The following is a 113,742-nucleotide window of genomic DNA, read 5'->3' as shown; positions in this document are numbered from 1 at the left end:
GATAGATTTTCAGGAAGGAACCTGCGATCCGCTCGCACAGGGTTTCCTCATCCGCCCGCGAAAGCACGGGGTCGCGTCCACCCCACAAAATCAAGGCCGGCGCATCGATGGTTCCCGATTCGGTGGGCGGGGTGGCTTCGCATAGGCCCTCCAAGCTGGCCCTCCAGATGTCCGCGGGCATTGCCGCACCGTCGAGCACCCGGTCCTGAAGGTACCACTCTGGAACCGCATGCTGCAGGGGAAACCAGGACAGGGAATCCCTGACCCAGTCGACGCTCACGGGATCCGTGAGGGCCTCGACCGAATCCGCGAATTCGGGTCGCCTCCGCAGGGTCAAGGGGGTTCCAGCCAACACCAGGGCCTGCACCCGTTGACCGTGGTCTACGGCCAATTGCTGGGCCACGTAGCCGCCGCTGGATGAGCCAAGGACGAATGCAGCAGGTACATCCAAGGCATCCAAGATGGCTGCGGCATCGGCAGCTTGTGCCACCAGGGAATAGCCGTCCCCGGGCTTTTCCGCATCACCGTGCCCCCGCAGGTCGGGCGCAAGAACCCTGAAGCCGGCGAGCCTGGGCACCAGGCGGTCGAAGCTTCTCCGGGATTCTCCCCACGCATGCAGCAACATCAGCGGCCTGGCATCCACGTCGCCGTGGACGAAACACGGCACCTCGATCCCCGTGGCCAGACGCAGCTTCAGGACGTCGGATTCCATGTACTCAGGCTACGCCCGGCCATCCGGCATTCCCAAGGCTAGTTGTCGGCGTCCCGATACCGCGCGGCGAGTTCGGTGCGCGAGGATACGCCCAGCTTCGCATAGATCCGGGTCAGGTGGTACTGGACCGTCTTGGCTCCGATGAACAGCTCCTCGGCGGCCTTCTTGTTGCTGGCACCTGCACAAACCAGCGAGGCCACCGCCTTTTCCTGCGAGGTGAGCGAGGACCAGTCGGCGGCGTCCCGGCGCGGGACGCTGATGCCGGTGGCCTTGAGTTCGCGGTTGCAGCGTTCGATGTAAATCGTCGCCCCCAGCTGCGTGTAACCTGCCAGCGCACGGGTCAGCGGACCGGCGGATTCGCCGCGCTTGCCTGCGCGGCGCAACGACTGCCCGTAGGCGTACTCGACATTTGCCCGCAGCACCGGCAGCGTGAGCCCCTGCAACAGGGCCAGTGCCTCCTCGAACGCGTCGCGAGATCCTTCCAGGTCGCCGCGTGAAGCGAGCACCTGCCCGCGCACCACCAGGAAGCGTGCTGTGGTCGAGCGGTGCTTGCACCTGCGGGCGGCCGCCATGAGCGGCTCCATGAACTCCAGGGCCTCGTCATAGCGTTCCTTGCGCACCAACGCATCCGCGTACATGTCGTGCCACGGCCAGAACCCCGGCTCATCGATCCCGCGCGAGCGGTCCAGCAGCAAAAGGGGCTCCAACGCCAGGATGACCTCGTCGTAGTCGGCGCGGGCGCGGGCCGAGGCACCCCTGGCCATCCGGTAGGGCACCTGCATGACCTCGTAGCTTCCGGTCCTGGCCCAGGCCTTGGCCAGGTGGGCCTCGACTTCCTCCTGCTCCCCTCGCATGGCGTGGATCTGCACCGCGGTGTAGTGCAGCAGGGGGCGAACCAGCTCGATGCCGGATCGTTCCTGCAGTGCGACGCCTGCACGCACGGTCTCCAGGGCCTGGTCCCAGTCGCCGGCCGAATACTCGGCCCGGGCCAGCCAGGCCCTGGCCCACAGGGCGATGCGGTGGGATCCTTCGGTGTAGTCGGTGGAGCTGGAGATCATCAGTTCGTGCCGGGCCAGTTCGATTTGGTCCCCGGCCACGTGCAGCCATCCCATGGCCATTTCGGCGCGTTGCCGCTGGGCGCCGGCGGGCAAGGTGGCGAGCATACGCGACAGGATCTTCTCACCCTCGGGCCCCCGGCCCAACATGCCCAGGCCCAGTCCCTGGACGGCCGAGGACTCCACGGCCACCGGGCTTTCCGCTTCGGCCAGCTCCAGGGTCCGTTCGGCCCATGACACAATCCTGTGCCCATCCAGCCGGCCCAGCGAGTCAAGGACCCGGCGCTGGGAAACGGTGGCCATGATGTCGATTTGCTGCGCGTCCTCGGCGCCCGACCACGCGCGGGAGAGCCAGCGGTCAGCTGTCGGCGCCTGGCCCTGGAGGATGGCAATGTAACCGGAGAGCAGGTCGCTCTCGGGGCTGGCCGCCAGGGAAGCCAGTTCCTCGGAGTAGGCCAGGGCGCGGGGCAGTTCGCCGGCAGCCACCGTCGCATCGACGGCCTTGAGCAGGAGAGGCTCGCGGTCCTCGGCGTGGGTCGCAAGATGCGCGGCACGGTGCAGCGCTATGGCGGCCGAAGCCCACTCGCCCTTGCCCGCCTGGCTCTCGGCAAAGAGCTCCAGCTGGTGTGACAGGGCTGGATCGGAAAGCAACGTGGCATCGGCGCGGTGTGCCAGCGCGTCGCCCGCGTTCTCGCCCAGGGCGGCAGCCGCTGCATGCAGGGCCAGGCGGCGCGAGAGAGGGACCAGGTGGTAGACGGCCATGTGATTGATGTGGCCGTTGAACAGCAGCGAAAGGTTTCCGCCGCTGCCGGCAACCTCCACCAGCCCGGAGGCCACGCACTCCTCCAGCAGGGGCAGCGGGTCCCCGACCTCGGCCAGGGCGACGACCCGTTCCAGCCGGGGGCCAACGCCCAGGATGGCGGCGGCCTCGATGACGGAGCGGGCGGGCACCGACAAGGCGTCCAACCGCTCGGAGACCTCTGCGGTGACGGCCCGGGGAGCCGGGAACCGGTGGTTCAGGTGGTTCCAGGTTTCGTCGGGGTTTTCCCGGATCAGTTCCAAGGCGGTGTGGATGTTGCCTGCGGTGTAGCCGGCCAACTGGTCGGCCGCGGCCGCCGAGAGGTCCACGCCGAGCCGGGACACGGAAATTTCCTTCAATGCGGCAGCAGTGGGCGGATCCAGGTCGATCGTGGTGCTGTGCTGTGACTCGAGAAGTTCGCGGGCACCCGGCGGCAGGAAGGCAGCTTCCTCCTCGCGCAGGGTCAGAATGACCAGCAGCTTTTCGGTGCGCAGCCGCCGCCAGGCAAACAGCAACGCGGCGAGGGACTGGGCATCGATCCATTGCAGGTTTTCCAGCAAGAGGATTCCGCTTTGCCTTCCCGCATTGCGGATGAAGGCGAGCAGGCCTTCGGCAAGGGGGGAGTCATCAGTGTCCGTGGGGCCGAGCAATTCCTGCAAGGCCGATCCGGGAACGTTCTTTTCCCACCTCGCGCCCGAGGCACTCCACGAGGCAAGGTGCTTGTTGTTGTCCATGAAACGCCGGACCAAGGCGCTTTTCCCGCACCCGGCCGGCCCGCTGACCACCACCAGCTGGGCGCTGCCGGCCTCGGCCAACTGCAGCAGTCGGGCCATGAGCGCCAGTGTTCGTTGTTGATGCATGGATCCGCCCCAGCCAACCTTTCAATGTATAAAGACGGGGGCCGCGCGAACATCCTTGTCCACGCGGCCCCCGGTGGCCGGCTCTGCAGCCGACCTGTGGTTACTTGGCGATCTTGACCCGTGCCGCGGAGCCGGCCGGCAGCTGGGTCTCGGAGTTGCGCAAGGGAACAAAGGCGGTCACCATTGCACCAACGATAGCAACTCCCGCGAAGACGTAGAAGGCGACGTGGTTTTGCACGCCTGCTGCGATGAGCAGTCCGCCGATCAACGGCCCGAAGATGCCGCCCAGGCGGCCGAATCCGGCGCACCAGGCAACCCCGGCGCCGCGGGCGGCGCTGTTGTAGTAGTTGGACACGAACCCGTAGATCAGCACCTGCGTGCCGATGGTACCCACGCCTGCCACGGCAACCAGCCCGAGCAGGATTCCGAAGGGAAGCTGCAGGGTCAGCATCACCATGGCCACCGCGGCGAGGAAGAACGTCGTGGAAACCACGCGCTTGGCACCGACGCGATCGGCGCCCACGGAGGCAATCAACCCGCCGAAGACGGCGCCGGCATTGAGTACCAGCAGGAAGGCGAGCGAGTAGGACTTGCCGTAGCCGAACTGGGTCATGATCTGCGGCAGCCAGGTGTTCAGGCCGTAGGTCAGCATCAGGCCGGCGAAGCTCATCAGGCCCAGCAACAAGGTGGGCAGGGCGTACTTCTTGGAGGCCAGTGCCCGGAAGCCGATCTTCGTGTCGACCGGTTCGGATACAAGTGCGTGGGCACCGTGCGTCGGGGCCGTTTCTGCGATCGGGACGCCGGTGCGGATCGAGACGCGCTCGGCTTCCTCGGTGCGGCCGCGGGCCATGAGCCATTGCGGGGACTCGGGCAGCTTTGCCAGCGCCATGGGCAGCAGGAAGAGCAGCGGGGTTGCGCCGATGAAGAAGAGCCCGCGCCAGCCGACAAGGTCCAGCAGGACGATGGCCAGCAGTGATGCCAGGACCCCGCCCACGGGGACACCGGAGTAGACGATGGCGTTGTAGTAGTTGCGCTTGCCCTTGGGTGCGAATTCGGCCACGACCGCACCTGCGGTGGCAACCAGTGCGCCGACGCCGATTCCGGTGGCGAAGCGCAGGGCGCCGAAAGCGATGACGTTCGGGGCCAGGGCGGTCAGGCCCATGCCCACGGAGAACCAGATGATGCCGGCGATCATGATCTTGCGGCGGCCGAGGTAGTCACCGATCGCGCCGGTGACCAAGGCCCCGACCATGACCCCGAACAGTGCCCAGCTTCCCAGCACACCTGCGGTGGCCGGTCCGATTGCACCGAGCTGGGTCGGGTCATTGAGCAGGGTGGAGACGACGGTGCCGTAGACGACCAGGTCGTATCCATCAAAGATCAGGGCGATCGCGGCGATGGCGACGACCCAGTGGACGGTGTTTTTTTGCTTCTTGGTGGCGCTTGCTTCCGGTGATTTCACGATTTGCTCCATATTTTTATGGGCCCCGGGCGCACGGCTTTGTGCGGGGTTTCGGGGCACGGACAAGTGCCGCAGCGTGAGGCTGCGGGGTGGAAGCCTTGACCCGAAGGATAATCGGGCGGCGGGCCGTGGATAGCACGCAGGCGGCGGGGATACCGCCGCCTGCATGCAATTGAAAGATACCTATCTAGCCGAGGTCCCCTCCGGCCACCGCAAGGGTGCTGCCGGTGATGTATGAAGCCTCGTCGGAGGCCAGGAACACGATGGGTCCTGCCTGTTCGTCGAGGGTTCCGTAACGCTTCATCAGGGTGGAATCGATGGTCTGGTCAACGATCTGCTGGTACCAGGCCTTCTCCTGCTCGCCTTCGGGGGCCGGGCCCCGCTTTACCTGGCGTTCGGGGGCCTCGGTGCCGCCGGGGGCGGTGGCCACCACGCGGATTCCGTGGGCTGCCCCCTCCATGGCCAGGGCCGAGGTGATGGCCTTGACCCCGCCCTTGGCTCCGGCGTACGGGACGCGGTTGAGTCCGCGGGTGGCAACCGAGGAGACGTTCACGATGGTTCCGGAGCCGGCCTTGACCATTTCCGGGAACGCCGCGCGGCACATCCACAGGGTCGGGAAGAGCGAGCGCTGGATTTCCTTCTGGATTTCCTCCGGGGCATAGTGCTCGAACGGCTTGGCCCAAATGGTCCCGCCGACGTTGTTGATGAGCACATCGATCCGGCCGTATTCGGTGACCGCGGCGGTGACCGCGGCCAGCGCGCCCTCAAAGGTTTCGAGGTCGGCGGTGACGCTCAGCGCCTTGACGTCCTGCGCCCGCAGGCCCTCGGCGATGTCGTGCACCAGCGGCGAACGGTCCACCAGGACCAGCTCCGCACCCTCGGCGGCAATGCGCCGGGCCACTGCCCAGCCAATGCCCTGGGCGGCTCCGGTGATGAGCACGACCTTGGAGGCGAAACGGCCCGCGTGGAAGGATTCGGGCAGTGGTGCCGCGGCGGCATGGTTCACCGCCGGGTTGTCGGCGCTCATTTGGACGCGCGCGACGCGGCGGCCATGGTGGCCTTGGCGTGCTCGTTGTGGGCCATGATGGCCGTGCGGGCAGCTGCCAAGTCCTGGTTCTCGAAGGCGGCGACGATTTCCAAGTGGTCGGCGTCGACGGCGCCGTCGATCCAGTGCTCCTGGCGCAGTACCTTGGCCATGGTCGCGGGGACCTCCAGTCGGTTGTACGCCTGCAGCAGGTGTTCGTTGCCGACACAGCGGAACAGGAACTGGTGGAAGGCGTCATTGGTCACCGTGAATTCCGCGGCGTCCACGAAATTCTCACCCGACAGGGTCTTGCCGGCCAGTTCGGCCAGAACCTTGAACTCGGCCAGCTGCTCAGGGGTCAGCTTGCCCATGGTCAGTTCAACGATGGCCAGTTCCAGGGCCATGCGGGCGTCGAATTGCGCCTGAAAAGTTGCGTGCTCTTCGCCGATTTCGTAGGTGGGCAGGGCTGCCGGAGCTTCCACTGCTTCCTCTGCGGGAGCTGCCGGTGCCGGTGCCTCCGGCGCCGCGGCCGCATCGGGAACGACTGCAAGGGCGAACTTCTCGAAGTAGAAGTTCTGCGGCTTGATGCCTTCGGCCTCCAGGTGGCGGCGGACGCCCTCGACCATGGGCGGCGGGCCACAGAGGTAGATATCCACGTCGCCCTCGGCCAGGTGGTGCGGCTCGAAGTGGTTGGTGACGTAGCCCTTCTTTTCCGCGGCGCTGTTCGGGTCCCCGACGACGGTGTCGAAGGTGAAGCCGTCAATGCGCGACTTGTAGTCCTCCAGCACGTCGAGCTCGACCAGGTCGGTGTCGGTGTTGACGCCGTAGATGAGGTGGGTCGGGTGGGGGGTGTCCATGCCCGAGAGCTTTTCCAGGATGGCCAGCAGCGGGGCCAGTCCGGTGCCGCCGGCGAGCAGCAGCGACGTGCGCTTGGGATCGCGCAGGAAGAAGCTGCCCATCGGGCCGGTGAAGTTGATCTGGTCCCCGACGGCTGCGACGTCGCGCATGTAGGTGGACATCAAACCGCCATCGGTGATGCGGATCAGGAAGGAAAGGGTGGAGACCTCCGGGCCGGAGCTGAAGGAGTACGAGCGGGTCTGGCCGCCGGAGCCGGGAACCTCGATGTTCACGTACTGGCCGGGCAGGAAGGAGAGCTCGTCGCGGTTCTCGATCTCGAGGCTGAACGCGTAGGTCGTCTCGGAGAGGCGGCGGATCTCTGTCAGCGTCGAGGAGTAGGTGGTGGCAGTCGTCTTGGCGACATCCGAGGTCGTGGGGATCTGCAGCACGAGGTCGGACTCGGGCACCATCTGGCACGGGAGGCAGAAGCCCTTCTCGGCCTCGTCGTCGGTCAGTGCCTCCTCGATGTAGTCACCGCCGTCGAACTTGCCGGATTCGCAGAAGGCCTTGCAGGTGCCGCAGGCGCCGTCGCGGCAGTCAAGCGGAATATTGATCCGTGCCTTGTAGGAGGCATCGGCGACGGTTTCGCGGGGTCCGACTTTAATGAACCGGGTAATACCGTCCTCGAAGGCGAGGGCAACCTGATAGGTCATGAGGGGGGCTCTTTTCAAAATAGTGCAGGGTGGTGCGACAGCGGGTGCAAGGTGGTGGGCCGGGGGCGCAAGATGCGCCCCCGGCCCACCAAATTCGGTGGGCCGGGAACGGGCCCGGTCCGGGCGGGACTAGATGTGGTAGATGTCCACGACGTGGTGGATGTAGTCGTTCTTCAGGACGACCTTCTTGGCCATGATCACCGGCTGGGTGCCGGAGTAGTCGATCGTGTAGAAGGAGGTGCCGAAGTAGGTGTCGACGTTCTGGTAGCGGTAGTACAGGGTGAACCAGTTGAAGCGCACATCGACCTTGTCGCCGTCGACCGAAACGATCTCGACGTTGGAGATGTTGTGCCCGGTGCGGGGCTCCGGCAGCGAAGTGGCGCTGGAGCGGTCGGTCTTGATGCGGAAGACGCGGTCTTCCAAGCCACCGCGGTTTCCGTAGAAGATCAGCGAGATCTCGCGCTGCGGGTCCTCGGTGAGCTTGTCGTCATCGGCCCAAGCGGGCATCCAGAAGGTGGCCTCGGGGTGGTAGCAGTCGATCCAGCGATCGAAGTCGCGGTCATCCAGGAAACGGGCTTCGCGGTAGAGGAACTGCGCGATGTCCTCCAGCTTGACCTCACCGGCGCCGGTCTGGATCTTGGTGACGATGGCGTTAGTGGTTGCAGTCATGGTTGTTCCCCTGTTCGGTGGTGCCGGTGGTGGTGGATGAGGCCTCGGCGGCGACGGCCTTGCGCATCGTGTCCAGCCAGTAGCCGTGCTGGATCGGGTACAGCCCCTCGTCCTCGGTGCGGGCGCCGGAGGAAATCGGCTCCAGGCCGATCTTCTTGGCGTTCTCGTCGGCACCGGTGATCTGGTGCGCCTGTCCGCGGGAGAGGTCGTTCCACTTGGCGGCGGTGGCCAGGTAGGTCTTCTGGCAGGAGCGGAATTCCTCGAGGTCATCCGGGGTGGCCATGCCCGAGGCGTTGAAGAAGTCCTCGTACTGGCGGATGCGGTTCGCGCGGGCCTCGTCGGATTCGCCGACCGGGGCGATGCAGTAGATGGTGACCTCGGTCTTGTCCACTGCCACCGGGCGGAAGACGCGAATCTGCGAGGAGAACTGGTCCATCAGGTACACGTTCGGGTACAGGCAGAGGTTGCGGGAGACACCGATCATCCAGTCGGCCTTGGCTTCGCCGTGGGCGGCAACCAATTCGTCGCGCTTCTCGGCCAGCGGGCGGTTGGCCGGGTCCAACCATTCGGTCCACAGCAGCAGGTGGCCGTTTTCGAAGGAGTAGTAGCCGCCTTCCTGCTTGTCCCAGCCGCCGGCATCCATGGTCTTGGTGTCATTGGTGGACTCGCCCGCGCTGCGGCGGGCCTGGGTGGCAGCGTAGTTCCAGTGCGTGGCCGAGACGTGGTAGCCGTCGGCGCCGTTCTCCGCCTGGAGCTTCCAGTTGCCGTCGTAGGTGTAGGTGGAGGAGCCGCGCAGGACCTCGAGGCCCTCGGGGGACTGGTCCACGATCATGTCGATGATCTTGGTGGATTCACCGAGGTGCTCGGTCAGCGGCTTGACGTCCGCGTTCAGCGAGCCGAAGAGGAAGCCGCGGTAGGACTCGAAGCGGGCGACCTTGGTCAGGTCGTGCGAGCCGTCCTTGTTGAAGCCCTCCGGGTAGCCGGCGCCGCGGGAGTCCTTGACCTTGAGCAGCTTGCCGGAGTTGTTGAAAGTCCAGCCGTGGAACGGGCAGGTAAAGGTGGTGCGGTTATCGGTCTTGCGGCGGCAAAGCATGGCACCGCGGTGGCTGCACGCGTTGATGAGGGCGTTGAGCACGCCTTCCTTGTTGCGCGAGATCACGATCGGCTGGCGGCCGATGTTCGTGGTGAAGTAGTCGCCGATGTTCGGGATCTGGGATTCGTGGGCCAGGTAAATCCAGTTGCCCTCCCAGATGTGCTTCATTTCGAGCTCGAAGGTCTCTTCATCGGTGAAGATATTTCGGTTGGCGCGGAATTGGCCGGTCTCCGGGCTGTCGACGAGTGCATCATCAAGCAGGGCCGAGACGGTATCAAGTGTTTCTGTCATGGAGTGCTCCATCCTTCGTAGCGGGCGCTGGCGCCCTGGTCCACCCGGTGGGTGGCGAAACCATGAGATACACCATGTCAGTATGTGCGTGACCTCACACTGGGCATATGCCTAGGGTTGACCCAGGGTGATGTCCATTGAGTGGATTGCGATATCAATCACAAAGATCTGGGTATTTGTCTACGGCGCGCCCGCGCCGTAGCGTGGGGCCCCAAATGGTTCTCCCCGGGCCGGATCCCGTGCCGCCACAGGGATGGAGGCCGTTGTCCTCCTTTCAAAAGACGGTTCCAATCGTGGCCCAGCACCAGCAGGCCGGAACCGGGACCCGAGGTCAGTGCAGGCGCCTTCCGGGGGTCCTGGGAGAAGTCTCGATCAGCGCCAACTGCGCCAGATTCATCACCGTTGCCGTCTCCTATGCTGGTCATCATCCAGGCCGCCAAAAGGGCGGGCCCGGAATCGGCCCAAACGGCGTCCTGGGTATGGGCGGTGTCGGTCTCTTGGTTGGCTGCTTCGGCACCGCATTGCCACCACTGCCGAAGGCGGATCCTTGATCCCGCGCTCGTGCTGTGCAACTATGTGCGTATGAATGCAGATAACAAGTCTTGTACCCTGGACTCCGACAGCCAGTATGTGGAGCTTGCCGTTGAAGTGTTCAGCATGCTTGCCGACGCGACCCGCGTGAGAATCATTCTGGCCCTTAGGTCCGGGGAAATGGCGGTGGGGGCACTGGCCGAGCTTTTGGGCAAGACCCCTGCCTCGGTCTCGCAGCACCTGGCCAAGATGCGCCTGGCCCGAATGGTCGCCACCCGTCAAGAAGGAACGAAGGTCCTCTATCGGCTCGAAAACGAGCACGCCCGCCAGTTGGTCGTCGACGCGATCCACCAGGCCGAACATGCCCTGGGTGGTACACCCGCCCACCACGCGCGCGGACGGCAATCGGCATGAGCCCGAGCGATGAGTCAGCAGAACACAGCCACGGGCATGACGGTCATGACCACGATCACGACCACGATCACGACCACGGACATGACGGGCATTCCCACCACCATTCCGGTTTCAAGGGGTGGCTCTTTGAACTCTTCGTCCCGCACACGCACGACTCCGCCGATTCGATCGACGACGCCCTGGAATCCAACATCCAGGGAATCCGCGCCCTGAAGATCAGCATGTTCATCCTGCTGGGCACCACGGTGCTGCAACTGGCGGTGGTCATGGTCAGCGGCTCGGTGGCGTTGCTCGCCGATACCATCCACAACTTCTCCGATGCGCTCACTGCCGTGCCCCTGTGGATTGCCTTCATCCTCGGACGCCGGGCAGCCAACCGCCGCTATACCTTCGGATACGGGCGGGCCGAGGACCTGGCCGGGCTGTTCATCGTCGCGGTAGTCGCGCTTTCAGCCATTCTCGCCGCCTGGCAATCCATTGATCGCCTGATCCACCCGCAACCGCTTCAGCATCTGGGCTGGGTCCTGGCGGCCGGGGTCATTGGCTTCATTGGCAACGAGGCCGTGGCCATGTACCGGATCAGGATCGGCCGGAAGATCGGTTCCGCCGCGCTGGTTGCCGATGGGGTCCACGCGCGCACCGACGGATTTACCTCCCTGGCCGTGGTCCTGGGCGCGGGAGGCGCCATGCTGGGGTTCCCCTTGGCCGATCCGATCGTGGGACTGGTCATCTCCGCCGCCATCATGGTCCTGCTCTTCGGCACCGTGCGCAGCATCGGCCGCCGGCTCATGGATGGCATCGAACCCGATCTCCTGGCCCGGGCGGAGGAAGCCTTCAACTCCGTTCCCGGGATCCTGGCGACGCCCCGGATCCAGTTGCGCTGGGTCGGCCACCGGCTGCACTGCACGGCGACTGTCGAGGTCAGGGACGCGGCGCTCTCCGAGGTCGAATCGACCATCCGGGAAGCGAAGCTGCGGCTCGTCCGGGCGCTGCCCAAGCTTGATGACATCCTCATCCAAACCGGGACGCGCCCGTTGGATGTGGTCAGGGAATCCGCGGAATCCGGCCCCGCCCGGGACCTCAGGTCCTGAACCCGGCGCCTACCTGGGCAAGCGCCCTGGTGAAATGCCCGGGGATGCGGCCAGCAGGGCACGGGTGTATGGATGCCGCGGATCGGTGAAGACCGACTCGGTGGCGCCAGACTCGACAACCTCCCCGGCGCGCATCACCAGTACCGTATCGCTCATGTGCCTGATCACCGACAGGTCGTGGGAAATGAAGAGGTAGCCCAGCCCGAGGCGCTGCTGCAGCTCGTCCAGCAGATCCAGCACCTGCGCCTGGATCGAGACGTCCAGGGCGGAGACCGGTTCGTCGCAAATCAGCACGCGCGGGTTGGGTGCCAGGGCGCGGGCGATGGCCAGGCGCTGGCGTTGGCCGCCCGAAAGGGTGGCGGGGTTCCTGACCGACAGCTCGGGTGCGAGGCCCACCAGGGAGAGCAGCTCGGTGATCCGCCCGGCGTGTTTGCGCGGATTGCGGGTGGCCCCGAAACTCAGCGCATCGGCCAGCACCTGCCCCACCGAATGGCGCGGGTCGAAGGACGACAACGGGTCCTGGTAGATGGCGCCGAGCCACGAGCGGCGGGTCCGCCGTTGGGACTCGGGCACCGAGCTCCAGGGCTCGCCGAAGAGTTCCACCGAGCCCGTGTCCGGGCCAAGCAGCCCCAGGGCCATGCGGGCCGTGGTGGTCTTCCCGGACCCGGATTCGCCCACCACACCCAGGGTGCGGCCGGGCAACAGGTCGAAGTCGATGTTTTTCACCGCCGGAAAATCGGCGGCCCCCGGCACCTTGAAGGACCGGGAGAGCGAGCGTGCGCTGAGCACCGGCAGTTGCATGGAATCCCCGGGGGTCACCGGCGGCACAGCGGGTCCCGGTTCCGGAGTCGCGGGGATGGCGGTGACGGGGGAGAGTCGTGCGAATCGGGGCTTGCCGGCCGGCACCGCGGCCAGCAATGCCTTGGTGTACGGGTGCTGCGGATCGCCCAGGATCCGTTGTGTCGGACCGGTTTCCACGATGCGCCCGGCCTGCATCACCGCAATGGTGTCGGCGACGCTGGAGACCGTGGACAGGTCGTGGCTGATCAACAGCATGCCTGAGCCCGCGGCCCGCAGTTCGCCCAGCAGATCCAGCACCGCGGCGGCGATCGTGGCGTCCAGGGCGGTGGTGGGTTCGTCGGCAATGACCAGGGCCGGGTCCAGGGCGATGGCCGAGGCAATCAGGGCGCGCTGGCGCATGCCGCCGGAAAGTTCCCCGGAACGCTGCCCGGCCCGGCGCACCGGATCATCCAGCCCCACCGATTCCAGCAACTGCACGACCTTGGCGGCGCGCGCGGCACCGGAGCCGGAACCGTGCAGGCGCAGCGCGTCGTCGATTTCCTTGCCGATCTTGCGCAGGGGATCCAGCGAGGTCAGGGCGTCCTGCAGGATGAATCCGACCTTGCTGCCGCGGATCGAGCGCCAGGCACGTGGTGAAAGGCCCCGTGCGTCCACGCCGGCCACCTCCAGTGCGCCGGCCCGCACGGTGGAGCCCGGCCCCGCCAAACCGATCAGTGAGCGGGCCGTCACGGACTTTCCGGAGCCCGATTCGCCGACCAGCGCCAGGCATTCACCGGGGCCTACGGAGAGGGAAACGTCCAAGACAACTGGGGTTTCCCCGAAAGAGACGTCGAGGTTTTCGACCCGAAGGATCGGTGCCGGTGCACTCATCGGGCACCCGCGGCCTTCATGGCCCGGGAAAGGACGGTGGAGGCGGCGGCGACCAAGACGATGGCCAGGCCGGGGAAGAATGTCATCCACCAGGCCAGTGCCAGGTAGGTGCGCCCGGCCGAAAGCATGGCGCCCCACTCCGGAGCCGGGGGAGGGGCGCCCAGGCCCAGGAAGCTCAGCGACGCCGCCCAGACCACGGCCTGCCCCAGGCCCAGGGTGCCCAGCACCGCGATCGGTGCTAGCGCGTTGGGCAGGATGTGGATGGCCAGGATCCGGGAGCGGGTTCGTCCCAGCACCGTGGCGGCCTCGACCATGGGGGAGGTGCGCAGCGCGATGATCTGGGCGCGGATCATCCGCGCGTACCCGGGGGCCGTGGTCAGCCCCACGGCAACCACCGTGGTTCCCACCCCGGGTCCGGCCAAGGCAATGAACACCAGGGCCAGCAGCAGGCCAGGCAACGCAAAGAGCACCTCCAGGACCCGTCCGACGCCGAAGTCCAGCCACTTGCCGCCGAATCCGGCAATGGTCCCCAGCACCAGGGCCAGCCCCAGGCCGATCGCCGTGGCCGCGGCACCGATCAGCAGCGAGGGCCGCGCGCCGTGGATGATGCGCGAATAGATGTCGCGCCCGGATTCGTCGGTGCCCAGCAGGTGTCCGGGCCCGGGACCGGAGAATGCATCGGCGGGGTTGATGGCCAACGGGTCGTAGGGAGCCAAGAGGTTCGGGAAAATTGCCGCCAGCAAGAAGAACGCGAGCACCGTTGCCGAGAGCAGCAACGGCAGGCGGGCCGCCAATGCCCTTAGCCCCCCGGTGCCGGGTGCAGGACGTTTGGATGGATGCGGGGCCAACACCGGGTCTCCCGGGCTCAGCTCGTTTTTGTCCATGCTCACGATGCGGCCATCCGCGGGTCGGCCAGGCGCTCGGCCAGGTCGGAGAAGGCCATGATCACCACATAGGCGGCTGCAGAGAGCAGTGCCACGCCGGTGACCATCGGGATGTCGCGGGCGGTGACCGCCGATAGCAGCGAGCGGCCCAGGCCCGGCCGGGCGAAAATGGATTCAACGACCACAGCGCCGGAGAGCAGGGAACCGAAAGCCCAGCCGGAAAGGGCGATACCCGGCAGCGCCGCGTGGCGCAGGGAATGGCGCAGCAGCACGCCTGTCTCCGATTCCCCGCGCGCCCGGGCCGAGAGCGCGAAGGGGGAGCGGTGCGCCGCGTTCAGGGTGTCGCGCATGACCTGGCCCAGGAAACCGGCCAGCGGCAGGGCCAGGGTGGCCACCGGAAGTACCAAGCCGGCCGGCGCATTGGTGCTCACCGGAGGCAGCCAGCCCAGCGCCGTGGCAAAGAGCATGATCAGTACGCTGGCGAGCCAGAAGTGGGGGACGGCGGCCGAGACGATTTCCAGGCCCGAGGCCAAGGCCGAGCCCAGGGCACCGCTGCGCGTGGAGAGCACCGCGACCACCAGCGCCAGCGCCCACGCCACCAAGAGGGCGAGCACCGCCAGGACCAGGGTGGGCGGAACCAGTTCTCCCAGGACCTCGGCCACGGGGATCTTCAGCGAATAGGAGGTGCCCAGGTCGCCGGTGGCCAGGCGCCACAACTGGCCAAAATATTGCACGTACAGCGGTTGGTCCAGGCCGTAGTCGGCACGGGCCTGGGCCAGCGCCTCGGCCGAGGCCTGCGAGCCGGGCCCGCCCATGATCGCCTCTGCCGGGTCGCCGGGAATCATCCGGATGCCAAAGAAGATCGCCGTGGACACCGCCCACAGCACGAACAACCCTCCGCCGACCTTGCCCAGCACCCAGCGGGCGGTCGACCGGGCAATCCGGGTCGACCGCCTGCCGTATGGGGCACGAAGGCTCATGGGTGGAGGTATTCGGGGCAGTGGGCTACTTGGCCAGCCAGGTGTCGAAGAACGTCGGTGTGGCCACCGCGGTGGTGGTTCCCACGTTCTGCAGCTTCGAGGAGTGGAGGAAATGGTTTTGCTGGTTGTAGAGCGGCAGCAGGTAGTAGCCCTCGAGCACCAACTTCTGCGCCTGTGCGTACAGGTCCTTGCGCTGTGCCTCGTCCTCGGTGGAACCGGCGGTTTCCAGCAATGCGTCGAGCGACGGATCCTTGACCTGGGAGAGGTTGGCGAAGTAGCCCGAGGGTGCCGGGATGGTCGAATCCGAGTGGAAGAGAATGCTCAGTACGCTCGGGCCGACCTTGGTGTAGGGCGCGGAGACCAGGTTGTAGTTGTTCTTGAACAGTTCGCCGTACCAGCTGGAGAGATCCAGCAGGTTGATCTTGACCTCGATGCCCGATTCCTTGGCGGTGGCCTGCAGCTGCTCGAAGAGCGACTGTTCGGCGGGGATCGACTGGCTGGTGCTCACCGGGAAAGTGAGCGAGAGGCGCTCCCCCTCCTTGATGCGGTAGCCCTCGGAGTCGCGTTCGGTCCAGCCGGCGGCATCCAGCAGTTCCGCTGCCTTGGCCGGGTCGTAGCCGAAGAGCGATTCAGCGGAGTACGCCAGGGGCTCGACACTGGCGAGTGGGGAGTAGGAGCGCGGCGCGGTGCCGAAGAAGAGCGAGTCGATGCCGGCATTGACGTTGACCGCGTGGATGAAGGCCTCGCGGACCAAGGCGTCGTTGAACGGGGCCTTGGAGGAGTTCAGCTCGATGCGGTTTGAGGCGCCGGGGCGGGGTGCGTCCAGGTGCTCGATGCCCTGGGACTTGGCGGCGGCGGCAATGGTGTCGGGCTGGGCGTTGTCGATGATCTGGACCTCGCCGGCCTGCAGGGCGGCGTAGCGGGTGGCGGCCTCGGGGATGAAGCGCCAGGTGATGCCGTCCAGGTAGGCCGCGCCCTCGTGGCCGGGCGTGGCCACAGGCTGCACGTAGTCCTCGTTGCGCACCATGTTCACCGCGTCCTGCTTCTTCCAGGATGCGACCTTGAACGGGCCGGTGCCCACGGGTGCAGCACAGTTCTCTTCCTGGCTGCGCTTGAGCGCCACCGGGGACTGGATGGAGACCCACGGCATCGAGAAGGACTCGAGCAGGGAGTTGTCGGGGGCCTTGAGCTTCAGCTCGAGGGTGGCCTCGTCGATCGCCTTCATGGAATCGATCTTGCCCAGGGCCAGGAACCCGGTGGAGGACGCTGTCTTGGGATCGAGCAGGTGCTCGAAGTTCGCCTTGACGGCCTCGGCGGTCAACTGGGTGCCGTCGGTGAAATTGATGCCCTCGCGGACCTTCACGGTGCGGGTTAGCCCGTCGGCGGAGACGGTGGAATCCTCGGCGAGCCAGGGAACCAGCTTTCCATCGGCGGCCTTGGTGTACAGGGTCTCCAGGTACTGGGAGGAGACCAGCGCCTGGGGGTAGTTGCCGCCCACGTGCGGATCCAGGCAGTCGGGCTCGGCATCGCCTGAGGCGTAGACCAGGGTGCCGCCGGCGACCGGAGTGCCGGCATCGGTGCCGGATTCCGGCGTCGTGGTGGCCGGTGCGCAGCCGGCGAGCACCAACGCCGCGGCCAGGGCCGTTGCGGCCGGGAATAGGCGAGTTGCCAGGGGGCGAACGTGTCTCATGTAGCTGCTTCCTGCGAACCGATGAAGTGATGTGTGGTGGCCGGCCGCGAGGCTCCCGGGGCGGATGGCGGCGGGAGCGCGGGCAGCTAGGTACCGCCATCCACCTTAGTCCGCGACGCGGACATGGCGCAGGGCTGTGTGGGCGAGTTCATAGCCGATTCCCGGCACCGACGTCTGGAGGTTAATTGCCGACGGGTGCGGGGGAACCGGTATTCCCGGTCCCACCGCACCCGTTGTAACGCGGGGATGAATCCCGCGCGACGGCGTCGCGGTAAGGCCTTTAGGCGCTTGCCACCGTGAAACGGCGGTGCTGGTGCTTGGGATCCTCGAGCTCGTCCAGGGCGGCAACGGCGAAGTCCCCGGTGCTGACCTTGTCTCCGGCGGGGGAGTCGTTGCCCAGGACGATGGCTCCGGTCGGCTCGCCCGGGGCGATCACCGGTGCCGGTGCCAGCATGGTCCAGTCCAGGCCGGAAGCCGAGGTGTAGAAGTCAAGGACCTCGCCCATGGTGCGGGCCTCGGGCATATATTCCTCGGGGAAGCCCGGGATGTTGAACAGGCGCACGCCGTCGACCTCGGTCGCGCCGGCCCCGCCAACGATGAAGACGCGGGCCGGGACGAGGGTCTCGGAGATTTCCTCGTGTGCGTCGACGAAAGGCTGGTGGGACTCACCGGTGCGCGACGGCGGAATCGAGAAGACGACTACGTCATTCTCGGTGGCCAGGGCGCGGTAGGCCGCCATGTCGCCCAGTTCGGCGGTGGCCACGTTGGCGGTTCCCTGGACTTCGCGTCCGCTGCGCGACACGGCGGTGACGTCATGTCCACGCTTGGCTGCCTCGGCGACGATCTGGCTGCCGACCATTCCGGTGGCTCCGTAAACGGCAATCTTCATGGGCTGTTCCCTTCTCTCTGGTGGTGCGGGCCATCACGGCCCGCACAGTTGCATGACGTCTATGGTATCCAATTGATATTGAGTACCTCAACGTAATATGGTTACCTGATGGATACTGAACGGCGTGCCTTCGATGTGATGAGCCCCGACTGCCCCTCGCGCTCGATCATGCAGCGCATGGGGGACAAGTGGACGCCATTGGTGTTCCTGGCCCTGGAATCCGGGCCGCGGCGTTTCTCGCAGCTGCGGCAGGACATCGGCGGGGTCACACCCAAGGTTCTCACCCAAACCCTTCGCTCCCTAGAACGTGACGGGTTGTTGACCCGGACCATTTACCCCGAGGTGCCGCCACGGGTGGAATACGAACTCACCGCACTTGGTGCCACCTTGCTGGGCCCCCTTGCCGTCGTGCGGGCATGGTCCCAGGACCATGCCGAGAAAATCATCCGGGCACGAAACGACTACGACGACCTCCACGAGGCACCGGTTCCTTCCTGAAAACTTTTTGTGTTTCGGGCAATCCGTCGGCACGGCGGTTCCGAATTCCTTTTGTCAGCAACGCAGAGGCGTTGAAAATCGACAGGAAACCAAGGAGCCCATCATGGCCTCGACACACATCACCACCCGCCCTTCCCTTCTCCAGTACGTGGCGTTGGCCGTCGGCGCTGTATTCCTGCTGGTAGGCATCCTGGGTTTCATCCCCGGCATCACCAGCAACACCGAACACCTTGGAATGGCCGGACACCACTCGGGCTCAATGTTGCTGGGCATCTTCCAGGTCTCGGTTCTGCACAACGTCGTCCACCTGCTCTTCGGCGTCCTCGGCCTCACGCTGTGGCGCAGTGCGGCCAAGGCAAAGACCTTCCTCGTTGTCGGCGGAATCATCTATCTGGTGCTGGGTTTCTATGGCGTCTTCATCGACCAGTCCAGTGCCGCGAACTTTGTCCCGGTCAACACCGCTGACAACATCCTGCACTTCGCATTGGGCGTCGGCATGGCCGGACTGGGCCTGGCCCTGGGCAAGAACCCGACCCCGGCCCGACGCACCGCCTGAGCCTGCCCCTACTTCCCCACCGAATCCGATCCCGGGACCCGCCGTACGCTCACCATGTGAAGCGTGCGGCGGTTCTCGTTTGCCATGACCTTATGGGGGGCTGCCGCCGCAACCAACTCGTTGTTTCGTGGTCGGAGCGGTATGGTCAATCGCAGCAGAACATGCCGCGTGAACCCCCAGGGGGCGGCGCCCCGACCAAAGGAACCGCCGCATGCTGGCACTGGCTGCCGCCTCCCCGATCGTGGTGGCCATGGGCTTGTTCCTGGCCCGGACGAAGGCCACCACCATGGCCATCTACTCATTGCTCACCGGCGTGCTTGCGGCAGTCTTCTTCTTCCCCACGCCGCCCGCTGAACTCATGCGGGCAGGGGCCATGTTCGGGCCCACGATCCTCGAGGTGCTGTTGATTCTCTTCGGCGGCGTGCTGCTCTCGCGCATCACTTCAGAAACCGGTGCCATGGACAGGATCTCCGGCTGGCTGCGGCAAAGCGCCTCGAACCAGCAGGCCGGGACGGTGCTGGTGGTTTTTGGGCTGGTTCCCTTCGCCGAGTCGGTCACGGGCTTTGGCATTGGCGTCACCGTGGGCGTCCCGTTGTTGATCCAACTGGGACATTCGGTGAAGCACTCCGCGATCCTGAGCCTGCTCGGTTTGGTTGCCGTTCCCTGGGGAGCGCTGGGTCCCGGCACCCTGGTGGCAGCCGAGTTGGCCGGGCTCACGCTGTTCGACGTGGGTGTCCGTTCGGCGCTGTTGACCCTGCCGGTGGTACTGGGCGCGGGAATCACCGCATGGCTGGTGCTGCGCGGCGAATCGACCAGGCCCGGGCGGTTGCTGGCGCACCTGATGGGCGCCGCGGTGCTGCTCAACGCCGGCATCCTGTTCGCCAACCTGCTCATGGGCACCCCGCCGGCGGGCATCGTCGGCTCCCTGCTGGTGTTGGCGGCGCACCTGATGGCCTTCAGGATCGGCGGGTCGCTGGTTCCGGCCGGGCGCGCGGTCCGGGTGGCATTGTTGCCCTATGCGGTGCTCACTCTTGGCTTGCTTGCTGCCCGCGCGTTGAGTTCGCCGATGGAAGCCTCCCTGCTCAAGCGCGCCATCACCAGCGGCGGCGTCTGGCTGGTGGTGGCATGCCTGGTCGCCCAATATGGGTCCGCCTCCCTGGGCGGCGGAACCTCCGGCCTGCGCGCACGCGCTGCCCTGGCCTACCGCAGTTGGATTCCCGTGGGGATAGCCACCGGCGGATTCACCATCCTGGGTGCACTGCTCGCGGCCACCGGAATGGGCAGGGAGCTGGGTGCGGCGCTGGCCGGAATCGGTGCCGGATATCTGGTGCTGGGGCCGGTCGTCAACGGCTTGGCCGGATTCATTTCCGGATCCAATACGGCGGCAAATTCCATGCTGGCCGCAACCCAGGCCCAGGCGGCGGCAAGCATGGGATCCTCGGTCCTGCAGATCGTCGCGGTATCCAATGTCACCGCTTCGATGGCCACCATGCTCGCGCCCTCGCGCATCCTGTTGGCCTACGAGATGGCAGTCGTACCCGCGGCAGCGGCCACGGGCCCCGCCCCTGAACCGGCACCGCCGAGCGAGGGCGAGGTCACCGCATGGATTGCCCCGCGTCTGGGCATCCTCCTGGCCGTTGTCTGCACCCTGTTGGGCGTGGTCACCTGGGTGATCCACTAGCGATTTCCTCCAGACCGGCCGACAGCCAAGCGGTGGGTGAACGACGCTGCTACTCGTCCTCGGAGGAATCCAGGCGACGGCGCGCGCTGAGCAGTTGAACTTCAGGGCGGGCCGCGACCAGGCGCTCGATGCCGTCGAGCACCTCAATCACGTGCACGGCGTCCGCCGCGACGAGTCCCGCGGCCACCCCTGCGCGCCGGTGAAGGTCATGTCCGCCGGTCTCCGCGACGGAGACCTCGAAGCGGCGCCTGATCTCGCTGAGTATCGGGCGCACGACGGCACGCTTCTGCTTGAGCGAATGCACATCTCCCAGTAAGAGATCGAACTCGATCCATCCAAACCACATGGCTACATCATGCGCCTTCCGGCAGGAGTCGTGAATCCCTCCGCGCGGGAGTTCCACCGCGCTGGTGCGGCAGTTCCTAGCGGACGCCGTTTTCGGCGATGGCCTCGGCCAGCACCGGGGCCAGGCGCTTGATTCCCTCGCGGATCTTGTCCTCGGGCACCGCGCTGAAGGCCAGACGCAACCGGTGGCTGGGGGCGTCGTGGGGGCTGAAGGCAGCACCGGGAATGAAGACCACCCCTGCCTCGATCCCCTTGGACAGAAGTGGGTAGGTGTCGATTCCTTCCGGCAACGTGACCCAGATGAAGAACCCGCCCTCGGGCCGGGTGTACCCAACACCGTCGGGCATGTACTCGTCCAGGGCCTGAAGCATCGCCTCACAGCGCCCTGCGTAGAGTTCCCGGTAGGTCTGGATCTGCCCGCGCCAGTCATGCTCCGAGAGGTACTTGCTGATCAGCATCTGGTTGAACGTTGCCGGGCAGAGCGTGACGGCCTCGGCGGCCAGGTAGAAGCGACGGAAGAGGTGCGGGGGAACCACCGCCCAGCCGATCCGCAGGCCGGGTGCCAGGATCTTGGAAAACGAGCCCATGTAGATCACGTGGTCCGGGTGGTAGGCGCGCAGCGGCTTGATCGGTTCCCCGGAATAGCGCAACATGCCGTACGGGTTGTCCTCCAGGATGAGGATGTTCTCGGCGATGCAGATCTCGGCGATCTCGGCCCGGCGCTCGGCAGCCAGGGTGATGCCGGAGGGATTGTTGAAGTTGGGGATCGTGTAGAGGAACTTGATCCGTGCCCCCTCGCTGCGCAGCTCGTCGATGCGCTGGCGCAGGGCCGAGGGAATCAGTCCGTGTTCGTCGGTGGCAACGGGTTCGGCGCGCACCTGGTAGGCCTCGAAGGTGTTCAGGGCGCCGACATATGTGGGATCCTCGCACAGCACCGTGTCCCCGGGATTGCAGAAGACCTTGCAGGCGACATCCTGTGCGGCCTGTGACCCGGTGGTGACCACAATGTTATTTGGGTCGACCCCGGTGATCCCTTCCTCGGCCATGACCTCGCAGATCTGCAGGCGCAGTTCCTCGGTGCCCTGGCCGCTGCCGTACTGCAACGCTGTCATGCCCTGGGTCGCGATCAGCTCGGAGGCCATCGCACCGAGCTTTTCCAGGGGCAGCGACTGCAGGTAGGGGTTGCCGCCCGCCAGCGAGACCAAGGTGGGGTCCAGGGAGAGTTCGAAGACGTCGCGGACCGCGGATTGCTTGATGTGCGATGCGCGCTCCGAGAAGAGTGATTCGTGCGCGGCCGCACGGGTCATCGCGATTTCGGTTTCACTGCCCATGCCAGGTTCTGTAGTTGAGGTCACACCGGCACTTTATCAACACTTGTTGCCTATAAGTCAACACCGGGCTATTTCAGGCTAAGGCTTTCACCGATATCAACGCCATCGATGAGGATCCGGGCTTCTTCAGTCCCGGCGGCAACCATGGCGGTGTGGGTGAGCTGGGCAATGATGCGCGGATCGTCGCAAATGCCGCCGGAGCTGAGCTCTCCGGTGAGCTCCACCGTGACGATGCCCTCCGACACCGTGGACGAGACGTAGTACAGGTCCGAACCCGCGAGCGCATTCATCAGGCCCGACTGGCCGAGCTCGATTTCCTTGTTCTCAAGCAAGCCGCTCATGGCCGCCTCCACCTGGCTGGCATAGATCACCGGACCCGTTTCGGTGGCAACGATGCTGTCGCCGCAACCAATCATGGGACCTGCCTTGCCCTGGTCACTGACCGCCACGTAGAAAATCGTCAATGAGGAGGTCGTCGTCTCCGGCAGCGCTGTGGCGGACGGGGACTCCGGGGCGGGAGTTTCAGCCGGCGGGGGACTTCCAACCGAGGATCCGGTGGCGCTCGCCGAATCGGAGGGCTTTGGCGGCAGCGTTGCCGGGGTCGGGATGCTGCTCGGTGCGGCAGCGGCGGACGGAACCTCGCTGGGGATCGCGGAACCGTTGGCAGACGGTGACGGTGACGGTGTCGGTGTTTGTGTCAGCGTCGGAAACGGTGCCGGCATCGGTGTCGGCACGCTTGACGGAACATTTGACGGCGGGGCGGAGACCGAGGGGGCTTTGGACTCAGACGTCCCTGTCCCGGTTGTTGGTGGCGCCGGTGCCGGACCGCCGGTGCAACCCGAGAGCGCCAGAACCATTCCGGCACCCGCAAGACCGCCCAGCAAGAGGCGCATCAAACGATTCCGGAACACGGCTTCCCACTCCTTCAAGCACCTTCATCCGCCATTGCGGCCACTTCCAACATACGAAGGTCTTGCCCGCCGAATCCAGCACGGTGGAGTTGCGGTTGGGCCTATTCCGGGGTGTCGGTCGGCGCTTCGGCGCGGTTGTCGAGCCAGGCCTGCACCGCGGCGGGACGGATCCTGCGGTGCGTGCCGCGGTACTCGACGGGAATGATTCCCGAATCGGTAAGTTTGCGCAGGTAACTAGCCGAAACGCCCGCCATTTTCGCCGCTTGCGAGGTGTTCAATAACGATTCGACGGTACTCACACTCACTTCGTCGCCGAGCGCCATGCGTTGGAGCACCTCAATGAGTGCCGCATGGGCGACATCCGGCAATTGCAACGTGGTGCCATTGACAAAAATGGTGGTGTCCGCTGATTCTTCCAGGGCCGCCGCGAGCCTTGCCGCGGCCTTCTTTTCCAGGGCGGGGAAGGCCCTGACCTTGCTCAATGACGGTGTTGGAGACGACATTCTTCCATCATGCATGATGCCGCACAAAAGTGCCGGTCGGACGCGCGTCGCTGATGCGGGTCCGCATGCCGGATCCGCTGTTCCCCGGCGGCCTGCCGGTGGCGTTTGTTTCACGATGGTTGCGCCAAGCGGTGGCACGATAGCGTCGAAGTGCAGTAGTGTGTGGACCACGGTCTAAAGAAAGTACTGACCAGTGCGCATCGTCTGAGCCCCCACCCCGGGCCGGCAGACGCACAGCGAGGCTAAGCAGTAGGTGATCACCACGTCGACGTGGGATCGGCCGAAACTTACGACATCTACGATCATCGAATCGATTCCTCGCTCCGACACATTTCAGAACTTTCAAGGAGTCTTCCATGTCCATTGACACCTCTCTTAACGCCGCCGCCTCCATCACCGAGGCCGATATCTTCGACGCCCACATCGGCGGCAAGCTCACGGTCCAGTCCAAGATGCCGCTGGCCACCAAGCGGGACCTCTCCATCGCCTACACCCCCGGTGTGGCCCAGGTTTCCCGCGCCATTGCCGCGGACCCTGCCATGCACGCGACCCACACCTGGGCTTCGCGCCTGGTCGTGGTGGTCTCCGACGGAACCGCCGTGCTGGGATTGGGCGACATCGGAGCCGCTGCCTCGCTGCCGGTCATGGAGGGCAAGAGCGCGCTCTTCAAGGAATTCGGTGGCCTCGACTCCATCCCGTTGGTGTTGAACACCACAAACGTCGACGAAATCATCGAAACCCTGGTTCGCCTGCGCCCCAGCTTCGGCGCCGTGAACCTCGAGGACATCTCCGCCCCGCGCTGCTTCGAACTCGAAGAGCGCCTCATCGAGGCCCTTGACTGCCCGGTCATGCACGATGACCAGCACGGCACCGCCGTGGTCGTCCTGGCGTCCCTGCTCAACGCGGCAAAGGTTGCAGGCAAGGAACTGGGCCAGATGCGCGCCGTCATCTCCGGTGCAGGCGCCGCGGGCATCGCCATCGCCGAGATCCTCATCAACGTCGGCCTGGGCGATGTGGTGCTCGTCGATTCCAGGGGCATCATCCACCGCGACCGCGACGACCTGAACGCCATCAAGGCCAAGTACGCGGCCATCACCAACAAGGACGGCCTGATCGGCGGCATCCGCGAGGCGCTCGACGGAGCGGACCTGGTCGTTGGCGTTTCCTCCTCCAAGTTCGTGGAAGAGGACCTGGCCGGCATGAACGACGATGCGATCATCTTCGCACTGTCCAACCCGGATCCGGAAGTCATGCCCGACGTTGCCGCCAAGTACGCAGCCGTGGTCGCCACCGGACGGTCGGATTTCCCGAACCAGATCAACAACGTGCTGGCCTTCCCCGGCATCTTCCGCGGTGCACTGGATGCCGGCGCCCGCCGCATCACCTCCGACATGAAGATCGCCGCGGCCCACGCCATCGCCGAACTGGCGCAGGACAAGCTCTCCGCCGACTACATCGTGCCCTCGCCGCTTGACCCCCGCGTCATGCCGGCAGTTGCCGCCGCCGTAGCCGAGGCCTCGAAGGGCCAGTAGCACTTCGGATCCATCCAACGGCTCCGCTTCGTCCATCCCCCCGGGTGGACAGAACCGGAGCCGTTGGCGTCCGGCCTCTCCACGCCCGACGAGTACCGTTTCGACAGGTGCTCCGCCCGTTTCCTTCGTCCCGGTGCGGGATCGTTGGATGCAATGGAAACGTCACCGAAAAGCGGCCTCCCCGGTCTCGTTTCGGCGCCGGGCGCGCTGTTACAGTGCCTCATGAGTCAGAACCCAGCACCGTCCGGCCGTGGCCGCAAGATCGTTGTCGCGCTTCTCGTGGTGGCACTGGCGGCCGCCCTGGCCTGGGTGGCGATCCTGCTGATGCAGCCCGCGGACGGCCCTGGCGAAGACGGTCCGGGAACGACGGCCTCGCTGGGGACCAGTGCGCCGGCAAGCCCCTCCGCCACCCCCTCGCCAACGTCGAGTGCCTCGGATGTACCCAGTGCCGCGCCGTCATTGCCCGCAGCTGAGGCTGCGATGGTCGTCTGGCCGGATCCGGGAAGCACGCTGCGCTACGCGGCGCCGGAAGAAGCCGCCGCCGGATTCGCCGAGGAATTGGCGGGCTTCACCGACCCGGTCTACGGGGACTTCATGCAGGGCGATTCGCGCTCGGGTGAATTGGAGGTCCGTGCCATATCGGACGGCGCCGTGACCACCGTCCTGTTGCGCCAGCTCACCGACGGCAATTGGTACGCCATCGGGGCGATGAGCAGCGAGATCGTTCTTGATTCACCCAGGGCCGGCGACCCGATCACCTCTCCCGTGGCCCTGTCCGGGACCTCGCGCGCATTCGAGGGGACAGTGGAGGTCGTGGTCCGATCCCACGGTGGCGCCGAGGCACTCGGGACCGGGATCGTGACGGGCGGAGCCGGGCCCGACTTGGGGCCGTTCAGCGGGAGCATCCAGTGGGACAATCCAGGCTCCGGCGGCGGCGTGCTGCTGCTGTTCGAGACCAGCGCCAAGGACGGCAGCATCTGGACGGCCGCCGCGGTCCCGGTCGGGTTCGCGGCGCAGCAATAACCCCGTGGGTTCACGGCAGATCGGCAGGGAGCCCGGCACGCTGCAGGACAAGACCTCCGGACGGGACCGCCTGCCCGCACCCCGGTGTGTCACCTTCCTTTTGAAAGCCACCGGCTCCGGCGACGAGACGGCGGATTCGAACCCGTGCCCCGGGTGCCGGACCCGCCGTCCGTCTCGGACGTTATCCACAATTCCCACCCGGCGCCCCACCGCACGACGGGAACGGCGAACACTGGGAGATGTCAGCAAAACGTGGGGACGAACCAAGGAGCGGGAATCATGTGCCTCGAATGCGATGGGTGGACGGCCGACGAGGTGCGGCAAAGCATCGACAACCTGATCGATCAATACGGGTGGGCCGTTCAATATGTGGAAGACCCCAATCTGCGCCGGTGTTTCGGCTACACCGTCGGACTCGCGAAACTGGGTGAGTCGGAATTCCTGGTCCGCGGCCTCGACATGGCCGAAACCAACCGGTTACTCAACGGCTTTGCAACCTCGGTGACCCGGCGCCATGAACACTTCGACAACGGCCACACGGCCGATGGGCCCGACGGACGGAAGCTGTATTTCTCCACCATGCACGGGGCCACCAAGTTCGCCCTGGGTGCCTACTCTCGTTACGGGCACGGAACACGGGTGCTGGAAATCCATTTCATGGATCGCGAGGTGCCGCCGTCGACTCCCGCACTGATGTTCAAGTCGGTGTCGGCCCCGGTCGGCCACGGACCTGTCACGGGCCGAAAGCGTTAAGGACATGCTGTTTGGACCGGCTTCGGATCCCGCAAGCCTGGAGTTTCTGCGGCCGATTCGCGAGCTGATTTGCCAAGAGGGCTACGCCGTCGTCAACGACACCGACTCCGAACACAGACAGGAAGTCTGCTACTCGGTTGGACTGACTGACAAAGGCTTGCCCGAGCTCATCGCAGGGATGGAAGACTTCACCGAATTTCCACAGGGGTCCCCGGGCATGCTGCACCATCTGGCCCGCATGTTGCTGGCGCGGGGCGGCAGCTATGGGGAAGGTGACATCTTTGAATTCCACGGGCAGTGGGTACGACTGGTGCCCGAGACCCTCTACAAGGCGCAGTGCGACGTGAACCTCGGGCTGTACGGCCCAAAGTTCTCCTTGCTGCAGGTCGCTCCCTGTTCCCCGAACCCTACGGAACGGAAAAAAGTCCAACCGGTTTGCCTCAACTGACTCCAGGGCCGCGGGGGGCCTGGAATGACTCCCCGTCAATGCGAAAGGCGGCGGATGCGACCACCCGTAAATCGGGTCATCGCATCCGCCGCTTCGTTGGGGTGGGGGTGCTAGGCGCGCAGGCGGGCCCTGCGTGCTGCGTGTTCGGCCGCGACCTTGGCATCGTGCTCGGCGCGGATTGCCGCGTGCTCCGGGTTGCGGCGAACCATCAGGTATCCGAGGCCCAGTGCTACGAACCAGATAGGGGTGAAGACCAGAGCCATCAGCGTGTCGGGCTGGGTGGTCAGGGCCCAGATGATGAAGCCGAAGAAAGCAAGCACCACATAGGGCATGAACAATCCGCCGGGCATCTTGAACTTGCTGGCCTCATTCAGCTCCGGGCGGCGACGGCGGTAGACGATGTAGCTGATCAAGATGATCGACCATACGAACATGAAGCACAGCGCCGAGATCGTGGTGACCAAGGTGAAGGCCTCGGCCACCGAACCCTCCGCATAGAGCAGGGCCACGCCGGCGAGCAGGAACATGCAGGAGAAGATCAATGCGTTCTTCGGAACCTTGCGGCTCGAGAGCTTTCCGAAGACCTTGGGTGCATCGCCCTCGCGAGCCAGCCCGTAAACCATGCGTGACGTGGAATATATGCCCGAGTTCGCGCTGGAAGTCGCCGAGGTGAGCACGACGAAGTTGATTACGCCTGCGGCACCGACCAAGCCAGCCAAGGCGAACATTCCCACGAAGGGTGACTCATCGGCGGAGTAGCTGGTCCACGGACGGACAGCCATGAGAATGAACAAAGCACCGACGTAGAAGAGCAGCACGCGGATCGGGATGGAGTTCACTGCGCGGGGCAGGTTCCGTTCCGGGTCCTTGGTCTCGGCGGCAGCGGTGCCGACCAATTCGATGCCGACGAAGGCGAACACGGCGATCTGGAAGCCTGCAACAAAGCCCATGAAGCCGGTCGGGAACATCCCGCCGTGTTCCCACAGGTTGGTGAACGATGCTCGGGCACCATCGGTTTCGAAGCTCATGATGATCATGACGAGGCCGACGACGATCAGGGCCATGATGGCGATGATCTTGATCAGCGCGAACCAGAACTCGGTCTCGCCAAAGGCTCGGACCGTGGGAAGGTTCAATGCGAGCAAGACCAGGATGCAGAGGATGGCCGGAATCCACAGGGCGAGGTCGGGCCACCAGAATGCGACATAGTGGGCAATGGCCACCACGTCGGCGATGCCGGTGACAATCCAGCAGAACCAGTAGGTCCAGCCGGTGAAGAAAGAAGCCCATGGACCCAGGAGGTCGCCGGCAAAGTCCCCGAAGTTCTTGTACTTCAGGTTGCTCAGCAGCAATTCGCCCATGGCGCGCATGACGAAGAAAAGCATGAAGCCGATGACCATGTAAACGAAGATGACGGAGGGGCCGGCCACCGAGATGGTCTTGCCCGAACCCATGAACAGCCCCGTGCCGATGGCACCGCCAATGGCCATGAGTTGGATGTGGCGGTTTGAGAGGGCCCGTTCCAGTGGCGGATTGCCGTCGGTGGACTCTTCGCCCGGTGCTTTGTCGAGCGTTTTTTCAGTCATGGTGCGGACTATCCTTGTGGAGATTGGTGTTGCCTGTGACGGCCAGTACAGAGCCTCAAAAACCCTACTGCAATTCCCGCAACCGGCGAAAATGGGGGTCGAGTTAATCACACCGTTGACGCATTTGCCGATCATTGGCGACTTTGCGTGCCTGCTGCACGTCGCGCGTTGGTACCTTGGCACGCGAAGTCGGTAGGCTGGAGGCATGGCATTCCGTAACCGTCGCGCAGCTAACCTTCCGGCAAAACTTTCCCGCTCTTGGCTGCTAGTCAACGCCTCGAAGCCCGAGGACTTCGGCCCGGCGCTCGCGTCCGAGGCCGATTCGGTCATCTTCGACATGGAAGCCGCAGTTCCGGACGACAAGAAGGATGCCGCACGCGAAGCCGTGGTCGAGGCACTGTCCACCGGAATGACGGCCTGGGTGCGCGTCAACGGAATCGACACCGACTTCTGGGCCAAGGACCTGGCCGACCTGTCCAAGGCCCCTGGCCTGCGCGGGGTCATGCTGGCCATGACCGAAAAGCCCGAGCAGGTCACCTACACGGCCATGCGCCTGCAGGCAGGCACCCCGGTGCTAGCCCTGGTTGAATCCGCGCTCGGCATCGAGAGCGCCACCGCGATCGCCTCGGCCCCCGGTACTTTCCGCCTGGCCTTCGGCGTGAACGATTTCCGCAAGGACACCGGCGTTTCCGGAGACCCGTTGGCTCTGGCCTACGCCCGCGGCAAGCTCGTGGTGGCATCGCGCGTGGGCAAGCTCCCCGGTGCCATCGACGGGCCTCCTGCACCGGGTGCGGATGCCGCCGAAGTCTTGGCCGACTCCGCGATCACCGCATCGATGGGCATGACCGGCAAGCTGGCGCTCTCGCGCACCCAGGTCGATGAGATCAACCGGGGTCTTTCGCCCAGCACCGACGAGCTGTCCTGGGCACACGACATGCTTGACGCCCACGCGGCCGGCGCCACGGTGGGCGATGGTTCTTACCTGCCGCGTCTGGCACGTGCACAGAAGATCGCCGACCTGGCCGACTCCTACGGATTGTGGAACGCCTAAGACCTCCGGTCGCCCGCGGGTGACCATGGCCCGGCAGGTGCGTTTCACGACGCACCTGCCGGGCTTTTCCATTTGTGCCATGCCTTGTGCCGACAGCCCTTGCCCCCTTGCAAGCAGGGCCGTCCGCACAGAGACTGTTGGCATGAGCGATGAAGGATCCGGCCGATCGGAGGTTTTGGCCTGATGACCAATCTCTATGAGAAACACGTGTTGCCTCGTCTCGCCGCGTTCTCCTGCGGCACCAAGTCCCTGGACCCGATGCGAACGCGGGCGTGCTCCGGGCTTGCCGGTAGGGTGCTGGAACTGGGTTTCGGCTCGGGAAGCAACGTGGGGCACTACCCGAAGGAAACGACGGAGGTGGTGGCCATTGAGCCCTCCGACACCGCCTGGCGGCTATCGGCCGGCGCACGGGCGGCATCGGCCATCCGGATCCTGCGCGGATCGGTTGACGGCCAGCAGCTGGGGGAGCCCGACGGGTACTTCGATGCCGCACTGAGCACCTTCACGCTGTGCACCATTCCGGATGCCGCCGCTGCCCTGGCTGAGGTCCACCGCGTGCTCAAGCCCGGCGGGGCGCTGCATTTCCTGGAACATGGGCTGGCCCCCGATGAAAAGGTCCAACGCTTCCAGCGCCGGGTCGAACCCCTTCAGAAGGCGCTGGCCGGAGGTTGCCATCTCACCCGTTCCGTCGCTGAGATGCTTCACGATGCAGGGTTTCAGACCACCGAGTTGGACACTTTCTACCTGCCCGGAGCGCCGCGCTTCGAGGGTGCGATCAGCCTGGGCGTGGCGACCCGTTCCTGAACTCCCGCCCCGGCCGCCTACTCGTGCGAGTACCGGGTGACCAGCTCGCGCTTGAGCACCTTCCCGCTGGGGCCCAGCGGGAAATCCGCCACGATTTCGACAAGCCGCGGATACTTGTAGGCCGCCAGCCGTTCCCTGGCGTAGTCGCCAATGGCGTCGGCACCCAAAAGGCTCCCTGCCGCAAGGGTCACCGCGGCCACGATTTCCTGGCCGTGCTTTTCATCCGGCACCCCGAAGACCGCGGCATTGGTGATCTCCGGGTGGGTGACCAGCACTTCCTCGACCTCGCGCGGGTACACGTTGTAGCCGTTGCGCAGGATAATGTCCTTCTTCCGGTCCACGATGCTGATGTAGCCGTCCTTGTCCTTGGTGCCCAGATCCCCGGTGCGGAACCAGCCATCCACCATGGCTTCGGCCGTTGCCTCGGGGCGGTTCAGGTACCCGGAGAAGAGATTGTGTCCGCGGATCACCAGCTCGCCCAATTCACCGGTTTCCAGCAACTCGATGGCATCGGAGACCTCTGGGCGGGCAACCTCGATCTCGACTCCCCAGACGGGCTGGCCCACGGTTCCTGGCCGCGGCTCGATGCCCACGTGGTTGAAGGAGGCCACCGGTGAGGTCTCGGTCAGTCCGTAACCCTCGTGGATTGTCGCGCCGAAGTGCTCGCTGAATCCCTCGAGGATGGCCAGCGGCAGGGCAGCGCCGCCGGAAACCGCGTAGCGCAGCGCCGGGGCAGGCTCCGGGCGCACCTTGGCCGCGGCCAGCAACCCCACGTACATGGTGGGCACGCCGATGAAGATGTTCACGCCCTCGTCCAACACCATGTCCAAGGCCGCCTCTCCGGTGAACTTGGGCAGCAGCAGGATCTCGGCGCCGGCGCGCAACCCCGCGTTCAAGGCCACGGTCTGCCCAAAGGTGTGGAAGAGCGGCAGGCCGCCAAAGAGCTTGTCTCCCCGGCGCATGTCGAAGGTGTTCAGCAACAGCACGTTGACCTGCTCGACAAGGGCGAAGTGGGTGCCAAGCGCGCCCTTGGGCTTGCCGGTGGTGCCGGATGTGTACAGGATCGTGGCGATGTCCAACGGCCCGCGCGGAACGTAGGTGCCAATGGGTGTTGCGGCCCTGGCGAGGTCCTCAAGACCGGGAAGATCCCCGGCCTCGGGAGACATCACGGTGAAGACCCGCGCCCCGGCCGCCAGCGCACCCGGTGCCCCCTCGCCCAGCAGCGGCGCGGCGCAAATGAGCGTCTGCGCCCCGGCGTCGCCCAACACGTATTCGATCTCATGGCGCTTGAAGAGCGCATGCACGGGAACCGCCACGGCTCCCAGGGCCAGCACCGCATAGTAGACGCGGGCGAAGTCGGTGACGTTGGGGATCATGATGGCGACCTTGTCCCCGTCCGTCACCCCGGCCTCGCGCAAGGCCCCGGCGTAGGCTCGCGCCTGGTCCCACAGATCCTTGTAGCTGGTGCTGGCCCCGCCCAGGGTGATGGCCGGCAGGTCGCCGTGGCGCTTGGCGCCCTCTGCCAGGATGGCTGCAACGGACAGGGTGGCGTTTGGAACTGGTGCGTTCACGGCGGATTCTCCCAAGACGAAGGTGCGGGCGGGCTCTCGCCCATCGTGCTCGCCGTGCCACCCGCCTGTCAACGAACAGCGCCTCGCGTGGCCCGCCGTTCACCGAGGAACCGGGTCAGTTGCCCGCGGCCACGACTTGGGCGACCGGGACGTCCCCGTCGCTGAAGTTGATGGTCCGGCCGATGCTAGCCGGCTCATCGAGCGCCGCCACGATGGCCAGTGCCGTGTTGGCCCGGGAGGTCGAGGTGTCCGACGCGGGGTCGGGCATCGGGTTCAGCAGACCGGTGGGTTCGGCAAGGGTCAGTGCCCCGGGGCCCAGGATGGTGTAGTCCAGGGCGCTGGCACGCAGGTGTTCGTCGGCGGCGATCTTGGCGGCCATGTAAGGGTAGAACGGGTCATCCAGTGCCACCAGGTGCTCGGTGTCGGCGGTGAGGAATGAGACCATGACATAGCGCTTGGCCCCGGTGATCTCCGCGGCGTTCATGGAACGGATGGCGGCGTCGCGGTCGACGGCATAGGTGCGGTCCGGGTTTCCGCCGCCGGCCCCGGCTGACCAGACAATCGCTTCGGCACCCTGGAAGGCCTCGGCCATTTCTGCGGTCGTCGCGTTCTCCACATCCAGCACCAGTGGCGTGGCACCCGTGGCGGAGACATCCGCGGCGTGGTCGGGGTTGCGGATGACAGAGATGACGGTGTCGCCTCGCTTGGCCAACTGGGCAGCTGCCAACAGCGCGACCTTGCCATGGCCGCCAATGATCGTGACCTTCATGATGCTCCTTGAGTCGTGTTCAACGTGTGCCTGGATGTGCGGCGTCCGCGTCGAGCGGTCCAATGAGGTGCCCGGTGTGCTGCATTCCGTCCCTAGTCTTTCAGTTTTCGAGCGGGTGCGGGGCGAACCACCGGGCCGGGACCCTTAGGCGGCCACGAGGATTCCGTCCTCGTCCGAGTACAGCATGGCGCCGGGGACGAAGGTGACCCCGCCAAAGGACACGACCAGGTCCACCGCGCCGACCGAATCCTTGGCGCTCTTGCGCGGGTTCGAGCCCAAGGCCTTGATGCCCAGCGGGGTGTCGGCCAGGGCCACACGGTCACGGATCGCGCCGTTGATCACGACGCCGGCCCAGCCGTTCTCCACGGCAGCGGCGGCGATCATGTCGCCCATCAGTGCGGATTCCAGCGACCCGGCCCCGTCGACCACCAGCACCGCGCCTTCGCCCGGGGAGTTGAGCAGGGACTTGACCAGGCCGTTGTCCCGGTAGCAGCGCACCGTGCGCACCGGACCGCTGAAGCGGGGGTGGGCACCAAAATTCTCAAATTGCAGGGAAACCGATTGCAGGTTTTCATCGTTGTCGAAGAGATCGCAGGTGGTAAACGTCATGTTCCCCAGCCTACGATTCACGGTGCCGGAATCCGGCCGGTGTTACGCCGGATGCGGGGTGTCCGTTCGCGACGCCCGGTGGGGCCAAAGTTGTTGGCTGGGCCTCTGGGTGGTTTCGGCGTAGCATGCGGCCATGGGCAACGTGGTGATCAAGCGAGTCTACGAGGCAGCCGCAAGCGACGACGGCTACCGGGTCCTGGTGGATCGGATCTGGCCCCGGGGCATCAAGAAGGATGATGCGGAACTGGACCTCTGGCTCAAGGAAGCAGGGCCGTCCGATGAACTTCGAAAGCAATTTGGCCACGTCGCCAAGAAATTTCCGGCCTTTGCCAAGGCCTATCGCAAGGAACTGGACGGTTCGGAGGCCTTGGAGAAATTGTTGTCCCTAGCCAGCGACAAGGAGCGACTGTGTCTCTTGTATGGGGCCAAGGACGAGGAACACAACCAGGCCGTGGTGCTGCGTTCGGTCATCGGGGAGCAGCTGGGCACGGGCGGGGCGTAATCGGTAGAGCGGATCCGGGGCCCAACGACGGAGCCATCCGCCACTGCGCCCCGGATCGGCAGGCGCCTAGATAAAGGTGTTGCTGCTGGTGCCCAGGGATTCGATGGAGGTTTCCAGCACGTCGCCTGCCTTCAGCCACGGGTGGCGTCCGGCCTCGTTGCGCCTGCCCAGGGCCACGCCGGCGGGGGTCCCGGTGAGGATCACGTCGCCGGGGCGCAGCTCATTGAACACCGACAGGTAGGCCACCAGCGCCGCGGGGGAGAAGACCAGGTCGGCGGTGGAATCTTCCTGCACGATCTCCCCGTTCACGCGCGTGGTGATTTTCGCACCCGTGGCGAAGTCCTCTGGGCTGACCAGCCATGGGCCCAATGGCGAAGCCGCGTCCCAGCACTTGCCCTGGGTCCATTCGGTGGTGCGGCCTTGGTAGCCGCGCATGGACACGTCGTTGGAGACCGCGTAACCGGCAATGTGCTTGGGGGCATCGGCCTCGGAGATGCGGCGCCCGGGTTCGCCGATAATGACGGCGAGCTCGCCCTCCCAGTCGATGCGGTGGTCCTCGGCCGGGATCTCGATCTCGTCGTTGGCCCCGGTCAACGAGGAGGCGAACTTGGTGAAGACCGTGGGGAACTCGGGTTCCTCCTTGCCGACTTCGGCAATGTGGTTGCGGTAGTTCAGCCCGATGCAATACACCTTGGCCGGGTTGGTGATCAGCGGGGCGTAGTCGGCGTCGGCCAGCTCGGCGACGGCGCCGGTGGCGGCTACACCCAATGCCGCGGTGCGGGCCTCGGGGTCGGCGGCCAGGAAGGCCCCCACATCGGCGAAGCCCTCGAGCTCGCTGAAGTTCTTCTCGGTGATCAAGGCGGCAAAGGTGCTTTCGGGCGCATCGGCCCGGCGCAATGTGGCAAGTTTCATGCCCTTATCCCATCACATGGGCACCGATGCGCCGGAACCGGTGACGCATTTTTTCTTTTCCCGCGGGTGCCGCTAGCGCAGGGCGGCAGTGAATTCGGCTGCAAGCATGGCAATGGCCTCGTGTTCGCCAGCGGCCACCAGTGCTCCGGGAACCACCGAGGAATCGACACACACAGCCAGCGCCCCTGCCTCCAGGAACTCCTTGGCATTGGCCAGGGTGACCCCGCCGGTGGGCAGCAGGCGCACGCCCGGGTAGGGCCCCTGCAACTCGGTGAGGTAGCGCGAACCCATGATTGCGGCGGGGAAGATCTTGACCATGGCACTGCCAAGGTCAAGGGCCATGGCCACTTCGGTCGGGCTCATGGCCCCCAGGCAAAATGGCACCCCGGCCTGTGCGGCGACCTCGGCCACCTCCGGGCGGATGCCGGGGGCGACGATGAACTGGGCCCCTGCATCGATGGCGGCGCGAGCCTGGTCGGCGTGCAGCACGGTTCCGGCTCCGACCACTGCTCCGTGGGTCTGCACGGTGTCGGCGGCGCGGGCCAGGTGGGTGAGCATCCCGGGGGTCGTGAAGGTCAGTTCCACCGCGTAGATGCCCCCGGAGACCAGTGCGCCGCACAATTCTGCGGCGTCGGTGATCGCTTCGGTGCGGACCACCGCCAGGGCCTTGTCGCGTTGGAGCATCTGGATCATTTCCGGCGTGTTCATGTGGATTGCGTTCTTCCTTTCGCGCTGCGTCGCAGCGCCCGGCCGGCGAGGGCCGAAGTGGGTAGGTGCTCGGAAACGGCGGCCACGCCGTTGACGAACACGTGCTGTATTCCTGCCGCCGGTTGCCATGGATCGGCAAAGGTGGCCCTGTCAATAATGACATCCGGAGAGAAGACCAGCACATCGGCGGCGTTCCCCTCGGCCAGCAAACCGCGACCGACAAGTCCCAGGCGGGCCGCTGGACGGCCGGTGAGCTGGTGGATCATCCCCGGCATGTCCATCGGTCCCGCTTCCCCGGCATACTGCGCCATGAAGCGCGGAAAGGCCCCCCAGGTACCTGGGTGGGCAGCGGCCACAGGCACTCCGGGACCGGACCCGCTGTGGCTGCGGTGCCCCATGATGGCCCGCAGGTTTTCCTCGTTCCCGGTGCGGTGCAGGATGCCGGTGGCCAGCTCGTCGGCGCCCAGGATGCGCAGGAAAGTGGTGACCACGTCGGTTGACTGGATCGCGGCAATCCGGGTGATGTCCTGGCCCACCAACATGGACAGCCGTGCGGAACCCACCGAGGCGATGCGCACCGCTTTCCAGTCGATGTTCGGATCGGCCTGGACCTCGGCCCGGATCCGCGCCACGGCATCGGCATCGTCGAAGCGGGCCAGGATGTCGGCGGTGTGCCCTTCCCGTGCCCAGGAAGGCAACAACGAGGACAGGAGCCCGGGGACCTCGAGGTAGGGGTGGGAATCGCAGCCCAGGTCGACGCCGGCATCCAGGGCCGCGTCAAGCATGTCCAGAAGTTCCGCAACCGTACCCGGGGATGCCCCGGCATCCATGCGCAGATGGGCCAGTTGTAGGGACACCTCGGTCCTGGCGGCCACGGCGATGCTGCCGGCCACGGCTTCCAGCACAGTGCCGTGGTGCGGGTCGTGTTCCGGGGACCAATAGCCGCCGCAGGCGGCAATGGCCGTGCCCAAGGCCTCAAGCTCCGCTGCGGTTGCGCGAGGCTCCGGGTCATGTTCCGGGCCGGAGGACATGCCCACCGCGCCCTGCTCCAAGGCATCGGCAATGGCCTTGGCCTGGGCGGCAATCATTTCGGCCACGGACGCGCCCTCTACGCCTCGCATGGCAACGGCCCGCACGGTCCCCAGCGGCACCAGGCAGGCCACATTGGCGCCTGTTCCCTCGTCGATCCGGTCAAGGTATTGGCCCACAGACGGCCAGTCAAGTGGTGCACGCGATTCCGGGGCTTCTACGTGCGGTGCCGGGGAGAGCTTCTCCTGCCCCAGGACGAAGGTGGTCACGCCCTGCGTGAGGGCTGCATGGTGGGCAGGACCGGTCGGCTGGGTCGGCTCGGAGCGCCCGTGCATGTCGATGAATCCTGGACAGGTGACCAGGCCAGACCCGTCGATGACCAGCGTGTCGCCGTCCTCGATGAAAGCCCCGGCCGGGAGAATGCGTGAAATGAGGCCGTCCTCGAGCACGACGTCGCCGGCGTATTCGGCGCTCCCGGAGCCGTCGATGATGCGGGTGCGGGTGATGGCTGTGCGCACCGGGAGCGGGCGCACAGCATCGATCCGCATTAGAAGAAGGTGTGAACTAGGGAGACGACCCGTTGGTCCTCCACTGCGTCCTCGAGGACCGGGATCAACGACCACTTGTCAAAGGCAGTGCAGGGGTGGGACAGGCCCAGCCGGATCACGTCGCCGACCTTTACCGTGGTGGTGGCCGGATCGAAGCGCAGGAAAGAGTGCTGGTCGTATTGCGTCACGATGCTCGCACCGACCAACTCGGTCATTTCGCTGCCCAGATCTGGACCGATCATTTCTGGTTCGGGCAGTCCCTCATCGAAGGGAAAATCGCGCTTGCCGCCGTCGAGCAGGGCCAGACCCGCCTCGGGCTGCGAAACCACGCGGGCCCAGCCGTGCATGGCGGCGCGAAACGGGGCAATGCGCTGGCGGGCGAAGTGTGAAATGCCGCGGTGGAACCGGTCGTCATGCACCAGGTAGTCCCCGGACCGGATCAAGACATCGATCCGACGGCCCCCGGCGCCGGTGCCGGCGTCAATGGCGGGTGACAGCATCGATGCAACATCCTCGAAGCTGGCCCTGCCACCGGTGCTCAAGATCAAATTCGCCCCGGCGGCGTAGTGCCCGGACGCCAAAATGAGTTTGTGCGCCTTGAACATCTGCACCAGGTAATCACGCACTGTTTGCAGGGCGGCCTCGTCGGCGCCGTGGGCCGGTGTACCCTCATAGCCGCCGATGCCCACAAGGATGAGGTGGGTGGATGCGGCAACGGCGCGGGAGATGTCCAGTACTTCATTGATGGTACGGGCGCCGGTGCGGCCGACGGAGCCGCCGAGCTCCACCATCACCCGCAGGGGAGTGGGCGTGCTTTCCATGCTTGCGGCCAGTTGCGTGAGCGTGGTTTCAAGCAGCTCCACGCTTTGCAACGAGTCGACCCATGAGACTACTTCGAAATCGTCCCCGGTCACCGAGGACACCCAGGCGATGGCCCTCGGGTCGGAAAGCGTATTGGGGAGCAGCACCCTCGCGATGCCATGGGCATGTGCCACACGCATTTGGGCGTAGTTGGCCAAGGTGATGCCCCACGCGCCGCGTTCCAATTGTTCGGCCCACAATTGCGGGGCCATGGTGGTGGTGCCATGCGGGGACAACAACACCCCGCGCGCGCTGCCCCAGGCAGAGATCTGCTTGAGGTTGTGGGTCATGGCCGTGAGGTCCAGGGTCAACAGCGGCGTTTGCAGCTGGGAAAGCTCCACGTCCCCCGAAGTGAATTCGGCGGCGCTTTGCCCCTGGAAGGTGGCTGGTATGGCTTTGTGTCGCCAGTCGAGGGTGACGCGACCCAGGTTGGCGATCATATCGACAGCATAGGCGGGGGAAGCCAGGGTAGTTCGTTCCGATTGTGCAAGATCATCCACGGCTAATTCCTTATTAATTCGGCCAGAGGCACTGTATTGGATGGTCATGGGGAGTTACGGACACACAGGCTTAATGTGTAACACGGCCGGGAATATTCCGCCAACACATTCCGGTACGCGAACAGGCCCCCGGCGGTGGTGATGCCGGGCTGCGGCACCATGACGGAACCACAACGGCCCGAATGAAGGAAAGGTGAATCGCCCTTCAGCGTCCGGCCCCCGATGGCCACGATGACATTTACTGCATTCCACCGTTCGCTCTGGCGGGCTGCACAGACCGGAATGAAAGGAATTAATCGACGATTCACATGTTGGGATTGGCACCTTCCGAATGTGAATAAACGAACGGCGGTGAGATGCCCCGAATGGGCCTCGAGTATTGATTTCGACGTCGTTGAAAGGGCAAGGACGCGCGAATTCTGTCGTGGCACGAAGATGTTCTCCATGGGTCCATGGTGGGCCTTGTTCCGGAGCGGCCAGGCTGGCGCCAACGGCCATGGGCACCCTGCCTGTCCCGCCTCCGGACAGGAATTCCCCTTTCTCTCAGCGGTGTCCAATGCGCAGATGGTTGATGAACCATGCGGCAAGCCGGAATCCGACGTTCTGATGTGAGGGCCACTACTTTTTTGACTCAGTGTTTTGCTCTTCGGGACGCTTGGCGGGCTGTCGGGCCGGGGACACGCGGAGTAGGATCGGGAGACACTCACTTGAGGAGACCAGATCCATTGTCAGCCCTATGTTTTCAAGGATTTTCCGACAGTTCGTGGTGATATCCTTCGACTCTTCAAATACCGCTTTGGACGGATAATTCCCGGATAAAGCCATCAATTCCCATTCAATCTCGATGGATTGCCCGAGGCGCTCCCAAGTAGATATGAAGCCCCCTTTCACGTATGTTTGCACGGTATCTGAGGCCTTCGGGCCGATGAGAGCAGGCTACGTAACCAAAGTGAAGCAGGTTTTGATGTGTTTGAATTCATTGGCGAAAGATTCCGCCAAATATTGTTCGCCTCGTGGCAACATTTCTCGCTAGTTGCGCAGTGTCTGATCCTCGCGACGATTATCGCCGTGGTGATTGCGGCGCTGGTTTACCGCAATAAGTCTTTGTCTTCCCTGGCCAACGGGGTCTCGGCCATTGGCCTGACCATCCCCTCGTTCGCTGCGATCGGCTTGTTGATCGCCCCATTCGGGTTCGGCGTGACCCCCGCCGTCATCGTGGTGACGTTCTTTGCCGCGCTGCCCATTGTCCGCAATGCCATCGTCGGCCTGGCCGGCATCTCCCCGTCAGTGGTTGAGTCTGCCCGCGGCATCGGCATGAGCCGCATGCGCACCCTGGCAACGGTTGAACTTCCCATGGCATGGCCCGTCATCCTGTCCGGCATCCGGGTATCGGCCCAGATGGTGATGGGCGTTGCCGCGATTGCCGCCTATGCCTTGGGCCCCGGCCTCGGCGGATTCATCTTCTCCGGCCTCTCCCGCCTGGGTGGAGCAAAGGCCTTTGACTCAGTGCTGGTCGGAGTCATTGGCGTGGTCATCCTGGCCTTCATTCTCGATCTCATTTTGCTCGGCATCGGCCGACTTACCACTCCGCGAGGTATCCGTGTCTGAATCCTCTGACGCCATCACTGGCGCATCAATCTTGCTTGACGAAGTCACCAAGCAGTACCCCGGCCAGGTCAAGCCTGCCGTCGGCGGACTCACCCTCGAGATCCCGGCAGGAAGCATCGTCATGCTCGTTGGCCCATCGGGCTGCGGCAAGACGACCACCCTGAAAATGATCAACCGGCTCATCGAGCCCACCGGCGGAAAGATCGTCATCAACGGCGAAGACGTCACCAAGATGGACGGCGACACACTGCGCCGCCGCATTGGCTATGTCATCCAGGCCGGGGGACTCTTTCCGCATATGACCGTGGCAGCGAACATCGCCATCGTTCCCAAGATGCTGGGCTGGAAAAAGGACAAGATCGCTGCCCGCATCGATGAGCTGCTGGAGCTGGTCTCGCTGGATCCGGCCATCTACCGCGATCGCTATCCCAAGGAGCTCTCCGGCGGGCAGCAGCAGCGCGTGGGCGTTGCGCGGGCGTTGGCCGCCGATCCGCCGGTGCTGCTCATGGACGAGCCCTTTGGCGCAGTTGACCCGATCACCCGCCAGCGCCTGCAGGACGAACTGCTGAACATCCAGTCCGAGGTGCAGAAGACCATCGTGATGGTGACGCACGACTTCGATGAGGCGGTAAAGCTGGGCGACTGGATCGCCGTCTTCAACGAGGGTGCCCAGCTGGTCCAGTACGATTCGCCGGAGCGCGTCTTGGCCAACCCCGCCAATGAGTTCGTGGAGAACTTCATTGGCTCCGGTGCCGGCCTCAAGCAGCTCACCCTGACCCGGGTGAACGAGGTCGCACTTATGGATGCGATCACCGCGCTGCCAGGCGAGTTGGCCAGCGATGTACTATCCCGGCTCCAGGGCGAGGGAGCATCGTATGCGGTGGTCCTGGACCAACGCCGCCGGCCCATTCGACGCCTCACCCGTCGCCAGCTCTCCCGCCTGCAGGTGGTCGACGACACCATCGACGAGTCGATGCCATCGGTCAGCGACCAGTCCACCCTGAATGACGCATTGGACACCATGTTGGTTTCGAGTTCCGAGACCGCCGTCGTCACGGGCAGGCGCGACGTCTTCCGAGGCTTGATCAACGTGCAGACCATCATGGAGGCCATCTCCCAGGCCAACGCCGCGGCCGCGGACGGTTCCGAGGCACCCGTTGGATTGAACTCCGGCGCCATTCCGGCCCTCGCCGTGGAGCATGCCGTGGCGGCGGAGCCGCAAAGTACGGAGGAGCCGCGATGAGTACCCTTGCCGCTGGCTCCAACCTCGCCCAGATCACCGAGCCGAGCCGCCCCGTACAGCGTCCGTGGCTGGTGCTGGGGCTTCAGTTGCTGGGAATCCTCGCAGCACTGGCCGCCGTGGCGATCTGGCTGGCCAACTCGGACCTGAGCGAGACCGAGCGCACCACGCTGGCCCCGGCAGTCCTCTGGGGCTACACCGTCGAGCACCTGAACCTCACGGTGGTGGCAGCGCTCATCGTGTTGGTCATCGCCATCCCGCTGGGGATCGTGCTGACCCGCCCCTCGATGCGCAGGTTCACCAACCCGGTGATGGCAGTGGCCAACATCGGTCAGGCGGCCCCGGCCATTGGCCTGGTCGTCATCCTGGCGTTCCTGGTGGGCTTCGGATATTGGGCTGCCGTTATCTCACTGGTGCTATATGCGATCCTGCCGGTGCTGACCAATACCATGGTCGGACTCAAGCAGGTTGACGAACGCCTCGTTGAGGCGGGGCGCGGCATGGGCATGAGTTCCATGGCCGTGCTGTTCAAGGTCGAGTTGCCGCTGGCTGTCCCGGTCATGCTTTCGGGCATCCGCACCGCGCTGGTCTTGCTGGTTGGCACCGCCACCCTCGCCGCCTTCATCAACGGCGGCGGTCTGGGCATCCTGATCACCACCGGCGTGAACCTGAACCTCACGGTCGTGCTGATTGCAGGATCCCTGCTGGTGGCATTGCTGGCGCTGCTCATCGACTGGCTTGGCCGTGTCGTGGAGCAGCTCGCCCGGCCGAAAGGACTTTAGAGATGAATGCAGGAAAATGGATCAAGTCAACCGCACTCGTGGCGGCGGCCGGCGTGCTGCTGACCGGATGTGGACTGTCCTCCGCGGGCTCGTATGTGCCGCCCGCCGGGCAGGGGAGCATTAGCCCGCTTCCCGACCTCCCGGGGAATCCCACCATGACGGTGACAAGCAAGTCGTTCACCGAACAGTTGATCCTGGGCAAGATTGCCGTGCTGGCCGGCCAAGCCGCCGGATTCAAGGTCAACGACCTGACGGGCGTTCCCGGCAGCCAACCGGCCCGTGAGCTGCTGGTGTCCGGCCAGGCCTCCGTGCTGTGGGAATACACGGGAACCGCCTGGCTGACCTACCTGGGACACGAAACAGGCATCGCCGACCAGTCCGAGCAGTGGCAGGTGGTGCACGACCAAGACCTCGAGGAGAACGGGATCCTCTGGGGCAAGCCCGCACCCATGAACAACACGTACGCCATGGCCGTGCGCAGTGAAGCCGTAGAGGACCTCGGCGGGATCAGCAAGCTTTCCGAGCTCAAGGACCTTGATCCCAAGGACCTGACGTTTTGTGTTGACGCGGAATTCAATTCCCGGGCGGACGGCCTGAATCCGATGCTCGAGCTGTACGGGCTGGAACGCGGCAACCCCAAGTCGGTGCCCGACACCAATGTGGGGCTCTACGACACCGGGGCGATCTACAGTGCCACCGACAACGGTGCCTGCAACTTCGGCGAGGTCTTCACCACCGATGGCCGCATCAAGGCCCTGGACCTGACGGTTCTGGAGGACGACTTGGGGTATTTCCCCGCCTACAACGTTTCCCCGGTCTTCTTCGGGGAATTTTCCGACAAATACCCGGGCATCGAGGATGTCTTTGCCAAGATCGCCCCGTTGCTCACCGACGAAGCACTCCAGGAGATGAACCTGGAGGTCGACGTCAACGGCCGCGAGCCCGCGGACGTGGCCTTCGAATGGATGGTCGCGGAGGGCTTCATCACCGAGCCGTAACAGGTCCGAAATTCCCGTTGTCCAACGGTGAAGGGGACGCTTCCAATAAGGAAACGTCCCCTTCAACGTGTCCGGTCGTAGGCGCCCGCGTAGGCCCCGGCCTTGTGGGGCACTGATCCGCGTTAGGACCTAGGATGGGCAGATGACCAGCCCCAATGAGAGCCCTCCCGTGGTGGGCGTGCTGCTGGCCGCCGGCGCGGGATCGCGCTTGGGCCGCGGCCCCAAGGCGCTATTGCGCAACCCAAACGGCCAGAATCTGCTGGGCTCCGCACTTGCCGCGCTCCGGGACGGAGGTTGCACCCGGGTCGTGGTGGTTCTGGGGGCCGAAGCCACACGGGTCAGGGAGCAGGTCAACGAACCCGGTGCCACGGTGCTGATAAACGAACTCTGGGCCACCGGCATGGGGTCGTCTCTTGCGCTGGGCATGGGCGCTGTCCCCGACGGGGCGGCTGCGCTGGTGGCGCTGGTGGACCAACCTGGCCTGAGCGCAGCCCTTGTCCGCCGAATAGCATCTGAACACCGTGCAGGGCGGATCACCGCTGCCGGCTACCGCCGGGACGACGCGTCGTTGCGGCGCGGACACCCCGTGCTCTTCGCCCCGGAGCACATTCGGGCGGCGGCAGCGGCAGCCTCGGGCGATGTCGGGGCGCGGGACTACCTGGCCGCCAACCGGGAACTAGTCGACCTCGTCGACTGCTCGGACCTGGACACCGGGCTGGACCTCGACACCGTCGCCGACCTGGAGGCACTCGGCTGGAAGTAGCGGCTATATCGGTAACGGTGGGGACGTGCTACTGCCGCAACACGTCGGTCGTGGCCTTCGCCGTGCCATCGACGAGCATCTCCTCAACGAGCGGTGCGCCCAGCGCTCCATGCGGGGAGTCCGGGGTTGTCGTCGCGGTAGGCCGCTGGCGGAATGGATGGCAGTCGGAACCATGGCCGACCGTGTTCAGGTCCATGCCGGGGCCTCCGGGTTGGCGGGTTGGTGGGACGCTTCGTTGGCAGAAAGGCTGCCGGGGATTCCGCCGTGGATGGGGCCAGACAGGGTGTTCAGGGCGGAGCCCGTGGCCAGGGGCGACCTGCTGGCGATGATCTCCGCGGCAATCCCGATGGCAACTTCGCCGGGGGTGGCGGCTTGCAGGTCAAGACCGATGGGGGAGTGCAGGGTGGCCAGCGTTTTTTCGGGGACAGCGGCTGCCCGCAACTCGCTCATGCGGGATTCGTGGCTGGTCCGCGAGCCCATGGCACCCACGTAGGCGAGAGGCTGCCCCAGCGCCAGGGCCAGCAACGGGATGTCGAATTTCGGGTCGTGGGTCAGCACGCATAACACCGTGCGTTCATCGACGCGTCGGGCGGCAATTTCGCCGGCCAGGTAGTCATGCGGCCAGAGCGTGGAGATCTCGTCGGCAACCCCGAAGCGCGGCTGCAGGGTGAAGGCGGCGCGGGCGTCGCACAGCGTGGAGGAGTAACCGAGCGCAGGGGCCAGTTTCAGCAGTTCCTCAGCATAGCTGTTGGCCCCGAAAACGATCATGCGTGGCGGGGCGAGCCGCGACTCGACAAACAGCTCGACGGCCCCGGCACTGCAGGAACCGGATTCCTGGTCGAGCTTGATGACTCCGGTGCGGCCGGCGGCAATGAGCGGAAAGCAGAGCCTGGCGGTCTGCGAACTGCCGTCTTCTCCCGCCAACGGGGCCACTAGCCCGGCCAGGCCGGAAACGGACAGGGTGGAGGGATCCGAAATCAATGTCCAGTCGGAAGACCCTGCATCGATCCGGCGAACCAGGGCCACCGGTTCCGCTGACGGGAGCGAAGCATAGGTTTCCAGCAGCCGGTGCATGGATGAACCGGCGTCAAAGGGTGCGATGTGCACGTCCACTTCACCTCCGCACATCAGTCCGGTGGCGAAAGGATCGGTGGGTGAATAGCCGTAATGTTCCCGGCGCGAGGTCCCTTGCGCCATGGCCTCGAGCGCCGCGGTGTGCACGGCCGCATCGATGCAGCCGCCGGAAAGCGACCCGGTGATCCGGCCATCCTCGTGGATGAGCATCGAGGTTCCACGGGGATGCGGGGTTGAACCCCGGGTGTCCACGATGGTGGCCACAGCGAAGGATTCGCCGACAGCCGTCATCGAGGTGTTCAACGCGGAATGGAGATTCAGCATGGCTCGAATCCTTGGGGACGCCCAAGAGTAGCGAGATCGCATCGAGTGCAAGGCAAAGGGGAGGACCCGCCGGTACTAGCCACATGAGCGACCGGAACCCGGAGCCGGGCTCGCCGACTTCGCAGCGGGGGTTTTGGCATCGAGATGCGGGTGCTCGGTGGGGGCGTGCCGTCCCTGGCCGGCTGGCGGTTGCGGTCGGTGAATTTCAACGGACTCGCCGTGCCTAGTACTCGATGCGGGTGTCGAGGGCAGCCCACAACGCGAAAGGCTCGTGGCGATCGACCCCGGCGTCTGTGATGCGTTCGACCGGCATCAGGGTGGCTCGTTCCGCCTCGCGGCCCTCGAAGTATTCGTAGAATGCCGCGTCGTCGAATCCCGCCTCGGCCGCCTCGTGCCTGTCGGAGGCAAAGACCACACGAGACACGCGTGCCCAGAGGGCTGAAGCAAGACACATCGGGCAGGGTTCGCAGCTGGAGTACAGCACGGCACCGGTGAGGTCGAAGGTTCCGAGTTCATTGCAGGCGGCGCGGATGGCCGTGACCTCGGCGTGGGCGGTGGGGTCGTTGTTCGCGGTGACCCTGTTGACGCCCTCGAAGCGTGATCCGTCGGCGGCCACGATCAGCGCCCCGAAGGGACCGCCCGCATTGCGGACGTTGTCCGCGGCAATGGCGATGGCTGCCGCGAGGTTTACTGCTGAATCGGTGGTGCCCGTCATGGTGGCGACTTCCTTACCCATCAGGAGAAGCGCCGGAGAAAAGATGCCTTGGCCTTGATCGGTCCTTGGCAACACTCTGCGGCTTCGAAACGGCCGGTGGCTTGGCACTCCATGGTGGATGCCTTCCCCTCCGCAGGGAAACCGGCGTCGGTATTCTTCAACATAGCAAGTGAAGATGGACAACGCCACCATTGGTGGAGGGGCTAGGCGCGGGCCCTGGACATGGCGCGGAGCTTCCGGATCAAGGCCACGATATGCCACACGGCGCCGTAGGCAGCCAAGGCAATAACGAACGCGGCCCCGCCGCGGGTGATGATGATCCAGAGGAACGACCCGGCGCTTGCTGAATCCTCCAGGATAGGTGTCGAGCCCAGGCCAAGGACAGCCGCAGTCACGGCCGGAACCACCAGGAACAGGGCCAGCAGGATGGTGCGGACCGCTTGGCCAGCGGGTTCGCTCGTTTTCACGGGGTGGCCCGATGCCCTCTGCCGTTTGAGGTACCAAAGGGCCAAGACCACCAAACCGGCCAAGGTGCTGCCATGTTGCAGGAGACGGTAAATGGCAATTCCGGCAACGGGTTTGCTGGCCAGCAACGGCACGTGTTCAACGACCCAGCCGTAGGAGTGCGTAAACGAGTCCCAGGCCAGATGCGTGAGAAGTCCAAGCATCAGCGAATAGAACGTCCACAGTGCAACCCGGGCGCTCGTGGGCGGGCGGCCCTTGAGCGCCGGCTTGTCCGGGACCCACGAGTCGGGAAGCGCCCACCGCAGCGGTTTGGCCACGAGCCACAGGAACCCGGCCAAGACCAGCGCCAGCGGCAAGCCAACGGTCAGGATCTGGGAAAGGTCGTGCGAGTTGGCACCATTCAGCATGGGTGCGTACCAGGCGTCACTGGTGGAAGACACCATGGCGAAGTACGGGATGTCCGGGGCCATGGCTCCGGCAACCAAGGCGATCGGAACGAAGGGTTGACGCAGGAATGGCAGGACGGCAGCCGGGTGGGCCAGTGTGAACGGCAAGGGAATCCTCGAAAAGTTGTTTAGGGCCCACGGGGCACCTCGTATTGGGTGCGAATGGGCCTGCCTTCAAGCCTAATCGTCCATAGCCGCGTTCAGGGCTGAATCTAGTGTTGGCACCGCCACGTTGGGGCCGGCAACGACTCGTGCCGCTGAGCAGCGGGCAATGCGCGGCTCATTGCTGCGGCGCCCGGGTGATCAATCCTGTCGTGGCGCGGTTGGCCGAGGCGAGGATGTCCGCGGTGTCGATGATCATTTCCTGCATGGCCTGGGCTGCGCGTGTCGGGGTCACGTCGTTGCGGTGTGCGAGGCTGATGGTGCGAGAAAGGCTCGGTGCGGTGAGCCTGGCCGAGCGCAGCCCGGGCCGGTCCACCATGACCATTGCGGGAACGACCGCGACACCGAGCCCGCGTTCCACACACCGCAGCACGGCGTCCATTTCGGCGCCCTCGAGCACGACCTTGGGGGTGAGGCCCGCGGCATGGAAAGCCTGCATGGTTGTTGCACGCAGGTCGTAGCTTTCATGGAAGGTGATTTGTTCTATGGCCGCCAGTTCTTTCAGGGTGAGGGACTGGCGGTCCTCCAGGATCGGACTCCGCATCGAGGAGATGACCACGAGTTCTTCCGTAAGGAGCGGGGTCCGCTGGAGACTGGTGGCAGGGGGTGCGCCGTCCTCCGAGGTGGTGATGAGTGCGATGTCGAGGGCTCCGCCGGCCAATTCATCAAGCAGGCCGCGAGAGCCCTGCTCGGTCAGGTGGAGATCGATGCCGGGGTAGGCGACATGGAACGAGGTCAGCACGTCGGCAACCAGACTGATACACAGAGTCGGGGTGGCACCGAGACGGACCCTACCCTTCTTCAGGCCCGCCAGTTCCTGCATCTCATAGCGGACCGTATCCGCATCGGCGAGCATGCGCCTGGCCAACGGAAGTAGCGATTCCCCGGCATCCGTCAGTGTGATGTTGCCCCGTGCCCGATGAAAGAGTTCGGAGCCGAGGTCCGACTCGAGGGTGGAAATCTGCCGGCTCAACGAGGGCTGGGCAAGGTGCAGATGCGCAGCGGCGCGCGTGAAATGACCGATGCGAGCGACTTCCACGAAGCTTTGGAGCTGTTCCAGGTTCATGTTCGATAGCGTATCCGCATTGAAACGAGTCAAACAATTCATTGGACGGATCAAGATCCGGTTCTTAGCGTTGAATACATGAGAACAACAAACGCGAATGAGCAACAGATTTCCACCACGGTCCTGGTCATCGGCACCGGAGGATCGGGCCTGCGGGCGGCCATTGAACTGGCGGAAATGGGGGTGGACGTGCTCGCCCTGGGCAAGCGCCCGCGCAACGATGCCCACACCTCGCTTGCCGCCGGCGGCATCAACGCGGCGCTGGGCACCATGGACAAGGACGACAGCTGGCAGCAGCATGCAGCCGACACCATCAAGGAAAGCTACTTCCTGGCCAACCCGCACACCGTGGAGATCGTGGCCCGAGGTGCCGCGCAGGGAATCCATGATTTGGAACGCTACGGCATGGGATTCGCTCGGGAGGAGGACGGCCGCATCTCGCAGCGCTTCTTCGGCGCGCACACCTTCCGCCGCACCGCCTTCGCCGGAGACTACACCGGCCTGGAAATCCAGCGCAGCCTGGTGAACCGGGCCGAGCAGCTGCAGATCCCGATCCTGGACTCGGTGTACGTCACCCGGCTGCTGGTGAAAGACAACCAGGTCTTCGGCGCCTACGGCTTCGACATCAACACCGGCAAGCGCTACCTCATCCATGCCGACTCGGTCATCCTTGCCGCCGGAGGCCACACCCGCATCTGGCGCCGCACCTCCTCCCGCCGCGACGAAAACACCGGGGACGCCTTCCGCCTGGCCGTGGACGCCGGCGCCCGGTTGCGCGACCCCGAGCTGGTCCAGTTCCATCCCTCGGGCATCATCGAACCGGAAAACGCCGCCGGCACCCTGATCTCCGAGGCAGCCCGCGGCGAGGGCGGCATCCTGCGCAACGACCTGGGGGAGCGGTTCATGGAACGCTACGACCCGGTGCGCAAGGAGCTCTCCACCAGGGACCGCGTGGCCCTGGCCGCGTACACCGAAATCAAGGAGGGCCGCGGCACCAAGAACGGCGGCGTCTGGCTGGATATCTCGCACCTGCCCCGCGAAACCATCATGGAGCGGTTGCCGCGCGTCTACCAGACCATGATGGAAACCCAGATGCTCGACATCACGGCCGATCCCATCGAGATTGCGCCCACCGCGCACTACTCCATGGGCGGGGTCTGGGTTCGCCCGGACGATCACGGCACCGACGTCGAAGGCCTCTATGCCATAGGAGAGGCCTCCAGCGGACTGCATGGAGCCAACCGGCTCGGCGGCAACTCGCTGATCGAGTTGCTGGTCTTTGGCCGCATCGTGGCCCGCGCCGCGGCCAAGTACTCGGCCTCCCTGGACTCCCAGCCGCGTTCGGCTGGCGCCATCACCGGCGCGCGGGCGGAGATCGATGACCTGCTCGCGGCCGACGGGCAGGAAAACGTCCGCGAGCTGCAGCGTGCCATCCGGAACATGATGACAGACCACGCTGGCGTTGTGCGGGATGAGGAAGGCCTGTTGACAGGACTCGCCAAGCTGGACGACATCGAGGAGCGCATGGGGAACGTCGGGATCCACCCGGACATCGCCGGGTACCAGGACCTGGCCCACGCATTCGACCTCAAGGGGTCGGCACTGGCAGCCCGCGCCACGCTCGAGGCCGCGATCGAACGCCGCGAGACCCGTGGCTGCCACAACCGCAGCGACTACCCGGAGATGGACCCGGGGTTGCGGGTCAACCTGGTGTGGTCACCGATGGAGGGCATGGTGCATGAGCCGATCCCGGAGATTCCGGAGGAAATCGCCGAGTTGATCAAGGAGGTCTCGAGCGCCGGCAAACTGGTCGAGTAACTTCGCGGAATAGGCAGTCTGTCCGTGAACGTCGGGCACAAAATCAGGCGGGCGGCGACGGAATAATCCCCGTTCAATTGAGTCGGCCCGCGGCCAACAACGCCCATGGCTTTCGGGCCTATGGTGTGGATCCTCCTCAGGACCGACAATGAAGCATAAGGGGAAGCCCGTGGCAGGCGCTCCCGGAGGGGAAGCGGCATGGAGAACGTCATCTCGGTGCAGGGTCTTGCCAAGCGCTTCGCCCGGCGCGAGGCGTTGCGCGGCATCGACTTCGAGATCCCGCGCGGCAGCGTCTTCGGGGTGATCGGTCCCAATGGAGCCGGCAAGACCACCGCCATGCGCTGCCTGCTGGACATCATCAGGCCCACGGCCGGGACCGTGCGGGTGCTGGGCGCCGATCCGCGCCGGGCAGGCCCGGAGATCCGCCGCCGCATCGGGTACCTGCCGGGTGAACTCGCCCTGGAGCGGCGGATCACCGGGCGGAGGATGATGGACCACTTTGCCGCCATCAGCGGACCCGTGGCACCCGGCCGCATCGAGGAACTCGCCTCACGGCTGGGACTCGAGCTGGACCGGCAGTCGCGCAAGCTCTCCAAGGGCAACAAGCAGAAGCTCGGACTGGTGCAGGCATTCATGCACGATCCGGAGCTGCTGATCCTCGACGAACCCACCTCCGGCCTGGACCCGCTGATGCAGCGGGAGTTCCTCGGGATGGTCGAGGACGCCCGCGGGCGCGGGCAAACGCTCTTCCTTTCCTCCCACTTGATCGGCGAGATCGAACAGGCCGCGGACCGCGTGGCGATCCTGCGCGACGGATTCATCGTGCGCACGGCCACGGTTCAGGAGCTGCGGGCAGGCGCCCGTCGCCGGCTGCGCGTCCTGGCCGCCACCGACCCGGAGGCGCTGGCCGGGGCGCTGGAACCGCTACCCGGCCTTCAGCTGCTGGACACCGAACGGCTCGGCGACGGGGCCTGCACACTCGAGGCGAAATTCTCCGGCGAGGTCGGTGCGCTACTGCACGCCCTGGCCGGGATCCAGGTGCTCGACCTGGTCCTTGAGGAGCCGGACCTGGAGGAAGCGGTGCTGGAGCTCTATGGCTCACCTCCCGGCAACGGACGCCATCGCGCGGGGGAGCCGCGGCCATGACGCCCGCCACCCGCCGCCCGTTCCTGCCACTGACGGGCAAGGCGCTGCTGGACTCCTGGCGTTCCACGCTCGTCTGGGCCCTGGTGCTTGTGTCCGTGCTGGCGCTCTATCTTCCGCTCTACCCGTCCATGGCCGGGCCGGAGATGGAAAAGCTGCTCGCTTCGCTGCCCGAGGAGCTGATCCGGGCGCTGAACTACGACCAGATCGCGACGGGCGCCGGCTACGCCCAGGCGACCTTCTTCGGCCTGCTGGGATTCATGCTCACCTCGGCCGTGGCCATCGGCACCGGGGCGGCGGCCATCGGCGAGGACGAGGATGCCGGCCTGCTGGAGCTCACGCTCGCCCACGGGGTGACGCGCACCCAGGTGGTCCTGGAACGGTCCCTGGCGCTGCTGCTGCGCATGGCCTTCCTGATGGCGGTGATCTATGCGGGGGTGCTCGCGCTGAACGGGCCCTCGGAGCTGGGACTTGATCCCGGAATTCTCTTCCAGGCGGTGGCGCAGTTCCTGCTGCTGGTGCTGCTCGGCGGTACCGCGGCGCTGCTGGGCGGGGCCGCGGGCGGGCACCGGACGCACGGAACCGCGGCCGGCGCCCTGGTGGCTGTCGGGGGTTACATGCTCAACGCGCTGGGCAACCAGGGCGAGGACCTGCAATGGATGCACGCCTTCTCCCCGTACCACTGGGCACTCGGCGGGCAGCCGGTGGCCAACGGCGTGGACTGGGGCGCGTTGTGGGGACTGGCGGGCCTGAACGTCCTCTTCGTTGCGCTCGCCGTCTTCGCGCTGCGCCGCCGCGACGTCGGGGGAGCCTAGCGGTGGGGTCCGGCCCCGCGTTTCACGCAGTGTGCGCCCGGGTTGAAGTCGACGCGGCCACCAAGGCCGCCGGGAAGGGAGTGATCGGACGGCGCCAACTGCGCGTGACCGTCCCGAAACGGCCATGAGGTGGCCCCCGGATCCTCCCGGGGGCCACCTCATGGCGTCCCGAATCTCATTGACGTTGGGGTGGGAGATCCTGGTCAGCAGTCGGACGATGCCTATGCACGACCGCTTCTCGGGCAGCAGACGCACGATCGACGTGACCGGGACGAGGCAGGCGTGGTGGTCGGGCGTCGACTCGGCACCACGTATCCGGCGGCATCTTAGAAGCGCTCGGCAGCCGTTAACACTACGTGGATTCTTGTGCGGGACGCGATCTCAAAAAGTTGAACCGGGGTCGAGAAAAGCATTGTTTCCTGAAAATGTGACATGTACCATTGCATAGATCGGTGATGCAGGGCACATGGGTGACGGAGCCCACCTTCTCAAGGAGACCAAATGAGTAGTAACGAAACGCTCGACAGAATGGCCCGAAACGGCGGTGGCGGCGACAGATCAAAATCCACGAGCCCAGACGGGCTGAAACGTGTCGTGGCCGCGGCAATGGCTGGAACCGTCGCGGAGTGGTACGAATTCTTTCTTTATGGAACCGCGTCGGCCCTGGTCTTCGGAACCCACTTCTTCCGGCAGACGGGCAATCCAGTCGATGGTGTCATTGCCGCATTTGCGCTCTATGCCGTGGGCTTCGCCGCCCGCCCGATCGGCGGACTGGTCTTTGGGCACTTCGGCGACCGCATCGGTCGCAAGGCGTTGCTCCAGCTGAGCCTTGTCGTCGTTGGCATCACGACGTTTCTCATGGGCTGTCTTCCCACCTTTGATGTCATTGGATACTGGGCGCCCGCACTTCTGGTTACTCTGCGCCTGATCCAGGGCTTTGCATTCGGCGGCGAGTGGGGAGGGGCGATCATTCTTGTGAGCGAGCACAGCCCCGACAACAGGCGCGGTTTCTGGGCAAGCTGGCCACAGGCGGGTGTCCCGATGGGCAACCTGGTTGCAACGCTCGTCCTCCTTGGACTGTCCAGTGCCTTGCCCGAAGAAGCATTCCTTTCATGGGGCTGGCGCGTGGCGTTCTGGTTCTCCGCCGTGGTGGTCTTGATCGGCTACTGGATTCGCACGAAGGTCGATGACGCGCCGATCTTCAAGGAGGCCCAGGCCCGCCAGGCTGCTTCGCAGGAGGCCCCTCCAGGTGTCCTTCACGTCTTGCGTTACCACTGGCGCGCAGTGTTGATCGGCATTGGCGCCAGGTTTGCGGAAAACATCCTCTATTACCTCGTGGTCACCTTCTCGATCACCTACCTCAAACTGGTCGTTGAGATGGATACCTCGCGGATCCTCCTGCTGATGTTTGGCGCGCACTTCCTGCATTTCTGCATGATCCCGCTCGTCGGCTTGCTCTCGGACATCATCGGACGCAAGCCCGTCTACCTGACCGGAGCCGTGCTGACTGCATTCTGGGGATTCGTCGGATTCCCGATGATGGACACCGGCAACGACTGGATCGTCATGGCCGCAATCACCTTGGGCCTTGCAATAGAGTCGCTGACCTACGCGCCGTACTCGGCGCTGATGACCGAAATGTTCCCCACCAACGTGCGTTACACGGCGCTTTCACTTTGCTACCAGTTTGCGCCGATCCTTGCCGGGTCCTTGGCCCCGCTCATTGCGCTCTCGCTGCTGCAGAAGTTCAATTCGTCGACGCCGATTGCCCTCTACCTTGTCGGGGCAGCGGTCATTTCCATCGTCGCCGTTTCGTTCGCCAAGGAGACCAAGGGTAAGTCGCTACGCGATGTTGACGACGAGTCGGCGTTGCGTACCAACATCCCGGCCTAGGATCTCACTCCTGTAGCCGCCCGAAAGACTTAAGGAAAAACTATGGACATGCTCACCAGCATCAACGATGCGATCTGGAACCCCATGGCGTACTTCGCCCTGGCCGTCGGATTGTTCTTCACCTTACTAACCGGTTTCGTCCAGTTTCGGCGATTCCCTGACATGATCCGCCAGATCTTGAGCAAGAAGAACAGCTCGGACGGCATCTCGCCGGTCCAGGCGTTGCTCCTGACCCTGGCAAGCCGCGTAGGCGTGGGCAACATCGCCGGCGTTGCAACGGCAATCGCGGCCGGTGGCCCCGGCGCGCTGTTCTGGATGGTGGTCTGCGCACTGCTCGGATCGGCCAGTTCCTTCGCCGAATCCACCTTGGCTCAGGTCTACAAGCGCCGCATCAACGGCGAACACCGCGGCGGCATGCCGTTCTACATAGAGCACGGACTGAAGCTCAAGTGGCTGGCCGTCACCGTGTCGTTCGTCGCCATGGTCGGCTACGGGTTCGTGTTCCCGGGCGTCCAGTCCAACAACATCGCGTCCAGCGTCGAGACCGCGTTCAGCGTTCCCCCCTGGGTTAGCGCCGTTGGCATCACCGCACTCATGGCATTCGTCATCATCGGCGGAACCAAGCGTATTGTCGGCGCCGCACAGTTGATGGTCCCGGTCATGGCCGTGGGTTACATCCTTGCCGCACTGGTGATCGTCGCAGTGAACTTCGAGCAGATCATTCCAACCATCGGCCTGATCCTGTCCTCGGCCTTCGGTGTCCACCAAGTCTTCGGCGGCATCGTCGGTGCGGCCGTGGCCTGGGGCGTGCGACGCGCGGTGTTCTCCAATGTCGCCGGCGTGGGGGAGGGGACCTACGGCGCCGCAGCCGCATCGGTGTCCCACCCTGCCAAGCAGGGCCTGGTCCAGGCCTTCTCGATCTACATCGACACCGTTGTAGTCTGCTTCGCCACCGGCCTGATGATTATCATGACCGGCTCCTACAACGTCATGGCCCCCGATGGCACGGTCCTGATCCAGGGCGTGCCAGACCTCAAGGCCGGCGCCGCGTACACCCAACAGGCCATCAGTACCGTGTTGCCGGGCGTCGGCCCGGGCTTCGTGGCCGTCGCGCTCTTCTTCTTCGCCTTCACCACGCTTGTAGCGTTCTTCTACATCGCCAAGACCAATCTGGTCTACCTCACCGGCCGCGACGACAGCCCGGTGCTGGACTGGGCATTGAAGCTGGGCATGCTCGGTATCACCTTCTTCGGCGGCATCGTCAGCGCCGATGCGATGTGGGCGATCGGCGACATCGGTTACGGGACCCTGGGCTGGATCAATATGCTCTGCCTGTTGGCGCTTACGTCGGTGGTCTACAAGGTCACCCGCGACTACGACAGGCAGTGCAAGGCCGGCCTGGACCCCGTCTTCGACCCCAATTCCCTGGGCATTCGCGGTGCCGACTTCTGGGTCGAGGAGGCGGAGGAAATCGCCAAGAACCAGGCGTCTCTGGCCGCTGGCGGGGCCCGGAAGAAGTAATTCATTTCAGCCCCTTCCGTCTGTGCAATGTCACATGATACTATCTAAATGTGATGTACGGCATGGAGCCGAAGGCATCACCCCCAACCTTGCAAAACACTGAAAAGTCCCCTTGAAAGGAACACAACATGAGCACCACCAAGAAGCCCTGGCACGGAGTCATCGTCGCATCGGCGCTGCAGTTCAAGGATGACCACTCGGTCGACTACGAAGCATTTGCCGACCATGTTCGCTTCCTTGCCAGCAGCGGCTGCGACGGCATCGCCCCGAACGGCTCGCTGGGTGAGTACCAGACCCTGTCCGACGAAGAACGCGCGAAGGTCATCGAGACCGCTGTTGCCGCCGCACCCGAGGGCTTCGTAGTCATGGCCGGCGTTGGCGCCTACGGCGGACTGCAGACCCAGAAGTGGGCACAGCAGGCCAAGGACGCCGGCGCACACGCCATCATGTGCCTGCCGCCGAACACCTACCGCGCAACCGACGACGAAGTAGTTGAGCACTTCCGCCTCGCCGCCTCCGCAGGCCTGCCGGTCGTGGCCTACAACAACCCGATCGATACCAAGGTCGACCTCACCCCGGCACTGGTGGCACGCCTGTTCCACGAAGGCCTGATCGTCGGCATCAAGGAATTCACCGGAGATCCGCGTCGTGCCTACGAAATCAAGGAACTGGCACCGGGCATGGACATCCTCATCGGCACCGATGACACCGTCCTGGAAATGGGCCTCGCCGGCGCCGTTGGATGGGTTGCCGGATACCCGAATGCCATCCCGCATGCAACCGTCGAGCTCTACCGCCTGGCCACCTCCGGCAACCTTGCCGACATGGAGCGCGCCCGGGAAATCTACCGCGACCTGCACTCGCTGCTGCGCTGGGACACCAAGACCGAGTTCGTCCAGTCGATCAAGCTGTCGATGGATGTCGTCGGTCTCAACGGCGGCCCCTGCCGCCCGCCGCGCGGCCCGCTCACCGACGCCGTCCGGGCCGCAGTCATAGCAGACACGGAGGCAGCTGTCGCCAAGGGTTACAAGTAACCTCAAAGTTCCGGCACTGTTGGCCGACCCCGCGGGGCCGGCCAACAGTGCCACCCCATCAACGACGATTTACCGGAGAACTTGAAACATGCGCACCAACAGGATCTTCCACGCAGTGGATTCCCACACCGAGGGCATGCCGACCCGCGTCATTACCGGGGGTATCGGCACCATTCCCGGTGACACCATGGCAGAGCGTCGCCTCTGGTTCATGGAGCACAGCGATTGGATCCGCACCCTGTTGATGTGTGAACCGCGCGGACACGCCTCGATGAGTGGCGCGATCCTGCAGCCCTCCACGCGCCCTGACGCGGACTACGGCGTCCTGTACATCGAGGTCTCCGGACTGCTGCCGATGTGCGGACACGGAACCATCGGAGTGGCCACCGTGCTGGTTGAAACCGGCATGGTCGAAGTCCATGAACCCGTGACCACCGTGCGCCTGGACACCCCGGCCGGCCTGGTCATCGCCGAGGTCGCCGTCAAGGACGGCCAGGCCGAATCCGTGACCATCCGCAACGTGCCCTCCTACAGTGACCGCCTGGACGCATCGGTCGAGGTCCCGGGGTACGGCACCGTGAACTACGATCTCGCCTTCGGCGGCAACTTCTACGCCGTGGTCGAGCTCGACGACCTGGACCTGCCGTTCGAACGTGAACGCAAGGACGACCTGCTCACCGCCGGCCTGGCCATCATGGACGCCATCAATGTAGCCGACGAGCCCGTGCACCGTGAACGCGACGACATCCGCGGCGTCCACCACGTCTACCTCAAAGCCCCGGGCTCCACCGCCGAGCACTCCCGCCACGCCATGGCCATCTACCCGGGCTGGTTCGACCGCTCGCCGTGCGGTACCGGCACCAGCGCCCGCATGGCCCAACTCCATGCCCGCGGCGATCTGGCGCTGGACACGGACTTCATCAACGAGTCATACATCGGCTCGCAATTCACTGGCCGTTTGGTCGAGGAAACCACCGTCGGAGGCCTGCCCGCCGTCATCCCCACCGTGACCGGACGGGCCTGGATCACCGGCACCGCCCAATATTTCCTTGACCCGAGCGACCCATTCCCGGAGGGATTCCTGCTGTGAAACTGCCATATTTCGACGCTGCCGAGGTTCGCGCCTCGCTTCCCTTTGACCGCGCCATCGCCGCCATCGAGGATGCGCTTCGCGGCCAGACAGATCCGGAAATCGACGGCCCGCGCATCTTTGCGCCGGCACCCGACGGCGAATTTCTGCTGATGCCGGCGATCGGCCAGGGCTACACCGGGCTCAAGGTCGCAACCATCGCCCCGCTGAACCCGGCCAAGGGCGAGGAGAAGATCCAGGGTGTCTACCTGCTCTTTGACTCCTCGAACCTCGCACCCATTGCTTCCATGGACGGCGCAGAACTCACGGCCATCCGCACCCCGGCGGCGACGCTGACAGCGGTCAAGAACATCGCAGACGCGCCGGGCGGCACTCCGTTCACCCGAACACCCAGAGTGCTGGTCTTCGGGGCAGGAGTACAGGCGCTCAACCACATCCGGGCCGCCCAGGCGGTCTTCCCCGAGGGCATATTCTCCGTGGTGGGTCAACGGATCGAGCGGATCCAGGCACTGATCGAACAGCTGGCGGCCGAAGGCATCACCGTTACCCGCGGCTCCGTGGAGGACGTTCCGAACGCGGACGTGATCCTTTGCGTCACTTCCTCGCCGACACCGCTCTTTGACGGATCGCTGCCGGCCGACCACGCCATCATCGCATCGGTGGGGCAGCACGGGCTCGACGCCCGCGAGGTCGACGATAAGCTCGTCAGGCGCTCCGAGGTCGTCGTCGAGGGACGTGCTTCCTCTTGGCGCGAAAGCGGGGATTTGATCCCCGCGCGTAGCGTCGAAGAGTGGAAAGAGATCAGCCCGGCAAACCTCAAGGACCTGGTGAACGGCAAATTCAGCCGCGTCGGGGGCAGGCCGACGCTTTACACGGGCGTGGGCATGGCATGGGAAGACTTGGTTTCCGCCGCAGTGGTGTATGAAGATCACAGGAGTAACAACGCGTGAGCGCACCTGTAAAAATCGGAGAACAAACCATGACCGGCAATTCAAGATTCACCATTGAAAAGCTCGACCGCCAGATGAGCCTGCGTGAGACGGTCACCGAGCGGCTCCGCACCTCGATCATCTCGGGTGACCTGGTGGAAGGGGAGCTGTACTCTGCACCCAATTTGGGCGCGGCCTTTGGGGTCTCGGCAACTCCGGTGCGCGAAGCCATGATGGACCTTGTCCGTGAGGGGCTGGTGGAGACTGTCAAGAACAAGGGCTTCAGGATCACCGGCATGACGGATGCAGAACTCGAGGAAATCGCCGAGATCCGGCTGCTGGTGGAACCGGCAGCGACCAAACGCGCCCTGGAAGCTGTTCCAAGTGACAGCATTTCCGACCTCCGTTCGCTGGCGGACGTCATCGTTCGTACAGCTCGGGACAAGGACCCGGAAGCGTACCTTGCCGCCGACCGTGAGTTCCACGCACGCCTGCTGAGCTTTGCGGGAAACAAGCAACTTGTCGAACTGGCAACGTCGCTGCGCCTGCGCACGCGTATGTATGGCCTCAAGACGCTCATGGACAATGACCAGCTTGACGGCTCGGCCCAGGAACACCACGAAATGATCGATTGCGTGGAGCGGGGTGACGGGGAAGCGATCTACGAACTGATGATCCGCCACATCAACCACGCTCGTGGCATGTGGAATACCGGCACCCCCGATCAAGATGCACCAGAGCAAAACACCCAGTAACCAGGAGTAAACATGAATGCGCCCAGCGACGTGATCGTCATCGGTGCCGGAGTCATAGGTTCGGCGATTGCATATTTCGCCACCACGCAGGGACTGTCCGTGACCGTCCTGGAGCGCGGCCTTCCGGCAAGCGGAACCAGCTCCGCCTGCGAGGGCAACATCCTGGTGTCGGACAAGGAACTCGGCCCGGAACTCGAGCTGACAAAGTTCTCGCTCGACACCTGGCGCGGCGATCTGGCCGAACACGCAGCCCACTGGGAATTCGAGTCCAAGGGCGGCATCATCGTCGCCTCGCGCGAATCCTCCCTTGCCTCGCTGGACCGCCTGACCAAGGCGCAGGCCGAGTACGGGATCGACGTCGAACGAGTCGACATCCCGCGGCTGCGCGAATTCGAGCCCAACATTTCCCCCGACGCGCTGGGCGCGGCGTGGTACCCGGACGACTGCCAGGTCCAGCCGATGCTGGTTGCCGGGCACCTGCTCAAGTTGGCCCGGGCAGCAGGGACCAAGGTCATGACCGACACCACGGTCACCGGCTTTGTGCGCAATGGAGACACCGTCACCGGAGTCAAGACCGACCGCGGCGAATTCCACGCCCCGGCGATCGTCAACGCCGCGGGCAGCTGGTCCGAGGACATCGCGGCACTGGCCGGGGTCAACGTGCCGGTCAAGCCCCGCAAGGGCTTTGTCATGGTCACCGAACCGTTGCCGCCGATGGTGCACCACAAGGTCTACGCGGCCGAGTACGTGGACAACGTCGGCAGCTCCGACGCCGGGCTGCAGTCCTCCCCGGTGGTCGAGGGCACCCCGGCCGGTTCAATCTTGATCGGCTCCTCCCGCGAGCGCGTCGGATTCGACCGCAGCGTCAACACCGACGCCCTGCGCCAGATGGCCGCAAACGCGATCGCGCTCTTCCCGTTCCTGGAGAAGACGCGCATTATCCGCCACTACCACGGCTTCCGCCCCTACTGCCCGGACCACCTGCCGGTCATTGGCCATGACCCGCGCGCCCCGGGACTCTGGCATGCCAGCGGCTATGAAGGCGCGGGCATTGGTCTGTCCGCCGGCACCGGAAAGCTCGTGGCCCAGGCCTTGGCCGGGTTGGTCCCCGACATGTCACTTGCGCCCTTCGCCCCCGAACGCTTCGGCGCATTCACCCCGACAGGCAACGTCCCCCAGGAGTCAGCAGCATGAGCACCACACCGCGGCGGATCACCGTGACACTCAACGACGCCCGGGTGACGGCCAATGCCGGCCAGAGCGTCGGCGCGGTCCTAATGGGCCAGGGCATCAAGGCCTGGCGCACCACCCGCATCGAAGGCAAGCCGCGCGGCCTGTTCTGCGGCATCGGCGCTTGCTACGACTGCCTGGTCACCGTCGACGGGCAACCCAACCAGCGCGCCTGCCTGGTCGAAGCGACCGATTCCATGACCATTGAAGGGGACTTCGACGCATGAGCTCGCACGAGGAAATTGCCTTCGACGTAGCAGTCATAGGTGCGGGCCCAGCGGGCCTGGCCGCTGCGGTTGCCGCGGCCGAACGCGGTGCCAGGGTCGTCGTCCTCGACGCCGGCGACCAGCCCGGCGGCCAGTTTTGGCGCCACCGCCCCGAGTCCGTCATTTCCGAGTCCGATGGTCACGGCCACCACGGCTGGAAGACCTACCTGGATTTGCGCGCACGCTTCGACGCGGCCAACGCCCGAGGCTTGCTGCGCTATTTGCCCACCACCCAGGTGTGGATGATCGAACGCGAGGACGCCGGCCGTTTTGTGCTGCGGCTGACCCCGGCCACCGGCACCGCAATCGCCACTGCAACGGTGCGCGCCGACAAGTTGGTTTCCTGCAGCGGCGGCTACGATCGCCAGTTGCCGGTACCCGGATGGGAACTGCCCGGCGTCATGGCCGCCGGCGGGATCCAGGCGTTCATCAAGGCCAACGGAGCCCTGCCGGGCAAGCGCTTTGTGGTTGCCGGGACCGGGCCCTTCCTGCTGCCGGTGGCCGCAAACATCGCCGAGGCCGGCGGCAGGGTCGTGGCAGTGTGCGAATCCGCCTCGCTGGCGAACTGGCTCCCGCACCTGGGCGCCGCAAGCGGCGTTCCGGGCAAGGCCCTCGAGGGTGCGCAGTACGCTGCCGCCTTCGCCAGACACCGCATCCGCTACCGCACGCGCACGGTGGTCACCGAGGTGCTGGGAGAGTCCAGCGCATCCTCGGTGCGCATCGCCAAGGTCGACGCCGAGGGAGCCGTGATTGCGGGAAGTGACCTACTGCTTGAGGACGTGGACGTCGTTGGTTTCGGCTGGGGATTCACCCCTCAGATCGAACTTGCCGTCGCCTTGGGGGCAGCGACGCGCATCGATGCCGACGGCTCGATGGTATGCGTGGTCGACGGTCAGCAGGCATCCAATGTGCCGGGCCTTTACCTTGCCGGCGAGGTGACGGGCGTTGGCGGTGCCGTACTGGCCGTGGCCGAGGGGCTCGTTGCCGGGGCCGCGGCGGCCAACGGCGAGGCACCGGGAGTCGGCACCGCGCGGCAGATCCGGCGCCACCGCCGGTTCGCCGGGGCCATGCACCGGGCGCATCCGATCCCCGAAAAGTGGGACGAGATGCTCACCGATGACACCCTGGTGTGCAGGTGCGAGGAGGTCGGCCATGCCGAGGTCGTGCACGCCCGCGACACACTCGGCGCCACGGATGCACGCACCATGAAGTCCTTCACCCGCGCCGGGATGGGCTGGTGCCAGGGCAGGGTCTGCGGCTTCGCCGTCTCCTGCCTGTCCACGAAGGACACCGAGGACGCCGGGGCCGAAGCCGCATCGCTGGCGGCCATCGCCAAGCGCCCCGTCGCCGCCCCGCTGACCCTAGGCGAGATCAGCACTATGGACTCCCGGCAACCCCGGGACGCCTGACCGCCCACCAAAGTTTTCGACCCGCGGATTGCCTCCGCATCTCCACCGACTTCCCCCGTGAAAGGACCACGCCAATCATGACCACCACCATCACTGTCACCCCGACGACCGCCACCGAGCTTGAGGAAATCCTCGTTGCCGCCCAGCAGGCGGCGGCGCCGTGGGCCGCCCTGCGCCCCTCCGAGCGCGCCGCCGTGTTGGATTCAGTTGCAGACGCCCTCGATGCCGCGGCAGGCACGCTCATCCCGATCGCCATGGCGGAGACGAACCTGCCGCAGGCCCGCCTGACCGGCGAGCTCAAGCGCACCACCTTCCAGCTGCGCCTCTTTGGAGAGGTGCTGCGCGACGGCGCCTACCTCGACGCACGCATCGACCACGCCGATGCGCAGTGGCCGATGGGCGCCCCGCGCCCAGACCTGCGCCGGGTGCTCGAGCCGATGGGCCCGGTCGTCGTCTTCGCCGCCAGCAACTTCCCGTTCGCCTTCTCCGTGGCCGGCGGCGACACCGCCTCCGCCTGGGCCGCCGGCAACCCCGTCATCCTCAAGGCCCACTCGGGCCACCCGGAACTTTCGATCGCCACGGCAAACACCATCGCCGAGGCACTGTCAGCAACCGGCGTTCCGGTCGGCGTCTTCGCCCTGGTCATGGGCACCGAGGCCGGCGCCGCCGCGCTGAAGGATCCACGCGTCAAGGCGGCGGGCTTCACCGGATCCATCCCCGGCGGCCGCGCCCTTTTCGACATGGCCAACGCCCGCCCGGAACCGATCCCGTTCTACGGCGAGCTCGGTTCCAACAACCCCGTCTTCGTCACCGCCGCCGCTGCAGCCGAGCGCGGCGCCGCGATCGCCGGCGAATTCGTCGCATCCTTCACCATGGGTGCCGGACAGTTCTGCACCAAGCCGGGAACGATCTTTGTCCCGCGCGGTTCGGGGATCATCGAGACCCTGCGCGCCACCGAGCTTCCGAGCGCGGCCGCGCTGCTCAACGGCCGCATCCAGGCCGGCTACGTCGAGGTGCTTGGGGCCCTGCAGGGTCACGAAAAGGTCCAGATCCTGGCCCAGGGCTCGGACCCGCTGGCCGATCCGCCGAGCCCGACCCTGCTGCTCACCAGCGCCGAGGACCTGCTGGAACACCCGGAGTCCCTGCAGACCGAGTGCTTCGGCCCGACCGCACTGGTCGTCGAGTACACCGACGAGTCGGAACTCGTCGCGCTGGCCGAAAGCTTCGAGGGCCAGCTGACCGCCACCCTCGTGGGCACCGAAAACTGCGAGGTCGCCGACCTGATCGAGGTGCTCTCCCGCAAGGCAGGCCGCGTGCTGTGGAACCAATGGCCGACCGGCGTCTCGGTGACCTACGCGCAGCAGCATGGCGGCCCGTACCCGGCAACCACCTCCGTGGGCAGCACCTCAGTGGGCACCGCGGCAATCTCCCGCTTCCTGCGCCCTGTGGCATATCAGGGCTTCCCACAGGGCCTGCTTCCTGAGGCGCTGCAGGATGCCAACCCGCTGAACGTGCCGCAGATGGTTAACGGCAAGCGGTAACCCTCTGCCGGCCGGACTCACTGAGGATCGAGCTGGCCAGCGGCTCGATCCATGGGACCGGTGCAAATCGCGGGATGAACCTCATTCGCAGTTCAAAACAAACGTGACGTGTGGACGGCATCCGGCTATCTTCGGCCGTCTTCGTGCCGTGACACCCGGTCATGGGATCGCAGTCTAACGGCCTCAACGCGAGAAGCGGTTCCGCGGTGCACGAACACGTGCGAGCCGCGGAACCGCTTTCATGGTTGAGGGCCTACAGCCCCTTGACGATGATGACGTCAAGCCGGCGCGGGCCGTGTACGCCCTCGACGCGCTCGAGCTCGATGTCACTCGTGGCGCTGGGCCCGGAAATCCAGGTCAGCGGACGGGTGATGTCCATGCGCGGCAGCGCCTCGGGCAACAGGCGCACAATGCTGGAGACGGGGACTACGCACACGTGGTGGTCCGGCACCAGCGAGATCGCGCGGCGTCCCTGGTTGCCGCTGCCGTCCAGCACGATGGTGCCCGACTCGGCGATGGAGACCGCCGAGGAGGTCAGCACCGCACTGGTGCCATCCAGCTCGGCCACGCTCAGCACGGCGCCGGGGGCATCGATGCGGCGGCGCGTATCGCCGGCCGGCGCGGCATCGGCCAACCAGGTCCCGTCGATGCCGTGCGGCACCACAAAACTGGAGGCGTCCTTGAGGCGCGCGGCAATCGTTGCCGAAAGGTCTGCGGCTTCCACGACGTCGACGTGTGCCTTGTAGTCCTCGAGCCGGTCGACCAGCAGTTCGATGAGCTCGGCTTCCGGCATGTCCGAGGACATCCGGTATTCGCGGGGGACCGGCTCCGGCGTCGGGGCATCGCGCAGGGCGGAGGCGATGCGGGAGAGGATTTCTTCCTTGGCGCTCATTTGGTCAGCTTCTCCTGCTCATTGACGGGTGCAACCGGCTCGTGGTCTTTCTTCCACCAGTCGCGGAAGGACTGGGCCGGGGGAGCGGGAATGTCGCGGGACTGGGTCCAGCCGGCGGCGATGCCCGGAAGACGCTTGATCTTCTTGTCGCGCCCGGCCGCGAGCTTGCCCAGCGGCAGACCCTTTTCCAGCAGCCCCAGGTGCTTGCCGGAGGAGAACGCCCACTGTGCGCCCTTCATCATCAAATCCATCTGGCTGGGAAGCTTCTTTTCCCCGCGCTTGGAATCCACGTCCTCCCCGCGCAGGTGCACCAGGATCTCGGGGATGTTGATCTTCACCGGGCAGGCGTCGTAGCAGGCGCCGCACAGGGACGAAGCGTAGGGCAGCGAACTGTTTTCCTCGGACTTGATGCCGGTGAGCAACGGGGTCAGGATTGCGCCGATCGGGCCCGGGTAGGTCGATCCGTAGGCGTGGCCGCCGGTGCGCTCGTAGACCGGGCACACGTTCATGCAGGCTGAACAGCGGATGCAGTTCAGCGCGGTGCGGCCGTACTTGTCGGCCAGGGCCGCGGTCCGGCCGTTGTCCAGCATCACCAGGTGCACGTTTTGCGGTCCGTCGCCCTCGGTGACCCCGGTCCACAGGGAGGTGTAGGGATTCATGCGCTCGCCGGTGGAGGAACGCGGCAGCAGCTGCATGAAGACCTCGAGGTCGTCCTTGGACGGCAGCAGCTTCTCGATGCCCATGACGGTGATCAGGGTTTCGGGCAGGGTCAGGCACATGCGTCCGTTGCCCTCGGATTCGACCACCGCGAGGGTGCCGGAGTCGGCCAGCGCGAAGTTGGCGCCGGAGATGGCGACCTTGGCGGAGAGGAACTTGCGGCGCAGATGCTCGCGGGCGGCCATGGCCAAAAGGCGCGGTTCGTCGGTGAGGTTCGGGTCCACGTTCGGCATTTCGGCCAGGAAGATGTCGCGCACCTCGGTGCGGTTCTTGTGGATGGCCGGGACCAGGATGTGGCTGGGCTTGTCGTGTCCCAACTGGACGATCAGTTCGGCCAGGTCGGTCTCGAAGGCGGAGATGCCCTGCTCCTCGAGGTATTCGTTGAGCCCGATTTCCTGGGTGGCCATGGACTTGACCTTGACGACCTCGGTGGTGTCCTGCTCGCGGATCAGGTCGGCGACGATTTGGTTGGCCTCCTGGGCGTCGCGGGCCCAGTGGATCACTCCGCCGCGGGCGGTGAAATTCGTTTCGAATTCCTCCAGCAGCGCCGGCAGGTTCGCCATCACCTGGTTCTTGGTGGCCGAGCCCGCATCACGCAGTTCCTCCCAGTCGGGAAGCTCGGCGACGACCTTCAGGCGCTTGTCGCGGATGGTGTGGGTGGCATGGCGCAGGTTGGCGCGCATCTGGGTGTTGCCCAGTTCGCGGTGAGCGGCTGCCGGGAAGGGTTCCTCGATGTGGAGGTTGCCGTCGCCGAAGACCGGAAGGGTCGGCATGCCCATGAAGACGTTGCTCATCGCACGCCCGCCTTTCCTACAAGGATCTCACCGGTTACCGAGACCGGCTCGTCAATGGTGCTGGCCAGGATCTCGGCAAAGTGCAGCGTGGTGGTATCCGAATTGGTGCGCGAGAGTCCGCCGCCGATGTGCATGAGACAGGACGCGTCACCGCCGGAGCACAGCGAGGCGCCGGTGGACTTGATGTTCTTGGCCTTGTCCTCGAGCATCGCCGAGGACACGTCGGCATTTTTCATGGAGAAGGTTCCGCCGAAGCCGCAGCATTGATCGGCCTCGGGCAGTTCCGCGAACTGAATGCCGGCCACGGACTGGAGCAGGTCACGCTGGCGGTCGCCCAGTTTCAATGACCGCATGCCGTGGCAGGAAGGGTGGTAGGTGACCTTGTGGGGGAAATGCGAACCGAGCTGTTCAGCTGCATCGGTGATGCCCAGGACATCGACCAGCAGCTGCGAAAGTTCGTAGGTCTTCGCGCCCACCGCCTCGGCGCGTGCCTTCAACGCGGAGTCGCCGCAGCGCTCGGCAAGGACAGGGTGCTGGTGCTTGACCGAGGCTACGCAGGATCCCGAGGGCGCAACGGCCACGTCGTAGGTCTCCGCCTCGAAGGCCTTCACGTGGTTGGCGACCACGGGGAGTGCCTCGTCCATGTAGCCGGAGTTGATGTGCATCTGCCCGCAGCAGGCCTGTCCGGAGGGAAAGACCACCTCGTGGCCCAGTCGTTCGAGGATCTTGACCGTGGCGCGAGCAGTTTGCGGGTACATGGCGTCAACGATGCAGGTGGCGAAAAGTGCGATTTTCATTCAGTGATCCTTCCGGCGCATTCAGCCGAGGAATTGATGTGGTCTGACCATACTAGGACGTGATCGGGCCCACGTCCACCCGGCAGTCCGGAAGGAAAAAATCTGTGACCCCACTCACCAATGTGCCTGAATTTGGGTTATGCTGATGTGGTCGGACCATAGTGGTCCGACCACGGATGTCTACCGGCGTCCGCCAAGACCCCCTTATCCGCGATCCACTCCCAACGCGAAGGACGCCCAGTGGACACCTTTACTCCCACCACAGATCCGTTGGCCGGAAGCATTGCGCTTTCCGCCATCATTTCCCTCCTGCCGCTACTGACCTTCTTTGTCATGCTGGCCGTCGTCAAGGCCAAGGCCTACGTCTCCGGGCTTACCTCATTGCTGGTTGCCATTTTGGTCGCAATTTTTGTCTTCAAGATGCCTCTGGGCATGGCCTTGATGTCCGGCGTACTGGGCGCGGTCTTCGGTGCCTTCCCGGTGGTCTGGATCGTCATCATGGCGATCTGGCTTTATCAGGTCACCGTCGTCTCGGGCCGATTTGAGGACCTGCGTCGCGTCTTTGACGTGATCGGCGGCGGCGACATCCGCATCCAGTCCATCCTGATTGCCTTCTGCTTCGGCGGCTTGCTCGAAGCGCTTGCCGGCTTCGGCGCACCGGTGGCAATCACCGCCACAATGCTGCTGGCCCTTGGCATGCCCCCGCTGCGTGCAGCCGCCGCGGTGCTGGTAGCCAACACCGCCCCGGTGGCCTTCGGGGCCGTGGCCATCCCCATCACCACCGCGGCCGGTCTGACCGGGCTCGACGCCAACCACATTGGCGCAGTCGTCGGGCACCAGGCACCACTGCTGGCCATCTTCGTGCCGACGCTGCTGCTGTTCATCATTGACGGCCGGCGCGGCGTCAAGGAAGTCTGGCCCGCGGCTCTTGTCATCGGCGGCTCCTTCGCCGTGGCCCAATTCCTCTGCGCCACGTACTTCTCCTACGAGCTCACCGACATCGTCGCCTCGCTCGCCGGCTTGGGCGCCGCAGTGATCTTCCTGCGGTTCTGGACCCCGAAGGGCCGCGACGAGGCACGCGCCCGCGTTCTTGTGGGCGAGGCGGCCCAGGGTGCATCAGCCGGCAAGGGCGGCAACGCCCACGCCGGATCCGGCACCGTCTATCGCGGTCACGAGCAGAAGCTGGAATTCGGGCCAACCTTCCTTGCGCTCTTCCCCTACTTGTTGGTCATCGTGATTTTCGGCATTGCCAAGCTCTGGAAGTTGGGCGTGAACGTACCCGGCGCCTTGGCCTCCACCGACGTGAAAATCAAGTGGCCCATGCTCTACGGCCACGTTCTTGATGGCGAGGGCAACCCCGTTTCATCGACGATCTACAACTTCCAGTGGCTCTCGAACCCCGGGACCCTGTTGCTTTTCACCGGCCTGATTGTCGCCATTGTCTACTCGCTCAACGATGACGGGGGCAAGTACAAGATCAGGGTCTCGGATGCCGTCCTGGAAATCGGGCGCACGATCTACAACATGCGCTGGGCCGCCACCACGATCCTTTCGGTCCTGGCCCTGGCCTACGTGATGAACCTGTCCGGGCAGACCATCACCATCGGCACCTGGCTTGCGGGGACCGGCGCGTTCTTCGCCTTCCTGTCCCCGATCCTGGGCTGGATCGGCACGGCCGTCACCGGTTCCGACACCTCGGCCAACGCCCTGTTCGCGAAGCTGCAGCAGACCGCCGGCATCAACGCCGGAATCGATCCGAACCTGCTGGTCGCCGCCAACACCTCGGGCGGTGTCGTCGGCAAGCTGATTTCCCCGCAGAACCTGGCCATTGCCGCCACCGCCGTGGGTATGGAAGGCAAGGAATCGGTCATCCTGAAGAAGGTTGCCGGCTGGTCCGTGGGCATGCTTCTGGTGCTGTGCGTGCTGGTGTACCTGCAGTCCACGCCGATCCTGGGCTGGATGCTGCCGACCCCGTAAGGCGTGCCCGGCAACACCGGCCGCAACGGTCGGCAAGCGGCCCCGTGGATCGGCGAGGAGTATCGCCGATCCACGGGGCCATGGCCGGCTTCGAAACCCATTAGGCTTGAATGATTCGTTGATTGGCCAAGGGGCCAAACATGAGCAATGACCATGGGGACAAGAAGCAGTGAAAAGCACAGCCAGGAATTCGCCGCAGCCGGCCCGGGCCTACGAGACGGTCCTGACCACCATCGAGGCCGACCTTCGATCGGGAAAGCTCAAGATTGGCGACCAGTTGCCCGGCGAGCGATCCTTGGCCGAGACCCACGGGATCTCCCGGGCCTCGGTCAGGGACGCCATCCGCATCCTCGATGCCATGGGCATGGTGCGCACTTCCACCGGGTCCGGGCCCAATTCCGGCGCCGTCGTCATTTCCGATCCCGCGGTGGGCTTGTCGGCGACGCTGCGGCTTCATGTTGCCTCGCGCCAGCTTTCCGTTGCAGACATCGTTGAATCCCGTATCCTGCTGGAAACCTGGGCTGCCGAGTCCGCCGATCTGGACAGCGACCCCGAGCGCAGCGCCGAGGTGTTGCGGCGAACCGCCGAGCTGCTTGAGGCCATGGACGTGCCGGGCCTTGACCGCGAGGAATTCCACGACCTCGACTCCCAATTCCATGTGCTGCTCTCATCGCTGGCCGGCAACGCCGTCATCGAGGCCATGATGGAATCGCTGCGCCTGTCCATCAGCGACTACGTCAGTGAGTCGGTGGCCAGCGACGCTGCCTGGCAGAAGATCGCCAAGGTCCTTCGGGCCCAGCACCACGGCATCCACCAGGCGGTCGCGGCAGGCAACGGGCCGGCCGCGGCCAGGCTCCTGCGCGAGCACATCGAGTGGTTCTACACGGAATCCAGGCAGCTCTAAGCGGCGCCGGGGGCGTTTAGAGCTTGATGACCATCTTGCCGGTGTTGGCGCCGCGCATGAGGTCCAAGAACCCCTGCACCGCGTTTTCCAGGCCCTCGACGACGGTCTCGTCGAAGACGATCTTCCCCTGCGCAATCCATTCGGACATGTCGGCCATGAACGCCGGGTAGTGTTCGGCGTAGTTCCCCACGGTGAACCCCTTGAGGGTTAGCCCCCGGGTGACCATGTTACTCATGTTCCGCGGCCCCACGGGAGCCTCTGTCGAGTTGTAGACGGAGATGGCCCCGCACAAGGCGCCCCGCCCGCCGGGGTTGAATGCATCCAGTGCAGCCTCCAGATGTTCACCGCCCACGTTGTCGAAATACACGTCGATGCCTTCGGGTGCCGCGTCGTGCAACTGCCCGCGGACCGGTCCGTCCTTGTAGTTGAAGGCGGCGTCGTAGCCGTACTTTTCGGTCAGCAGGTCGACCTTGGCCGCGCTGCCGGCGGAGCCGATGACACGCTTGGCGCCCTTGAGGCGCGCAATCTGGCCTGCCGCGCTTCCGACGGCCCCGGCCGCACCGGAAATGAAGACTGTGTCGCCGTCCTTGAGGCCGGCAATTTCGGTCAACCCGACGTAGGCGGTGAAGGCCGTCATGCCCAGAATGCCGAGGTAGGCCGACAATGGAAGGCCGGGAAGGTCCTTGACCACGCGGAAGTTGCCTGCCGCGGACTGGGAGAGGTCCCTCCATCCCAATTGGTGAAGCACCGGATCGCCGACGTTGAATCCCTCGGCGCGCGATTCGACCACGCGGCCAACCGCTCCACCCGTCATGACTTCGTCGAGGGCGTACGGCGCAGCGTAGGACTTGGTGTCGTTCATGCGCCCGCGCATGTAGGGGTCAACGGAAATGAACTCGTTGGCCACCCGGATCTCGCCCTCGGCGAGGTCGGGCAGTTCCACCGCGACAGTGGAGAAGTTCGAGTCCGTTGGCCACCCGGTGGGGCGGCTGGCGAGGTGGATCTGGGTGCTGGTGGAAGTGGACATGTAATCGAGGCTCCTTGTCAGGGGGAAATTTTTTCGGGGACTTTAGCGGGCGAAGGCTAACAGGCCAAAAATGATGGCCAGGGCGGGAGCCGTGAGCTGCAGGATCGCCGCGCGGGCAAGTTTGGGCGAGGAAAAGAGCAAGACCATCCCAGCTGCCGCCATCGAGCCGGTGCCTGCAAAGATCAACGTTGCTCCGGCAGTTGTGGATGAGGCCAGCACCAGGACCATGCCCAGAACCGTGAGAACGGCCAGGAACAAGTTGTAGAACCCCTGGTTGAAGGCCAGCGGCTTGGTCGCGCTTGCCTCGGCGTCCGTTTTGATGCCGAACGCCTTGCGGGTGGAGGGCAGATCCCAACGCAGGGACTCCAAGACAAAAATGTACACATGGATTGCCGCGGCCAGTCCGGAGAAAATCATCGTTGTCAGCAGCATCTGGTGCGCCCCTAGATTGAATGAGTGATTGTGTAACGCTCGTTCCAATATATACTGGAATGACCGTTACACAAAACAGGGGGATCCGGGTCTCATGGCAAGAACGCAGGAATTCGACACCGGCAAGGCGCTTGGCGATGCCCGGCGCGTTTTTTGGGACAAGGGATTCGATGCCACATCGATCGCGGATCTTGAGGCCGCCACGGGACTTGGCCGTTCAAGCATCTATCACGGATTTGGCTCCAAGCGGGGACTCTTTGATGCGGTGATCCAGGACTACATGGATACGGTCCTGCGGCCTCGCCTGATCCTGTTGCACAACCAGGCACACCCTGCCGAGGGCATCTCGACCTACCTGACCTCGTTGTCCGACGCCTTGGTGAAAACAGCGGACCAGACCACAAACCGAGGATGCCTGTTGCTGAACACTGCGGCGGGCATCGCGGGCAACGACGAGGCGCTGAGGCTGTTGATCGATGGGTACCAGGTCGAATTGCGGGACGGCGTTGCCGGCGCCCTGCGCGCAGCCGACCCGACGCAAACCGACGCGGTGGTTCTTGCCCGGGCCCGTATCGTCGCGGGGCTGACCATGGGCGCACTGCTCATGGCGCGCGTGAATCTGGGCGAGGCACTGTCAACCCTGGAAGCAGCCGGGGAACAGGCACGGCTGTGGCTTCCGGCGGGATCGCAAGCCCGATAGGCAAGGTCCGCCGGCCCGCTTTCGCGCGATTTCCCTTCGGGCCGAAACCCACGGGACGTAGCGCCGCGCCGATGTGAGCAACCTTGCCCCCGGGTCGCCGTCTCCCGCAAGGACTTGCCCAGTAACCTGTGAGCATGTCCAAGATGGAAAATCCGGCAGCCGACAATCCGCCCACGGTTCCGCGGCCGGCGTCCCGTGGATTCATGGTGCTGTCGCTGCTCGCCGTGATTCTGGTCGGGCTGAACCTGCGGGCGGGAATCACCAGCGCTTCGCCGCTTTTCCTGGACCTGCAGGAATTCCTGGGCTATGGCCCGTTCGTCACGGCGCTGCTGCCCTCGATCCCCACCCTGGTCTTTGCCGTGGCCGGCATGGCGACCGCATGGCTGGCCAGGCGCCTTGGCCTCTCCGGAACGATACTGCTTGCGCTGGGCGTGCTTGCCGCCGGGCTGGCATTCAGGGCCTTGCCGACCACGTGGGCATTGCTGGCAGGAACGGTGGCGGCCATGTGCGGCATCGCGCTGTGCAATGTTGCCATGCCGTCTTTTATCCGCGAGAACTTTGCCGACAAGACCTCGATGATGACCGGTCTGTACACGATCACCATGTCGGTGGGTGCCACCGCAGCCTCGGCCCTGAGCGTTCCCCTGGCGCTGGCCGCCGGTTCGCCGACCATGGGGCTTGCCACCTGGAGCTTCCTGTCGGTCGCGGCCGTGCTGGCGTTCCTGCCGTTTATGGTCATGGCCCGCTCGGACCGCGCCGCCACGACGTCGCCATCGGGCGTCAGCCCGCTCTCGCTGATCCGCACCCGGCGCGGGATGGTCATCACCGGACTCTTCACCGTCCAGGCACTCATGGCCTACGCCATGATGAGCTGGTTGCCCAGCATCCTGATCTCGCGGTCCATGTCGCCCGCCGATGCCGGGATCCTCTTGGGTGCGCTGCAGGCCATGACGATTCCGGCCACCATGCTTTCCCTCTGGCTCGTCAACAAGCACGGCAAGCTGCGCGGCGCCTTCATCATGTGTTCGGTCATGGTCGCCGCAGGGCTGGCCGGCCTCGTGTGGCTGCCGCTGTCGTTGGCGTGGCTATGCGCGGTCGCCATGGGCATCGGGTTCTCCGTGTTCCCGCTGGTGCTGCTGGTGATCTCCCATAGCGGGGACACTTCCGAGGAGACCACAGCGATGAGCACCCTGGCCCAGTCGGTCGGGTATCTGGTGGCCACCAGCGGACCGTTCGGCATGGGCTTGTTGTATGCTCTCAGCGGCGATTGGACCCTGCCGCTGCTGCTGCTGATTCTCGTTGCCGGAATCCAGCTCTGGCTCGGTGTCGTGGCCAGCGGCTATCGCCGGGGAACCCCGCAGCGCGTGCAGTAGGTTCCCCGGCCGACGGGGCCGGGCTACGCCTTGGAGGCGAGCTCGTCTTCGACATCCTGCGGCGCGGCCAGGTCCATCTCGAGCAACGGCACGACCTTGGACTTGGTGACCAAGCGGTGGACGAGCCACAGTCCCAGGAAGATGGGCAGGCCGATGTAGGAGGAGAGCACCTCCATGCCGCGTCCTGCCACCACCGCCTCGTAGTTCTGCCCGGCGATCACCAGGATCAACACGGCGAAGGCCAGCAGTGGCCCGATGGGGAAGAGCGACGCCCGGTAGGGCAGGTCGCTGACCTTGTTGCCCTGGGCCAGGAAGCCGCGCCTGAACCGGTAGTGCGAGATGGCGATGCCCGCCCACACGATGAATCCGCACAAGCCCGAGACGTTCAGGAGCCAGGCGTAGGCGGCACCTTGGCCGACGATTGCGGACAGGAACCCAAAGAGTCCCACCGCGGCGGTGGCGAGCAGCGCCGGAATCGGGACGCCGCGCGAGTTGGTGCGGCCAAAGATCTTGGGGGCCTTGCCGTCATGGGCCATGGAGTAGAGCATGCGGGTCGAGGCATACAGCCCTGAGTTGCCCGCCGACAGGATCGCGGTGAGGATGACAGCGTTCATCAGCGACGCCGCAAAGGCGATGCCGGCACGCTCGAAGACCATGGTGAACGGGGAGGCTGCCACGTCGGCCTCGCCGGATGCCAACAGGCTCGGATCGGCGAAGGGGATCAGGCAGCCGATGATGAAAATGGCGCCGATGTAGAAGATCATGATGCGCCAGAAGACGTTGCGGATGGCCTTGGGGACCTCGCGCCGGGGGTTCTTCGCCTCGCCGGCGGCCACGCCGACCAGCTCGGTGCCCTGGAAGGAGAAGCCGGCGATCATGAAGACGGAAATGATCGATACCCACCCGCCATGGAAGACGTCCTCGCGGTTTTGCCAGTTGGACAGCCCGGGGGAGCTGTCTCCGAGGATGCCCACGATCATGAGCACCCCGGCGATCAGGAACAGCACGACGGCGGACACCTTGATCAGCGAGAGCCAGAATTCGCTTTCGCCAAAGGACCTGGCCGAGAGTGCATTGAGCCCCGTCAGCACAACGAGGAAAATTCCGGCCCAGATCCAGCCGGGGACGCCCGGCAGCCAGAAGTCCATGATGATTCCGGCGGCGACCAGCTCGGCGGCCACGGTGATGGCCCAGTTGAACCAGTAGTTCCAGCCGATCGCGAACCCGAAGGAGGGGGAGACGAAGCGCGTCGCGAAAGTCTGGAAGGACCCGGCGACGGGGATCTTGGCCGCCATCTCGCCCAGGGACTGCATCAGCAGGAACACCATCAGGCCAACCAGGGCATAGGCGACCAGTGCGCCGCCGGGTCCGGCCTGGGAAATCGTGCCACCCGAGGCGACGAAGAGTCCCGTGCCGATCGCGCCGCCGATGGCGATCATTTGCAGGTGCCGGCTGCTCAGACCGCGCTTGAGTTCGTTGTGGTGCTTGCCGCCGACGGGACCGACAGGGTTCGAGGGTTCGCGCCGGGGTGCCGCTTCGGGCTCGAGTGCTACGGAAATTCTGCTCATGGGTGTCATGCAACACCACCAAGGGGCCTTGATGCGAGCTGGCTCACAGTCACCTGGCCGGCTTCGGGTTGCAACAGGCTTTGAGCCGGCACCACCGTGGCGCCCGGTTGCCGAAGCGGGACGACTGGACGGCACCCCTCGTGGAGCGCCCGACCATACCGCAGGGCGTTCGATGCTCCGAATCCGTTGCCGCGAGCCGTAGGGAATGGAACGAATGACCTTATTCTTGCGTGTCCCAAGACACAGTGTTTCTGATGCACGGATGGCTTCCCGGTTGATGAACTGGCGGGATCAAGACCCCGCCGAGATCGTTGACCCGGGGTCCGCTGGACCCCTGATGTGCCGGTTCGACCGCCGGATGGAAGACTCCGGTCCCAAAAGGGCACAGCCCATTATGACGTGAAAATGTCACAAAAAATGAATCCGTTCGATCGGGGAAGCCGCACGGGGTGCCCCGGCCCGCAGAGTGAGGGCGACCATCCGCACGGGAGGCGGAAGGTCGCCCTCACTCTGCGGCTACTGGGCCGCCTGGGCCCTGCCCAAGGGTGCCGGGTCCACTAACGGGTGGGCCTGGAAATAGCCGATGCAGGCCACCAGGTCGATTTGCCCGGAATCCGCCACGTTGCTTCCCAGGGCAAAAGTGGAGAAGTTGTCTCCGCCCGCGGCCAGGAACGAGTTGGTGACGATGCGGAAAACCTGGTCGTTGGCCACCGGTTCTCCCTGATAGGTCATCGACAGGATGCGCTGGCCCCGGGCCGCGTTGGGGTCATAGGTGTAGCCGAAGCCCTCGGAAATCCCCAAGTGCAGCTTGGGCCGGCTGGAGCCCTCGGGCTGCCACTGTTCCTCGAGCACCGCCTTGATCTGGGCGCCGGTGAGGTCCATCGTGAACAGCGTGTTGCCGAAGGGTTGGACCGACGCGGCGTCCTTGTACGTGACCGTTCCGTCTGCCCCGGAGATGAGGTCGGCGCGCAGCCCGCCGGGATTCATGAAGGCGATCTGGGCGGGAATGCCGCCGAACGCGTCGTTGGAAGTGGCCCACAGGTGCATGTCGGCCACCAGGTTGCCCAACGAGGATTCGACGCCGCGGTCCGAGCCCGCGGTTCCGCCGCGGGTGATGCTCGCGCTGATCGCCCCGATCTTCCGGGCGCCGATGACCTCCGCCTGGGCGGTCGCCGCCGCGACGATCTCGGCGACCTTTGGCACCGCCTCGAAGCGCGGGACGACCTGTCCGTTTTCGGCGATAGTGGTCAGCGAGACCAGCCCCGCCTCGAGTCCCACGACCTGTTTTTGCTGCTTCGACACCGTGATCTCAAGGCTGTCCAGGGTGGTGCCGTATTGGTGCGCCTGCAGCACGGGGCGCTGCAGCCCCTTGGCCCAGCCGTCCACCGGGTAGGAACAGGAGTAGCCCCCGTGGGTGTGGCCGGAGAGGATGGCGTCGATTTCCGGTGACGCGCCGCGAACCAGCTCCCCGTAGGAGGTTTCCTCGGAGCCGATGGCTGCGCAATCGGTACTCGCCGACCCCTCGTGGGTCAACAGCACCAGCACATCGGCCTCGCCGTTGGAGCGCTTTCCGTCGCTCAATTGCGCGGCCACCCGGTTGGCGGCCTCCAGCTCGTTGCCGAAGTCGAGTCCGGCGACTCCCGCGGGGGTCACGAGGGTGCCCGTCTGGTCGGTGACGGTGCCGATGATGCCCACAGTGACACCGTTGAGGGTCCGCAGCGCGTATTCCTTCAGGGTCGGCTTCCTGGTCCCTTTTTCATAGACGTTGGCGCCCAGCGCGTAGTCGGCGCCCGCCGCGGAATCCCCGGCGCCGTAGCGCGGGATAACGCGCTCAACCAGGTCGGTGAAGCCCTGGTCGAATTCGTGGTTTCCCACTGCGGAGACATCCAGCCCGGCGGCGAGAAGCGCGTCGATGGTGGGGTTGTCCTGCTGCGAGAACGAGGTAAACGTGGAGGCACCAATGTTGTCTCCGGCCGAGACGAAGAGGGTATTGCGGTTTTTGTCCTTGTAGTCCTTCACGGCGCCCGCCAGCACCGCTGCCCCGGCCTCGGCGCCGTTGGCCTCGATGCGGCCGTGGAAGTCGTTGATGCCCACCAGCTGGATGCTCGTGGTGGGCGCGTTGTGGTTCTTGTTGTCCTGGCCCGGTGAAGCGGGGGCCGCCGGCGCGGCCTGTGCCGGGGAGGACATGGCCGCGGAGGCCAGGAGGGTAAATGCTGCGGTGGCGACCAAGGCATGGCGCCGCAACGGATGTATCTCGGACACGGTGGTTACTCCCTTGGGAAAAGTGACGAGTTGGCACGGCCCGCAGCGTGTGAACCGGCGGGGCACGTTCGGCTGATCCTACCCAGCGGTAGGGAGAAGTGAAAGGGTTGTTGCATACGGCTTTTGTCCGTGATGGGGCCCATGCCCGTGCGGCGGGCTGCGGGCCTGTGGGACCATGGGGGCATGGCCACTCGCGATGCGGAGACGTCCCCCCAGCTGAAACCGTTTGAGAAGGTCCACAAGGACGGTAGCCTGTGGGCGCGTGGATTTACCTTGGACGGGGAAATCCACGGGGACTGGGAATGGTTCAGGATCGATGGCACCATGATGCGTTCCGGCCGCTTGGATCTCGGGCGCCAGGTGGGCGTCTGGACGACCTATGACAAATCAGGGGTGCCCTACAAGGAAACGGATTTCGGCGAGTAGCCGAGGGGTAGGCGTGGACGCTTGGTCGGCCCGTCTGCGGGGGAGGAGCACTTGCCCCGGCCGGGCGCCGGAACGGGACCCCGTTAAACGAAAATCGTGGGGTTGGTGCCGTTCCCCTCGAACGGCACCAACCCCACGATCGGTTCATATGGACCCTAGCCGGCCGTGACCAGCTCTACATGGACCGGGGTCGGGTTGCTGAAGATGTCCAGCACGGGGCAGCGTGCATCGACGGTTGCCTGCAGCTCCTCGTAGCGCTCGCGGGTCTCGGGGCCGTCGATCTTGACCGTCAGGCGCACCTCGCCAAAGCCCGGGCGGATGGTTTCTTCGATGCCGAAGAGGCCGCGGACATCCAGGTCGGCATCCGCATTGATTTCCAGTGAGTCGATCTTGAGGCCCAGTTGGTGTGCGTACAGGCGGTAGACGACGACCTGGCAGGAGATGAGGGCTCCGAGGGCGAATTCAACCGGGCTTGCGGCCACGTCGTCCCCGGCCAGTGCCTCTGGCTCGTCGACGATGAAGCGGTGCTTGCCCGCAGTGATTTCGCTGGAGACAGACCCGGTGGACACTCCGCTGGCCTTGAAGGTCAGCGCCGCGCTGGCGGGGTTGGCGGCAATGCGCTCGCCCCAGGCGGCGCCTGCCGCGGTGAGCTTTTCAGTGCGAATCTCATCAAGGGTGCTGTCGATCAGGGTTTCGGACATGGAAGTTCGATCCTTTCGTGGTTGGCGCAGGCCTTGCACAACGCCATACTTACGCCGATCCGGTTGGGTGGCGTCGAATCTTCACCTGGCGCACCCCGCTATGACGAAGAGGGTTGCGGTCCAATCGACCAGGGCCGTGAATGATTGGAGCTCGTGATTCTGTCTACGAGTGTTGCCGATTCCGTGGTGACCGCGCAAAGCGCGTCCTTAACAAATCTTCACGATGAAACGGTCTTTCGTCGAAGAAGTGCCCGCTCCCTTGCCGATTGGGGCCAAAATGGCGAATGAATCAAGGCGTTGGAGGCAGCCTGGCGAAGAAACCGTGCAGACGTCATCGGCCCCGTCCCCTCCAGATGGAGGGCCGGGGCCGAAAAATGGTTTCGCGCCGATCAGCTTTCGCGGGGCGGGGCGTCGTTGGCGTTGAGCTTGGAGAGCAGGTCGGCGAAGCGCTTGATTTCCTCGGGGTCCCAGGAGACGAGCCGGTTCCTCAACAACTGGCGCGACGCCGCGCTCGAGGCAAGATAGCCTGCACGCGCGGGTTCGGTGATGCTGACCAGCATGGCCCTGCCGTCGCTCGGATCCGGAACGCGGGTGACCAGTTCCTTGGCCTCGAGCCATTTGATCATCCGGCTCATGGTCGCCTTGTCCACCTGGAGTTCCTCGGCAAGAATGATCTGCTGCTGGGCGTGCTCGCGCGCCAGGATGGACAGCACCTTGTAGCCCAGCGGCTGAAGTTCGGGATGGATCGCGGCGGCGCGCCTGCGGATGGCCTGGCGTGCCTTGACGACCATGATGGAAAACTCTTTTTCCACGTCCTCGATCAATGGATCAAGGGTTGCGTGATCAGTTGCCGATCCCGGGTCGGGTCGGGATTCGGAGAACGGTGAAGTCATGGGAATCATTTTAGTGGCGATCCGCCGATTCGAATCCCTCGCGACGTCGCGTTTGCCATTTCCGCGCGCCGGTGTTTTGCCCGCGTGGCGCGGCACCGTCCCGGGCCTGACCACGGTGTTGGTCGCGGCTGCTGCCCGCGAGTTCGATGCGGCGGCAGCTTGTCGGGTTGGCCACCCGGCGAATTCACGGCAAACTATCGGTTCGAAGGCTTCACGGATCCGGTTGTGACGGGCACAATTGCTAGTTGTCGAACACCGCCAAACGATGGAGAACACCATGGGCACGATTCTGAACCCGTACATCAGCTTCCGCGATACGGCGCGTCCCGCGCTCGAGTTCTACCAGTCGATATTTGGCGGTGAACTGGATTTGCGCCCCTTCGCGGACTTCGATTTCGCCAAGACCGGCAATCCGGAGGATGACAACAAGATCATGCACGGTCACCTGCGAGCACCGAACGGCCTGAACCTGATGGCGGCCGACACCCCTGCCTCCATGGAGTGGAAGGGCGGCACCGCCATCTCCGTCACGCTCAGTGGCGACGACAAGGACGAAATGACCACGTATTGGAAGAAGCTCAGCGAGGGTGCCACGATCGGCGAGGAACTGGCAGAGGCCCCGTGGGGCGACTCGTTCGGCATGCTCGCCGACAAGTTCGGGGTTGACTGGATGGTCAACATTGCCGGGCCCGGCAACACGGGGCAGTAGCCGCCCGTTCCGCCGGTGGGTGGGGGCCGACGGCTCCAACCGGCTTGAATAAGTGCGTGGGTTAGACCCGGGGCGGTCGAACCCACGCATTTTCGCGTCGACCACTAGCGCGAGACAGCCAACGAGCACGGGCGTCCCCGACTGTGGCCACCTCGCTTGGGCCATGGCCATGTCGTGATGGCTGCCGAAGGCTGCACGGGTGCTCAATCCAGTCGAATAGGTGCAGCGGTTCGACGACGTTGGCCCGTTCGGGTCGGGCTTTCTTGACCGTCTATCCTCAGCAAACCAGAGTCAACAGTAGTCAACACGGTATTTCCAGAAATTAAGGACGCCCCGATGGAACACGAAATCGATCTCATAGTCATCGGCTGGGGCAAGGGAGGAAAGACGCTTGCCGGAACCATGGCCCGTGCCGGGCACCGGGTGGCAATCATCGAGGCATCGCCGGACATGTATGGCGGCACCTGCATCAACATTGGCTGTGTTCCCACCAAGGCGCTGATCCATGACGCGGACATCCGCCCCGGTAACGGATTCGACCCCGGCTACTTCGATGAGGCGGTGCGGCGCCGGGACAAGCTCAGCGCCGCGATGCGGGCCAAGAACTTTTTCATGCTGGATGGCCTGGATTCGGTCATCACCATCACCGGCAGGGCCAGCTTCGTCTCTCCGCGCCGCATCAGGGTCGTGGCCGGGGAAGAAATCCTCGAACTCGACGCCAAGCGGATCATCATCAACACCGGTGCCGTGCCCGCGATTCCGGACCTTGACGGCGTGCAGATCGGCGGGCGTATCCACGACTCCACCACACTGCAGCACGCGCCGCTGCCCGGAACCCTGGTGGTGGTCGGCGGCGGATACGTCGGGACCGAATTCGCCTCCATGTTCGCGCACTTCGGTTCAAAGGTCATCGTGCTTGACCGCGGGCCACGGGCACTGAAAGAGGAAGACGAAGATATCGCCGCCGAGGTCCTGGGAGCGCTGAACGACGTGGGGGTGGAGGTGCGGGTGGGAGCCAGTGTGCAGCGCATCGGCCAGGACGCCGACTCCGCGATGGTGCACTACGAACAGGACGGCCACGTGCGGGCAATTGAGGCCGATGCGGTGCTCATTGCCCTCGGGCGCACCCCGGTCACCGATGGGCTGAACCTGGAAGCCGCCGGCATCGAGCTCACCGAATCCGGGGCCATCAAGGTGGAGGAACGCCTTTCCACCAGTGCCGAGGGCGTATACGCGCTGGGGGACGTAAACGGCGGGCCGCAATTCACCTACGTCTCCCTGGACGACAACCGCGTCGTCGCCGATGCCATCCTGGGATCCGGCCAGCGTTCGACCGCGGACCGCGTCGCGGTTCCCTACACCATCTTCACCACCCCGCCGCTGGCTCGCGTCGGGCTCAGCGAGGACCAGGCACGCTCCCGGGGGCTGGCCATCAAGATCGCAGTCAAAAAGGTCCCCGAGATTGCCGCGATGCCGCGACCCAAGATCGTCGGGGACCCTCGCGGCATCATCAAGTTCGTGGTTGACGCCGACTCTGACCGCATCCTCGGTGCCGCCCTGATGCACGTGGATTCCCAGGAAGTGATCAACCTGGTCGCCTTGGCCATGCGCCAGGGCGTCACCTCGGCCACGCTGCGCGACTCGATCTTCACCCACCCTTCCTCCACCGAGGCGTTGAATGAGGTGCTCGGGTCTTTCAACCGTTGATAACCCTGCGGTCACGCGGGGACCCGGATGGTGTGGGCGACGGTTGCAGACCATAAGATGAGAGTGTGCAAGACCTGCTGAGGAGCCTGGGACCCGCACTCGACCTCATTGGGTGGGTGGCGCTCATTGCCGCGGCCGGATTCTATGCCTTTGCCCTGGCCGAACGCCGCCGGGATGCGGGCTGGAAAACCGCCGACTACAGGATCGCCGTGCTCGAGGGGCAGGAATGCCTGGTCTTTCACACCGCCGACGGAACCATCCGCAGCGAACTCCTGGTGCTCGAACGTCCTCACCCTCCCGAGGGTGAGGCACTGGTCTACTACCGGGAAGACAAGACCGGATCCTGGCAACTGGAAAAGCCCCACTCACAGGTGCGCTTCCTCTATTGGACGGCCGCGGCCCTGGCAGCCGGATTCGTCCTCAGCAAGGTCCTGAGCATCATTGCCCATTGGAACTAGCCCAAGGATCCCATCGGTAGGGCGATGATCCGGGATTCGGCCCCCTCGTTGGTGGCCACCCACAATTCCTTGCCCACGACCAGCACATCCCGCAGGCGTCCCTCCTGCCCGGCCAGCATTTGGCGGGCGCCGGTGAGGGTGCCACCGGTCGGAGGTCCATCGCCGGGCAACGTCAATACTCAGAGCCTTTCGCCGCGCAGACACGCCACATACGCAACGTCCTCCGCAATGGCCAGGGCGCTGGGTGACCGGGAACCACCTGGGGCAGGTGGACCAATTCCGTCAGCTTGCCTTCTGGGCCAAGCGCCATGATCCTGGCGGTGTCGCGCTCGGAGTCCAGGATGCTGCCGTCCTGGCGGGCAACCATCGACCAGGGTGTATCAAGGCCGGACGCTTTGAGCTTCAGTCCGGCCTCGGCTTCGGCGCCTTGAAGGTGAGGCTGCTGTAGGCGCTGATGTGCCCGGCGGTGCCCAACGTGCCCTTCGGGTCGTCGAGACAGTCAATGAGGAGGAATAGTGGACCGAATCGGACCCAGGGGCTTCCGCCAGTTGGGAGCGGGGTAAATGCTAAGAGATGATGGAAGGACACGATTTTCGTATTCCCACCCTCCCTCGCGGTTCTTGCGGCGGTGGCGGGAGATCCAAGGAGGCACCTTCATGAGCGAAGCCATCAACATCGGTTCCATCGACAGCATCGACGAAGGCGAAGCGATCGTCATTCCGTCCGAGGACAACGGGACTAAGGAAGACATTGCCGTGTTCCATGCCGAGGACGGCAACTTCTACGCCATCAATGACGAATGCACGCACGAGACCGCCTCGCTGGCCGACGGCTGGATCGAAGGCACCGAGGTGGAGTGCCCGGTTCACGCGGCCAAGTTCTGCCTCAAGTCGGGTGCGGCGCTTTGCCTTCCAGCTACCGTGGGCGCCCGCACCCACAAGATCGAGGTCAAGGACGGCGAGCTGTTGCTCTACCCTGAAACCCCGGCAGTCTGACCCACGCCCCGGATGAGAAAAGGCGGCGGCCGCTCCAGCCAATAAGCTGGAGCGGCCGCCGCCTTGTGGTCTCTGGCGACTATGCGGTCGGCTGGGTCGTCGGCCAGGCCTGCACCTTGTCGAAGCGCGCGCCTGCCGGGTTGGACGGCAGCAGCATCAGAACGATGATGGCCAGCGCGCCGAGGATCGGGATGAGGATGAGCAGGTACAGCCACCCGCTGAAGTTGCCGTCGTGCAGGCGGCGGACCGAGATGGCGATGCTCGGGACCAGGGTGGCCAGGCCGAAGAGAATCGTAATCACCGTTCCCGCCATCGCTCCCATGCCGGGATCCCCGGTGGCTGGATCCGCAGTGGAAATGCCGCCGACCGTCGTGATGATTTGTGCAACGATCGAGACAATGACGCTGAACAGGGCGACCCACCAGTATTCGCTGCGGCTGGCCCGGCCGCTGAAGGTCGCGTACTTCTTGAAGAAGCGCTGGATGGCCTCGCCGAACTTTGCTCCGTAGCGGGGCAGTTCCAGGCTGTTCTCGGTTGGGGTGGCGTAGGGGTTCTCGGTGGGGTAACCAGGGTATGACATGATTCGTTTTCCTCCATTGAAGTGATCAGTTCGAGCTTACGTGACACGCGGTACGTTGCCCAGCTGGACGCGCCCCTGTTGCAGGGCCCGCCGCGCCGGCGCCGATGGCCTGCACCGAGCACCAGCCGTCGTATTCGGTGGCGGCTCGAGCGGCCGAGCCGCTCGCGAAATCGGTGCGCGGCCGGCCGTGCTTGCGCGGCCGGGGTGCAAGTCCCCGGAGGGCTGGGCTCGGAGAATCCAAGGTCCGCTCGTGGACCTCGCGTGCCGCCCCCGCCTCTCACTCGCAGCCGGGCACATGCCCGGCCGACGAGGGTATGGCAAAAGTCGATACAAACGAAACGCCGTCGAATTGAGGGGTGTTCAAGAATTGGGTGTACGGTATTCCGGAAATCACTGAACAGTGTTCAGGGCTCGTCTCGGGGCGCCGTGCACCGAGTTCGAGTGCCCGGTGCACGCCGCCAAGTTCTGCCTCATGTCCGGCGCGGCGCTGTGCCTGCCGGCGACCGTGGGCGCCCACACCCACAAGATGAGGTCAAGGACGGGGAGCTGCTGCTGTACCCAGGAACCCGAGCCGTCTGACCCACGCCCGGACGAGAAAAGACGGCGGCCGCGGCGGTGGCGCAGGGGATGTTCGCCGATGGACGATCGGGTGGTCCTAGCCAGGTGGTTGGCCCAATGCTGTCGCCCATGCGGCGATCTGGGAGCGGGTGCTGAAGCCGAGCTTGGCCAGGATGCGTTCGACGTGGCCGTCAACGGTGCGCGGGGAAATGACCAGCTGCTGTGCAATAAGGCGGTTGGTCAGCCCCTGGGCGACAAAACCCGCGACCTGCATTTCCTTCTTGGTCAGGGGGTTTTGCATGGTTCCATTCTTCGCCGGCCCGGCGGTCACGCCGAGCGCACAATCGATGGCCTGGGTCTTCGACATCCGGGGAGCTTCGCTGGCCGGGGAAGCGCCGCGCCGGCCAAGGGCCCGGCGCATGCGCGCGTTGCTTGACTCGGAAGCTTCGTGCATGTGCGGACCGAACGATGCGACGGTGATTCCAAGCTCGGACCAAACCGATGCAACGGCATGGGCCAGTTCGGCGGCCCGCACATGGTTGCCCGTGGACACGGTGATCCAGTGCAGCGCCTCGAGGCTCAGCGCCACGCACACCCCGTCCTGGAAGGTGTCGCGCTGGATGCGCAGTGCTTCGGTGACAGCATCGGTGGCCGAGGCAAACTCGCCCAGCCTCCAGTAACTGATCCCGCGGATCCAGTAGGCGTAGGCCCGGTTCCAGAGTTCACCGTGGGAGGAGGCGATTTCGATGACCTGTTGGCAGGTTTCCAGCGCCGCTTCGAGGCGATTGTCCAGGGCCTGGGCCATGCCCAGTTGAAAGAGCGCCGTCAACCTGGCCGCGGTGTCGCCACGGGCTGAATGTGCTGCACTGACCTTTTGGTACAGTTCGATGGCACCGGCCAGGTCCCCGCTGAACAGGCGGTGCAGTGCGAGCCAGTGTTCGGCGTGCGCCTCGAGCGACGGATCGTCCAGCTCCCGGGCCATCCGAAGGCATTGGCGCGCGTAGCCTGCCCCCGTGTCGTGGTCGCCCTGGATCAGGCTGACCCAGGCGGCAACCCACATGGCCGACGCGTAGTCGAGGTGGTTCGCATCCGGGCGCTCGGCCAGGACCCGATCCAGCAGCGCACGACCTTCCGGGATGAAATTCCCCGAGACCCACTGGTAGCGCAGCAGGGATGCCATCCGGGCGGCGGTTGCGTGTTCGCCCGGAGCCTCCAGCGCCCATTCCATGGCGGCGGTCAGGTTGGCCCGGTCGACCCGCGCGTCTTGCAGAAAGCGGCTCTGGTGCGGACCGCACCAGTTTCGGACCATCGTGTCGCAGCGTTCCTCGTAATGCCGGAGGTGTCGCGTGCGCAGGACCTTCACCTCCTCCGGGTTGGACAGCAGCTCCTGCCCGTACTCGCGGATGGTGACCAGCTGGTGGTACCGCAGCACCTCTCCGTCGCGGCGGACCGAGAGGATTGACTTGGCGACCAGCGCGTCCAGCAGGTCGAGCACGTCGCCGGCGGGAAGTTCACCGAATCCGCACACCGCTTCGGCCGCCTCCATGTCGAAGCTGCCGGGGAACACCGAGAGCCTGCGCCAAAAAAGCTGCTCGGATTCGGAGCACAACTCGTAGCTCCAGTCGACGAGCGCCCGCAGCGTCTGCTGCCGCGGTAGGGCGGCACGGTCGCCGCGGTTGAGCAGCTGGAAACGCCGGTCAACGCGCTCCAGCAGTTGGGTCGCCGACAGGGAACGCAGGCGGGTGGTGGCCAGCTCGATGGCCAGCGGCATGCCATCGAGCTGGGTGCACAGCTGGGCCACGACGGACGCGTTGTCCGCATCCAGGGCAAAGCCCGGCACAACGTTGCGTGCCCGGGCCACGAACAATGCGACGGCCTCGAAGCTTTCCAGCTGCTCGACCCTCACCGGTTCATCGGCTGCCGGGGTCGACATGGGGGGAATGGCGTACAGGGTTTCTCCCGTGATGCCCACCGGTTCGCGGCTGGTGGCAAGGATGCGCACGCCGGGCGCCTGTCCCAGGATCCTGTTGACCAGCACGCTGACTTCATCGAGCAGGTGTTCGCAGTTGTCCAGCACCAGCAGCATTTCCTTGTCCCGCAGATGATCGGCCAGCCGGTCCAGGGCGGGACGCTGCGACTGGTCCGAAACGTCCAGTGCCGCCGCCACCACGGGGGCGATGGATGCCGTCTTGGTCAGCGAGGCCAGCTCGACGACTCCGACCCCGTCCCGGTAGGCCCGGCGGGCTTGCTGGGTAATTTCCCCCGCCATCCGCGACTTGCCCACGCCTCCCGCACCCGTCAGGGTGACCAGGCGGGACGTGGACATCAATGCCTTGACCTGCGCCATTTCGTGCCGACGGCCGATGAAGGAAGTCACCGAAAGTCTGCCCGTGGTGAATCGGGAATCGATTGGTTGCCTAGTCATCGGCCGTTTTTCTCCAGTCTGCTGCCACGGGTTTCCACCGTGCGCGGTGGGCTTCGGGAAGGTTCCAAGCATGCCGAAGCCGTTTCGTTCGGCTCCAAGTCTCTCACCACGGGCCCGATGTTCTATGACGCAGGACACAATACGGGTATCGGAGGGGGTGGTTCTACCCATGTGCCGGTCAACGATCCGGTCCAAGCTGGTGTGCATCGACCAAACCGAAACCACGGAACCAAGGAGCGAGCCATGAGCCAGCAACCAGCCCCGACCGGCCAGCTGCCGGACATCGATCCGCGCCAGCTGCGCAATGCCTTCGGCAAGTTCGCCACCGGCGTCACCGTGGTCACCTGCCGCACCCCGGACGGCGTCCCGCACGGGGCCACTGTCAACGCGTTCACCGCCGTGTCACTGGATCCGCCGCTGGCCCAGGTCACCTTGATTCGCGGGAACAAGATCTCCGGGCTCCTCGAGGACTCCCCGTTCGCCATCAACATCATGTCCTCGGGCCAATTGGACACCTGCTTGAACTTCGCCGGCAAACCGATGAAGGGAGAGGTGGCCTGGCGGCCGGATGCCGAGGGCATCCCGGTGCTCGAGGGCAACAGCGCGACCCTGGAATGCGAGCCCTGGGCCATCTACGACGGCGGGGACCACCTGATCGTCATCGGCAGGGTCATCGCCCTGCGCAGCGACGACGAACTGGAACCGTTGTGTTTCTTCTCGGGCAAGTTCCGGGAGATCGGCGAGCACGTGGGCGGTGCTCCCTGGGCCCTGTGCGGAGACAGCATGGCCTCCGGATGGTTCGAGGGCAGCACTGACTTCAACGCCTTCTGAGAATTCCTTCCTCCTACCCACACCCAGCAAAGGAGCTGAGCAGCATGACCCAGGCACCAGACACCGAAAAGGCCGTTGCGGACATGTCCGAGCGGACCACCCCCGCCAACCCCAAGTTGCCGATGACCGGCGACGAATACATTGAGTCGCTGCGCGACGGCCGCGAGGTCTACATTCACGGTGAGCGCGTCGATGACGTGACCACCCATCCGGCCTTCCGCAACTCGGTCCGCATGGCTGCCCGCCTGTACGACGGGTTCCACGACCCGGCCACCTCCGGCAAGCTCCTTTCCCCGACCGACACCGGTTCCGGCGGCATGACCCACCCGTTCTTCAAGGTGCCGAAGTCCGTGGAGGACCTTAAGGAATCGCGTACCGCCATCGAAACCTGGGCCCGGATGAGCTACGGCTGGCTCGGGCGCTCGCCGGACTACAAGGCTGCCTTCCTGGGGACCCTGGGTTCCATGCCGGAGTTCTACTCGCCGTACCAGGAGAATGCGCTGCGCTGGTACAAGGAATCGCAGGAGAAGGTCCTGTACTGGAACCACGCGATCATCAACCCGCCGGTGGACCGACACCTGCCGCCGGACGAAGTGGCCGACGTCTTCATGAAGGTGGAGAAGGAGACCGACAACGGCGTGATCGTTTCCGGCGCAAAGGTCGTGGCCACCGGTTCGGCCATCACCAACTTCAACTTCATCTCGCACTACGGGCTGCCGATCAAGAAGAAGGAATACGCGCTGATCTGCACCGTGCCAATGGATGCCCCGGGCGTGAAGCTGATCTCGCGCACCTCCTATGCCCAAAACGCCGCGGTGACCGGCACCCCGTTCGACTACCCGCTGTCCTCGCGAATGGACGAGAACGACGCGGTGTTCGTGTTCGACAAGGTGCTGGTGCCGTGGGAGAACATCTTCGCCTACGGGGACCCGGAGCAGATCAACGGCTTCATGCCGCAGACCGGCTTCATCCAGCGTTTCACCTTCCAGGGCTGCATCCGCCTGGCCGTGAAGCTGGACTTCATTGCCGGACTGCTGCTCAAGGCCCTGGAGATCACCGGCACGCAGGATTTCCGCGGCGTGCAGGCGCGGGCCGGCGAGGTCATCGGCTGGCGCAACCTGTTCTGGGGACTGGTCGACGGGATGATGCTCAACCCGGACAAGGGCCCGAACGGCTCGGTGCTGCCGAAGATGGAATACGGCCTGGCCTACCGCATGTTCATGGCCCAAGGGTATCCGCGCGTCAAGGAGATCATCGAACAGGACGTGGCCTCGGGCTTGATCTACCTGCCCAGCGGTGCGCTGGACTTCCAGAACCTGGAGATCCGCCCCTACCTGGACAAGTACGTGCGCGGCTCCAACGGGGTGCAGGCGGTGGACCGCGTGAAGCTGATGAAGCTGCTCTGGGACGCGATCGGCTCCGAGTTCGGCGGCCGCCACGAGCTGTACGAACGCAACTACTCGGGCAACCATGAGAACGTGCGCGTCGAGATGCTCATGCACGCCAAGCAGACGGGCACCGCAGGCATGATGAACGGCATGGTCGAACAGTGCATGGGCGAATACAACTTGGATGGCTGGACAGTTCCGGACCTGTTCAACAGCGACGATGTGAACGCCTACATGAAGCGCGGTCGCTAACACGGCAACCGGCCGGGCCCGATGCCCGCAGGCCTGGGCGGGTCTGGACCATGTGGTCCGGCCCCGCCCTGAGGCGCCGCGGCCCTTGGCGGGGCCTCGCCAAACGATTTTCCCCAGGAGACTTCCTTGAACCACATCGCGGCCGGAAAGGCCGGCAACGCGTCCGGGGAGTCGGTCGGAGGGCAGCAGCGACGCGTGGAGGAGGACCTCACCGCGCGGGTGCTGGCCTCCTTCGAAACCTGCACCGACCCCCGGCTCAAGCAGCTGATGCAATCGCTGACCCGCCACCTGCACGCCTTCATCCGCGACGTGCGGCTCACCGAGGCCGAATGGGAGGCCGCCATCGGGTTCCTCACCGCCGCCGGGCACATCACCGACGACAAGCGCCAGGAATTCGTCCTGCTTTCCGACGTGCTCGGCGCCTCCATGCAGACCATCGCGGTGAACAACGAGGCACAGGGGAACGCGACAGAGGCCACGGTGTTTGGCCCCTTCTTCGTCGAGGATGCCCCCGCGATCCCAATCGGCGGGGACATCGCCGGCGGGGCCGCCGGCCAGCCCTGCTGGTTCGAGGGCACCGTCACCGACGCCGCCGGCACCCCCGTCCCGAACGCGCGGATCGAGATCTGGGAAGCGGACGAGGGCGGCTTCTACGACGTCCAGTACGCCGATGCGCGCATCGCGGGGCGCGGCCACCTCCACTCCGACGCGCAGGGGAACTACGCCTTCTGGGGCCTGACCCCGACCCCCTACCCGATCCCGCATGACGGGCCAGTCGGGAAGATGCTCGAATCCGTCGGCCGCTCCCCGGTCCGCGCGGCGCACCTGCACTTCATGGTCACCGCCCCAGGCCTGCGCACCCTGGTCACCCACATCTTCGTCGAGGGGGACCCGCAGCTGGAGATCGGGGATTCGGTCTTCGGCGTCAAGGAATCGCTCATCAAGGGGTTCACCGAGCAGCCCGCCGGCACCCCCGCGCCCGACGGACGCGACCTCGGCACCGCTGCGTGGGCCCGGACCCGCTTCGACATCGTCCTCGCCCCCGGAGAAGCGTAGGACCGCAGGCCCCCGGCGTCCGGGGTGCCCGTGCCCCGGTCGAACCCGGCCTGCCAGCCACCGGGCACCGGCCAGTCTGCGCCCGGCGAAGCCGGCGACGGGCAGGCATTCCAGAACCAAGCCGCGAAAAGCCACAGGGCATCACTCGCGGCGACATCGAACGGAAGGATCGCCATGTGCGAAATCATGGGCAAGGCCGCTGCCGCGGGCGTTGCACGACGAACAATGTTGGCCAGCTTCGGGCTCGGGGCCGCGGCCCTGGGCATCGGCGCAGTTTCGGGCCAGGCACAGGCCGCCGAACCCGGACCCGGCGGGGCCCGGCAATACGGCCCCGCACCGGCCGGCAGCCACCGGACCCGGTTGGTATTGCTGGGAACCTCCGGCGGGCCCCCATACTGGCCGGGAGGAACCCGCGAGGGCATCTCCTCGGCACTTGTTGTGGGCGACCGGTACTACATCATTGACGCGGGCCACGGTGTCATGGGCCAGCTGCGGAAGGCAAAGCTCGGCCCTAACTTCGATTCCGACATGGATGGGCCGCTGGACGTGCTGGGCGGGATCTTCCTGACCCACTTGCACTCCGACCACGTGGTGGACCTGAACAACATCCTCAGCGAAGGAATCTTCAACGGGCTGCAGAATGTGGGCAGCAAGGTGCCGATCTGGGGTCCGGGCAACCGCGGCGAAGTGCCCGAGCTATTCGGCGAAGGAAAGGCGCCCCAGCCGATCAATCCCAAGAACCCCACCCCGGGCACGAAGGAGATGACCGACCTGCTGGTCCAGGCCTTCGCCACCGACTTCAATGACCGGCTTTTTGACAACCGCAAGCCGCGTCCGGAAGAACTCTGGGAAGCCTTCGATGTGCCGGTTCCGAAGAAGTACCTGAAGAACCCGAACACTGAACCGTGTCCAGTCATGGAGCCATTCGTGTTCTTCCAGGACGAGTACGTCACGGTGTCGGCGATTCTGGTCAACCATGCGCCGGTTTTCCCCGCGTTGGCCTATCGCTTCGATACGGCCGACGGCTCGGTGGTCTTCTCCGGGGACACCGGGCTGACACCGAACATCATTACCCTTGCCCGGGGTGCCGATGTGCTGGTGCACGAGGTCATCGACAAGTCCTGGCCCGAATCGCTCTTCCCGCAGCCGCGCAACGACGCGCAGGAAGGCCTATACCAGCATCTGATCCGGTCGCACACGCTGATCGAGGACGTGGGTGCGGTGGCCCAGGATGCCGGAGTCGGAACTCTGGTGCTCTCGCACTTGGTTCCCGGAAATCGTCCGGACGAGGTCTGGGCGCGGTGCGGGGAAGGCTTTGACGGGCGCCTGGTCATTGGCCACGACCTTGACGTCATCGGGGTGGGCCAGCCGACATAACCTGCGGCCGGCGCTGCACAGCGGCGGGGCGGAACCGATGACCGGTTCCGTCCCGCTTCCGTGTTTCCGGATTCATGCAAGAAGCGGTGTGGACGCCTTGCAGGAATTGAACACCGTTCAAGATTTGGGTTACGGTATGTTCCGAACCTATTGAACAGTGTTCAGTTGATCGTTGCGGGGTGCCTTTCATCCGCGCACCGGCAATGGAACCGCGCACAGCGCCATACCGGAAGGCCCTTGCCATGACCGTGACCCAGACAATCGGCAACTCCCACCAGCCCGGCAACGAAGCCGCAGGTTTCGCAGGTCTCGCGGCACGCGTGGCCGCCGGCCATCGGATCACCGCCGCCGAGGCCCTGGCTATCCTCGACACCCCGGATGCCCAGACCCTGGAGCTGGTGGCTGCCGCAGGAACCCTGCGCCGGGCGCACTTCGCCAACACCGTCAAGGTGAACTACCTGGTGAACCTCAAGTCGGGACTCTGCCCCGAGGACTGCACCTACTGCTCCCAGCGTCTGGGTTCCAAGGCCGAAATCCTTAAGTACACCTGGCTCAAGCCCGACGAAGCGGTGCACCAGGCAGGGCTTGGAATCGCCGGCGGCGCATCCCGCGTCTGCATGGTCGCCTCCGGCAAGGGCCCCAGCAACAGGGACGTGGACCGGGTGGCAACCATGATCGAACAGATCAAGGAGGAGCATCCGCAGGTGGAGGTCTGTGCCTGCCTGGGCATTCTCAAGGAGGGCCAAGCCCAAAGGCTGCGCCAGGCCGGCACTGATGCCTACAACCACAACCTGAACACCGCCGAGTCCCTCTACCCGGAGATTTGCTCGACCCACACCTACCAGGAGCGCGTGGATACCGTCGGGGCTGCCAAGGACGCCGGACTTTCGCCGTGCTCGGGACTCATCGTGGGGATGGGGGAGAGCCCGGAACAGGTTGTCGAGGCCGTCTTCGCCCTGCGTGAGCTGGATGCCGACTCGATCCCTGTCAACTTCCTGATGCCCTTCGACGGCACACCGCTGGCAGGCACCTGGCACCTGACCCCGATGGCCTGCCTGCGCATCCTGGCGCTGGTCCGCATGGCCTGCCCCGCGACCGAGTTGCGGATGGCCGGCGGGCGCGAAATGCACCTGCGCTCCCTGCAGTCCACCGCGCTGGCCGTTGCCAACTCGCTCTTCCTCGGCGACTACCTCACCTCCGAAGGCCAGGACGCGCGGCGCGATTTGGAAATGATCTCCGACGCCGGATACGTGGTGCTGGGCCAGGAGGACATCGATCCGGCCGAACTTGCAGCCCGCTTGCGCCACCGCTCCGATGCCGCACCGGCACCCGTTGAAGCTCCTGCCTGCGGCACCGGGTGCGGCAGTGGCTGCGGCAGCGCCGCTCAGGGTTGCGGCCCGATGGGTGGTTCGGGCGAACCGGTGCTGCGCCGCCGCGGCGCCGGCACGCCGGAAAGCCCCAACGCATGAGTGCCGCAGCACCCCAGCTGGCCCGGCAGGACGGATTGCTCGCACGGGACTCCGGGCTGCTCTGGCACCCCTATGCCTCCCTGGACGCCGGGGCGCACTACGCGGTCACCGGTGCCGATGGCGTGCGGCTGATGTTGGCCGACGAATCGGGCACCCACGAGGTCATTGACGGCATGGCCTCCTGGTGGTCAATGGTGCACGGCTACCGGAACCCCGTGCTCGATGCCGCAGCCCACGCGCAGATCGACCGGTTCAGCCACGTCATGTTCGGCGGGCTCACCCACGCCCCTGCCGTTCAGCTGGCCGAACGACTCGTGGCCATGGCGCCGGGCGAACTGGCCCACGTGTTCCTGGCCGACTCCGGGTCCATCTCCGTGGAAGTGGCGCTCAAGCTCGCCCTGCAATACCAGCACGCACGTGGGCACGACACCCGCCGGCGCTTCGCGGCCCTGCGCGGCGGCTACCACGGCGATACCTTCGCGGCGATGGGCGTGTGCGACCCCGTGGACGGAATGCACGCGGCATTCGCCCAGCCGGGACGCGAACAGGTGTTCCTGCCGCGCCCGCCAGCTGCCCGACTCACCACCGAGGGGCAGTGGGAATCCGACGCCGCGGAGCTGGCCGAGTGGGAAGTCGCGGCACGGAAGATCGCCGCCGCCTACATGGATGAACTTGCAGGCATCATTTGCGAGCCCATCCTCCAGGGCGCAGGGGGCATGTTCACCTACGCCCCGAAGGCGCTGCGGATCCTGCGCGAGATCGCCGACGAACACGATCTGTTGCTGATTTTCGACGAGATCGCCACCGGGTTCGGGCGCACCGGTGCGCTCTTCGCCTCCGAATGGGCGCAGGTCGCTCCGGACGTGATGTGCGTGGGCAAGGCCCTGACCGGCGGCTACCTTTCGCTGGCCGCGATGCTGTGCACCCCCAAGGTGGCCCGGGCACTGGGCGGCCCCGGCCCCGGGTCCGCGCTGCTGCACGGACCCACATTCATGGGCAACCCGCTGGCCTGCGCCGTGGCCAATGCCTCGCTGGAACTGCTCACCGGCTCCGCGGATCCGCGCTCGGCCTCCGCCCCCTGGCGTGGGCAGGTCTCCGCGCTGGAGGCCGCACTGCGCGAAGCGCTGGCCCCGGCACGAGTGCTGTCCTGCGTGAAAGAGGTGCGCGTGCTCGGCGGCGTCGGAGTCATCCAGCTGCACGATCCGGTGCGCGTGGCCGAGGTGACCAAGGCAGCGGTGCGCCGCGGAGCCTGGGTGCGTCCCTTCCGCGACCTGCTCTACGTCATGCCGCCCTATGTCTGCACCCCCGGGGACCTGCAAGTCCTGGGCGACGCGCTGGTCCTGGCGGTGGCCGAAATCCATGGAAACTAGCCTCGAATCCGCCCGCGAACCGGCACCGGCGGCACCCGCCCAACCGTGGGGACAGTGGCTGGGGGACCGGGCCCGGGTGCGCGCGGCCCGCGGACTGCACCGCACCGAGAGCTCCCGCGAGACGCTCATGGACCTTGCCTCCAACGACTACCTAGGGCTCAGCGGGCACCCCGAGGTGCGCCGGGCCGCCGCGGACGCCGTGCACAGGTATGGGGCCGGGGCTTCCGCCAGCCGTGTGGCCACCGGCACCCTGGGGGTGCACCGGGAGCTGGAGGATGCCCTGTGCCGCTACACGCGCCGTGCCGAGGCCCTGGTCTATTCCAGCGGGTACACCGCGAACCTCGGGTTGCTCCAAGCCCTCGGCGGACCGGGCAGCCTCTTCATCCTCGATGCGCACGCCCACGCCAGTCTGATCGACGGCGCCCGGCTCTCCGGTGCCCGCGTGGAGACGAGCGCGCACAACGACCTCGCGGATGTCGCGCGGCTACTGGAGGTGAACCGCGACTGCGCCACGCCGGCGACGCGCGTGGCGCTCATCGTCGAATCGGTCTATTCGGTGCTCGGGGATGCCTCCGACCTGGCCGCGGCAGCGGAGCTCTGCGAAACCCACCAGGCATTGCTGGTGGTCGATGAGGCCCATTCGCTGGCGGCCACGCACCAGGGTTCGGCGGTGCGCGCGGCCGGGTTGGCCGACTCTTCCCACGTGCTGGCCACGTGCACGCTTTCCAAGGCCCTGGGTGCCCAGGGCGGCGCGGTGCTGCTCGGCGGCGGGCAGGCCGAAGCGCTGCGCGAGCACCTCGTCAACACCTCGCGCACCTTCCTCTTCGACACCGCACTGGCCCCGGCCGCCGCCGGCGCCGCGGTTCGCGCCCTGGGACTGGCCGACGCCGGGGCCCTGGCCAGGCTGGGGCGCAACGCCAAGCTGGTCCACGACACCCTGGCGGCCGATCCGCGTCTGCGCCACCGCATCGAGCGGGGGGCCGGAGCGGTGCATTCGGTCACGATGCCCGAAGCCGCCGCTGCCGTGAGGGCCGCCGCCTTGCTGCACGGCCGCGGCATCGCCGTGGCCTGCTTCCGGCCGCCGAGTGTTCCCGACGGGGTCTCGCGGCTGCGGATCACCGCGCACGCCGACCACGATCCCGATGCCCTGCTCGACGCCCTGCACGCCATCGCCCGGATCATCCTGGAGGAAGAATCATGAGTTGCCCCTTTGCCTCCCCAGCCGCCACGCTCGGAGAGCTGGCGCCCCTGGCCGGACCGCTACCCGATGCCTACCCCGTAGAAGTCAACCGCCGCTACTGCAGCATCGAGGACCCCGCCCTGGTGCGCCGGATCCTGCTGCGCCCTGAGGTGTTTACCCCGGACAACGCGCTGGACACCGCCATCGATCTGGAGCCGGCGGCGCTGCGCATCCTGGCGGCGGCGAGGTTCTCTCTGCCGCCGGTATTGGCCAGTGCAAGCGGGTCCGACCACCTGGCGGTGCGCCGGGTGGTGGCCAGATTCTTCAGCCCTGCGAAGGTCGCCGCGCAGGCAGGTCCCATCAAGGAACGCGTGGCGGCGATCTGCGCCGGGCTTGCCGAGGAGTACCGCGGCGGTGCCAGCATCGACCTGGCGCAGCGGCTGGCGGCGGTGATTCCGCCCGAGGTCATGCACCGGCTCACCGGGGTGCCGATACCGCCGGCCGAGGACCTCAAGGCCTGGAGCCAGGACTCGCTGGAACTCTTCTGGGGTTGGCCCGATGCCAAGCGCCAGCTGGAGCTGGCTGCCAGCGCCGCCGGGTTCCATGCCTGGCTCGAGACCTCCGTGGCCGAGGCCGTGGCCCGCGATGACGGAAACCTCTACGCGGCGCTGCACCATTCAGGGGTCGACTCGGCACGGATCCGCTCACTGGGCTACTTCCTGACCATTGCCGGGCAGGAAACCACCGCCATGCTCATCGCCACCGCGCTGCGCACTGCCCTGCACGAGGACCGCTGGACGCAATGCGCCGACTCGGAGAAGTCCGCGGCGGATCTGGTGGGCCACGTGCTGGCCCAAGCCTCATCGGTACCGACCTGGCGCCGTCGCGTCGCTGCGGACATCGAACTCGACGGGCACCGTTTTGCCGAAGGTGAGCATTTGGTGCTCAGGCTCTCCGGCGGGGTCCTGGGGGAAGCCAACGACGACTCGCTGGCTTTCGGATTCGGCATCCACCGCTGCCTGGGCGCCGGGCTGGCACGGATGGAAACCGAGGTGGTGCTGGGGGCCGCGGCCCGGGCGTTGCCGGACCTGAGACCGGCGGGCGATGAGCCGAACTGGATGCACCTGCTCTCCTTTCAGGCACCGCGGACGGTATGGACTGCGCTGGGCGCGAGGGAGGCGATGGCATGATTCTCGTTGTCACCGGGACCGACACCGATGTCGGAAAGACGGTCGTCAGCGCGGCCCTGGCCGCCTGCGCCCTGGATGCGGGGCGGCGGGTTGCCATTTACAAGCCGACACAAACCGGCGTGGCACCCGGGCAGGCAGGCGACGTCCAGTCGATCGGCGACTGGCTCGGGAACCCGCCGTCGCTGGGACTCGAAGAAGGTGCCAGGTTGGCGGACCCCATGGCACCGGTGGATGCGGCCCTGCACGCCGGGGGCGCCCGGGCGGCCCAAGCGCTTCCCGTTCTTAGGGACCACCTTCGGCGCGTGCAGGAACTGGCCTTGGAGAACGACGTCGTCATCGTCGAGGGTGCCGGCGGAATTCTCGTGTCCCTGACCTTGGCCGGGGACACCATCGTCGATGTTGCCGGCGCGCTCGGGGCACGGCTGGTGGTGGTCACCCGGCCGCACCTGGGGACGTTGAACCACACGGCGCTGACCCTGGAAGCGGCTCTCGCCCGCGGCTTTGCCAACGGCGTGCTCGTGCTCGGCAGCTTCCCGAACGAGCCAACAGCCCTGCATGAAATCAACCGAAGGAATCTGCGCGCGCTGGCCGAAGGCCTTGGGTGGACATGGGTACCCGGTCCACCCGCGGAAGTTGTGGGCTCGGAGGACCCGGGGGAGCGGACCCGGATCCTGCACGGGGCTGGCCGTCGGCTGGCCCCGGTGTTCGAGGACCAGCCGGTTCTTGCCCATGCGGTTTCCAGCCCAGGCGCGGAAGGTTAGGTTCAGCTCGCAGGGCGGGGCAGGACAGAACGAGTGCAAGCAGGCGCGGTCCCCACACCCGGTGTACCGGGTGTGGGGACCGCGCCTGTCGTTGTTGTCTGTTGGGGCGCCGAAGCTACACTGCCAGGGCCGAGTCCTGCGCCTTGGACGGGGAATGATCGGCTGCACTTCCCATGGAATCGAGGATCGCCTGCAGCGTGGCAGGCCCGTGCTGGTGCAGGCAAGCACCGGCGACGAAGCGGTCCGGGCGAAGGAAGATCATCGGGGTCGGGCGCTCGTCGAACCACTTCTTCACTGCGCCGGTGTGGTCTCCCAGCACCAATACGTCCTCGCTCATGTGTTCCTGGGCCCATTCACGCTGGGTTTCGGGAACCAAGGCCACGAGCTTCGCGCCGAGGGCCTCGAGTGCCTTGATGGAGTGGGCGGGGAGCACGTCCTTGGGATCGTTGCCCCAGACCAGCACGGTCCACCAGTTGCCGATGACGTCATCGAGCAGCAGGTTCTCATCGAGCTGCGAGTTCACGCGCGGCTGCGGGAACTGCACGCCGACCGGGGAGACCTTCCTGTTCGCGGTCTTGACCGGGATCAGCTTGCTGGTGAGCTTCGCGGCGGCCGTGCCGGAGGCCTGGGTGGTGGGGTCCGCCAGCACGCCGGCGGTGTAGCGAGGCATCGGCTTGAAGCGCATGTCGGAGAAGTAGCTCTTGGCCGAGGGGAAGAGGTTGAGCACCGAGGAAGCGGCGTCGCGGGCGGCGACGGCCAACGGGTTGGTGATCTTGATGACCGAGCCCAGGGTCATGGACAAATCGACCATGGCCTTGGCGTGGTCCTTGCGCTCGGAGGTGTAGGTGTCCAGGATGTCCTCGCCGGCGGTGCCGGTCAGCACGCTGGTCAGCTTCCAGCCCAGGTTGGTGGCATCGCGCATTCCCGAGTTCCAGCCCTGGCCCATCCACACGGGCATCAGGTGCGCGGCATCCCCGGCAATCAGCTGGCGGCCCTTGCGGAAGGAACCGGCAACGCGGCCGTGGTGGGTGAAGACGCGGCGGCGGATGTAGGACAGGTTGTGCGGGTCCGGGACGTGGTCCTTGAGCATCTCTGCGACCCACTCCTTGGAGGTGACCACCGATTCGTCCTCGTGGTCGTGGAGCATAAACTCCCAGCGGCGGACGGCGTGGGGCAGGCCGATGGAGACATACGGGCGCTTGGGGTCCGCCCCGAGAAAGACGTTGGGGGTGCCCAATGGGTCGTTGTCGACATCGACGACCAGCCAGCGGGTGGAGGGGGAGTCGCCCTCGAAGCTCACGCCCATGCGCTTGCGCGTCGGGGACTTGCCGCCCTCGCAACCCACCAGGTACTGCGCGGAAAAGCGGTGCTCGGTTTCGGTTCCATCGGCATTGGTCACGCGGGCAATGGCGGTGACGCCGGCGGCGTCCTCGATGACGTCCTCGACCAGGTGGCCGAAGTGCACATTGATGTTGGGGTACTGGGCCAGGCCCGCGTACAGGGCCTTGTCGACCTCGGGCTGGATGAAGGCGTGCTTGCGGTCCCAGCCGAATTCCCGGGTCTGCGGGTTGTTGATCATGATGGTCTTGCCGGAGCCGTTGACCAGCCGCATGATGTGCTGCGGTGCGGTGTGCGGCAGCACGGTGTCCACCAGGCCCACGGTCTGGATGGTGCGCAGCGATTCGTCGTCAAGGCCCACGCCGCGCGGGTAGTCGATGAGTTCGTCTCGGGCCTCGAGGACCGTGACGCTTCGGCCGTACATCCCCAGGATGTTGGCGAGCATGAGGCCGGCGGGGCCGGCTCCGATGATCAGGACTTCGCTGGAGGGGATGCTGTTCATGGCCACATCAACTTTCCGTGTGTAAATAGTGCACAAAGTATTCGTTATCTGCACAACTGCTGAGTCCCAGTTCACCAGTCCTTGTGATTCACGTCAAAGCCGGTGTGCCGCCAGTTGGCACGAAATTCGTCGGGCGTTCACGCGGAGGCCTGCCTCAGACCAGTGCGGCCTCGAGCGCGCGGGCCGCCTGCTGCAGCACGGTGACGGCAGCCTCCGCTTGTTCCCGGCGCACCGTGATCAGGTTCAGGCAGGCCGGGACGCCGCAGATGCCGGCATCCAGCGGCACGGCCAGGCCGTGCATGCCGGGCTCCACCTCGCCGAAGGTCTGCGCGTAGCCGGAGGCGCGGGCGGCGCTGACGCGGGGATCCTCTCCGGGGCTCGCTGGCTCGCTGGCCAGTATCGCGTGGCCCGCGGCCCCGAGGTCCAGCGGATGACGCGAGGCCTCGGCGAAGGACACATGGTAGGTGCCGGAGGTCGGGGCGGTGACCCGCAGGGCGATGGCTTCGTCACCTTCGCGCACGATCAGGGCCAGGGTGGCTCCGAGCTCGTCGGCATAGCGGCGCAGCACCGGTTCGGCTGCAGCAATCAACGAGTGGTAGGCCGAGGCGGAGAGGGAGAATAACCCCGCCGCGCCGCGGAAGCGGCCGTCCGCACCGCGGTGGAGCAGCTGGGCGTCGCAGAGCGTGTTGAGCAGGCGGTAGGCACCTGTGCGGTGGATGCCGGCATGCTCGGCGACCTCGTTGATGCCCAGCCCTGCCGGGGTGCCCGCCACCAAACGCAGCACTTCGAGCCCGCGGGCCAGGGTCTGGGATCCTGCGGTTCGGGACGTGGAGGGAGGGGGTGCGGTTGTTGGCTGGTTCACGTGAATGATCATGGCACAGTGCCCGGGACTCAAGCGATGGTGATGACGATCTTGCCGTTGGTTTCCCCGGCCATCATGGCTGCGAATCCTTCGTGGATGCGTTCCAACGGCAGCACGCGGTCGATGCGCGGACGCAGTCCGGTGGAGGCTAGCATGCGCAGCATCGCGACCATTTCGTGGCGGGTGGAGCCGGTGGAGCCAAGAATCCGCAACTGTTGGTAGAAGATGCGGCCCAGGTCCGCCTCCGGGCTGGTGCCGGAGGTCGTCCCGGCGATCACGATGGCGCCGCCCGGGCGCAGGCAGCGCAGCGAGTGGCCCCACGTGGCCTCCCCGACCGTCTCGATGACCAAGTCCACGCGCTCGGGCAGCCGTGTACCGGACTCGAATGCCGCGTGGGCGCCGAGTTCCAGCGCCAGGGCGCGTTTGTCCGCGGTGCGGCTGGTGGCATAGACGGTGGCTCCGGCGGCGGCGGCCAACGCGATGGCAGCCGAGGCCACGCCGCCGCCGGCACCCTGGACCAGCACCCGGTCCCCGGCCTTGAGCTGGCCTTGGGTGAAGAGCATGCGGTAGGCGGTTGACCAGGCCACGGGCAGGCAGGCGGCTTCCTCGAAGGAGAGTTGCTCGGGCTTGGGGATCACGCAGCGATCGGGCACCACGATGTACTCGGCGAAGCCGCCGTCGTGCCGTTCGGATAGCAGGGCACGGTTCGGGTCCAGGGTCTCGTCCCCGTTCCCGGCATCCGGGTCGGCAATCACCGGGTAGATGACGACCTCGCGCCCGTCGTCGGTGACACCGGCGACGTCGCAACCAAGGATGATGGGGATGTTCTTGGGATCGTGCCCGACCCCGCGCAAGGTCCAAACGTCGTGCATGTTCAGCGAGGAGGCCTTGACCTTCACTCGGGTCCAGCCTTCGGGGGCGACAGGTGTGGGGACCTCACGCAGCTCCAGGCAGGACAGGGGATCGTTGGGGTTCTGGGCGTGGGCGACTGCTGCAAGCATGGCGGTTGGATCTCCGGGAACGATAGGGGGGTGTTCGGGCTGGTGGGGGGGACTTAGCGCATGCCCAGGCGCAGTGCACCGTCGAGGCGGACGACCTCGCCGTTGAGCATGGGGTTGGATATCAGCGAATGCATCAGTTGGGCGAACTCGCCGGCGTGCCCGAGACGTTGCGGGAAGGGCACGGCGGCGCCGATGCCCGACTTGGCCTCGTCGCTGAGGACATCCATGAACGGGGTGTCGAAGACGCCCGGGGCCACGCCGAGGACACGGATTCCGTGACGCGCCAAATCCCGGGCGGCGGGAAGGACCATGGCGTTTACCCCGCCCTTGGAGGCGGCATAGGCCAGCTGGCCCATTTGTCCCTCGTAGGCGGCGACCGAACTGGTCAGCGCAATGACCCCGCGGGATCCGTCGGATTCGGGTGCGTTGCCGGACATGGCTTCTGCCGCCATGGTCAGCAGGGTGAAGGATCCGACCAGGTTGGTCTCGAGCTGGTCGGTGAAGGACGCACGCGAGTGCGCGCCGCTGCGGCCCAGGGTCTTCTCGATGATGGCCGAGCCCGCTGCGGACACGGCGACCCGAAGTCCGCGGGGTGCCCGGGCACCAAGATCCATGGCTGCCCGCATCGAGTCTTCGTCGCGCACGTCGACGTGCGCAAACACTCCGCCGATTTCTTCGGCCAGTGCAGTGCCCTTGGCTTCGTTGCGGCCGCACACCACAACCTGCGCTCCGTGGGAGGCAAAGAGACGTGCAGTCGCGGCACCGAGTCCTGAGGTCGCTCCGGTGACCACGACGCCGGCACCGGCGAAATCGGTGACTGACAAGGAAGATGGGGAAGCCATGTATCCATGATTGCCGACGTTCGGTGGCAGGAGACAGGATGTGTGCCGGGTGGCGGCACGGTGCCCGCGGGGATCGGTCGGTTGATAGGGGAACCGACGAAATTGCTCCAAACAAAACGTCGAAGTAAGCGGTTGGCCCACGTCGTCCACCGTGAATTTGTCCATGGATGGCGCTCGCCCCTGCGCGCCTAAAACCTGCTGAACTTCTCGCGTCCGAACGCCATCAGTTCGTCGATTTTTCGGGTGGGGCCGAGTCCCGCTGGGTAGGCCAGGCCGAAGGCGCTCTCCGGCACGGGCTCGAAAATGTCCTTGAGCACTGCCCCGGTCATGCGTGTGGCGGATCGCGCCGGATTATCTGCTGTGAAGGTCCTGGATGAAGTCTTCGGCCCGGCGAAGGTTCAGCGCCAACTTCGCGCGCTTCTGTTCGGCCTGCCCGATGAACTCCGACAGCCTGGCCCGGGCGGCGGCATTGTTCTTGTCGAGGCCCAAGGCATCGACGGTGTCCAGCAGTTCGCCCATTTCCTCCAGAGTGAATCCCAGAGGTTTCATCGACCGAATCACCAGCATGCGCTGGAGGTCGGATTCGGTGTAGATCCGAAAGCCTCCCTCACTGCGCGTGGTTGCCGGGAGCAGGCCCACCTCGTCGTAGTGGCGGATGGTTCGCTGGGACAGGCCCGTGGCCTCGGCCAGGTCCCCGATGTGCATGGTCCGCGCATCGGCGGCTGGGGTTGGGGTGTCAGTCATGGGTTCTCCTGTTTCCTCGACTTCCAACTCTACCCTTACGTTAGGGTAGAGTTGGTTTCGTTCGGTGCGTCGCCGTGGCCATTCCTCGCCGTAGCCAACCAGCGCAAAACAAGGACGCGCCGACCCCACATCATTTCATGTACCCGAGCACACAACGGCGCCAATTTCCCCTGAACGGAGCCATCAATGGCCACGAAAACCACGGCAGGACACCCGATCCTGACCCCGGAAGAACGGCAATCCGTTCTCCGCACCCTCAAATCCCCGCGCCTGCTCAAGACCGAGGTCCTGGCCGGGTTGGTCGTGGCGCTGGCACTGATCCCCGAGGCCATCGCCTTCTCCATCATCGCCGGGGTGGACCCACGCCTGGGGCTCTTCGCCTCCTTCACGATGGCCGTCTCCATCGCCTTCCTGGGCGGGCGTCCGGCCATGATCTCCGCGGCAACGGGAGCCATCGCCCTGGTCATCGCCCCGCTGGTGAAAAGCCACGGCGTTGACTACTTCATCGCCGCCGTCATCCTGGCCGGCATTTTCCAGGTCATCCTCGCCCTGCTGGGCGTGGCCAAGTTGATGAGGTTCATTCCCCGCCAAGTCATGGTCGGCTTCGTCAATGCCCTGGCCATCCTGATCTTCATGTCTCAGGTCCCCGAGCTCCTGGGCGTCCCCTGGATGGTCTACCCACTCACCATCCTGGGCCTGCTGATTGTCTTCGGCCTTCCCAAACTCACCGCCGTGGTCCCCGCGCCCCTGGTTGCCATCGTCGTTCTGACCCTTATTGCCGTTGTCGCATCCCTGGCGGTCCCCACCGTCGGGGACAAGGGTGAGATGCCCGAGAGCCTGCCGGCCCTGTTCCTGCCGAACGTTCCACTGAATTTCGAAACCCTGCAGATCCTGTTCCCCTACGCGCTGGCCATGGCCTTCGTGGGCCTGCTGGAGTCCCTGATGACCGCCAAGCTTGTCGATGACGTTACCGACACCCGTTCCAACAAGACCCGAGAATCCTGGGGCCAGGGGGCGGCGAACATCATCACCGGATTCTTCGGCGGCATGGGCGGTTGCGCGATGATCGGGCAGACCATGATCAACGTCAAGGCCTCCGGCGCCAGGACCCGCATCTCCACCTTCCTGGCCGGAGTTTTCCTGCTCATCTTGGTCGTCGCGCTCGGCGGCATCGTGGCGCTGATCCCGATGGCCGCGCTGGTGGCCGTGATGATCTTCGTGTCCGTGGCCACCTTCGATTGGCACAGCATCAAGCCCTCCACCCTGCGCATGATGCCCAAGAGTGAAACCACCGTCATGCTCGCTACTGTCGTCGTCACCGTCTGGACGCACAACCTGGCCATCGGCGTTGGCGTCGGGGTGCTCACCGCCATGGTCCTCTTCGCCAACAGGGTCGCCCACCTGGTCACCGTGGAACGACGCATCGAGGAACACTTCGGGGTAAAGATCGCCAAGTACGAAGTCAATGGTGAACTCTTCTTCGCATCGTCCAACGACCTCTACACCCAGTTCGACTATGTCGAAGACCCCGACCGCGTCGTCATCGACATGTACAACTCCCACCTCTGGGACGCCTCCACCATCGCCTCCCTGGATGCCATCACCGCAAAATACGAGAAGTACGGCAAGACAGTCGAGATCGAGGGACTGAACGCGGCCAGCCGCAAAATGCGCGAGCGCATGGGAGGAAAGCTTGGGGCCGGGCACTAGCAATATGCCGTAGGGTTGTAGTCAGGTGCGCCGGGAAGTCTGGTCGGCAATGTCAATTGTCGAACCCACTTTAAGGACCCAACCCCATGGGCATGAACCCACTGTCCAAACGTCCGTTGATCGGATATGGCAGTTATCTGGAGGCCCTGCGGATCGGGGAGATCCTCCGCAAGGAAACCATTGGCGGCGCCCTGCTGGTCGTCGCCGCGGTCGTTGCGCTGATCTGGGCCAACTCACCGGCCTCCGAAAGCTACTTCGCCCTGCGCGACCTGAAGATCGGCTACGAACCCTGGCACCTGGAACTGAGCCTGGGCGCCTGGGCCGCGGACGGCCTGCTGGCAGTCTTCTTCTTCCTGGTCGGCCTCGAACTTAAACGGGAAATCGTTGCGGGAGACCTGCGCCAGATCAGCAAGGCCATCGTCCCGGTCGCCGCGGCGGTGGGCGGTGTCGTCCTCCCTGCACTGATCTACGCGGCCATCAACTGGGGAAACCCCGAGACCATCTCCGGCTGGGCCATTCCCACGGCCACCGACATCGCCTTCGCCGTTGCGGTGCTTGCGGTCATCGGTTCACACCTACCCACGCCGCTGCGCATCTTCCTGCTGACCCTGGCCGTCGTCGACGACCTCATGGCGATCACCATCATCGCGATCTTCTACACCAGCGAAATCAACACCGACGCCCTGCTGCTCACCCTCGTCCCGCTGGCGCTCTACGGTTTTCTTGCCCAGAAGTACCGGCGTTTCTTCGGATTGAACCCGTCGGCGGCCTGGTTCATCTTGTTGCCGATCGGCTTTGCCGCCTGGGCCCTGCTCCATGCCTCCGGCATCCATGCGACGGTCGCCGGCGTTGCCCTGGCCTTCACGATCCCGGTCCTGCACAGCACCAAACACGGCAAGCACGCCGATGGACCGGGGTTGGCCGAGGTCTTCGAGCACCGTTTCCGCCCGCTCTCGGCCGGTTTCGCCGTGCCGGTCTTCGCCTTCTTCTCCGCCGGCGTCGCCGTGGGCGGATTCCAGGGCCTGGCCTCGGCCTTGAGCGACCCCGTCGCCATCGGCATCATCGTGGCACTCGTGGCCGGAAAACCGATCGGGATCCTGGCGGCAACCTGGCTGACTGCCAGGTTCACCAAGGCGACGTTGGACCCGGCGCTCAAATGGGTGGACCTTGCGGGCGTCAGCCTCCTGGCAGGCATCGGCTTCACCGTCTCGTTGCTCGTCGGCGAACTCAGCTTCGGGCTGGGCAGCCCCGCCAACGACCATGCGAAGGTCGCCATCCTGGGCGCCTCCATCCTGGCCGCAGTCCTCGCTTCCATCCTGCTCGGCAGCAGGAACCGGCAATACCGGAAACTGCAGGCCCAAGAGAACATCGACGCGGACGACGACGGAATCCCCGACGTCTACCAGTCTGAGCAGTAACACCATCCCGTTTGAATGGCCCCTGGGGCATTCGGACGGCTCAAAGGGCAATGCCCGATCCGGAAGCGCATTCCCCCCTTTGCCTTGAGCCGTGGCGTCCGGGGACCAGGCCGAGTCACAGCGACGGCCGGGCAGCAAAAAGGTCCGCCCAGCGGAAATCCACCAATGGTGGCATCCCGCGGGCGGACCCGTGCGTGTCGGTGGTGCTTAGCCTTGATCCACCGATCCGCCCCCGGTCGTCGTCTGCTGGCGACGGACGGGGGCGGTTTCGTTTTTGGGCACGGGAAGGGTGCCGGCCTCGCTGTCGGCGGGTGTTCCACGGTGGTTTCCTGGTTGCGCCGCAGAGGGCTCGGTGAACGGTTCTAGGCGATGTGGGGTGGGGCGTGCGCGGAAGTGAAGAGCCGTTCCCACTCGGTTTCCCAGGGCCAATCCAGCGGAAGCCGGAGCCTGGTTTTCCTGGCGCTGCGCGCGATGCGCGCCGGAACCTGGATGAGCTTGCGCCGGACCGTTGCGCTCCTGGCCTTGGCGAAGGTGCCGCCGGCCAGGATCCCGGCGGCGCGGGTGAGGTTGTAGGCGATGGCCGCGGCCACCAGCCATGCACTATTGGCTCCGAAGTGCCCGGAGGGCATATGGGCCAGTGCGCTGTCCTTTAAATCCGCGTTGACTTGTTCGATGACCGCGTGTTGGCGGTGGGTCTTGTCCGCAGCGACAGTGTCCAGGACACCGGAATCCACGGTGGTGAAGAACGCGTGGAAACGGTGGGCGTCAAAGAGGGTGCCTTGCCCGGCGGCCTTCTTCGGGTTCAGTTCCGGGATTCGGCGCACGACCAGGCGCCCGGGAACCCGTTCGGCTTTCTTGCGGGAGGTGAACGCGGTGAAGCCGGTTTCGGCGACCTCGGCGCTGGAGACCAGGACCCCGGTGGATTCGTCAAGGATCGCATCGGTGTAGTGGATGGTCTCCCAGGCAGTCTCCGGGATCGTGGCGATCGCCCGCTTCACGGCCGGGTCCATGCGCACCGTCACCGAGACCTGCGCGCCCGCCTTCATGGCCGCCGATACCGGCCCGTGGCCGTAGTAGGCCGAGTCGAAACGGCACAACACCTTCGATCCGGGCTGGCAACGTGTGAGCGTGCCCAGTGCCTCGGTGACGAACTTCTTGGCTCCGCGGGCGGAGTTGGCTGCGCCCTTGCGCAGGCGTTGGGCGGCAATGAACGGCACCGCGTCCTTCGTGGATGCTGTGGCCAGCAAGGCGTTGAGCCCGCGCACCCCGGAATATCCGTAGCCCGAGCCCTGCTTCTGGTAGCCGTGGACCTCGATGATGGTGTCATCGACGTCAAGGAAGATGAACTCGTTCTCCCCGGGGTTTCCCAGCAGCGGGGCCTTGCGGTTCAAGCCCACCAGGAACCTGGAGGCCACGGCATCGAGCTGGCGCACGTGCCCGAAGGTGAAGGAGCGCAGGAAGGACCCCAGGGTGGAGGGGGCGTAGCAGGCGGTGAAGACCTTTTTCATGGCCCCGTGCCGCAACAGGGCCATATCGTCAATGGAGTCGGCACCGGCCACCATCCCGGCCACGAGAGAAGCAATCTTTAACCCGGCGTTGGCACCTTTGTCGGTGGGCACGCTGAGCCACTGGCCGGCCAGTTCATGCAGGCCCGAGTCCCGGGCCAGGACCATGGCCGGCAGCAACCCGGCGGCGGACACGAGGTTCGATTCGTCGAAGGAAACTGACACGGCGGAGGAATTGTGGGAAACTTGCATCTACGAGATGCCCTTCATTTCAGGAATGTTGTTACTGTCGCAAGTTCAATTTTCCCTGATATGACGGGCATTTCGTGGTTAAAACGCCGAGCAGCTCCCAAATCTCATCGGTGGATCAAGGCTTAGCGGGCGTTGGCCAGCTGCACGGCGACGTCTACGATCATGTCTTCCTGGCCGCCGACGTAGCCGGCCTTGCCGATTTCCTCGAGGATGCGGTAGGCCGGGACGCCGTAGCGTTCGGCCGCGCGCTCGGCGTGGATCAGGAAGGAGGAGTAAACCCCGGCGTAGCCCTGCATGATGGAGGCGCGGTCCATGACCGGCATGCGGGTGATGAACGGCTTGACGACGTCTTCGGCCGCGGCCATGACGCCCTGGATGTCGACGCCGGTCTTGATGTCCAGGCGGTCGAAGGCGGCGGCGAGGACCTCGGTGGGGGAGTTGCCCGCACCGGCGCCCAAGGCCATCAGGGTGCCATCGATTTGCTTGGCCCCGGCGCGTACGGCGAACACGGAGTTGGCGACGCCGAAGCTCATGTTCTGGTGGCCGTGGAAGCCGACCTGGGCGTCGTCGCCGAGCTCGGTGACCAGGGCTGCAACGCGGTCCGAGACATCGTCAAGGATCAGGGCGCCGGCGGAGTCGACGACGTAGACGCACTGGCAGCCGGCGTCGGCCATGATGCGTGCCTGCTTGGCGAGCTCCTCCGGGGAGACGCGGTGGGAGAGCATCAGGAAGCCAACGGTTTCCATGCCGAGCTTGCGGGCGTGCTGGAAGTGCTGGATGGAGACGTCGGCCTCGGTGCAGTGCGTGGCGATGCGGGCGACGGAGGCCCCGGCGTCATAGGCCTGGTTCAGGTCGTGGATGGTGCCCAGGCCCGGGAGCATCAGCACGGCGATCTTCGCGGCCTTGGCCTCGTCGACGGCTGCCTTGATCAGGTCCAGCTCCGGGACCTTGGAGAAGCCGTAGTTGAAGGAGGAGCCGCCCAGGCCGTCGCCGTGGGTGACTTCGATGACCTCGACGCGGGAGTCATCCAGCGCGCGGACCACGGAGCGCACATGTTCTTCGGTGAACTGGTGGCTCATGGCGTGGGAGCCGTCGCGCAGCGTGGTGTCGGTCAGACGGATGTCAAAGGTGGTGTTCATGGGTGCAGTCATGGTGTGCTTCCCCGTCCTTGCTAGTTGGCCGGCGCGGTGGCCCGCGCGGCGTCGATCTTGTCGGAGAGCAGGTCCGCGGTGCGGGTGGCTGCTGCGGTGATGATGTCCAGGTTGCCTGCGTACTCGGGCAGGTAGTCGGCGGCGCCGGCGACCTGCACCCAGATGCCGACGCGGCCGAAGCCGCCCCAGTCCTCGCGGGCTTCCTCGAACTGCGGTTCCAGGCGCAGTGCGTAGCCCGGGACGTAGTCGCGGATGGAGGCTGCGGCGGCATCGATGGCCGTGCGAATCGCATCCTTGGTGGCGCCAGGGGCTGCGGCCTCGGCCGGGATCATGCAGTAGATGGTGTTGCGCATCATCATCGGCGGTTCCACCGGGTTGATGATGATGATGGCCTTGCCACGCTTGGCACCTCCGACGACCTCAAGGGCCTTGGCGGTGGTCTCGGTGAACTCGTCCACGTTGGCGCGGGTGCCCGGGCCGGCGGACTTCGAGGCGATGGACGCGACGATCTCGGCATACTCGACCGGGACCACGGAGGAGACGGCGGCAACGATCGGGGTGGTGGCCTGCCCGGCGCAGGTGATCATGTTGACGTTCATGGTGTCGGTCAACGAGTCCAGGTTCACGACAGGTGCCAGGTACGGACCCACGGCGGCAGGGGTCAGGTCGATGGCGTGGATGCCGGCGGCCTTGTACTTGGGGGCGTTGGCCTCGTGGGCCTTGGCGGAGGTGCATTCGAAGACGAAGTCGGGGAGCTCGTCCTGGGCCAGCAGCCAGTCCACGCCCTCGGCGGAGGTGGTCAGGCCGAGGCGAGCCGCGCGGGCCAGTCCGTCGGAGGCCGGGTCCACACCGATCATGTACTTGACCTCGACGTTGCTGGAACGGCGCATGATCTTGAACATCAGGTCGGTGCCGATGTTGCCGGAGCCGACAATTGCGGCTGTTTTCTTTGCCATGGCTGGTTACTTCCTTAGTGACAGGTAACGAAGAAGAGGGGGAATTAGATGAAGTTGATGCTCAGCGAGCCCAGGGTGCCGAAGTCGGCGGTGGCCGACTGGCCGGCGATCACCGGCAGGGCGCCAGTGAAGGAGCCGGGCAAAATCAGCTGGCCGGCCTCGAGGGGCACCCCTTGCTCGCCCAGGACGTTGGCCAGCCACGCCAGCGGGGCGACGGGATCGCCCATGACATCGGTTCCGCTGCCCGTGGCCTGCTTTTCGCCATCGATCAGCAGCGAGCATTCAACCGAGCCGAGGTCCTCGACCTTCACGTCCAGCGGCTTGGTTCCCACGGCGATGGCGCCGCAGGAGGCGTTGTCGGCCACGGTGTCCACCAGGCGGATGTCCCAGTTGGCAATGCGCGAGTCGATGATCTCGATGGCCGCGTAGATTTCGCCGATGGCTGCGGCTGCCTGTTCGCGGGTAACACCCGGACCTGTGAGGGCTTCCTTCAGCACGAAGCCGAATTCGGGTTCGACCTTGGGGGAGATGAAGGAACCGGCGGCGATCTGCGCGTCTTCGTGGTGCACCATATCGGTGAAGAAGAAGCCGAAGTCCGGGGAGTCAACGCCGAGCTGCTTCTGCATGGCCAGCGAGGTCAGTCCGACCTTGCGCCCGGCCAAGATACGGCCGGCGTCAACGTGGGCGCGCAATTGCGTGTCCTGGATGCGGTAGGCGTCGTTGACGTCCATGCCTTGAACGCGGTCCCGCAGCGGGGCGATCGGTTCGAGGGTCTCGGTGGCGGCCAGCAGGTCCGCGGCCAGGGAATCCAGGAGTTGCGTGCGTTCGGTGCTCATGGTGGTTTCGCTCATTTCTTCAGTACCGCGGTGGTGACGCCAAAGCCGGCAATGTATTCCTTGATCGGCTTGTAGAACTCGTAGTTGACCTCGTATTCGCCGCAGGCGCGCAGGGCGGAGTAGGCGGCGACCCAGGTGCGGACTTCGTGCGAGGAGTGCCCCGCGACCGCGTCCATCTCATCCGCGGTGTAGGCGTCGAAGCCCCCGACGTTCCCGGACCTGCAGACCTCGAGGAAGGCCCGGTCCCATTCGGGGTTCAGGTCCATGATGTCGGCCTCTCCCGCGGCGAACTTGATGGCCGTGTTGATGGTGTTGGCTTGGCGGGCCGCGCGCGCCTCCGGGGTGGGGTTGCGGCCGTTGGTCAGCATGGCGCGCTGTGCTTCGGTGGCGGTGGCGATCTGCGGGACCGGCGGGTCGTGGGACAGTCCGCCGGAACCGATGAACAGGACCTTCTTGTCCGAGTCCTTGAAGTATTCGCCCACTGCCTGGCCGAACTTGCGCACGCGCGAGACCTTGGTGAAGGGACGGGCGACGGAGTTGACGAAAATGGGGATCACCGGGACGGTGTCGAGGCCGCCGAAGATGATTTCCATGGGCTGCACGGCCCCGTGGTCGACCTCCATCTTGCGGGAGATCGCGGTGTCGATGTCTTGGTCGATGATGTACTGGGCCAGTTTTTCGGCCTCGGTGGTCGGGACGTTGATCGGTCCGGCCCAGGAATCGTAGTCGCCCGTGCCATGGGCTTCGTAGCCCACGCAGAACGGGGGCATCAGGTCGTAGAAGAACCCGTTGTAGTGGTCCGGGCCGAAGTTGACGACCAAGTCCGGGTTGAATTCCTTGGCAAACGCACGAACCTGCTCGAAGGCGGCGTCGACAGCTGCCTTGACGTCCTCTGGCGGGTTGGTGTGCTCCAGCAGGGGAGAGTGCGACATGGCGATGAGTGCTTGTTGCATTCCTGGCGCTCCGTTCGATTGGCGACTTGAAGATTTTGCTTGCTTTCATTCCATCCCACGCGCCGAACGAAGACACGCTGTTGTTCCATAGAGCGGCACGAATCATTCAACGTTTTTAGGAGAAGCCCCGTGGTTGCCGGGTAAACAGCGAACCAACTGGCGGTAGCTAAACGTGCACTGGTGCATAATTTAGGAATGGACGAGACAAACGAGGGCGGACGCACGGCCCGGCGGAACCGCCATTGGACGCAGATCCACGAGGCGGCCGTGGCATTGGTGCTTGAAAAGGGCCTGGCGGCGACCACCGTCGATGCCGTTGCCTCGGCTGCGGGGGTCTCGCGGCGCAGCTTCTTCAACTACTTCCCCACCAAGGAGGACGCGGTGCTTGGCACCCGCGAGCCCTGGCTGCCGGAGGCCGACTGGGAAGACTTCGTCTCCTCCAAGCTGGAGGTGCTGCCGCGCACCGCCAAGCTCCTTGCCGCGGTGCTGAACACGAGCACCCACGCCGGCGAGGGATTCCGGAGGCGGCGCGAAATGGTGCGGGCCTTCCCCGAGCTGCGCCGACGCACCCATGTGCACGTGCAGGCGGCCGAGCAGCTGGTGGCCACCGCACTGATCGAACGGCTCAAGCCGCACCAGGCGGCGCTGCTGGCCCACGAATTGCCGACGGATCCCGGCGCCCAGCACGCCCTGGTTCTACTGGCCGGGACCATCACTCGTTACGCGTTCACCGAGGACCCGGAGGAATTCGCGCGCGACTGGCAATCCGCGGTGGTGCGGGCCAGCGCGATTTTCGGCTCGCTGCTGCACCCGGTTTCCCGCTGACGGCTTGGGTGGAGGCTACTTGCCCAGCCGGCGTTCCTTGAGCACGTACGTGAAGGTGGTGTGCACCAGAACCTTGGCCTCCGCATCGGCGACCTGCACCTCGGCCACGACCACCGAGGCCCCGCCGCGCAGGATGCGTGCGGTGGCAACCGCCGGACCGGACTTGGAGTTGGACATGAAGTTCACGTTCGACTGCACGGCCAAGGGGAACTGTCCGGCGTCCGCGTAGGCGTTCATGGCCAGGAAGGTCCCGGCGATATCCGCGGCACCAAAGAGCGATGCGGCGGCAAACATGCCATTGGCCTGGGCCAGCTCGTCGCACAAGGGCATCGAGAAACTCATCGAGTCCTCGGTGACGGCGTGCGGGGAGAGGCGCAGCGTGAAGGTGATGTCCTCGAAACCCAGTGATTCGCGGAACTTGTCCCAGCGTGCGGTGAACTCGGACAGGGTTGCAGGTAGTGCCATGGTCTTTGTGTCTCCAGTAGTCAGGGGGAAATGGGGAGTTGACTCCCACCTTAACGGCGATGGCACCCGATCGGGACAACCGGGTGCCATCTGGCAGCACAACCGCCGGATGGCGGTATGCCGTGTGGTGGATTACTTGCGCTTCAGGGTTTCCTTGGACATCAGCACACATGCGGCACCGACGGCAATCAGGAAGATGAAGTACCAGGCGATGTTGTTCGTTCCGCCGCCGTTACCCAGCTTGACCAGCCACTGGCTCATCAGCGGGGCCATGCCCGCGCCGAGCACCGAGCCGACCTGGAAGGTCAGCGAGACACCGGTGTAGCGGGATTCGGTGTCGAACTTCTCGGCCAGGAAGGCGCCGATCGGGCCGTACATGGAGGCCTGGATGATCGGGTTGCCGACCATGAAGCCCAGGGCGATCATCCAGAAGACTCCGGAGTTGAACAGCGCGAACATCGGGAAGACCAGAGCCACGGAAATCAGCGCGCCGGCGAGCATGACCGGGCGGCGGCCGTAGCGGTCCGAGAGCCAGGCGAAGAACGGGATCGCGAAGATGTGCACGAGGGACGAAGCGGTGAGCATCATCAGCGCGGTCTGCCGGTCCACCGCGCCGGAGGCAACGACGTAGGGGACCATGAAGATCGCAAGCATGGCCTGCATGAACAGCGGGCCGGCCACGGCCAGGGTGCCCAGGATGGTTTCCTTCGGGTAGTCACGCAGCACACGGGCCAACGGCATCCCGGTGTGGGTTGCTCCCGTGGCCTTGGCCCTGAGGAAGTCGGGAGACTCGGTCACGCGGTAACGCATGTACAGGCCGATGATCACCA

At 65.4% G+C, this 113,742-nt stretch carries 106 protein-coding genes and 1 riboswitch (2 of these 107 only partly in view); of the genes, 52 read left to right on the top strand and 54 right to left on the bottom strand.

Features of this window, described 5'->3' with window-relative positions; translation table 11 throughout:
- From ABD687_RS10450 to benA, 7 genes are all read right to left on the bottom strand, one after another.
- A protein-coding gene (locus ABD687_RS10450) for an alpha/beta fold hydrolase (RefSeq protein WP_310291451.1) crosses the window boundary here: on the bottom strand, positions 1–712 show its 5' portion. Its footprint begins 83 nt before the window's first position; only the first 712 of its 795 coding nucleotides appear in the window; the start codon lies at positions 710–712; the stop codon falls past the left edge of the window.
- Between the two features lie 38 nt (positions 713–750).
- A complete protein-coding gene (locus ABD687_RS10445) occupies positions 751–3,426 on the bottom strand; it encodes a helix-turn-helix transcriptional regulator (protein ID WP_264269525.1) in 2,676 nt (891 codons plus the stop codon).
- A gap of 100 nt (positions 3,427–3,526) precedes the next feature.
- Positions 3,527–4,888, bottom strand: coding sequence for an MFS transporter (locus ABD687_RS10440; protein WP_310291455.1), 1,362 nt, complete (start codon positions 4,886–4,888; stop codon positions 3,527–3,529).
- 187 nt (positions 4,889–5,075) lie between these two features.
- Entirely contained in the window at positions 5,076–5,915 is an 840-nt protein-coding gene (locus ABD687_RS10435; RefSeq protein WP_264269523.1) for a 1,6-dihydroxycyclohexa-2,4-diene-1-carboxylate dehydrogenase, read from the bottom strand.
- Complete coding sequence (gene benC / locus ABD687_RS10430) at positions 5,912–7,462, bottom strand: benzoate 1,2-dioxygenase electron transfer component BenC (protein WP_264269522.1); 1,551 nt, start codon at positions 7,460–7,462, stop codon at positions 5,912–5,914. Before benC ends, ABD687_RS10435 begins: the two co-directional genes overlap by 4 nt.
- A 129-nt stretch (positions 7,463–7,591) precedes the next feature.
- Entirely contained in the window at positions 7,592–8,131 is a 540-nt protein-coding gene (gene benB, locus ABD687_RS10425; RefSeq protein WP_264269521.1) for a benzoate 1,2-dioxygenase small subunit, read from the bottom strand.
- Entirely contained in the window at positions 8,115–9,515 is a 1,401-nt protein-coding gene (benA, locus tag ABD687_RS10420) for a benzoate 1,2-dioxygenase large subunit (RefSeq protein ID WP_264269520.1), read from the bottom strand. The genes benB and benA overlap by 17 nt, the downstream gene beginning before the upstream one ends.
- Before the next feature lie 582 nt (positions 9,516–10,097).
- Between benA and ABD687_RS10415 the strand changes: the two genes are divergently transcribed.
- Both ABD687_RS10415 and ABD687_RS10410 read left to right on the top strand, forming a co-directional pair.
- Entirely contained in the window at positions 10,098–10,460 is a 363-nt protein-coding gene (locus ABD687_RS10415) for an ArsR/SmtB family transcription factor (protein ID WP_264269517.1), read from the top strand.
- On the top strand, positions 10,457–11,551 hold the full coding sequence (locus ABD687_RS10410) for a cation diffusion facilitator family transporter (protein ID WP_310291462.1): 1,095 nt from the start codon (positions 10,457–10,459) through the stop codon (positions 11,549–11,551). Before ABD687_RS10415 ends, ABD687_RS10410 begins: the two co-directional genes overlap by 4 nt.
- A gap of 9 nt (positions 11,552–11,560) precedes the next feature.
- Here the strand turns inward: ABD687_RS10410 and ABD687_RS10405 are convergent, their stop codons facing one another.
- The 5 genes from ABD687_RS10405 to ABD687_RS10385 form a co-directional block, all read right to left on the bottom strand.
- Positions 11,561–13,222: a dipeptide ABC transporter ATP-binding protein gene (locus ABD687_RS10405; RefSeq protein WP_310291465.1), complete on the bottom strand. Its 1,662-nt coding sequence runs from the start codon at positions 13,220–13,222 to the stop codon at positions 11,561–11,563.
- A complete protein-coding gene (locus ABD687_RS10400) occupies positions 13,219–14,112 on the bottom strand; it encodes an ABC transporter permease (RefSeq protein WP_302264380.1) in 894 nt (297 codons plus the stop codon). Before ABD687_RS10400 ends, ABD687_RS10405 begins: the two co-directional genes overlap by 4 nt.
- Positions 14,109–15,086 carry an ABC transporter permease gene (locus ABD687_RS10395; RefSeq protein WP_310291469.1) on the bottom strand — a complete coding sequence of 326 codons (978 nt, stop codon included), beginning with the start codon at positions 15,084–15,086 and terminating at the stop codon, positions 14,109–14,111. Before ABD687_RS10395 ends, ABD687_RS10400 begins: the two co-directional genes overlap by 4 nt.
- Positions 15,087–15,111: 25 nt before the next feature.
- Positions 15,112–16,776 (bottom strand): ABC transporter substrate-binding protein, encoded by a 1,665-nt coding sequence (locus ABD687_RS10390; RefSeq protein ID WP_310291472.1) that lies wholly within the window; start codon positions 16,774–16,776, stop codon positions 15,112–15,114.
- Positions 16,777–17,056: 280 nt separating this feature from the next.
- Positions 17,057–17,665 (bottom strand): NAD(P)-dependent oxidoreductase, encoded by a 609-nt coding sequence (locus ABD687_RS10385; protein WP_310291474.1) that lies wholly within the window; start codon positions 17,663–17,665, stop codon positions 17,057–17,059.
- A 108-nt stretch (positions 17,666–17,773) separates the two neighbouring features.
- Between ABD687_RS10385 and ABD687_RS10380 the strand changes: the two genes are divergently transcribed.
- The 3 genes from ABD687_RS10380 (at position 17,774) to ABD687_RS10370 (ending at position 20,400) form a co-directional block, all read left to right on the top strand.
- Positions 17,774–18,163 carry a winged helix-turn-helix transcriptional regulator gene (locus tag ABD687_RS10380; RefSeq protein WP_310291478.1) on the top strand — a complete coding sequence of 130 codons (390 nt, stop codon included), beginning with the start codon at positions 17,774–17,776 and terminating at the stop codon, positions 18,161–18,163.
- Positions 18,164–18,266: 103 nt separating this feature from the next.
- On the top strand, positions 18,267–18,719 hold the full coding sequence (locus ABD687_RS10375; protein WP_310291481.1) for a DUF4383 domain-containing protein: 453 nt from the start codon (positions 18,267–18,269) through the stop codon (positions 18,717–18,719).
- Between the two features lie 211 nt (positions 18,720–18,930).
- Entirely contained in the window at positions 18,931–20,400 is a 1,470-nt protein-coding gene (locus tag ABD687_RS10370) for an L-lactate permease (RefSeq protein ID WP_310291484.1), read from the top strand.
- A 49-nt stretch (positions 20,401–20,449) separates the two neighbouring features.
- On the opposite strand, the gene ABD687_RS10365 is transcribed toward ABD687_RS10370, so the two are convergent.
- The 4 genes from ABD687_RS10365 to ABD687_RS10350 form a co-directional block, all read right to left on the bottom strand.
- Positions 20,450–20,746: a DUF503 domain-containing protein gene (locus ABD687_RS10365; protein WP_264269507.1), complete on the bottom strand. Its 297-nt coding sequence runs from the start codon at positions 20,744–20,746 to the stop codon at positions 20,450–20,452.
- A gap of 76 nt (positions 20,747–20,822) precedes the next feature.
- Entirely contained in the window at positions 20,823–22,076 is a 1,254-nt protein-coding gene (locus ABD687_RS10360; protein WP_310291486.1) for an aminotransferase-like domain-containing protein, read from the bottom strand.
- Positions 22,077–22,144: 68 nt separating this feature from the next.
- Complete coding sequence (locus tag ABD687_RS10355; RefSeq protein WP_310291489.1) at positions 22,145–22,798, bottom strand: hypothetical protein; 654 nt, start codon at positions 22,796–22,798, stop codon at positions 22,145–22,147.
- 290 nt (positions 22,799–23,088) lie between these two features.
- Positions 23,089–23,490, bottom strand: coding sequence for a helix-turn-helix domain-containing protein (locus ABD687_RS10350; RefSeq protein WP_310291492.1), 402 nt, complete (start codon positions 23,488–23,490; stop codon positions 23,089–23,091).
- 356 nt (positions 23,491–23,846) lie between these two features.
- Here ABD687_RS10350 and ABD687_RS10345 point away from each other — a divergent pair, with 356 nt between their 5' ends.
- From ABD687_RS10345 to ABD687_RS10330, 4 genes are all read left to right on the top strand, one after another.
- Positions 23,847–25,022 carry an NAD(P)-dependent malic enzyme gene (locus ABD687_RS10345; RefSeq protein WP_310291495.1) on the top strand — a complete coding sequence of 392 codons (1,176 nt, stop codon included), beginning with the start codon at positions 23,847–23,849 and terminating at the stop codon, positions 25,020–25,022.
- 222 nt (positions 25,023–25,244) lie between these two features.
- Positions 25,245–26,045, top strand: coding sequence for a Gmad2 immunoglobulin-like domain-containing protein (locus ABD687_RS10340; protein WP_310291497.1), 801 nt, complete (start codon positions 25,245–25,247; stop codon positions 26,043–26,045).
- 279 nt (positions 26,046–26,324) lie between these two features.
- Positions 26,325–26,798 carry a DUF4262 domain-containing protein gene (locus tag ABD687_RS10335; RefSeq protein WP_310291500.1) on the top strand — a complete coding sequence of 158 codons (474 nt, stop codon included), beginning with the start codon at positions 26,325–26,327 and terminating at the stop codon, positions 26,796–26,798.
- A gap of 4 nt (positions 26,799–26,802) precedes the next feature.
- Positions 26,803–27,246, top strand: a complete 444-nt coding sequence (locus ABD687_RS10330) for a hypothetical protein (protein WP_264269500.1) — start codon at positions 26,803–26,805, stop codon at positions 27,244–27,246.
- Between the two features lie 110 nt (positions 27,247–27,356).
- Here ABD687_RS10330 and cycA read toward each other — a convergent pair whose 3' ends face one another.
- On the bottom strand, positions 27,357–28,832 hold the full coding sequence (gene cycA / locus ABD687_RS10325) for a D-serine/D-alanine/glycine transporter (RefSeq protein ID WP_310291503.1): 1,476 nt from the start codon (positions 28,830–28,832) through the stop codon (positions 27,357–27,359).
- A 205-nt stretch (positions 28,833–29,037) separates the two neighbouring features.
- Here cycA and ABD687_RS10320 point away from each other — a divergent pair, with 205 nt between their 5' ends.
- Positions 29,038–29,883, top strand: a complete 846-nt coding sequence (locus ABD687_RS10320; RefSeq protein ID WP_310291506.1) for an HpcH/HpaI aldolase/citrate lyase family protein — start codon at positions 29,038–29,040, stop codon at positions 29,881–29,883.
- Positions 29,884–30,066: 183 nt separating this feature from the next.
- Positions 30,067–30,687, top strand: a complete 621-nt coding sequence (locus tag ABD687_RS10315; protein WP_310291508.1) for a class I SAM-dependent methyltransferase — start codon at positions 30,067–30,069, stop codon at positions 30,685–30,687.
- A 17-nt stretch (positions 30,688–30,704) separates the two neighbouring features.
- On the opposite strand, the gene ABD687_RS10310 is transcribed toward ABD687_RS10315, so the two are convergent.
- The 3 genes from ABD687_RS10310 to rraA all read right to left on the bottom strand — a co-directional run bounded on the left by ABD687_RS10310 (position 30,705) and on the right by rraA (position 33,636).
- Complete coding sequence (locus tag ABD687_RS10310; protein WP_310291511.1) at positions 30,705–32,258, bottom strand: long-chain-fatty-acid--CoA ligase; 1,554 nt, start codon at positions 32,256–32,258, stop codon at positions 30,705–30,707.
- A 115-nt stretch (positions 32,259–32,373) separates the two neighbouring features.
- A complete protein-coding gene (locus tag ABD687_RS10305) occupies positions 32,374–33,030 on the bottom strand; it encodes an SDR family oxidoreductase (protein ID WP_310293460.1) in 657 nt (218 codons plus the stop codon).
- A 141-nt stretch (positions 33,031–33,171) separates the two neighbouring features.
- Positions 33,172–33,636, bottom strand: coding sequence for a ribonuclease E activity regulator RraA (rraA, locus tag ABD687_RS10300; RefSeq protein WP_264269495.1), 465 nt, complete (start codon positions 33,634–33,636; stop codon positions 33,172–33,174).
- Between the two features lie 133 nt (positions 33,637–33,769).
- Between rraA and ABD687_RS10295 the strand changes: the two genes are divergently transcribed.
- Positions 33,770–34,138, top strand: a complete 369-nt coding sequence (locus ABD687_RS10295) for a DUF488 domain-containing protein (protein ID WP_310291516.1) — start codon at positions 33,770–33,772, stop codon at positions 34,136–34,138.
- A 66-nt stretch (positions 34,139–34,204) separates the two neighbouring features.
- On the opposite strand, the gene ABD687_RS10290 is transcribed toward ABD687_RS10295, so the two are convergent.
- From ABD687_RS10290 to ABD687_RS10275, 4 genes are all read right to left on the bottom strand, one after another.
- Positions 34,205–35,050: a fumarylacetoacetate hydrolase family protein gene (locus tag ABD687_RS10290; protein WP_264269493.1), complete on the bottom strand. Its 846-nt coding sequence runs from the start codon at positions 35,048–35,050 to the stop codon at positions 34,205–34,207.
- A 72-nt stretch (positions 35,051–35,122) separates the two neighbouring features.
- Positions 35,123–35,758: a bifunctional 4-hydroxy-2-oxoglutarate aldolase/2-dehydro-3-deoxy-phosphogluconate aldolase gene (locus ABD687_RS10285; protein WP_264269492.1), complete on the bottom strand. Its 636-nt coding sequence runs from the start codon at positions 35,756–35,758 to the stop codon at positions 35,123–35,125.
- On the bottom strand, positions 35,755–37,320 hold the full coding sequence (locus ABD687_RS10280) for an N-acyl-D-amino-acid deacylase family protein (protein WP_310291521.1): 1,566 nt from the start codon (positions 37,318–37,320) through the stop codon (positions 35,755–35,757). Before ABD687_RS10280 ends, ABD687_RS10285 begins: the two co-directional genes overlap by 4 nt.
- Before the next feature lie 14 nt (positions 37,321–37,334).
- Positions 37,335–38,696 (bottom strand): type III PLP-dependent enzyme domain-containing protein, encoded by a 1,362-nt coding sequence (locus ABD687_RS10275; RefSeq protein WP_310291524.1) that lies wholly within the window; start codon positions 38,694–38,696, stop codon positions 37,335–37,337.
- Between the two features lie 966 nt (positions 38,697–39,662).
- On the opposite strand from ABD687_RS10275, the gene ABD687_RS10270 reads away from it, so the two are divergent.
- The 5 genes from ABD687_RS10270 (at position 39,663) to ABD687_RS10250 (ending at position 44,087) form a co-directional block, all read left to right on the top strand.
- The gene (locus ABD687_RS10270) at positions 39,663–40,304 is read left to right on the top strand and encodes an ABC transporter permease (RefSeq protein WP_264269488.1); all 642 of its coding nucleotides are present in this window, start codon (positions 39,663–39,665) and stop codon (positions 40,302–40,304) included.
- A complete protein-coding gene (locus ABD687_RS10265) occupies positions 40,297–41,547 on the top strand; it encodes an ABC transporter ATP-binding protein (RefSeq protein WP_310291528.1) in 1,251 nt (416 codons plus the stop codon). Before ABD687_RS10270 ends, ABD687_RS10265 begins: the two co-directional genes overlap by 8 nt.
- On the top strand, positions 41,544–42,326 hold the full coding sequence (locus tag ABD687_RS10260) for an ABC transporter permease (protein ID WP_310291530.1): 783 nt from the start codon (positions 41,544–41,546) through the stop codon (positions 42,324–42,326). The genes ABD687_RS10265 and ABD687_RS10260 overlap by 4 nt, the downstream gene beginning before the upstream one ends.
- Positions 42,327–42,328: 2 nt before the next feature.
- A complete protein-coding gene (locus ABD687_RS10255; RefSeq protein ID WP_310291533.1) occupies positions 42,329–43,324 on the top strand; it encodes a glycine betaine ABC transporter substrate-binding protein in 996 nt (331 codons plus the stop codon).
- A 142-nt stretch (positions 43,325–43,466) separates the two neighbouring features.
- Complete coding sequence (locus ABD687_RS10250) at positions 43,467–44,087, top strand: nucleotidyltransferase family protein (RefSeq protein WP_310291535.1); 621 nt, start codon at positions 43,467–43,469, stop codon at positions 44,085–44,087.
- A 28-nt stretch (positions 44,088–44,115) separates the two neighbouring features.
- On the opposite strand, the gene ABD687_RS10245 is transcribed toward ABD687_RS10250, so the two are convergent.
- The 5 genes from ABD687_RS10245 to ABD687_RS10225 all read right to left on the bottom strand — a co-directional run bounded on the left by ABD687_RS10245 (position 44,116) and on the right by ABD687_RS10225 (position 48,339).
- Entirely contained in the window at positions 44,116–44,283 is a 168-nt protein-coding gene (locus ABD687_RS10245) for a hypothetical protein (protein WP_310291538.1), read from the bottom strand.
- The gene (locus ABD687_RS10240) at positions 44,274–45,485 is read right to left on the bottom strand and encodes an XdhC family protein (RefSeq protein WP_310291540.1); all 1,212 of its coding nucleotides are present in this window, start codon (positions 45,483–45,485) and stop codon (positions 44,274–44,276) included. Before ABD687_RS10240 ends, ABD687_RS10245 begins: the two co-directional genes overlap by 10 nt.
- Positions 45,486–45,708: 223 nt before the next feature.
- On the bottom strand, positions 45,709–46,200 hold the full coding sequence (locus ABD687_RS10235; protein ID WP_302264423.1) for a nucleoside deaminase: 492 nt from the start codon (positions 46,198–46,200) through the stop codon (positions 45,709–45,711).
- Positions 46,201–46,403: 203 nt separating this feature from the next.
- The gene (locus ABD687_RS10230) at positions 46,404–47,219 is read right to left on the bottom strand and encodes a DUF4184 family protein (RefSeq protein WP_310291544.1); all 816 of its coding nucleotides are present in this window, start codon (positions 47,217–47,219) and stop codon (positions 46,404–46,406) included.
- A gap of 172 nt (positions 47,220–47,391) precedes the next feature.
- On the bottom strand, positions 47,392–48,339 hold the full coding sequence (locus ABD687_RS10225; protein WP_310291547.1) for a LysR family transcriptional regulator: 948 nt from the start codon (positions 48,337–48,339) through the stop codon (positions 47,392–47,394).
- Between the two features lie 108 nt (positions 48,340–48,447).
- On the opposite strand from ABD687_RS10225, the gene ABD687_RS10220 reads away from it, so the two are divergent.
- The 13 genes from ABD687_RS10220 to ABD687_RS10160 all read left to right on the top strand — a co-directional run bounded on the left by ABD687_RS10220 (position 48,448) and on the right by ABD687_RS10160 (position 63,783).
- Positions 48,448–50,157, top strand: coding sequence for an L-aspartate oxidase (locus ABD687_RS10220; protein ID WP_377700299.1), 1,710 nt, complete (start codon positions 48,448–48,450; stop codon positions 50,155–50,157).
- 198 nt (positions 50,158–50,355) lie between these two features.
- Positions 50,356–51,303: an ABC transporter ATP-binding protein gene (locus ABD687_RS10215; protein ID WP_310291552.1), complete on the top strand. Its 948-nt coding sequence runs from the start codon at positions 50,356–50,358 to the stop codon at positions 51,301–51,303.
- Positions 51,300–52,115: an ABC transporter permease subunit gene (locus ABD687_RS10210; protein ID WP_310291554.1), complete on the top strand. Its 816-nt coding sequence runs from the start codon at positions 51,300–51,302 to the stop codon at positions 52,113–52,115. Before ABD687_RS10215 ends, ABD687_RS10210 begins: the two co-directional genes overlap by 4 nt.
- Before the next feature lie 501 nt (positions 52,116–52,616).
- Positions 52,617–54,008 carry a fosfomycin efflux MFS transporter AbaF gene (abaF, locus tag ABD687_RS10205; RefSeq protein WP_377700295.1) on the top strand — a complete coding sequence of 464 codons (1,392 nt, stop codon included), beginning with the start codon at positions 52,617–52,619 and terminating at the stop codon, positions 54,006–54,008.
- Between the two features lie 48 nt (positions 54,009–54,056).
- Positions 54,057–55,529 (top strand): alanine/glycine:cation symporter family protein, encoded by a 1,473-nt coding sequence (locus tag ABD687_RS10200; RefSeq protein WP_310291555.1) that lies wholly within the window; start codon positions 54,057–54,059, stop codon positions 55,527–55,529.
- A gap of 128 nt (positions 55,530–55,657) precedes the next feature.
- The gene (locus tag ABD687_RS10195) at positions 55,658–56,563 is read left to right on the top strand and encodes a dihydrodipicolinate synthase family protein (protein ID WP_310291558.1); all 906 of its coding nucleotides are present in this window, start codon (positions 55,658–55,660) and stop codon (positions 56,561–56,563) included.
- An 88-nt stretch (positions 56,564–56,651) separates the two neighbouring features.
- On the top strand, positions 56,652–57,653 hold the full coding sequence (locus tag ABD687_RS10190) for a proline racemase family protein (RefSeq protein WP_310291560.1): 1,002 nt from the start codon (positions 56,652–56,654) through the stop codon (positions 57,651–57,653).
- A complete protein-coding gene (locus ABD687_RS10185; protein WP_310291563.1) occupies positions 57,650–58,603 on the top strand; it encodes an ornithine cyclodeaminase family protein in 954 nt (317 codons plus the stop codon). Before ABD687_RS10190 ends, ABD687_RS10185 begins: the two co-directional genes overlap by 4 nt.
- Positions 58,600–59,337 (top strand): GntR family transcriptional regulator, encoded by a 738-nt coding sequence (locus ABD687_RS10180; protein WP_310291566.1) that lies wholly within the window; start codon positions 58,600–58,602, stop codon positions 59,335–59,337. Before ABD687_RS10185 ends, ABD687_RS10180 begins: the two co-directional genes overlap by 4 nt.
- A 12-nt stretch (positions 59,338–59,349) precedes the next feature.
- Positions 59,350–60,531, top strand: coding sequence for an NAD(P)/FAD-dependent oxidoreductase (locus ABD687_RS10175; RefSeq protein WP_310291569.1), 1,182 nt, complete (start codon positions 59,350–59,352; stop codon positions 60,529–60,531).
- A complete protein-coding gene (locus ABD687_RS10170) occupies positions 60,528–60,794 on the top strand; it encodes a (2Fe-2S)-binding protein (RefSeq protein WP_310291571.1) in 267 nt (88 codons plus the stop codon). The genes ABD687_RS10175 and ABD687_RS10170 overlap by 4 nt, the downstream gene beginning before the upstream one ends.
- Complete coding sequence (locus ABD687_RS10165) at positions 60,791–62,242, top strand: FAD/NAD(P)-dependent oxidoreductase (protein WP_310291574.1); 1,452 nt, start codon at positions 60,791–60,793, stop codon at positions 62,240–62,242. Before ABD687_RS10170 ends, ABD687_RS10165 begins: the two co-directional genes overlap by 4 nt.
- A 77-nt stretch (positions 62,243–62,319) precedes the next feature.
- Entirely contained in the window at positions 62,320–63,783 is a 1,464-nt protein-coding gene (locus ABD687_RS10160) for an aldehyde dehydrogenase (NADP(+)) (protein ID WP_310291577.1), read from the top strand.
- A 253-nt stretch (positions 63,784–64,036) separates the two neighbouring features.
- Here the strand turns inward: ABD687_RS10160 and ABD687_RS10155 are convergent, their stop codons facing one another.
- From ABD687_RS10155 to ABD687_RS10145, 3 genes are read right to left on the bottom strand one after another with little or no spacing between them, the layout of a single operon-like run.
- Positions 64,037–64,675, bottom strand: a complete 639-nt coding sequence (locus ABD687_RS10155; RefSeq protein ID WP_310291580.1) for a LutC/YkgG family protein — start codon at positions 64,673–64,675, stop codon at positions 64,037–64,039.
- Positions 64,672–66,186 (bottom strand): LutB/LldF family L-lactate oxidation iron-sulfur protein, encoded by a 1,515-nt coding sequence (locus ABD687_RS10150; RefSeq protein WP_310291583.1) that lies wholly within the window; start codon positions 66,184–66,186, stop codon positions 64,672–64,674. The genes ABD687_RS10155 and ABD687_RS10150 overlap by 4 nt, the downstream gene beginning before the upstream one ends.
- A complete protein-coding gene (locus tag ABD687_RS10145; RefSeq protein ID WP_302264435.1) occupies positions 66,183–66,983 on the bottom strand; it encodes a (Fe-S)-binding protein in 801 nt (266 codons plus the stop codon). The genes ABD687_RS10150 and ABD687_RS10145 overlap by 4 nt, the downstream gene beginning before the upstream one ends.
- 240 nt (positions 66,984–67,223) lie before the next feature.
- Here ABD687_RS10145 and ABD687_RS10140 point away from each other — a divergent pair, with 240 nt between their 5' ends.
- Together ABD687_RS10140 and ABD687_RS10135 are read left to right on the top strand one after the other, a co-directional pair.
- On the top strand, positions 67,224–68,960 hold the full coding sequence (locus ABD687_RS10140; RefSeq protein WP_310291586.1) for an L-lactate permease: 1,737 nt from the start codon (positions 67,224–67,226) through the stop codon (positions 68,958–68,960).
- A 169-nt stretch (positions 68,961–69,129) separates the two neighbouring features.
- Complete coding sequence (locus ABD687_RS10135) at positions 69,130–69,864, top strand: FadR/GntR family transcriptional regulator (RefSeq protein WP_310291589.1); 735 nt, start codon at positions 69,130–69,132, stop codon at positions 69,862–69,864.
- Between the two features lie 16 nt (positions 69,865–69,880).
- On the opposite strand, the gene ABD687_RS10130 is transcribed toward ABD687_RS10135, so the two are convergent.
- Both ABD687_RS10130 and ABD687_RS10125 read right to left on the bottom strand, forming a co-directional pair.
- Positions 69,881–70,891, bottom strand: coding sequence for an NADP-dependent oxidoreductase (locus ABD687_RS10130; protein WP_310291592.1), 1,011 nt, complete (start codon positions 70,889–70,891; stop codon positions 69,881–69,883).
- Between the two features lie 42 nt (positions 70,892–70,933).
- Positions 70,934–71,323, bottom strand: a complete 390-nt coding sequence (locus ABD687_RS10125; RefSeq protein WP_310291595.1) for a DUF1304 domain-containing protein — start codon at positions 71,321–71,323, stop codon at positions 70,934–70,936.
- A gap of 94 nt (positions 71,324–71,417) precedes the next feature.
- On the opposite strand from ABD687_RS10125, the gene ABD687_RS10120 reads away from it, so the two are divergent.
- Positions 71,418–72,023 (top strand): TetR/AcrR family transcriptional regulator, encoded by a 606-nt coding sequence (locus tag ABD687_RS10120; protein ID WP_310291598.1) that lies wholly within the window; start codon positions 71,418–71,420, stop codon positions 72,021–72,023.
- A 134-nt stretch (positions 72,024–72,157) separates the two neighbouring features.
- Positions 72,158–73,396: an MFS transporter gene (locus ABD687_RS10115; RefSeq protein ID WP_310291600.1), complete on the top strand. Its 1,239-nt coding sequence runs from the start codon at positions 72,158–72,160 to the stop codon at positions 73,394–73,396.
- 23 nt (positions 73,397–73,419) lie between these two features.
- On the opposite strand, the gene ABD687_RS10110 is transcribed toward ABD687_RS10115, so the two are convergent.
- Positions 73,420–74,964 carry an amino acid permease gene (locus ABD687_RS10110; RefSeq protein ID WP_377700294.1) on the bottom strand — a complete coding sequence of 515 codons (1,545 nt, stop codon included), beginning with the start codon at positions 74,962–74,964 and terminating at the stop codon, positions 73,420–73,422.
- A 516-nt stretch (positions 74,965–75,480) separates the two neighbouring features.
- Positions 75,481–77,226, bottom strand: a complete 1,746-nt coding sequence (locus ABD687_RS10105) for a bifunctional metallophosphatase/5'-nucleotidase (RefSeq protein WP_310291605.1) — start codon at positions 77,224–77,226, stop codon at positions 75,481–75,483.
- 183 nt (positions 77,227–77,409) lie between these two features.
- Here ABD687_RS10105 and ABD687_RS10100 point away from each other — a divergent pair, with 183 nt between their 5' ends.
- On the top strand, positions 77,410–77,652 hold the full coding sequence (locus tag ABD687_RS10100) for a toxin-antitoxin system YwqK family antitoxin (protein WP_310291608.1): 243 nt from the start codon (positions 77,410–77,412) through the stop codon (positions 77,650–77,652).
- Between the two features lie 155 nt (positions 77,653–77,807).
- Here the strand turns inward: ABD687_RS10100 and ABD687_RS10095 are convergent, their stop codons facing one another.
- Complete coding sequence (locus ABD687_RS10095; protein ID WP_310291610.1) at positions 77,808–78,353, bottom strand: OsmC family protein; 546 nt, start codon at positions 78,351–78,353, stop codon at positions 77,808–77,810.
- Positions 78,354–78,393: 40 nt separating this feature from the next.
- Positions 78,394–78,512, bottom strand: a riboswitch (SAM riboswitch).
- A gap of 230 nt (positions 78,513–78,742) precedes the next feature.
- A complete protein-coding gene (locus tag ABD687_RS10090; RefSeq protein ID WP_302264448.1) occupies positions 78,743–79,246 on the bottom strand; it encodes a MarR family winged helix-turn-helix transcriptional regulator in 504 nt (167 codons plus the stop codon).
- Positions 79,247–79,523: 277 nt separating this feature from the next.
- Here ABD687_RS10090 and ABD687_RS10085 point away from each other — a divergent pair, with 277 nt between their 5' ends.
- The 3 genes from ABD687_RS10085 (at position 79,524) to ABD687_RS10075 (ending at position 82,120) form a co-directional block, all read left to right on the top strand.
- On the top strand, positions 79,524–79,955 hold the full coding sequence (locus ABD687_RS10085; protein ID WP_310291614.1) for a VOC family protein: 432 nt from the start codon (positions 79,524–79,526) through the stop codon (positions 79,953–79,955).
- A 336-nt stretch (positions 79,956–80,291) separates the two neighbouring features.
- Positions 80,292–81,662, top strand: coding sequence for an FAD-dependent oxidoreductase (locus tag ABD687_RS10080; RefSeq protein WP_310291617.1), 1,371 nt, complete (start codon positions 80,292–80,294; stop codon positions 81,660–81,662).
- Between the two features lie 65 nt (positions 81,663–81,727).
- Entirely contained in the window at positions 81,728–82,120 is a 393-nt protein-coding gene (locus tag ABD687_RS10075) for a hypothetical protein (protein WP_302264453.1), read from the top strand.
- Here the strand turns inward: ABD687_RS10075 and ABD687_RS10070 are convergent.
- On the bottom strand, positions 82,117–82,296 hold the full coding sequence (locus ABD687_RS10070; protein WP_302264455.1) for a hypothetical protein: 180 nt from the start codon (positions 82,294–82,296) through the stop codon (positions 82,117–82,119). The two genes, ABD687_RS10075 and ABD687_RS10070, sit on opposite strands and share 4 nt — an antisense overlap.
- A gap of 68 nt (positions 82,297–82,364) precedes the next feature.
- Between ABD687_RS10070 and ABD687_RS10065 the strand changes: the two genes are divergently transcribed.
- The gene (locus ABD687_RS10065) at positions 82,365–82,568 is read left to right on the top strand and encodes a hypothetical protein (RefSeq protein WP_302264456.1); all 204 of its coding nucleotides are present in this window, start codon (positions 82,365–82,367) and stop codon (positions 82,566–82,568) included.
- Between the two features lie 208 nt (positions 82,569–82,776).
- Positions 82,777–83,115: a non-heme iron oxygenase ferredoxin subunit gene (locus ABD687_RS10060; RefSeq protein WP_302264458.1), complete on the top strand. Its 339-nt coding sequence runs from the start codon at positions 82,777–82,779 to the stop codon at positions 83,113–83,115.
- A gap of 79 nt (positions 83,116–83,194) precedes the next feature.
- Here ABD687_RS10060 and ABD687_RS10055 read toward each other — a convergent pair whose 3' ends face one another.
- Together ABD687_RS10055 and ABD687_RS10050 are read right to left on the bottom strand one after the other, a co-directional pair.
- Positions 83,195–83,695, bottom strand: coding sequence for a DUF805 domain-containing protein (locus tag ABD687_RS10055; RefSeq protein ID WP_302264459.1), 501 nt, complete (start codon positions 83,693–83,695; stop codon positions 83,195–83,197).
- A gap of 655 nt (positions 83,696–84,350) precedes the next feature.
- Positions 84,351–86,678 (bottom strand): ATP-binding protein, encoded by a 2,328-nt coding sequence (locus ABD687_RS10050; protein ID WP_302264461.1) that lies wholly within the window; start codon positions 86,676–86,678, stop codon positions 84,351–84,353.
- A 243-nt stretch (positions 86,679–86,921) separates the two neighbouring features.
- Between ABD687_RS10050 and ABD687_RS10045 the strand changes: the two genes are divergently transcribed.
- The 9 genes from ABD687_RS10045 (at position 86,922) to bioD (ending at position 97,552) form a co-directional block, all read left to right on the top strand.
- Entirely contained in the window at positions 86,922–87,509 is a 588-nt protein-coding gene (locus ABD687_RS10045; RefSeq protein WP_264270112.1) for a flavin reductase family protein, read from the top strand.
- Positions 87,510–87,553: 44 nt separating this feature from the next.
- Positions 87,554–89,149 carry a 4-hydroxyphenylacetate 3-hydroxylase family protein gene (locus tag ABD687_RS10040; RefSeq protein ID WP_302264463.1) on the top strand — a complete coding sequence of 532 codons (1,596 nt, stop codon included), beginning with the start codon at positions 87,554–87,556 and terminating at the stop codon, positions 89,147–89,149.
- Between the two features lie 195 nt (positions 89,150–89,344).
- The gene (locus ABD687_RS10035; RefSeq protein ID WP_377700298.1) at positions 89,345–90,205 is read left to right on the top strand and encodes a dioxygenase family protein; all 861 of its coding nucleotides are present in this window, start codon (positions 89,345–89,347) and stop codon (positions 90,203–90,205) included.
- Between the two features lie 174 nt (positions 90,206–90,379).
- Positions 90,380–91,582 (top strand): MBL fold metallo-hydrolase, encoded by a 1,203-nt coding sequence (locus ABD687_RS10030; RefSeq protein WP_310291628.1) that lies wholly within the window; start codon positions 90,380–90,382, stop codon positions 91,580–91,582.
- A gap of 242 nt (positions 91,583–91,824) precedes the next feature.
- Entirely contained in the window at positions 91,825–93,051 is a 1,227-nt protein-coding gene (gene bioB, locus ABD687_RS10025) for a biotin synthase BioB (RefSeq protein WP_310291631.1), read from the top strand.
- The gene (bioA, locus tag ABD687_RS10020; protein WP_310291634.1) at positions 93,048–94,421 is read left to right on the top strand and encodes an adenosylmethionine--8-amino-7-oxononanoate transaminase; all 1,374 of its coding nucleotides are present in this window, start codon (positions 93,048–93,050) and stop codon (positions 94,419–94,421) included. The genes bioB and bioA overlap by 4 nt, the downstream gene beginning before the upstream one ends.
- Entirely contained in the window at positions 94,411–95,622 is a 1,212-nt protein-coding gene (locus ABD687_RS10015) for an aminotransferase class I/II-fold pyridoxal phosphate-dependent enzyme (protein ID WP_310291637.1), read from the top strand. The genes bioA and ABD687_RS10015 overlap by 11 nt, the downstream gene beginning before the upstream one ends.
- On the top strand, positions 95,619–96,791 hold the full coding sequence (locus ABD687_RS10010; RefSeq protein ID WP_310291640.1) for a cytochrome P450: 1,173 nt from the start codon (positions 95,619–95,621) through the stop codon (positions 96,789–96,791). The genes ABD687_RS10015 and ABD687_RS10010 overlap by 4 nt, the downstream gene beginning before the upstream one ends.
- The gene (gene bioD / locus ABD687_RS10005) at positions 96,788–97,552 is read left to right on the top strand and encodes a dethiobiotin synthase (RefSeq protein WP_310291642.1); all 765 of its coding nucleotides are present in this window, start codon (positions 96,788–96,790) and stop codon (positions 97,550–97,552) included. Before ABD687_RS10010 ends, bioD begins: the two co-directional genes overlap by 4 nt.
- Before the next feature lie 115 nt (positions 97,553–97,667).
- Here bioD and mhpA read toward each other — a convergent pair whose 3' ends face one another.
- From mhpA to ABD687_RS09975, 6 genes are all read right to left on the bottom strand, one after another.
- Complete coding sequence (gene mhpA / locus ABD687_RS10000; protein ID WP_310291643.1) at positions 97,668–99,392, bottom strand: bifunctional 3-(3-hydroxy-phenyl)propionate/3-hydroxycinnamic acid hydroxylase MhpA; 1,725 nt, start codon at positions 99,390–99,392, stop codon at positions 97,668–97,670.
- 154 nt (positions 99,393–99,546) lie between these two features.
- A complete protein-coding gene (locus ABD687_RS09995; RefSeq protein ID WP_310291645.1) occupies positions 99,547–100,254 on the bottom strand; it encodes an IclR family transcriptional regulator in 708 nt (235 codons plus the stop codon).
- Between the two features lie 29 nt (positions 100,255–100,283).
- A complete protein-coding gene (locus tag ABD687_RS09990; RefSeq protein ID WP_310291648.1) occupies positions 100,284–101,255 on the bottom strand; it encodes a zinc-binding dehydrogenase in 972 nt (323 codons plus the stop codon).
- A gap of 53 nt (positions 101,256–101,308) precedes the next feature.
- On the bottom strand, positions 101,309–102,097 hold the full coding sequence (locus tag ABD687_RS09985; protein WP_310291651.1) for an SDR family NAD(P)-dependent oxidoreductase: 789 nt from the start codon (positions 102,095–102,097) through the stop codon (positions 101,309–101,311).
- A gap of 188 nt (positions 102,098–102,285) precedes the next feature.
- The gene (locus tag ABD687_RS09980; protein WP_310291654.1) at positions 102,286–102,414 is read right to left on the bottom strand and encodes a hypothetical protein; all 129 of its coding nucleotides are present in this window, start codon (positions 102,412–102,414) and stop codon (positions 102,286–102,288) included.
- Between the two features lie 34 nt (positions 102,415–102,448).
- The gene (locus ABD687_RS09975; protein ID WP_302264479.1) at positions 102,449–102,841 is read right to left on the bottom strand and encodes a MerR family transcriptional regulator; all 393 of its coding nucleotides are present in this window, start codon (positions 102,839–102,841) and stop codon (positions 102,449–102,451) included.
- A 186-nt stretch (positions 102,842–103,027) separates the two neighbouring features.
- Between ABD687_RS09975 and ABD687_RS09970 the strand changes: the two genes are divergently transcribed.
- Together ABD687_RS09970 and nhaA are read left to right on the top strand one after the other, a co-directional pair.
- Positions 103,028–104,551: a SulP family inorganic anion transporter gene (locus ABD687_RS09970; protein ID WP_310291658.1), complete on the top strand. Its 1,524-nt coding sequence runs from the start codon at positions 103,028–103,030 to the stop codon at positions 104,549–104,551.
- A gap of 86 nt (positions 104,552–104,637) precedes the next feature.
- Complete coding sequence (gene nhaA / locus ABD687_RS09965; protein ID WP_310291661.1) at positions 104,638–105,969, top strand: Na+/H+ antiporter NhaA; 1,332 nt, start codon at positions 104,638–104,640, stop codon at positions 105,967–105,969.
- A 362-nt stretch (positions 105,970–106,331) separates the two neighbouring features.
- On the opposite strand, the gene ABD687_RS09960 is transcribed toward nhaA, so the two are convergent.
- From ABD687_RS09960 to ABD687_RS09940, 5 genes are all read right to left on the bottom strand, one after another.
- Positions 106,332–107,726 (bottom strand): IS1380 family transposase, encoded by a 1,395-nt coding sequence (locus tag ABD687_RS09960; RefSeq protein WP_310291662.1) that lies wholly within the window; start codon positions 107,724–107,726, stop codon positions 106,332–106,334.
- Between the two features lie 122 nt (positions 107,727–107,848).
- Positions 107,849–108,877, bottom strand: a complete 1,029-nt coding sequence (gene dmpG / locus ABD687_RS09955; RefSeq protein ID WP_344760987.1) for a 4-hydroxy-2-oxovalerate aldolase — start codon at positions 108,875–108,877, stop codon at positions 107,849–107,851.
- A gap of 20 nt (positions 108,878–108,897) precedes the next feature.
- A complete protein-coding gene (locus ABD687_RS09950) occupies positions 108,898–109,833 on the bottom strand; it encodes an acetaldehyde dehydrogenase (acetylating) (protein ID WP_310291666.1) in 936 nt (311 codons plus the stop codon).
- A gap of 44 nt (positions 109,834–109,877) precedes the next feature.
- The gene (locus ABD687_RS09945; RefSeq protein ID WP_310291668.1) at positions 109,878–110,669 is read right to left on the bottom strand and encodes a 2-keto-4-pentenoate hydratase; all 792 of its coding nucleotides are present in this window, start codon (positions 110,667–110,669) and stop codon (positions 109,878–109,880) included.
- An 11-nt stretch (positions 110,670–110,680) separates the two neighbouring features.
- Complete coding sequence (locus ABD687_RS09940; RefSeq protein ID WP_310291671.1) at positions 110,681–111,622, bottom strand: 3-carboxyethylcatechol 2,3-dioxygenase; 942 nt, start codon at positions 111,620–111,622, stop codon at positions 110,681–110,683.
- 195 nt (positions 111,623–111,817) lie between these two features.
- Here ABD687_RS09940 and ABD687_RS09935 point away from each other — a divergent pair, with 195 nt between their 5' ends.
- On the top strand, positions 111,818–112,447 hold the full coding sequence (locus ABD687_RS09935; RefSeq protein ID WP_310291674.1) for a TetR/AcrR family transcriptional regulator: 630 nt from the start codon (positions 111,818–111,820) through the stop codon (positions 112,445–112,447).
- 15 nt (positions 112,448–112,462) lie between these two features.
- On the opposite strand, the gene ABD687_RS09930 is transcribed toward ABD687_RS09935, so the two are convergent.
- Both ABD687_RS09930 and ABD687_RS09925 read right to left on the bottom strand, forming a co-directional pair.
- The gene (locus ABD687_RS09930) at positions 112,463–112,912 is read right to left on the bottom strand and encodes a PaaI family thioesterase (RefSeq protein WP_310291677.1); all 450 of its coding nucleotides are present in this window, start codon (positions 112,910–112,912) and stop codon (positions 112,463–112,465) included.
- A gap of 132 nt (positions 112,913–113,044) precedes the next feature.
- Positions 113,045–113,742, bottom strand: partial view of an MFS transporter gene (locus tag ABD687_RS09925; protein ID WP_310291679.1) — the 3' portion only. It continues 631 nt past the right edge of the window; 698 of the gene's 1,329 nt are visible here — the last part of the coding sequence; the start codon falls outside the window, past its right edge — the gene reads right to left on this strand; its stop codon occupies positions 113,045–113,047.

This window comes from Paeniglutamicibacter sulfureus, from assembly GCF_039535115.1.
In the GTDB taxonomy this organism is placed as follows: Bacteria; Actinomycetota; Actinomycetes; order Actinomycetales; family Micrococcaceae; genus Paeniglutamicibacter; species Paeniglutamicibacter sulfureus.
This window is presented reverse-complemented; position numbering and strand designations above follow the sequence as displayed.

Bases quoted from the DNA above. Each gene is read 5' to 3' on its own strand.
- ABD687_RS10380 (WP_310291478.1), top strand. From the start codon at position 17,774: ATGGATACTGAACGGCGTGCCTTCGATGTGATGAGCCCCGACTGCCCC.
- ABD687_RS10095 (WP_310291610.1), bottom strand. From the start codon at position 78,353: ATGTCCGAAACCCTGATCGACAGCACCCTTGATGAGATTCGCACTGAA.
- ABD687_RS10015 (WP_310291637.1), top strand. From the start codon at position 94,411: ATGGAAACTAGCCTCGAATCCGCCCGCGAACCGGCACCGGCGGCACCC.
- ABD687_RS10150 (WP_310291583.1), bottom strand. From the start codon at position 66,186: ATGAGCAACGTCTTCATGGGCATGCCGACCCTTCCGGTCTTCGGCGAC.
- ABD687_RS10335 (WP_310291500.1), top strand. From the start codon at position 26,325: ATGTGCCTCGAATGCGATGGGTGGACGGCCGACGAGGTGCGGCAAAGC.
- ABD687_RS10405 (WP_310291465.1), bottom strand. From the start codon at position 13,222: ATGAGTGCACCGGCACCGATCCTTCGGGTCGAAAACCTCGACGTCTCT.
- ABD687_RS10115 (WP_310291600.1), top strand. From the start codon at position 72,158: ATGTCCAAGATGGAAAATCCGGCAGCCGACAATCCGCCCACGGTTCCG.
- ABD687_RS10055 (WP_302264459.1), bottom strand. From the start codon at position 83,695: ATGTCATACCCTGGTTACCCCACCGAGAACCCCTACGCCACCCCAACC.
- ABD687_RS10010 (WP_310291640.1), top strand. From the start codon at position 95,619: ATGAGTTGCCCCTTTGCCTCCCCAGCCGCCACGCTCGGAGAGCTGGCG.
- ABD687_RS10160 (WP_310291577.1), top strand. From the start codon at position 62,320: ATGACCACCACCATCACTGTCACCCCGACGACCGCCACCGAGCTTGAG.
- ABD687_RS10210 (WP_310291554.1), top strand. From the start codon at position 51,300: ATGACGCCCGCCACCCGCCGCCCGTTCCTGCCACTGACGGGCAAGGCG.
- ABD687_RS10445 (WP_264269525.1), bottom strand. From the start codon at position 3,426: ATGCATCAACAACGAACACTGGCGCTCATGGCCCGACTGCTGCAGTTG.
- ABD687_RS10350 (WP_310291492.1), bottom strand. From the start codon at position 23,490: ATGTCGTCTCCAACACCGTCATTGAGCAAGGTCAGGGCCTTCCCCGCC.
- ABD687_RS10245 (WP_310291538.1), bottom strand. From the start codon at position 44,283: ATGGACCTGAACACGGTCGGCCATGGTTCCGACTGCCATCCATTCCGC.
- ABD687_RS10050 (WP_302264461.1), bottom strand. From the start codon at position 86,678: ATGACTAGGCAACCAATCGATTCCCGATTCACCACGGGCAGACTTTCG.
- bioB (WP_310291631.1), top strand. From the start codon at position 91,825: ATGACCGTGACCCAGACAATCGGCAACTCCCACCAGCCCGGCAACGAA.
- ABD687_RS10285 (WP_264269492.1), bottom strand. From the start codon at position 35,758: ATGAACACGCCGGAAATGATCCAGATGCTCCAACGCGACAAGGCCCTG.
- nhaA (WP_310291661.1), top strand. From the start codon at position 104,638: ATGGGCATGAACCCACTGTCCAAACGTCCGTTGATCGGATATGGCAGT.
- ABD687_RS10060 (WP_302264458.1), top strand. From the start codon at position 82,777: ATGAGCGAAGCCATCAACATCGGTTCCATCGACAGCATCGACGAAGGC.
- bioA (WP_310291634.1), top strand. From the start codon at position 93,048: ATGAGTGCCGCAGCACCCCAGCTGGCCCGGCAGGACGGATTGCTCGCA.
- ABD687_RS10360 (WP_310291486.1), bottom strand. From the start codon at position 22,076: ATGGGCAGTGAAACCGAAATCGCGATGACCCGTGCGGCCGCGCACGAA.
- rraA (WP_264269495.1), bottom strand. From the start codon at position 33,636: ATGACGTTTACCACCTGCGATCTCTTCGACAACGATGAAAACCTGCAA.
- ABD687_RS10340 (WP_310291497.1), top strand. From the start codon at position 25,245: ATGAGTCAGAACCCAGCACCGTCCGGCCGTGGCCGCAAGATCGTTGTC.
- ABD687_RS10365 (WP_264269507.1), bottom strand. From the start codon at position 20,746: ATGTGGTTTGGATGGATCGAGTTCGATCTCTTACTGGGAGATGTGCAT.
- ABD687_RS10080 (WP_310291617.1), top strand. From the start codon at position 80,292: ATGGAACACGAAATCGATCTCATAGTCATCGGCTGGGGCAAGGGAGGA.
- ABD687_RS10345 (WP_310291495.1), top strand. From the start codon at position 23,847: ATGTCCATTGACACCTCTCTTAACGCCGCCGCCTCCATCACCGAGGCC.
- ABD687_RS10190 (WP_310291560.1), top strand. From the start codon at position 56,652: ATGCGCACCAACAGGATCTTCCACGCAGTGGATTCCCACACCGAGGGC.
- ABD687_RS10225 (WP_310291547.1), bottom strand. From the start codon at position 48,339: ATGAACCTGGAACAGCTCCAAAGCTTCGTGGAAGTCGCTCGCATCGGT.
- cycA (WP_310291503.1), bottom strand. From the start codon at position 28,832: ATGACTGAAAAAACGCTCGACAAAGCACCGGGCGAAGAGTCCACCGAC.
- ABD687_RS10240 (WP_310291540.1), bottom strand. From the start codon at position 45,485: ATGCTGAATCTCCATTCCGCGTTGAACACCTCGATGACGGCTGTCGGC.
- ABD687_RS10045 (WP_264270112.1), top strand. From the start codon at position 86,922: ATGAGCCAGCAACCAGCCCCGACCGGCCAGCTGCCGGACATCGATCCG.
- benB (WP_264269521.1), bottom strand. From the start codon at position 8,131: ATGACTGCAACCACTAACGCCATCGTCACCAAGATCCAGACCGGCGCC.
- ABD687_RS09960 (WP_310291662.1), bottom strand. From the start codon at position 107,726: ATGCAAGTTTCCCACAATTCCTCCGCCGTGTCAGTTTCCTTCGACGAA.
- ABD687_RS10090 (WP_302264448.1), bottom strand. From the start codon at position 79,246: ATGACTTCACCGTTCTCCGAATCCCGACCCGACCCGGGATCGGCAACT.
- ABD687_RS10195 (WP_310291558.1), top strand. From the start codon at position 55,658: ATGAGCACCACCAAGAAGCCCTGGCACGGAGTCATCGTCGCATCGGCG.
- ABD687_RS10315 (WP_310291508.1), top strand. From the start codon at position 30,067: ATGACCAATCTCTATGAGAAACACGTGTTGCCTCGTCTCGCCGCGTTC.
- ABD687_RS10235 (WP_302264423.1), bottom strand. From the start codon at position 46,200: ATGACGGGCACCACCGATTCAGCAGTAAACCTCGCGGCAGCCATCGCC.
- ABD687_RS10155 (WP_310291580.1), bottom strand. From the start codon at position 64,675: ATGAGCGCCAAGGAAGAAATCCTCTCCCGCATCGCCTCCGCCCTGCGC.
- ABD687_RS10255 (WP_310291533.1), top strand. From the start codon at position 42,329: ATGAATGCAGGAAAATGGATCAAGTCAACCGCACTCGTGGCGGCGGCC.
- ABD687_RS09985 (WP_310291651.1), bottom strand. From the start codon at position 102,097: ATGGCTTCCCCATCTTCCTTGTCAGTCACCGATTTCGCCGGTGCCGGC.
- ABD687_RS10355 (WP_310291489.1), bottom strand. From the start codon at position 22,798: ATGCCGGCACCGTTTCCGACGCTGACACAAACACCGACACCGTCACCG.
- ABD687_RS09990 (WP_310291648.1), bottom strand. From the start codon at position 101,255: ATGCTTGCAGCAGTCGCCCACGCCCAGAACCCCAACGATCCCCTGTCC.
- ABD687_RS10290 (WP_264269493.1), bottom strand. From the start codon at position 35,050: ATGAAACTTGCCACATTGCGCCGGGCCGATGCGCCCGAAAGCACCTTT.
- ABD687_RS10390 (WP_310291472.1), bottom strand. From the start codon at position 16,776: ATGAGACACGTTCGCCCCCTGGCAACTCGCCTATTCCCGGCCGCAACG.
- ABD687_RS10295 (WP_310291516.1), top strand. From the start codon at position 33,770: ATGGGCAACGTGGTGATCAAGCGAGTCTACGAGGCAGCCGCAAGCGAC.
- ABD687_RS10145 (WP_302264435.1), bottom strand. From the start codon at position 66,983: ATGAAAATCGCACTTTTCGCCACCTGCATCGTTGACGCCATGTACCCG.
- abaF (WP_377700295.1), top strand. From the start codon at position 52,617: ATGAGTAGTAACGAAACGCTCGACAGAATGGCCCGAAACGGCGGTGGC.
- ABD687_RS09940 (WP_310291671.1), bottom strand. From the start codon at position 111,622: ATGCAACAAGCACTCATCGCCATGTCGCACTCTCCCCTGCTGGAGCAC.
- benA (WP_264269520.1), bottom strand. From the start codon at position 9,515: ATGACAGAAACACTTGATACCGTCTCGGCCCTGCTTGATGATGCACTC.
- ABD687_RS10415 (WP_264269517.1), top strand. From the start codon at position 10,098: ATGAATGCAGATAACAAGTCTTGTACCCTGGACTCCGACAGCCAGTAT.
- ABD687_RS10125 (WP_310291595.1), bottom strand. From the start codon at position 71,323: ATGCTGCTGACAACGATGATTTTCTCCGGACTGGCCGCGGCAATCCAT.
- ABD687_RS10320 (WP_310291506.1), top strand. From the start codon at position 29,038: ATGGCATTCCGTAACCGTCGCGCAGCTAACCTTCCGGCAAAACTTTCC.
- ABD687_RS10215 (WP_310291552.1), top strand. From the start codon at position 50,356: ATGGAGAACGTCATCTCGGTGCAGGGTCTTGCCAAGCGCTTCGCCCGG.
- ABD687_RS10410 (WP_310291462.1), top strand. From the start codon at position 10,457: ATGAGCCCGAGCGATGAGTCAGCAGAACACAGCCACGGGCATGACGGT.
- ABD687_RS10130 (WP_310291592.1), bottom strand. From the start codon at position 70,891: ATGTCCACTTCCACCAGCACCCAGATCCACCTCGCCAGCCGCCCCACC.
- ABD687_RS09970 (WP_310291658.1), top strand. From the start codon at position 103,028: ATGGCCACGAAAACCACGGCAGGACACCCGATCCTGACCCCGGAAGAA.
- benC (WP_264269522.1), bottom strand. From the start codon at position 7,462: ATGACCTATCAGGTTGCCCTCGCCTTCGAGGACGGTATTACCCGGTTC.
- ABD687_RS10170 (WP_310291571.1), top strand. From the start codon at position 60,528: ATGAGCACCACACCGCGGCGGATCACCGTGACACTCAACGACGCCCGG.
- ABD687_RS10260 (WP_310291530.1), top strand. From the start codon at position 41,544: ATGAGTACCCTTGCCGCTGGCTCCAACCTCGCCCAGATCACCGAGCCG.
- ABD687_RS10395 (WP_310291469.1), bottom strand. From the start codon at position 15,086: ATGAGCCTTCGTGCCCCATACGGCAGGCGGTCGACCCGGATTGCCCGG.
- ABD687_RS09935 (WP_310291674.1), top strand. From the start codon at position 111,818: ATGGACGAGACAAACGAGGGCGGACGCACGGCCCGGCGGAACCGCCAT.
- ABD687_RS10385 (WP_310291474.1), bottom strand. From the start codon at position 17,665: ATGAAGATTGCCGTTTACGGAGCCACCGGAATGGTCGGCAGCCAGATC.
- ABD687_RS10435 (WP_264269523.1), bottom strand. From the start codon at position 5,915: ATGAGCGCCGACAACCCGGCGGTGAACCATGCCGCCGCGGCACCACTG.
- ABD687_RS10330 (WP_264269500.1), top strand. From the start codon at position 26,803: ATGCTGTTTGGACCGGCTTCGGATCCCGCAAGCCTGGAGTTTCTGCGG.
- ABD687_RS09950 (WP_310291666.1), bottom strand. From the start codon at position 109,833: ATGGCAAAGAAAACAGCCGCAATTGTCGGCTCCGGCAACATCGGCACC.
- bioD (WP_310291642.1), top strand. From the start codon at position 96,788: ATGATTCTCGTTGTCACCGGGACCGACACCGATGTCGGAAAGACGGTC.
- ABD687_RS10120 (WP_310291598.1), top strand. From the start codon at position 71,418: ATGGCAAGAACGCAGGAATTCGACACCGGCAAGGCGCTTGGCGATGCC.
- ABD687_RS10370 (WP_310291484.1), top strand. From the start codon at position 18,931: ATGCTGGCACTGGCTGCCGCCTCCCCGATCGTGGTGGCCATGGGCTTG.
- ABD687_RS10110 (WP_377700294.1), bottom strand. From the start codon at position 74,964: ATGAGCAGAATTTCCGTAGCACTCGAGCCCGAAGCGGCACCCCGGCGC.
- ABD687_RS10040 (WP_302264463.1), top strand. From the start codon at position 87,554: ATGACCCAGGCACCAGACACCGAAAAGGCCGTTGCGGACATGTCCGAG.
- ABD687_RS10085 (WP_310291614.1), top strand. From the start codon at position 79,524: ATGGGCACGATTCTGAACCCGTACATCAGCTTCCGCGATACGGCGCGT.
- ABD687_RS10375 (WP_310291481.1), top strand. From the start codon at position 18,267: ATGGCCTCGACACACATCACCACCCGCCCTTCCCTTCTCCAGTACGTG.
- ABD687_RS10030 (WP_310291628.1), top strand. From the start codon at position 90,380: ATGTGCGAAATCATGGGCAAGGCCGCTGCCGCGGGCGTTGCACGACGA.
- ABD687_RS10250 (WP_310291535.1), top strand. From the start codon at position 43,467: ATGACCAGCCCCAATGAGAGCCCTCCCGTGGTGGGCGTGCTGCTGGCC.
- ABD687_RS10175 (WP_310291569.1), top strand. From the start codon at position 59,350: ATGAATGCGCCCAGCGACGTGATCGTCATCGGTGCCGGAGTCATAGGT.
- ABD687_RS09930 (WP_310291677.1), bottom strand. From the start codon at position 112,912: ATGGCACTACCTGCAACCCTGTCCGAGTTCACCGCACGCTGGGACAAG.
- ABD687_RS09975 (WP_302264479.1), bottom strand. From the start codon at position 102,841: ATGACTGACACCCCAACCCCAGCCGCCGATGCGCGGACCATGCACATC.
- mhpA (WP_310291643.1), bottom strand. From the start codon at position 99,392: ATGAACAGCATCCCCTCCAGCGAAGTCCTGATCATCGGAGCCGGCCCC.
- ABD687_RS10165 (WP_310291574.1), top strand. From the start codon at position 60,791: ATGAGCTCGCACGAGGAAATTGCCTTCGACGTAGCAGTCATAGGTGCG.
- ABD687_RS09945 (WP_310291668.1), bottom strand. From the start codon at position 110,669: ATGAGCACCGAACGCACGCAACTCCTGGATTCCCTGGCCGCGGACCTG.
- ABD687_RS10200 (WP_310291555.1), top strand. From the start codon at position 54,057: ATGCTCACCAGCATCAACGATGCGATCTGGAACCCCATGGCGTACTTC.
- dmpG (WP_344760987.1), bottom strand. From the start codon at position 108,877: ATGACTGCACCCATGAACACCACCTTTGACATCCGTCTGACCGACACC.
- ABD687_RS10100 (WP_310291608.1), top strand. From the start codon at position 77,410: ATGGCCACTCGCGATGCGGAGACGTCCCCCCAGCTGAAACCGTTTGAG.